The organism is Pontibacillus sp. HN14 (assembly GCF_021129245.1).
GTDB lineage: Bacteria > Bacillota > Bacilli > Bacillales > BH030062 > Pontibacillus.
In genome coordinates this window covers 1-115343 of the sequence record NZ_JAJOLR010000002.1, presented here as the reverse complement: position 1 = coordinate 115343, position 115343 = coordinate 1, and the positions used below count along the sequence as shown (strand labels likewise).

97 protein-coding genes, 2 pseudogenes and 1 riboswitch are annotated in these 115343 nt (G+C 43.7%); of the genes and pseudogenes, 27 read left to right on the top strand and 72 right to left on the bottom strand.

Annotated features, from left to right (window positions below; translation table 11 throughout):
* Positions 1 to 39 precede the first annotated feature (39 nt).
* The 9 genes from rpoE to LQ226_RS09745 all read right to left on the bottom strand — a co-directional run bounded on the left by rpoE (position 40) and on the right by LQ226_RS09745 (position 12451).
* Positions 40 to 618, bottom strand: coding sequence for a DNA-directed RNA polymerase subunit delta (gene rpoE / locus LQ226_RS09785; protein ID WP_231417714.1), 579 nt, complete (start codon positions 616 to 618; stop codon positions 40 to 42).
* Between the two features lie 290 nt (positions 619 to 908).
* Positions 909 to 4151 carry a fused isobutyryl-CoA mutase/GTPase IcmF gene (gene icmF, locus LQ226_RS09780; RefSeq protein ID WP_231417713.1) on the bottom strand — a complete coding sequence of 1081 codons (3243 nt, stop codon included), beginning with the start codon at positions 4149 to 4151 and terminating at the stop codon, positions 909 to 911.
* Between the two features lie 16 nt (positions 4152 to 4167).
* Positions 4168 to 4830 carry a TetR/AcrR family transcriptional regulator gene (locus LQ226_RS09775; protein WP_231417712.1) on the bottom strand — a complete coding sequence of 221 codons (663 nt, stop codon included), beginning with the start codon at positions 4828 to 4830 and terminating at the stop codon, positions 4168 to 4170.
* On the bottom strand, positions 4785 to 5732 hold the full coding sequence (meaB, locus tag LQ226_RS09770) for a methylmalonyl Co-A mutase-associated GTPase MeaB (protein ID WP_231417711.1): 948 nt from the start codon (positions 5730 to 5732) through the stop codon (positions 4785 to 4787). Before meaB ends, LQ226_RS09775 begins: the two co-directional genes overlap by 46 nt.
* Before the next feature lie 13 nt (positions 5733 to 5745).
* Positions 5746 to 6888 carry an acyl-CoA dehydrogenase gene (locus LQ226_RS09765; RefSeq protein WP_231417710.1) on the bottom strand — a complete coding sequence of 381 codons (1143 nt, stop codon included), beginning with the start codon at positions 6886 to 6888 and terminating at the stop codon, positions 5746 to 5748.
* Between the two features lie 15 nt (positions 6889 to 6903).
* Entirely contained in the window at positions 6904 to 8046 is a 1143-nt protein-coding gene (locus LQ226_RS09760) for an acyl-CoA dehydrogenase (protein WP_231417709.1), read from the bottom strand.
* An 11-nt stretch (positions 8047 to 8057) separates the two neighbouring features.
* A complete protein-coding gene (locus LQ226_RS09755) occupies positions 8058 to 8909 on the bottom strand; it encodes a 3-hydroxybutyryl-CoA dehydrogenase (protein ID WP_231417708.1) in 852 nt (283 codons plus the stop codon).
* Between the two features lie 20 nt (positions 8910 to 8929).
* On the bottom strand, positions 8930 to 10117 hold the full coding sequence (locus LQ226_RS09750; protein ID WP_231417707.1) for an acetyl-CoA C-acetyltransferase: 1188 nt from the start codon (positions 10115 to 10117) through the stop codon (positions 8930 to 8932).
* 207 nt (positions 10118 to 10324) lie between these two features.
* Positions 10325 to 12451 carry a (Fe-S)-binding protein gene (locus LQ226_RS09745; protein WP_231417706.1) on the bottom strand — a complete coding sequence of 709 codons (2127 nt, stop codon included), beginning with the start codon at positions 12449 to 12451 and terminating at the stop codon, positions 10325 to 10327.
* A 219-nt stretch (positions 12452 to 12670) separates the two neighbouring features.
* Here LQ226_RS09745 and cls point away from each other — a divergent pair, with 219 nt between their 5' ends.
* Both cls and uvsE read left to right on the top strand, forming a co-directional pair.
* Positions 12671 to 13861: a cardiolipin synthase gene (gene cls / locus LQ226_RS09740; RefSeq protein ID WP_231417705.1), complete on the top strand. Its 1191-nt coding sequence runs from the start codon at positions 12671 to 12673 to the stop codon at positions 13859 to 13861.
* Between the two features lie 14 nt (positions 13862 to 13875).
* A complete protein-coding gene (gene uvsE, locus LQ226_RS09735; protein WP_231417704.1) occupies positions 13876 to 14829 on the top strand; it encodes a UV DNA damage repair endonuclease UvsE in 954 nt (317 codons plus the stop codon).
* A gap of 249 nt (positions 14830 to 15078) precedes the next feature.
* On the opposite strand, the gene LQ226_RS09730 is transcribed toward uvsE, so the two are convergent.
* The 6 genes from LQ226_RS09730 to speE form a co-directional block, all read right to left on the bottom strand.
* The gene (locus tag LQ226_RS09730; protein ID WP_231417703.1) at positions 15079 to 15258 is read right to left on the bottom strand and encodes a XapX domain-containing protein; all 180 of its coding nucleotides are present in this window, start codon (positions 15256 to 15258) and stop codon (positions 15079 to 15081) included.
* 534 nt (positions 15259 to 15792) lie between these two features.
* The gene (argS, locus tag LQ226_RS09725) at positions 15793 to 17463 is read right to left on the bottom strand and encodes an arginine--tRNA ligase (protein ID WP_231417702.1); all 1671 of its coding nucleotides are present in this window, start codon (positions 17461 to 17463) and stop codon (positions 15793 to 15795) included.
* Positions 17460 to 17903: a YwiB family protein gene (locus tag LQ226_RS09720; protein WP_231417701.1), complete on the bottom strand. Its 444-nt coding sequence runs from the start codon at positions 17901 to 17903 to the stop codon at positions 17460 to 17462. The genes argS and LQ226_RS09720 overlap by 4 nt, the downstream gene beginning before the upstream one ends.
* A 981-nt stretch (positions 17904 to 18884) precedes the next feature.
* Positions 18885 to 19907: an AimR family lysis-lysogeny pheromone receptor gene (locus LQ226_RS09715; protein ID WP_231417700.1), complete on the bottom strand. Its 1023-nt coding sequence runs from the start codon at positions 19905 to 19907 to the stop codon at positions 18885 to 18887.
* A gap of 246 nt (positions 19908 to 20153) precedes the next feature.
* Entirely contained in the window at positions 20154 to 21026 is an 873-nt protein-coding gene (speB, locus tag LQ226_RS09710; RefSeq protein WP_231417699.1) for an agmatinase, read from the bottom strand.
* Positions 21027 to 21038: 12 nt separating this feature from the next.
* The gene (gene speE / locus LQ226_RS09705) at positions 21039 to 21866 is read right to left on the bottom strand and encodes a spermidine synthase (protein WP_231417698.1); all 828 of its coding nucleotides are present in this window, start codon (positions 21864 to 21866) and stop codon (positions 21039 to 21041) included.
* A 277-nt stretch (positions 21867 to 22143) separates the two neighbouring features.
* On the opposite strand from speE, the gene LQ226_RS09700 reads away from it, so the two are divergent.
* Positions 22144 to 24216, top strand: a complete 2073-nt coding sequence (locus tag LQ226_RS09700; RefSeq protein WP_255688438.1) for a transglycosylase domain-containing protein — start codon at positions 22144 to 22146, stop codon at positions 24214 to 24216.
* Between the two features lie 141 nt (positions 24217 to 24357).
* Here LQ226_RS09700 and LQ226_RS09695 read toward each other — a convergent pair whose 3' ends face one another.
* The 3 genes from LQ226_RS09695 to LQ226_RS09685 all read right to left on the bottom strand — a co-directional run bounded on the left by LQ226_RS09695 (position 24358) and on the right by LQ226_RS09685 (position 26912).
* Positions 24358 to 24885, bottom strand: a complete 528-nt coding sequence (locus LQ226_RS09695; protein ID WP_231417696.1) for a YwhD family protein — start codon at positions 24883 to 24885, stop codon at positions 24358 to 24360.
* A gap of 220 nt (positions 24886 to 25105) precedes the next feature.
* Entirely contained in the window at positions 25106 to 25603 is a 498-nt protein-coding gene (locus LQ226_RS09690; RefSeq protein ID WP_231417695.1) for a YwgA family protein, read from the bottom strand.
* Between the two features lie 13 nt (positions 25604 to 25616).
* Positions 25617 to 26912 (bottom strand): HD domain-containing protein, encoded by a 1296-nt coding sequence (locus LQ226_RS09685; RefSeq protein ID WP_231417694.1) that lies wholly within the window; start codon positions 26910 to 26912, stop codon positions 25617 to 25619.
* A 742-nt stretch (positions 26913 to 27654) separates the two neighbouring features.
* On the opposite strand from LQ226_RS09685, the gene lipL reads away from it, so the two are divergent.
* Entirely contained in the window at positions 27655 to 28497 is an 843-nt protein-coding gene (gene lipL, locus LQ226_RS09680; RefSeq protein ID WP_231417693.1) for an octanoyl-[GcvH]:protein N-octanoyltransferase, read from the top strand.
* 526 nt (positions 28498 to 29023) lie between these two features.
* On the opposite strand, the gene pta is transcribed toward lipL, so the two are convergent.
* Entirely contained in the window at positions 29024 to 29995 is a 972-nt protein-coding gene (gene pta / locus LQ226_RS09675) for a phosphate acetyltransferase (protein WP_231417692.1), read from the bottom strand.
* Positions 29996 to 30226: 231 nt separating this feature from the next.
* On the opposite strand from pta, the gene hemQ reads away from it, so the two are divergent.
* The 3 genes from hemQ (at position 30227) to LQ226_RS09660 (ending at position 32271) form a co-directional block, all read left to right on the top strand.
* Complete coding sequence (gene hemQ, locus LQ226_RS09670) at positions 30227 to 30970, top strand: hydrogen peroxide-dependent heme synthase (RefSeq protein ID WP_231417691.1); 744 nt, start codon at positions 30227 to 30229, stop codon at positions 30968 to 30970.
* 463 nt (positions 30971 to 31433) lie between these two features.
* Positions 31434 to 31910, top strand: coding sequence for a spore coat protein GerQ (gerQ, locus tag LQ226_RS09665; protein ID WP_231417690.1), 477 nt, complete (start codon positions 31434 to 31436; stop codon positions 31908 to 31910).
* Positions 31911 to 32022: 112 nt separating this feature from the next.
* Positions 32023 to 32271 (top strand): hypothetical protein, encoded by a 249-nt coding sequence (locus LQ226_RS09660; RefSeq protein ID WP_231417689.1) that lies wholly within the window; start codon positions 32023 to 32025, stop codon positions 32269 to 32271.
* Here LQ226_RS09660 and LQ226_RS09655 read toward each other — a convergent pair.
* The 5 genes from LQ226_RS09655 to LQ226_RS09635 form a co-directional block, all read right to left on the bottom strand.
* On the bottom strand, positions 32268 to 32633 hold the full coding sequence (locus tag LQ226_RS09655) for a DUF423 domain-containing protein (RefSeq protein ID WP_231417688.1): 366 nt from the start codon (positions 32631 to 32633) through the stop codon (positions 32268 to 32270). The genes LQ226_RS09660 and LQ226_RS09655 overlap by 4 nt on opposite strands.
* A 23-nt stretch (positions 32634 to 32656) precedes the next feature.
* Positions 32657 to 32941 carry a YwdI family protein gene (locus LQ226_RS09650; RefSeq protein ID WP_231417687.1) on the bottom strand — a complete coding sequence of 95 codons (285 nt, stop codon included), beginning with the start codon at positions 32939 to 32941 and terminating at the stop codon, positions 32657 to 32659.
* A gap of 168 nt (positions 32942 to 33109) precedes the next feature.
* Positions 33110 to 33556 carry a GNAT family N-acetyltransferase gene (locus tag LQ226_RS09645; protein ID WP_231417686.1) on the bottom strand — a complete coding sequence of 149 codons (447 nt, stop codon included), beginning with the start codon at positions 33554 to 33556 and terminating at the stop codon, positions 33110 to 33112.
* A 12-nt stretch (positions 33557 to 33568) separates the two neighbouring features.
* The gene (locus tag LQ226_RS09640) at positions 33569 to 34909 is read right to left on the bottom strand and encodes a sodium-dependent transporter (protein WP_231417973.1); all 1341 of its coding nucleotides are present in this window, start codon (positions 34907 to 34909) and stop codon (positions 33569 to 33571) included.
* Between the two features lie 115 nt (positions 34910 to 35024).
* Positions 35025 to 35243, bottom strand: coding sequence for a uracil-DNA glycosylase (locus tag LQ226_RS09635; protein WP_231417685.1), 219 nt, complete (start codon positions 35241 to 35243; stop codon positions 35025 to 35027).
* Positions 35244 to 35331: 88 nt separating this feature from the next.
* Between LQ226_RS09635 and LQ226_RS09630 the strand changes: the two genes are divergently transcribed.
* Positions 35332 to 36072 (top strand): YwaF family protein, encoded by a 741-nt coding sequence (locus LQ226_RS09630; protein WP_231417684.1) that lies wholly within the window; start codon positions 35332 to 35334, stop codon positions 36070 to 36072.
* A 119-nt stretch (positions 36073 to 36191) separates the two neighbouring features.
* Here the strand turns inward: LQ226_RS09630 and LQ226_RS09625 are convergent, their stop codons facing one another.
* From LQ226_RS09625 to LQ226_RS09615, 3 genes are all read right to left on the bottom strand, one after another.
* The gene (locus LQ226_RS09625; RefSeq protein ID WP_255688513.1) at positions 36192 to 37451 is read right to left on the bottom strand and encodes an ammonium transporter; all 1260 of its coding nucleotides are present in this window, start codon (positions 37449 to 37451) and stop codon (positions 36192 to 36194) included.
* A 144-nt stretch (positions 37452 to 37595) separates the two neighbouring features.
* Entirely contained in the window at positions 37596 to 38840 is a 1245-nt protein-coding gene (locus LQ226_RS09620) for an NAD(P)/FAD-dependent oxidoreductase (RefSeq protein WP_231417682.1), read from the bottom strand.
* Positions 38841 to 38861: 21 nt separating this feature from the next.
* Positions 38862 to 40286 carry a Na+/H+ antiporter NhaC family protein gene (locus tag LQ226_RS09615; RefSeq protein ID WP_231417681.1) on the bottom strand — a complete coding sequence of 475 codons (1425 nt, stop codon included), beginning with the start codon at positions 40284 to 40286 and terminating at the stop codon, positions 38862 to 38864.
* A gap of 208 nt (positions 40287 to 40494) precedes the next feature.
* On the opposite strand from LQ226_RS09615, the gene LQ226_RS09610 reads away from it, so the two are divergent.
* Positions 40495 to 41852 (top strand): IS3 family transposase gene (locus LQ226_RS09610; RefSeq protein WP_231417680.1). Its coding sequence is split into 2 segments (ribosomal slippage): positions 40495 to 40963 and positions 40963 to 41852, totalling 1359 coding nucleotides; the frame shifts between segments, so codons are not numbered across the junction.
* 400 nt (positions 41853 to 42252) lie between these two features.
* Here LQ226_RS09610 and LQ226_RS09605 read toward each other — a convergent pair.
* From LQ226_RS09605 to coxB, 4 genes are read right to left on the bottom strand one after another with little or no spacing between them, the layout of a single operon-like run.
* Positions 42253 to 43830, bottom strand: coding sequence for an FMN-binding glutamate synthase family protein (locus LQ226_RS09605; RefSeq protein WP_231417679.1), 1578 nt, complete (start codon positions 43828 to 43830; stop codon positions 42253 to 42255).
* A gap of 12 nt (positions 43831 to 43842) precedes the next feature.
* A complete protein-coding gene (locus tag LQ226_RS09600) occupies positions 43843 to 44412 on the bottom strand; it encodes a cytochrome c oxidase subunit 3 (RefSeq protein WP_231417678.1) in 570 nt (189 codons plus the stop codon).
* Positions 44399 to 46327, bottom strand: a complete 1929-nt coding sequence (gene ctaD / locus LQ226_RS09595; RefSeq protein WP_231417677.1) for a cytochrome c oxidase subunit I — start codon at positions 46325 to 46327, stop codon at positions 44399 to 44401. The genes LQ226_RS09600 and ctaD overlap by 14 nt, the downstream gene beginning before the upstream one ends.
* Positions 46328 to 46339: 12 nt before the next feature.
* The gene (gene coxB, locus LQ226_RS09590) at positions 46340 to 47044 is read right to left on the bottom strand and encodes a cytochrome c oxidase subunit II (RefSeq protein ID WP_231417676.1); all 705 of its coding nucleotides are present in this window, start codon (positions 47042 to 47044) and stop codon (positions 46340 to 46342) included.
* 193 nt (positions 47045 to 47237) lie between these two features.
* Between coxB and LQ226_RS09585 the strand changes: the two genes are divergently transcribed.
* Positions 47238 to 48098: an STAS domain-containing protein gene (locus LQ226_RS09585; protein ID WP_231417675.1), complete on the top strand. Its 861-nt coding sequence runs from the start codon at positions 47238 to 47240 to the stop codon at positions 48096 to 48098.
* A gap of 120 nt (positions 48099 to 48218) precedes the next feature.
* Here the strand turns inward: LQ226_RS09585 and LQ226_RS09580 are convergent, their stop codons facing one another.
* Positions 48219 to 48548, bottom strand: a complete 330-nt coding sequence (locus tag LQ226_RS09580; protein WP_231417674.1) for a phasin family protein — start codon at positions 48546 to 48548, stop codon at positions 48219 to 48221.
* Positions 48541 to 50196, bottom strand: coding sequence for an ABC1 kinase family protein (locus LQ226_RS09575; RefSeq protein WP_231417673.1), 1656 nt, complete (start codon positions 50194 to 50196; stop codon positions 48541 to 48543). The genes LQ226_RS09580 and LQ226_RS09575 overlap by 8 nt, the downstream gene beginning before the upstream one ends.
* 171 nt (positions 50197 to 50367) lie before the next feature.
* On the opposite strand from LQ226_RS09575, the gene LQ226_RS09570 reads away from it, so the two are divergent.
* The 3 genes from LQ226_RS09570 to LQ226_RS09560 all read left to right on the top strand — a co-directional run bounded on the left by LQ226_RS09570 (position 50368) and on the right by LQ226_RS09560 (position 53260).
* Positions 50368 to 51234 carry a GNAT family N-acetyltransferase gene (locus tag LQ226_RS09570; RefSeq protein WP_231417672.1) on the top strand — a complete coding sequence of 289 codons (867 nt, stop codon included), beginning with the start codon at positions 50368 to 50370 and terminating at the stop codon, positions 51232 to 51234.
* 203 nt (positions 51235 to 51437) lie between these two features.
* A complete protein-coding gene (locus tag LQ226_RS09565) occupies positions 51438 to 52199 on the top strand; it encodes an AraC family transcriptional regulator (protein ID WP_231417671.1) in 762 nt (253 codons plus the stop codon).
* Positions 52200 to 52390: 191 nt separating this feature from the next.
* Positions 52391 to 53260 (top strand): fructosamine kinase family protein, encoded by an 870-nt coding sequence (locus LQ226_RS09560; protein ID WP_231417670.1) that lies wholly within the window; start codon positions 52391 to 52393, stop codon positions 53258 to 53260.
* A 131-nt stretch (positions 53261 to 53391) separates the two neighbouring features.
* On the opposite strand, the gene LQ226_RS09555 is transcribed toward LQ226_RS09560, so the two are convergent.
* From LQ226_RS09555 to LQ226_RS09530, 6 genes are all read right to left on the bottom strand, one after another.
* Positions 53392 to 54339: a 5-oxoprolinase subunit C family protein gene (locus tag LQ226_RS09555; RefSeq protein ID WP_231417669.1), complete on the bottom strand. Its 948-nt coding sequence runs from the start codon at positions 54337 to 54339 to the stop codon at positions 53392 to 53394.
* A 2-nt stretch (positions 54340 to 54341) separates the two neighbouring features.
* Positions 54342 to 55106, bottom strand: a complete 765-nt coding sequence (locus LQ226_RS09550; protein WP_231417668.1) for a LamB/YcsF family protein — start codon at positions 55104 to 55106, stop codon at positions 54342 to 54344.
* 2 nt (positions 55107 to 55108) lie between these two features.
* Entirely contained in the window at positions 55109 to 55840 is a 732-nt protein-coding gene (gene pxpB / locus LQ226_RS09545) for a 5-oxoprolinase subunit PxpB (protein WP_231417667.1), read from the bottom strand.
* 12 nt (positions 55841 to 55852) lie between these two features.
* A complete protein-coding gene (pcp, locus tag LQ226_RS09540; RefSeq protein WP_231417666.1) occupies positions 55853 to 56455 on the bottom strand; it encodes a pyroglutamyl-peptidase I in 603 nt (200 codons plus the stop codon).
* A 156-nt stretch (positions 56456 to 56611) separates the two neighbouring features.
* Positions 56612 to 57784 (bottom strand): MFS transporter, encoded by a 1173-nt coding sequence (locus LQ226_RS09535; protein ID WP_231417665.1) that lies wholly within the window; start codon positions 57782 to 57784, stop codon positions 56612 to 56614.
* 257 nt (positions 57785 to 58041) lie between these two features.
* Positions 58042 to 59013, bottom strand: coding sequence for a YbgA family protein (locus tag LQ226_RS09530; protein ID WP_231417664.1), 972 nt, complete (start codon positions 59011 to 59013; stop codon positions 58042 to 58044).
* A 284-nt stretch (positions 59014 to 59297) separates the two neighbouring features.
* On the opposite strand from LQ226_RS09530, the gene LQ226_RS09525 reads away from it, so the two are divergent.
* The gene (locus LQ226_RS09525; RefSeq protein WP_231417663.1) at positions 59298 to 60665 is read left to right on the top strand and encodes a YjiH family protein; all 1368 of its coding nucleotides are present in this window, start codon (positions 59298 to 59300) and stop codon (positions 60663 to 60665) included.
* A 470-nt stretch (positions 60666 to 61135) separates the two neighbouring features.
* On the opposite strand, the gene LQ226_RS09520 is transcribed toward LQ226_RS09525, so the two are convergent.
* Positions 61136 to 61798, bottom strand: coding sequence for a type 1 glutamine amidotransferase domain-containing protein (locus LQ226_RS09520; protein WP_231417662.1), 663 nt, complete (start codon positions 61796 to 61798; stop codon positions 61136 to 61138).
* A 188-nt stretch (positions 61799 to 61986) separates the two neighbouring features.
* Between LQ226_RS09520 and LQ226_RS09515 the strand changes: the two genes are divergently transcribed.
* Positions 61987 to 62220, top strand: coding sequence for a hypothetical protein (locus LQ226_RS09515; protein ID WP_231417661.1), 234 nt, complete (start codon positions 61987 to 61989; stop codon positions 62218 to 62220).
* A gap of 94 nt (positions 62221 to 62314) precedes the next feature.
* Here LQ226_RS09515 and LQ226_RS09510 read toward each other — a convergent pair whose 3' ends face one another.
* The gene (locus LQ226_RS09510) at positions 62315 to 63331 is read right to left on the bottom strand and encodes an acyltransferase family protein (RefSeq protein WP_231417660.1); all 1017 of its coding nucleotides are present in this window, start codon (positions 63329 to 63331) and stop codon (positions 62315 to 62317) included.
* Positions 63332 to 63437: 106 nt separating this feature from the next.
* Complete coding sequence (gene ku, locus LQ226_RS09505; protein WP_231417659.1) at positions 63438 to 64292, bottom strand: non-homologous end joining protein Ku; 855 nt, start codon at positions 64290 to 64292, stop codon at positions 63438 to 63440.
* A 48-nt stretch (positions 64293 to 64340) separates the two neighbouring features.
* On the opposite strand from ku, the gene LQ226_RS09500 reads away from it, so the two are divergent.
* The gene (locus LQ226_RS09500; protein WP_231417658.1) at positions 64341 to 66185 is read left to right on the top strand and encodes a DNA ligase D; all 1845 of its coding nucleotides are present in this window, start codon (positions 64341 to 64343) and stop codon (positions 66183 to 66185) included.
* Positions 66186 to 66222: 37 nt separating this feature from the next.
* On the opposite strand, the gene LQ226_RS09495 is transcribed toward LQ226_RS09500, so the two are convergent.
* Both LQ226_RS09495 and LQ226_RS09490 read right to left on the bottom strand, forming a co-directional pair.
* Positions 66223 to 67230 (bottom strand): alpha/beta hydrolase, encoded by a 1008-nt coding sequence (locus tag LQ226_RS09495; RefSeq protein ID WP_231417657.1) that lies wholly within the window; start codon positions 67228 to 67230, stop codon positions 66223 to 66225.
* A gap of 127 nt (positions 67231 to 67357) precedes the next feature.
* Entirely contained in the window at positions 67358 to 68521 is a 1164-nt protein-coding gene (locus LQ226_RS09490) for an MFS transporter (RefSeq protein WP_231417656.1), read from the bottom strand.
* 177 nt (positions 68522 to 68698) lie between these two features.
* Between LQ226_RS09490 and LQ226_RS09485 the strand changes: the two genes are divergently transcribed.
* Entirely contained in the window at positions 68699 to 69457 is a 759-nt protein-coding gene (locus LQ226_RS09485; RefSeq protein WP_231417972.1) for a TrmB family transcriptional regulator, read from the top strand.
* 38 nt (positions 69458 to 69495) lie between these two features.
* On the opposite strand, the gene LQ226_RS09480 is transcribed toward LQ226_RS09485, so the two are convergent.
* From LQ226_RS09480 to LQ226_RS09455, 6 genes are all read right to left on the bottom strand, one after another.
* Positions 69496 to 72381, bottom strand: a complete 2886-nt coding sequence (locus tag LQ226_RS09480) for an S-layer homology domain-containing protein (RefSeq protein WP_231417655.1) — start codon at positions 72379 to 72381, stop codon at positions 69496 to 69498.
* A gap of 219 nt (positions 72382 to 72600) precedes the next feature.
* Positions 72601 to 73833, bottom strand: a complete 1233-nt coding sequence (locus LQ226_RS09475) for a Glu/Leu/Phe/Val family dehydrogenase (RefSeq protein WP_231417654.1) — start codon at positions 73831 to 73833, stop codon at positions 72601 to 72603.
* 63 nt (positions 73834 to 73896) lie between these two features.
* Entirely contained in the window at positions 73897 to 74340 is a 444-nt protein-coding gene (locus LQ226_RS09470; RefSeq protein ID WP_231417653.1) for a YueI family protein, read from the bottom strand.
* Between the two features lie 133 nt (positions 74341 to 74473).
* Positions 74474 to 75715: an aminopeptidase gene (locus tag LQ226_RS09465; protein WP_231417652.1), complete on the bottom strand. Its 1242-nt coding sequence runs from the start codon at positions 75713 to 75715 to the stop codon at positions 74474 to 74476.
* Positions 75716 to 75843: 128 nt separating this feature from the next.
* On the bottom strand, positions 75844 to 77283 hold the full coding sequence (locus tag LQ226_RS09460) for a cryptochrome/photolyase family protein (RefSeq protein WP_231417651.1): 1440 nt from the start codon (positions 77281 to 77283) through the stop codon (positions 75844 to 75846).
* Between the two features lie 192 nt (positions 77284 to 77475).
* On the bottom strand, positions 77476 to 78354 hold the full coding sequence (locus LQ226_RS09455) for a LysR family transcriptional regulator (protein WP_231417650.1): 879 nt from the start codon (positions 78352 to 78354) through the stop codon (positions 77476 to 77478).
* Between the two features lie 105 nt (positions 78355 to 78459).
* Between LQ226_RS09455 and LQ226_RS09450 the strand changes: the two genes are divergently transcribed.
* Together LQ226_RS09450 and LQ226_RS09445 are read left to right on the top strand one after the other, a co-directional pair.
* Positions 78460 to 79455 (top strand): YeiH family protein, encoded by a 996-nt coding sequence (locus LQ226_RS09450; RefSeq protein ID WP_231417649.1) that lies wholly within the window; start codon positions 78460 to 78462, stop codon positions 79453 to 79455.
* A 90-nt stretch (positions 79456 to 79545) separates the two neighbouring features.
* Entirely contained in the window at positions 79546 to 79647 is a 102-nt protein-coding gene (locus LQ226_RS09445) for a YjcZ family sporulation protein (protein ID WP_231417648.1), read from the top strand.
* 270 nt (positions 79648 to 79917) lie between these two features.
* On the opposite strand, the gene LQ226_RS09440 is transcribed toward LQ226_RS09445, so the two are convergent.
* From LQ226_RS09440 to LQ226_RS09415, 6 genes and pseudogenes are all read right to left on the bottom strand, one after another.
* Positions 79918 to 80907 carry a DUF4003 family protein gene (locus LQ226_RS09440; protein ID WP_231417647.1) on the bottom strand — a complete coding sequence of 330 codons (990 nt, stop codon included), beginning with the start codon at positions 80905 to 80907 and terminating at the stop codon, positions 79918 to 79920.
* A gap of 109 nt (positions 80908 to 81016) precedes the next feature.
* On the bottom strand, positions 81017 to 81487 hold the full coding sequence (ribH, locus tag LQ226_RS09435; protein WP_231417646.1) for a 6,7-dimethyl-8-ribityllumazine synthase: 471 nt from the start codon (positions 81485 to 81487) through the stop codon (positions 81017 to 81019).
* A 12-nt stretch (positions 81488 to 81499) separates the two neighbouring features.
* Positions 81500 to 82693: a bifunctional 3,4-dihydroxy-2-butanone-4-phosphate synthase/GTP cyclohydrolase II gene (locus LQ226_RS09430; RefSeq protein WP_231417645.1), complete on the bottom strand. Its 1194-nt coding sequence runs from the start codon at positions 82691 to 82693 to the stop codon at positions 81500 to 81502.
* A 26-nt stretch (positions 82694 to 82719) separates the two neighbouring features.
* Positions 82720 to 83367, bottom strand: a complete 648-nt coding sequence (ribE, locus tag LQ226_RS09425) for a riboflavin synthase (protein ID WP_231417971.1) — start codon at positions 83365 to 83367, stop codon at positions 82720 to 82722.
* Positions 83340 to 84448: pseudogene (ribD, locus tag LQ226_RS09420) on the bottom strand (bifunctional diaminohydroxyphosphoribosylaminopyrimidine deaminase/5-amino-6-(5-phosphoribosylamino)uracil reductase RibD). The gene ribE and the pseudogene ribD overlap by 28 nt, the downstream one beginning before the upstream one ends.
* 172 nt (positions 84449 to 84620) lie before the next feature.
* Positions 84621 to 84765: riboswitch (FMN riboswitch) on the bottom strand.
* A gap of 186 nt (positions 84766 to 84951) precedes the next feature.
* Positions 84952 to 85398 carry an OsmC family protein gene (locus tag LQ226_RS09415; RefSeq protein ID WP_231417644.1) on the bottom strand — a complete coding sequence of 149 codons (447 nt, stop codon included), beginning with the start codon at positions 85396 to 85398 and terminating at the stop codon, positions 84952 to 84954.
* A gap of 224 nt (positions 85399 to 85622) precedes the next feature.
* Here LQ226_RS09415 and LQ226_RS09410 point away from each other — a divergent pair, with 224 nt between their 5' ends.
* On the top strand, positions 85623 to 87092 hold the full coding sequence (locus LQ226_RS09410) for a phytoene desaturase family protein (protein WP_231417643.1): 1470 nt from the start codon (positions 85623 to 85625) through the stop codon (positions 87090 to 87092).
* 9 nt (positions 87093 to 87101) lie between these two features.
* On the opposite strand, the gene LQ226_RS09405 is transcribed toward LQ226_RS09410, so the two are convergent.
* Positions 87102 to 88301 carry an MFS transporter gene (locus LQ226_RS09405; RefSeq protein ID WP_231417642.1) on the bottom strand — a complete coding sequence of 400 codons (1200 nt, stop codon included), beginning with the start codon at positions 88299 to 88301 and terminating at the stop codon, positions 87102 to 87104.
* Between the two features lie 594 nt (positions 88302 to 88895).
* Here LQ226_RS09405 and LQ226_RS09400 point away from each other — a divergent pair.
* Positions 88896 to 89816 (top strand): hypothetical protein, encoded by a 921-nt coding sequence (locus LQ226_RS09400; protein WP_231417641.1) that lies wholly within the window; start codon positions 88896 to 88898, stop codon positions 89814 to 89816.
* A gap of 45 nt (positions 89817 to 89861) precedes the next feature.
* Here LQ226_RS09400 and LQ226_RS09395 read toward each other — a convergent pair whose 3' ends face one another.
* Positions 89862 to 90164 carry an EthD family reductase gene (locus LQ226_RS09395; protein ID WP_231417640.1) on the bottom strand — a complete coding sequence of 101 codons (303 nt, stop codon included), beginning with the start codon at positions 90162 to 90164 and terminating at the stop codon, positions 89862 to 89864.
* Between the two features lie 150 nt (positions 90165 to 90314).
* Here LQ226_RS09395 and LQ226_RS09390 point away from each other — a divergent pair, with 150 nt between their 5' ends.
* Positions 90315 to 91646: a cytochrome ubiquinol oxidase subunit I gene (locus tag LQ226_RS09390; protein ID WP_231417639.1), complete on the top strand. Its 1332-nt coding sequence runs from the start codon at positions 90315 to 90317 to the stop codon at positions 91644 to 91646.
* Positions 91647 to 91649: 3 nt separating this feature from the next.
* Positions 91650 to 92675 carry a cytochrome d ubiquinol oxidase subunit II gene (locus LQ226_RS09385; RefSeq protein WP_231417638.1) on the top strand — a complete coding sequence of 342 codons (1026 nt, stop codon included), beginning with the start codon at positions 91650 to 91652 and terminating at the stop codon, positions 92673 to 92675.
* A gap of 43 nt (positions 92676 to 92718) precedes the next feature.
* On the opposite strand, the gene LQ226_RS09380 is transcribed toward LQ226_RS09385, so the two are convergent.
* The 9 genes from LQ226_RS09380 to LQ226_RS09340 all read right to left on the bottom strand — a co-directional run bounded on the left by LQ226_RS09380 (position 92719) and on the right by LQ226_RS09340 (position 102341).
* Positions 92719 to 93363, bottom strand: a complete 645-nt coding sequence (locus LQ226_RS09380) for a hypothetical protein (protein ID WP_231417637.1) — start codon at positions 93361 to 93363, stop codon at positions 92719 to 92721.
* Positions 93363 to 93557: an SE1561 family protein gene (locus LQ226_RS09375; RefSeq protein WP_231417636.1), complete on the bottom strand. Its 195-nt coding sequence runs from the start codon at positions 93555 to 93557 to the stop codon at positions 93363 to 93365. The genes LQ226_RS09380 and LQ226_RS09375 overlap by 1 nt, the downstream gene beginning before the upstream one ends.
* A gap of 111 nt (positions 93558 to 93668) precedes the next feature.
* On the bottom strand, positions 93669 to 95705 hold the full coding sequence (locus tag LQ226_RS09370) for a bifunctional diguanylate cyclase/phosphodiesterase (protein ID WP_231417635.1): 2037 nt from the start codon (positions 95703 to 95705) through the stop codon (positions 93669 to 93671).
* Between the two features lie 176 nt (positions 95706 to 95881).
* A complete protein-coding gene (locus tag LQ226_RS09365; RefSeq protein ID WP_231417634.1) occupies positions 95882 to 96616 on the bottom strand; it encodes a hypothetical protein in 735 nt (244 codons plus the stop codon).
* 120 nt (positions 96617 to 96736) lie between these two features.
* Positions 96737 to 97519: a TerC family protein gene (locus LQ226_RS09360; RefSeq protein WP_231417633.1), complete on the bottom strand. Its 783-nt coding sequence runs from the start codon at positions 97517 to 97519 to the stop codon at positions 96737 to 96739.
* A gap of 227 nt (positions 97520 to 97746) precedes the next feature.
* Positions 97747 to 97932, bottom strand: a complete 186-nt coding sequence (locus LQ226_RS09355) for a hypothetical protein (protein ID WP_231417632.1) — start codon at positions 97930 to 97932, stop codon at positions 97747 to 97749.
* 539 nt (positions 97933 to 98471) lie between these two features.
* Entirely contained in the window at positions 98472 to 100211 is a 1740-nt protein-coding gene (locus LQ226_RS09350) for a phospho-sugar mutase (RefSeq protein ID WP_231417631.1), read from the bottom strand.
* Between the two features lie 12 nt (positions 100212 to 100223).
* The gene (locus LQ226_RS09345; protein WP_231417630.1) at positions 100224 to 100973 is read right to left on the bottom strand and encodes a MurR/RpiR family transcriptional regulator; all 750 of its coding nucleotides are present in this window, start codon (positions 100971 to 100973) and stop codon (positions 100224 to 100226) included.
* 108 nt (positions 100974 to 101081) lie between these two features.
* The gene (locus tag LQ226_RS09340; protein WP_231417629.1) at positions 101082 to 102341 is read right to left on the bottom strand and encodes an EAL and HDOD domain-containing protein; all 1260 of its coding nucleotides are present in this window, start codon (positions 102339 to 102341) and stop codon (positions 101082 to 101084) included.
* 208 nt (positions 102342 to 102549) lie between these two features.
* Between LQ226_RS09340 and LQ226_RS09335 the strand changes: the two genes are divergently transcribed.
* From LQ226_RS09335 to brnQ, 3 genes are all read left to right on the top strand, one after another.
* The gene (locus LQ226_RS09335; RefSeq protein WP_231417628.1) at positions 102550 to 103626 is read left to right on the top strand and encodes an AI-2E family transporter; all 1077 of its coding nucleotides are present in this window, start codon (positions 102550 to 102552) and stop codon (positions 103624 to 103626) included.
* Between the two features lie 198 nt (positions 103627 to 103824).
* Positions 103825 to 105021, top strand: coding sequence for an MFS transporter (locus LQ226_RS09330; protein WP_231417627.1), 1197 nt, complete (start codon positions 103825 to 103827; stop codon positions 105019 to 105021).
* A gap of 354 nt (positions 105022 to 105375) precedes the next feature.
* Positions 105376 to 106731 carry a branched-chain amino acid transport system II carrier protein gene (gene brnQ, locus LQ226_RS09325; RefSeq protein WP_231417626.1) on the top strand — a complete coding sequence of 452 codons (1356 nt, stop codon included), beginning with the start codon at positions 105376 to 105378 and terminating at the stop codon, positions 106729 to 106731.
* A 39-nt stretch (positions 106732 to 106770) separates the two neighbouring features.
* Here the strand turns inward: brnQ and LQ226_RS09320 are convergent, their stop codons facing one another.
* From LQ226_RS09320 to LQ226_RS09305, 4 genes and pseudogenes are all read right to left on the bottom strand, one after another.
* Positions 106771 to 106938, bottom strand: coding sequence for a hypothetical protein (locus LQ226_RS09320; protein WP_231417625.1), 168 nt, complete (start codon positions 106936 to 106938; stop codon positions 106771 to 106773).
* A 158-nt stretch (positions 106939 to 107096) separates the two neighbouring features.
* On the bottom strand, positions 107097 to 108953 hold the full coding sequence (locus LQ226_RS09315; protein WP_231417624.1) for a cation:proton antiporter: 1857 nt from the start codon (positions 108951 to 108953) through the stop codon (positions 107097 to 107099).
* 270 nt (positions 108954 to 109223) lie between these two features.
* On the bottom strand, positions 109224 to 110171 hold the full coding sequence (locus LQ226_RS09310) for an NADP-dependent oxidoreductase (RefSeq protein WP_231417623.1): 948 nt from the start codon (positions 110169 to 110171) through the stop codon (positions 109224 to 109226).
* Between the two features lie 346 nt (positions 110172 to 110517).
* Positions 110518 to 112029 (bottom strand): annotated as a pseudogene (locus tag LQ226_RS09305) (BCCT family transporter); the annotation flags it as partial.
* A 361-nt stretch (positions 112030 to 112390) separates the two neighbouring features.
* Here LQ226_RS09305 and recQ point away from each other — a divergent pair.
* Positions 112391 to 114178: a DNA helicase RecQ gene (gene recQ / locus LQ226_RS09300; RefSeq protein WP_231417622.1), complete on the top strand. Its 1788-nt coding sequence runs from the start codon at positions 112391 to 112393 to the stop codon at positions 114176 to 114178.
* Positions 114179 to 114428: 250 nt separating this feature from the next.
* Here recQ and LQ226_RS09295 read toward each other — a convergent pair whose 3' ends face one another.
* Positions 114429 to 115076 (bottom strand): hypothetical protein, encoded by a 648-nt coding sequence (locus tag LQ226_RS09295; protein ID WP_231417621.1) that lies wholly within the window; start codon positions 115074 to 115076, stop codon positions 114429 to 114431.
* Between the last annotated feature and the right edge of the window lie 267 nt (positions 115077 to 115343).

The window sequence follows — 115343 nt, the reverse complement described above, 5'->3', positions numbered from 1 at the left end:
TAAAATAATACTGACTTCAGGAAAGAAAGTCAAGAACGCTTATAAATCTTCGTTTTTGTCTTCCTCTTCATCATCATCATCGTCGTCTTCTTCGTCATCATCGTAGAGATTCTTTTCCTCATCGTCGTCATAGCTTGGATCTGTGTCTTCATCTTCAGCTAGATCGTAGTCTCCATCTAAACCACTGTTCTCTTCCCCGTCTTCGTCGAGGTCAAGTTCTTCGTCATCTAGATCAAGATCATCTTCGATCTCTTCTTCTTCGATGTCTTCCTCTTCTTCTTCAACAGGAGCTGCAGCTTTTTTCTTCTTAGGAGCAGCTTTCTTTTTCTTCTTAACAGGAGCTTGAATTTCTTCTTCAGCTTGTTCAACAGGATACCAACGCTTCAGTCCCCACATGTTGGAACCAATCGTAAGGAAACGGCCATCTGTATTTAAATCCGTAAAGAATTGAGCAATACGATCCGTTTTCTCTTCTTTGGAAAGTCCTTTAATCTCGCTAATTTTATTGAATAGGTCTTGAAAATCCAGCGCTTGCTTTTCGTCAAGTAAGATCTCATGCGCGATTTCTAGCATAGACATTTCAGCAATCTCGTCGTGGCTATAGTTTTTAAAGCTCACGTACAGCACTCCCTTTATATCAAATATTTACTCATCATAACATAATAGTATAAATTCTACGTTGTTCGGTTTCAACCATATCATACATTATAAACAATTCAATATTGTTTATGCTAGAGTTTCGCCGAGTTTTTTCATGTGAAGGACGCTTCCTTTAGCACACTACAGCACAGCAGGGTGTCTGACACCCTTTATTGCTCTACCCCACTACAGCGTGTCTGACACCCTTCACTGCTCTGCTGCGTTAGAGCGTGAGAAAGGGGAACCTTTTTGGGTTCCCCTTTTGTGGTTTACATGTTGCGGCGGTATTGGCCGCCGACTTCGTATAGGGCGTTTGTGATCTGGCCAAGGCTTGCGACTCTTACGGTTTTCATTAATTCTTCGAAGATGTTGCCACCGCTCGCGGCGACTTGCTTTAATTGTGCTAAAGCGGCTTCCGTTTCATTCTCATGTTTCCCTTGGAATTCTCGTAAAGAAGTGATCTGATGCATCTTCTCTTCTTTTGCAGCTCGCGCAAGCTGCATGGAGTTAATGTCATCTTCAGACGATGGGTTTGGATTCAGATACGTATTCACGCCAACGATCGGCAACTCTCCGCTATGTTTCTTCCCTTCATAATAGAGAGACTCTTCCTGAATCTTTCCACGCTGGTACTGTCGTTCCATCGCACCAAGGACACCCCCGCGATCATTCATGCGTTCAAACTCCTGCATAACCGCTTCTTCCACAAGGTCTGTCAGCTCTTCAACAACGAACGAGCCTTGTAAAGAGTTCTCATTCTTCGTTAATCCGAATTCTTTGTTGATGATCATTTGAATCGCCATCGCACGGCGAACGGATTCTTCCGTAGGCGTCGTGATCGCTTCGTCATAGGAATTCGTATGAAGAGAGTTACAGTTATCTTGTATAGCGATGAGTGCCTGCAGCGTCGTACGAATGTCGTTAAAGTCAATTTCTTGAGCGTGCAGGGATCGGCCTGACGTTTGGATATGATACTTTAACTTCTGACTTCGTTCATTTGCACCGTACTTATCGCGCATGACAATCGCCCAAATTCGGCGAGCTACCCGACCAATAACGGTATACTCAGGGTCGAGACCATTCGAGAAGAAGAACGAAAGGTTCGGAGCAAATTTATTAATATCCATGCCCCGGCTTAAATAGTACTCCACATAGGTAAATCCATTCGCAAGTGTAAAGGCGAGCTGCGTAATCGGGTTCGCCCCTGCTTCTGCAATATGGTAACCAGAAATCGATACAGAGTAATAGTTGCGCACCTCATGGTCGATGAAGTACTGCTGAATATCTCCCATCATACGTAGGGCGAATTCAGTTGAGAAGATACATGTGTTCTGTCCTTGATCCTCTTTTAAAATATCCGCCTGCACCGTTCCCCTTACAATAGAAAGGGTTTCTTCTCGTATTCTTTCATATTCCTCAGCCGATGGCGTGCGACCTTCTTGTTCTTTAAACTTCTCAAGCTGCTGGTCAACGGCTGTGTTAAAGAACATCGCAAGTATGATCGGCGCCGGTCCGTTGATCGTCATTGATACGGATGTGGTTGGTTCGCATAAATCAAATCCGTCATACAGCTTCTTCATATCTTCTAGTGTACAAATCGAAACGCCACTTTCCCCGACTTTTCCGTAGATATCCGGACGTTCATCCGGGTCTTCACCGTAAAGCGTTACGGAATCGAAAGCAGTACTTAAGCGCTTCGCAGGTTCGCCTTCTGATAAATAGTGAAAACGACGGTTCGTTCGTTCAGGTGTGCCTTCACCGGCAAACTGACGGGTTGGGTCCTCCCCTTTCCGCTTAAACGGAAACACTCCGGCTGTGAACGGGAAAGCACCCGGTACGTTTTCTTTAAGCATCCACAGTAAACGATCGCCAAAGTCCTGGTAATGAGGGAGCGCGACCTTTGGAATCTTAAGCCCGGACAGCGTCTCTGTGTTAAGGTCCATTGTAATTTCCTTATCACGCACTTTGAAGGTCATCTTATCCTGAGCGTAGCGCTCTTTCGTATCGTCCCAGTTCTCAAGCATTTTCTTAAGGTCAGGCTGCAATTTCAACTCATAAAACGAAGCCATTTCATCCACATGCTCGCGGATCTCTTCATTCTCGATCGCACTGACTGCCCCTTTTAACTGGTACCATTTGCGTGCCACTTCGCTTTGGTTCTGGGCCATTTCATGATAGCCCCTGACCGATTGAACGATGTCCCGTAAATATTGACGGCGCTCCGGAGGGATAATCAAGTTCTGTTTCTCAACCTCTGTCACTCGTTCAAACGATGTTCCCTCTTCCCAGCTATATGTTTCATTCAACTTATCTACAAGAGCTGCAAACAGCGTGTTCGTTCCGGGATCGTTAAACTGGCTTGCAATCGTTCCATAGACCGGAAACGATAAAGGGTCCTGATGAAACAGACCGTGACTGCGCTCATACTGCTTACGGACCTGCCTTAACGCATCTTCAGAACCTTTTTGCTCAAATTTATTAATGACGATGAAATCAGCAAAGTCAATCATATCAATCTTCTCAAGTTGTGAAGGGGCACCAAATTCAGCTGTCATCACATACATCGAAAGGTCCGTTACATCCGTAATCGCAGCATCTCCCTGACCGATCCCGCTTGTTTCAACGATGATAAGGTCAAAGCCTGCCACTTTTACAACATCAATGGCTTCTTGAATGGATTTCGATAGTTCGCTTCTTGAGTCACGAGTTGCGAGTGAGCGCATATACACACGGTCTGAGAAGATCGCGTTCATTCGAATACGGTCCCCTAAAAGCGCTCCGCCGGTCTTCTTCTTAGTCGGGTCTACGGATAGAATCGCTACTTTCTTATCTGGGATTTCATTTAAGAAGCGACGAATGAGTTCATCTGTCAGCGAGCTCTTCCCGGCTCCGCCTGTTCCGGTAATGCCAAGGACAGGCGCTTGTGAGGGCTCTGTTGCTAGTAGTTGTTCAACAGCAGAAGCGACTTCCTCATGAGCGTGGTCCGAGTTTTCTACATACGTAATAAAGCGGGCGATCGCTTGGGGATTGCCGCTTTTTAGACTTTCTGTCGCTGTATCTAAATCGAGTGGGGTTACGAAATCACACTCTTCTAGCATTCTATTAATCATGCCTTGAAGCCCGTACTCTCGCCCATCTTCCGGCGAGAAGATGCGTGATACGCCGTATTCGTGAAGCTCTGCGATCTCACGAGGTATAATAACTCCCCCTCCGCCTCCATATACACGTATATGCGTGGCACCTTTTTCTCGAAGTAAATCGATCATGTATTTGAAATATTCTACGTGACCACCCTGGTACGAAGAGATCGCAATCCCTTGCGCATCTTCATGAATCGCCGCGTTCACGACTTCTTCCACCGAACGGTTGTGACCGAGATGAATCACTTCAGCCCCGCTTGACTGAAGGATGCGGCGCATAATGTTAATTGACGCATCGTGCCCATCAAACAAGCTTGAAGCCGTTACGAAACGAACGGCGTTCTTTGGCTGATAGATTTGTACTTGTTCCATTTCCATTCCCTCCTATTTATATAGGCTCTGAAAGTGATAATCCTTGAAACAAAAAATGCATCTGTCGCTCTGTATACGATTGGAGTGTAAATTCTTTCTGGAGGACCCAGCGTCTGAATCCCCACATCTGTCCCTGAACGAAGATGTTATTGGCTAATAGTTTTCGATCTTTCTCTTCAATGGGGTCTGACAAGCTATTCTCGATGACACATTCAATCATATGGAGCATATCGCGCTCTTTTTGCAACACGTAGTCCTGCGCATCTTTAGGAAGGGACTTCACTTCCTGATACATCACAACGACTTCATCCTGCATGTCATCCATTAGCTGAAAATAAGAGCGAATCGCTCGCTCGAGACTGTCCATCCCCGTTTCATTCATATCAATAACGGCTTCCATACGTTCTTTAACGTGTTCATAGATGAAATCACAGACGAGAAACAACACATCTTCTTTCGTACGAATATACTCGTACAGCGTTCCGATGCTGAATCCAGAGGCTTTCGCCAGTTCGCGCGTAGTTGTTTTGTGAAAGCCTTTTTCTTTAAATAAAGCCACTGCTCCCTTAATCATTTGGTCGCGTCGCTTTTTAATTAATCGTTCATCTTTAATCGACGTCGGCACCTTTTTCGTCACGAACTCCCCATCCTTCCCCGCTGCTTCCATTCTTTCAGCCATTCACCGGCCAGTTCATACGGATCGAGATTCTCTTCCCGGAGCTGTTTCTGCTTCTCCTCGTCCGCTTCGACGAATGTCTGTATATCCTTCCACAATTCTTCTCGGATCAGGTCATAGACCTCTAATTCAAGCTGGTCTTTCCGCTTTTCTATCCCTGCCTCTGTTTCCTTTAAGTATGCCAGGTGCTCTGTCATGGAACGCCAGAGCGTATCGATTCCTTTATTCTCTGTCGAAACGGTCTCAACAATAGGGTTCATCCACTCCCCGTGGGAGATCATCAGCAGCTCCTCAAGCTGTACTTTTAACTTCCTGACTCCAGGGAGGTCTGCCTTGTTTACTACGAAGAGGTCTGCAATTTCCATAATCCCGGCTTTAAACATTTGCAACACGTCTCCGCTGTTCGGAGTGAGTACAACCGCTGTCGTATCCACGACTTTCATAATATCAAGCTCGGACTGGCCGACTCCCACCGTTTCGACTAACACAACATCAAACCCGAAAGCATCACAGACCCGAATCGAGTCTTTCGTAGCTCGTGATAAACCACCAAGACTGCCACGCGTGGCCATGCTACGAATAAAGATGCCAGGATCTGTGAAGTGTTGCTGCATCCGAATCCGGTCACCTAACAATGCGCCCCCGCTAAACGGGCTCGTAGGATCAACAGCAATGACCGCTACTGTTAATCCGAGCTCCCGCAAGTGGGTCAGAAGCCGATTGACGAGCGAGCTTTTCCCAGCACCAGGTGAGCCTGTAATGCCAATATAATGAGCGTTTTTCTTAATAGAAAATACATCACTGAGAAGCTCCAATTTATCAGGATGGTTATTCTCCACTAACGTAATTGCCTTTGCCATTGCCCGGATATCCCCTGCCTGAATGCGTTCAGCTAGCTCGTGCATCGAACCTTCCTTTCTATTCTTTCGTCAGCATACGTCCAATAACAAGACGCTGGATTTCATTTGTACCTTCATAGATTTGCGTAATCTTCGCATCACGCATGTAGCGCTCAACCGGGTAGTCTTTCGTATAGCCATAGCCTCCGAAGACTTGCACCGCTTCGACCGTAATCCGCATCGCCGCGTCCCCTGCAAACAGTTTCGACATAGCAGAAGCTTTCCCGTATGCTTTGCCTTCTGACTCGAGCCAGGCAGCCTGATAGGTTAGGAGTCTCGCTGCTTCGATATCCGTTGCCATATCTGCCAGCTTGAACGAAACGCCCTGGTTCGCTGCAATCGGCTTACCGAATTGTTCGCGCTCTTTCGCATACCCAACTGACGCATCAAGGGCGCCTTGTGCGATACCAAGAGCTTGAGCTGCAATCCCGTTTCTTCCGCCATCGAGTGTGGTCATCGCAATCTTAAAGCCATCTCCTTCAGCCCCAAGCATATTTTTAGCCGGAACTTTACACTCTTCAAAAATCAACTCTGTTGTAGGAGAAGAACGAATACCGAGCTTCTTCTCTTTCTTCCCGAACGTAAATCCAGGAGTTCCTTTTTCAACGATAAAGGCACTAATGCCTTTATGCTTGGCATCGGCATCTGTTTTCGCAAATACGATATAGGTATCTGCCACTCCGCCGTTTGTAATCCACACCTTGCTTCCGTTTAACACGTAGTGATCGCCATCTTTTCTAGCTGATGTTCGCATCGACGCGACATCTGATCCGGCTCCTGGTTCTGATAAGGCATAAGCCCCAAGCTTCTCCCCACGAGCAAGTTCAGCTAAGTATGTTTTCTTCTGTTCTTCGTTTCCGTATTTAAATAGCGGCCAGCTTGCAAGTGAAATGTGAGCCGATAGCGTAACCCCAGTTGAGGCACATACGCGGGATAATTCTTCTACAGCAATCACATAGCTTACATAATCAGAACCGATCCCCCCGTATTCCTCAGGCCATGGAATTCCTGTCAGGCCAAGCTCAGCCATTTTGTCAAAAATCTCACGGTCAAAGCGTTCCTCTTCATCACGTTCTGCTGCTGTTGGTTCTACTTCATTCTTCGCAAAATCCCGTACCATTTTACGAAGCATTTCTTGCTCTTCGGTTAATTGAAAATTCATCCTCGTTCCCCTCCGTTACTTCGCTAATAAATGTTTGCTAATGACCATACGCTGAATTTCATTTGTTCCTTCGTAAATCTCACATACTTTCGCATCCCGGAATAACCGTTCTACATCGTAATCTTCTGTATATCCATATCCTCCGTGGATCTGAACGGCTTCAATGCTTGCGTTCATAGCTGCTTCTGATGCATATCGCTTCGCCATTGACGCTTCTTTTCCACACGCAATACCTGAGGATCTAAGAGAGGCGGCATTATAGGTTAATAGTTTCGAAGCTTCAAGCGCTGTTGCCATGTCCGCTAATTTGAACGAAACGCCTTGTTGCTGTGCGATTGGCTTCCCAAATTGCTCCCGCTCTTTCGCATAGGCTACCGACTGTTCAACCGCTGCTTCTAAAATGCCAAGCGATTGAGCCGCGATTCCAATTCGGCCAATATCAAGGTTCGCCATCGCAATCTTAAAGCCTTCTCCTTCTTCACCAAGGAGCTGACCGGACCGAATGCGACACTGATCGAAATTGAGCTGTACAGTTCCCGACCCGTGCATGCCCATTTTCTTCTCTTTCTTCCCCACTTCAAATCCAGGAGTTTCCCGCTCGACGATGAAAGCCGAAATGCCTTTTGACCCTGCTTCAGGATCTGTCCTGGCAAAAACAATAAAGGTGTTGGCGTTCGTTCCATTCGTGATAAACACTTTGGATCCATTTAACACATAATGATCCCCGTCTTTAATAGCCCTCGTTCGAAGGCCTCCGGCATCAGATCCAGCTCCCGGTTCGGTCAGAGCAAAAGCTCCGACGTATTCCCCTGAAGCAAGCTTCGGGATATAGGTCTTCTTCTGCTCTTCTGTGCCGAAATAAAGGATTGGGTTCGTTCCAACAGATGTATGCACGGATAAGATAACTCCAACAGATCCACTCACACGGGATAACTCATGGATCGCAGTAATGTAAGACGTGAAGTCCATTCCGGCACCGCCATATTGTTCAGGAATGGGAATGCCCATCAAACCAAGCTCTCCCATTTTCTTTATAAGTTCTTCTGGAAAACGGTCTTCTTTCTCCATCCTCTCTACAGCAGGAGCCACTTCACGTTCGGCAAAGTCACGGACCATTTTGCGCATCATTTGTTGTTCTTCTGTAAATTGTAGGTTCATGCTTTAACCTCCTAGCTGTACTGGTAAAACCCCCGACCTGACTTCTTCCCAAGCCATCCTGCTTTCACGTACTGACGAAGGAGTGGACATGGGCGGTACTTGCTGTCTCCGAATCCTTCATGAAGAACCTCCATGATATATAAGCACGTATCAAGACCGATAAAATCAGCGAGCGTAAGCGGCCCCATCGGATGATTCATACCAAGCTTCATCACATCATCCACCGCCTCCGGTGTCGCCACTCCTTCGTAAACGGTGTAAATGGCTTCATTAATCATCGGCATCAAGACCCTGTTCGAGACAAAACCAGGAAAGTCATTAACCTCTACCGGCGTCTTACTTAATTGCTTTGTAATGGTTTCAATGGCTTCGTAGGTCTCATCACTTGTTTGCAAGGCGCGAATAATCTCCACAAGCTTCATTACCGGAACTGGATTCATAAAGTGCATTCCAATAACTTGAGAAGGACGCTCCGTGACAGCGGCAATTTCTGTGATCGGTAATGAGGACGTATTCGACGCCAGAATCGCGTGTGAAGGAGCGTGGGCGTCGAGCGTCTGGAATACTTTCGTCTTCACGTCCATGTTCTCCACCACCGCTTCGATGACAAGATCACAATCGAAGCTGTCTTCAAGCTTTGTTGTCGTCTGGAGTCGCTCAAGTGTCGCCGCCTTTTCTCCCTCTGTCATGCGTTCTTTCTCAACAGCGCGGGAAAGCCTCTTCTCAATTCCGCTTCGCCCCTTTTCAAGCGCGTCTTCTGAAAGATCGTTTAATTTCACCTGAAACCCGGCCTGTGCAAAGACCTGGGCGATGCCAGCTCCCATTTGACCGGCACCTATCACCATCATGGTTTTCACATTCATTTTATTAAAGCCTCCCCGTCTTACTGTTTCGGTACTTCAATCATAATCGCGTCGCCTTGGCCGCCACCGCTACAAATGGCTGCAATACCTGTTCCGCCACCACGACGTTTTAATTCGTACATGAGCGTCAGGATAATTCTTGCTCCACTCGCTCCGATCGGGTGACCTAACGCAACGGCGCCTCCGTTTACATTCACTTTCTCTTCATCAAGGCCCGCAATCTTACCACTTGCAAGGGACACAGCCGCAAAGGCTTCATTGACTTCAAACAGATCGATCTCATCAATCGATTTGCCTGTCTTCTCTAAAATGGCATTGATAACTTTTCCTGGTGTTTCCGGGAAGTCCTGCGCTTCAACGGCAACTTCTGCATGCCCGATAACGGTCGCAAGAGGTGTATAGCCCTTTTCCTTGGCGTACTCATCTGACATGAGTAACATCGCTCCGGCCCCATCGTTTACCCCTGGCGCATTTCCTGCTGTAATGGTGCCATTTGGATCAAATACAGGACGCAATTTCGCTAATGCTTCCACCGATGTATCTTTACGAGGAGCCTCATCCTGATCCACAACGATTGGATCCCCTTTACGCTGAGGGACTTCTACTTTCGTAATTTCTTCTGCCATCTTTCCATCTTCCATCGCTTTAACGGCACGTTGATGAGAACGGTACGCCCACTCATCTTGTGCTTCCCGGCTCACTTCATATTTGTTCGCCGTGTTGTTGCCGTAATTCCCCATATGCACGCCTTCGAAGGAACACGTCAATCCGTCATGAACCATCATATCTTTCACTTTCTGGTCTCCCATACGGAAGCCCCATCGTGCTTTCGGAAGGAAGTAAGGCGCGTTCGACATGCTTTCCATGCCTCCGGCTACAATAACCTGTTCATCTCCTAAGCGAATTAACTGATCGCCAAGTGTTACTGAACGCATGCCAGAAGCACATACTTTGTTAATCGTTTCTGTTTTCACTTCCCAAGGAATGCCAGCGTGGCGGGCCGCTTGACGTGAAGGAATTTGTCCCTGTCCTCCCTGAAGAACCGTCCCCATAATGACTTCCCCAACATCTTCAGGTTTGAAGTTCGCTCGCTCCAACGTCGCCTTAATCGCTGTACCGCCAAGTTCTGATGCTGTTAACGAACTAATTGAACCTCCCAATTTACCAAAAGGTGTGCGTGCTCCCGCTACAATAACTGTCTTTGCCATTCATGATTCCTCCCCTTTTTTGATAACGCTTACAAAACACCCAAAAAACTGTCCATGTCGACCCCTGTTTCGGAACTCGATTGAACGCTCGTTCAACGACTGCTCATAAAGAATCCCATCCCTCTTCAAGAGACCTGGTTTATAAAAGAATGAGGGGGCGCCCAAGACATTTGGACGCCACACCTTGTTGTCACTCTATTTCGACAATTAAGCCGTTTGTTCCTCTTTTTCTGAACCAAAAATCGAGCGAGCTAAGATTTCAGCCACATCTTCTGTCGATACATCTTCTTCGACTTCTTTCGCTTTCGTTCCATCACTTAACATGGTCAGACAGAACGGACAGCCACTGGAGATCGTGGTTGGATCTACTTTTAGCGCTTGTTCTGTACGTGCCACATTGACGCGGTTTCCTGTTTTCTCTTCAGACCACATTAAGCCGCCACCAGCACCACAACACATACCATTTTGGCGATTACGCTGCATTTCAACGACTTCAACACCAGGAATTTGTTTTAAGATATCACGAGGTGGTTCGTACACTTCGTTATATCGGCCCAGGTAACAAGAATCGTGGTACGTAATCTTTTCTTTCACTTCATGCGTTGGCTTTAAGCGGCCATCTTTCACTAGTTCCGCTAACAGCTCTGTATGGTGATACACTTCAGCTTCAAATCCAAAGTCCGGATACTCATTTTTAAATACGTTATAAGCATGCGGATCAATTGTAACAATCTTCTTCACTTCAGCTTTCTCAAATTCTTTAATGTTTTTCTCTGCAAGGTCCTGGAATAGGAATTCGTTTCCAAGACGACGAGCTGTGTCCCCTGAGTTCCGTTCTTTGTTACCAAGGATGGCAAACTTCACGCCAGCTTCGTTTAACAAACGAGCGAAGGACATGGCGATCTTCTGTGAACGATTGTCGTAGGATCCCATTGAACTTACCCAGAAAAGGTATTCAAATTCTTCTCCATCTTTTTGCAGTTCTTTAACAGTTGGAATGCGAACCGCTTCGTCTTCTTTCTTCCAGTTCTCACGCTCTTTCTTAGAAAGACCCCAAGGGTTCCCCTGGCGCTCAATATTCATCATTGCACGCTGAGCATCCTGGTCCATCTTTCCTTCTGTTAGAACAAGATAACGACGAAGGTCGATGATTTTGTCGACATGTTCATTCATGACCGGACACTGATCTTCACAGTTACGGCACGTTGTACATGCCCAGATCTCTTCTTCTGTGATGACGTCACCGATCAAACTTGTTGTTTCCACATTCTCTAAGCTTGCTGCGGTTTCGTTCTGAGAAGCTTTCGCCATTTGAGCCAGTTGATTGCCATTTGTATTCTGAAAAGCATACGTTGGCACCCATGGTGACTTCCCTGTGACCGATGCTCCCTTCTCCGTTAAATGATCACGAAGCTTAATAATTAAGTCCATCGGAGAAAGCATCTTCCCTGTACCCGTTGCCGGACAGGCATTGGTACAGCGTCCGCATTCTACACAGGCATATAAGTCAATCATTTGCAGATAAGAGAAGTCTTCAATCTTCCCTGCCCCGAAGGAAACTTCTTCTTCGTCTTCTCCTTCGATATCAAAGTCGATCTTCTGAAGCTTCCCTGCACGTTTGTCTCTCGCCATAAATACGTTAACAGGTCCTGCTAACAAGTGAGCGTGCTTCGATTGAGGCACGTACACAAGGAATGTAAGTAAAATGAGTAGGTGAACCCACCAGGAAATAAAGAAGATGGCAGCTGCTGCTGTTTCTCCAATCCAGCTAAGTAAAAAGGCGATTCCTGAGGCTACTGGCTCTGACCATGTAAGGTCTTCATTGTGCCAAATAATCTCCATTCCGTTTCCAAGTAACACAGAAACCATTAATGTCCCAATAAAAATCAGGACGAGTCCTGCTTTCAGACCCCGCTTTAGGCGGACTAATTTCTCAACGTAACGACGGTAAAAGGCCCATACAACGGCTGTAATAATCGTTAACGTCACAAGCTCCTGGAAAAACGTAAATCCAGGATAGATCGGTCCAAGCGGCAGATGACTTTCTTTCCCAAGACCTTTAATAATAAAATCAATTGCCCCAAATTGGACTAAAATAAATCCATAAAACATCATGACGTGAATGGCGCCTGATTTTTTGTCTTTCAACAATTTCTTCTGACCAAACACATAGACCATAATATCCCGCAGACGTTCTTTCAACTGCAGATCAAAATCCATTTTCTTACCAAGCTGAATGTAAGCAATGCGCGTTCTAACAACTCGTACAAACAAATACAAACCGTAAGCGGTTACAATTAAGAACATAATCCAATTCAACAACAGTAAATCCATTCACTGCGCCCCCTTTGTTTATATGCGTGCCTTCCTTTTCTCCAGACCCCATTAGAGAATTATACGAAACCACAAAAATATTCTGACATCTATATCCTTATATTACAGAATGAATGAACATTCAGTCAACATCTTTCCCTCTTATTTATGTTCATTTTTATATAATTCAGGGAAAGCTAAAACTATGCTTAATTATTTGAAAGGAGCTTATCTCCGTTTATGGTCTTTATATATGTACTAGCAGCGATCCTACTGTTAATCGGATTACTCTTATTAGATTATGCATTAGGAAAGAAACACCACTTAAAAAATGTTCGTTTTCTTAATTTCGAAAGCACGACAGGTGAATATCAAATTTACACAGCTGGTGATCCGTTGTTTCAGGATCTATTTCAGGATTTACGACATGCAAAAAAGACAATTGATATGATGTTCTTTATTGTTAAAACCGATGACATAAGCGAGGAACTACTCGAGATCTTGAAGCAAAAAGCTGAAGAAGGGCTTCAAGTGCGTTTGTTACTTGACCGTGTTGGAAGCTTCCGGATTAATTCAAAAATAATTAAAGACCTAAGGGAGTCGGGCGTTCAGTTTGCTTTTAGCGAAACACCCAAATTTCCTTTCTTCTTCTATCGTTTACAACGACGGAACCATCGTAAAATTACGGTCATCGATGGAGACATTGGCTACATAGGCGGCTTTAATGTGGGTAGAGAATATTTAGGGAAGGATGCGGAGCTTGGAAACTGGAGAGATTACCATCTACGTTTACTAGGTGACATCGTTCAGCATCTTCAATGCACTTTCTTTGATGACTGGTATTTAGCGACGGGACACCATGACGAGGAACCCTTCCCAACGGAAACAGAGGGCGAAAAATGGATTGAGATCACTGCGACTGATGGCGTTCAGCTTGAAGACGTGTTTGAAAGCCTCATATGTCAGGCGAAAGATGAAATCTTTATCGGCACCCCTTATTTCATACCGAGTGAACGGTTGTTTAAATGCCTCACTGACGCGTTAGATCGCGGAGTCAATGTGAAGGTCATCGTTCCGATGAAAGCCGATCATCCCCTTGTCAAAGAAGCAGGACTGCCCTATATGATGCGATTGATTGAAGCTGGTGGTGAGGTGTATATGTTTGATCGAGGATTCTACCACGCTAAGGTTGTCATTATTGATCAGCAGCTCTGTGATATCGGAACAGCCAATTTCGACCGGCGAAGCCTGTTCTTAAATAAAGAAGTCAACACGATTATTCATAATTCCCGTTTCGTGATGGACTTGCGTCTTGCCTATTTAAAAGACGTACAAGACAGCCAGCCACTTAAAGAGCATATCTTCCAACTGAATACCATTCGTACAAAAATTAAAATTGGCATTGCCCGCTTGTTCCGGCCGCTGCTTTAGAAAGGATGACACGGATGCGCATACGGTTTGGGTTCGTTTCCCATACTTTATCGTTATGGGAAGCTGTCCCTGCAAAGACGCTAACGTTTAAACGCTATTCGGCTATGACCGAAGAAGAACGAACGAATAAACTATTAGAAGTGACTGCTAAAAATTTATACCACACGAAACGAGCGCTTTGGTTTAATCGGGCTGCTGAGATCCCCCTTTACCGATTCTCATCTTCGATCGTCCCCCTCGCTACGCACCCGGAGGTAGCTTGGGATTTCATTACGCCTTTTAAGAAGGACTGGGAAGAGATTGGCGATATTGTAAGAGCCAGTGGGCAGCGGATTAGCTTCCACCCGAACCAATTTACTGTCTTCACAAGCGACAAGCCCCATATTACAGAAAACGCCGTAACGGACATGACTTACCACTACCGGATGCTTGAAGCGATGGGTCTTGAAAATGAAGGGTTTATCAATATCCACATTGGTGGTGCTTACGGAGATAAATCATCAGCACTAGACCGATTCCATCAAAATATTTACGAAATGCCTGATGAAGTACGTAGCCGAATGACGATTGAAAATGATGATAAAACGTATACCACAGCTGAAACCTTAGCAGCCGCAGAGCAAGCAGGGCTCCCGGTGATGTTTGACTACCATCATGAAATGGCAAACCCAGGCGAAGAAGACTACGCCTCCCTCCTCCCCCGTTTGTTCAAAACATGGGAGGGAACGGGCTATCCCCCTAAAGTTCATTTATCTTCTCCTAAATCAACAGAAAAGTACCGGGCCCATTCCGACTTTGTCGATCCGGAATTTGCCGTTCCGTTTTTGAAGGCTTGTAAAAAGGAGACGGATGTTCTAGATGTGATGATTGAGGCGAAGGAAAAAGATCGTGCTCTTCTTCAAATTGTGGAGGACTTAAGCGCGATTCGCGGGGTGAAGCGTGTGCGTGGCGGCGAGATTGAGTTTTGACTATTTGGAGCGAAGATGAGATAGCAAGGGGGAGAGGTCCGTTTCCAGAAAAGTGCTTGGGCTTACTGGGGGCCAACTCGCTTTCCTGCGGGGAGCTGGGAAGCCTCCTCGTTCGCTTCCGCTCTCTGTGGGGTCTCCCCTAGGCTCCTTACCCCGCGGGAGTCTCGCAGGCCCCCAGTAAGCCCGAGCGATAAATGTGTGAACGGACCCGCACAGTCGCTATCCCCTCCATCAAAGAAACATCTCCTATTATTTGAACAAATTTTCGATGAGGGGACTGAGTTGTTCGTAGGCTTTGAAGCCGAGGTAAATGCCGACGATGCCCATGACTCCGGCTAGTGCTGGTGGGGCTGGGATGGGGAGTTTGAAAAGGGCAAATACAAAACCAACGAAAAATCCTGTTACGATGGAAAGAAGGATAATTTTCATAACTACGTCTCCTTTGTCTTGTAGGTTGGTTTTAGTATATTCCTTTTTCTATAGGGTTACCATTCTATTTTAAACGTAGGCTCTGTTATAGTTTAGTGTTGTTATTTTATAGGCTTGTTCAATACCCAAAGCTGAGACATTTAAGTGTAGATAGGACCGTCTTTATTGACTAGTGCTTGGGGTGGCTGGGGCGTCGCGTAGATTCAACTCTATTTTCTAATATGGTATGTTTCCGTTCTTCTAAATATGGAAAAAGGTGGTTCGGGAAATTGCGAGACTCCTGCGGCACAAGGAGCCTAGGGGAGACCCCACAGAGAGCGCAAGCGAACGAGGAGGCTCCCCAGCTCGCCGCGGAAAGCGAGTGATTTCCCGAACCACCTTACGCTCAGACTAGCGCTAACGGAAACATTCTCACTTTCCGGTGCTCCTTATTAGGGACTTTTATGTAACGTGTAAAAAATCAACAATCAACTTTAACAGAGCCTAAACGTAAAAAGAGGGACCTCCTTTTGGGAGGTCCCTCTTTCTCATGAATTACATTCTTGCTGGTGCGGATACGCCGATTAGTTTTAGGGCGTTTTCGATTGTTTGGCGTGTTGCTTCCATTAGGGCCATACGTGCTTGTGTACGCTCCACTTGCTCTGTGTCTAACACTTTCTCAGCGTTGTAGAAGCTGTGTAAGTCAGAGGCTAAGTCAAATACGTACTGCGTCACGCGGTGAGGCATACGCTTTTCAGCAGCGTCTGCTACTAGTTGCGGGAAGTCACCAAGGCGTTTGAGTAATGCTTCTTCTTTTTCTGAAGAAAGATGAGTGCCGTCGATTTCCTCTGTAAACTCGAAGCCTTTCTCTTTTGCAGAGCGAAGCATGCTGCAAATACGCGCGTGTGCGTATTGAACATAATACACCGGGTTATCGTTTGATTCAGACTTCGCTAAGTCCATATCAAAGTCAAGGTGAGAGTCACTTGAACGCATGCTGAAGAAGTAACGCATTGCGTCAATTCCTACTTCGTCCATCAGTTCACGTAGCGTGACAGCTTTACCGGTACGTTTACTCATCTTCACTTTTTCACCGTTTTGGAACAAGTTCACCATTTGGATGATTTCCACTTCTAGTGTGCTCTCGTCATTTCCAAGCGCTTGGATCGCTGCTTTCATACGAGGAATGTACCCATGGTGGTCGGCTCCCCAGATGTTAATAAGCGTTTCGTAGCCACGCTCTAACTTGTTTTGGTGATAAGCGATGTCTGGAGTCAGGTACGTGTAACTTCCATCATTCTTAATAAGAACACGGTCTTTATCGTCACCAAAGTCCGTTGTACGGAACCATGTTGCACCGTCTTGTTCGTAGACATAGCCTTTTTCTTTTAATGTTTCAACGGCTTGCTGAACTTTTCCAGAATCATAGAGAGATGTTTCAGAGAACCACTCATCGAACGGAACGCGGTACATCGCTAGGTCATCTTCAATTTTCTTCAGTTCATATTTCAGTCCGTATTCACGGAAGAATTTCAGACGCTCTTCTTCTGATTTGTGCTTCCACTCGTCGCCATATTCTTGAACAAGGCTGTTTCCAAGTTCGATGATATCTTTCCCGTTGTACCCATCTTCAGGCATCGGGAAGTCTTCACCTAACGCTTGCATGTAGCGAGCTTCCATGGACGTTGCCAAGTTGTTGATCTGGTTACCGGCATCGTTAATGTAATATTCACGAGTTACATTGTAGCCAGCTTTGTCTAAAACGTTGCACAGCGCGTCCCCAACAGAGGCACCACGTGCGTGACCAAGGTGAAGATCGCCTGTTGGGTTGGCTGATACGAACTCTACCTGAATCTTATGGCCATTTCCGACCTGACTTGAACCATAGCTCTCGCCAGCCTTAAGAATCGTTGGCACAAGGCCTGTCAGGTACTGGTTATCCATAAAGAAGTTAATGAAGCCAGGACCTGCAATTTCCATTTGTTTAATGGATGCTTTTGATTGGTCAAAGTTCGCTACTATATCTTCTGCAATCTGGCGTGGCGCTTTACGTGCTACACGAGCAAGTTGCATCGCCATATTCGTTGCGTAATCGCCGTGGCTCTTGTCCTTTGGCGTTTCTAAAACGACAGTAGGTAATTCACTTTCACTTGCTAATTCAGCTTTTAGTACGGCCTGTATAATTTCATCTTTTAACTTTTGTTCCGTTTGTTCAACAATATTCATGATTGGCCCTCCTCTTTGAATCGTAAGGATAAACGATGACGTTGTTTCTGTTGTCCGTTCACTTCTAAGTCGTAATTTATTTTCAGCATGCCCTTCAAGACGTCATTAGATTCTTGAAAGGATATCGTTTTTGTAGTGGTTTGCAAATGAAACTTTCCGTACTGATGGTGATACACACTTTCCGTACTTTGTTTCTCTCGGAATACCTGATTCATTCGTACAGGACCCGTCCGACGAATGATGACTTTGTCCGGATGAATGGTTACAAGGTTGTCCACTTTCGTCTCATCCTCTGTTTTCTCTGTGAAACGAATAATATGGGCATTCCCTTTCTGAACATAATCCCCGGGCTCGTCTACAACGATGTTTTGTTTCTGATCTTCGTCTTTAATCTCAGTCTCTAGTCGAACACGTATAGGAGTACGATCCTCCGCCATCATGCGTCACCTCTTCCTTCTCACCAGTCGTCAATCACGATCTTTTCTTAACTTAACCATTATAAGAATTCCAGAAGAAAAACTCAATAGATGATTACTAGAAAAGTGCAGGGGGCTTGCTTAGAGGCGTACGGATAAGACAGCTTTTTGGAAAAGGCGTTAGCCTTTGGAAAAAAGATGACTTATCTCGCTAGCCTCTAGCCCCCGGAACTGGATCAGGAAAAGTGCAGGCGGGGTGGTCAGGGGCGTACGGATAAGCAAGATGCCGGAAGTGGCGTTAGCCACTGCAGTTAGATTGCTTATCTCGCTAGCCCCTCCCCGCCGGAACTGGATCAGGAAAAGGGCAGGCGGGGTGGTTAGGGGCGTACGGATAAGCAAAATAACGGAAGTGGCGTTAGCCACTGCAGTTAGATTGCTTATCTCGCTAGCCCCTCCCCGCCGGAACTGGATCAGGAAAAGGGCAGGCGGGGTGGTTAGGGGCGTACGGATAAGCAAAATAACGGAAGTGGCGTTAGCCACTGCAGTTAGATTGCTTATCTCGCTAGCCCCTCCCCGCCGGAACTGGATCAGGAAAAGTGGAGACGGGGTCAGGTAAAGAGGAAGTTCGACTAAGTTCGCCACGTCCTGTGGCAACGTCGAACGACCCGACGTCGTGTGGGCGGAACTGGATCCAGAAAAGTGCAGGCGACTTACTTCAATAGAGAAGGAGCGGGGCGTCCCGACGCTTCTGGAACGCATTCAGACTCTTTTGGGTACCAAACCTCCTCATCCCGACACGTTTCCTTGTTGTTCTGACGTATTTTGGCTTTGTTCCGCCACATTTCACTTTTGTAGTGACACTTTCCCCAACCATCAGGACACCTTCACCACTCGTCCTGATACTTTGTCAGCAGTTCCGACACTCTCGCCCATTCTCCCAACAAAAAAAGACCCGCTAACAACCGAGTCTTCCATAAAAATTTCCTATTTCATTCTCTATTTTTTTTACAGCTTCTTCAGTTCACTCAATGGGATCTTCGCGAACATGTAATGCCCCTGCCTGATAAAGGCTTGGTGGGATTTTGTGAGAAGCTCTTTATCTTTCAACGCTTTTCCTAAGTAATAATCTTGGAAAGGGCTTCGGTCTTGAATAGGTGAGAGGATATCAATGGCGGTCTGGACATCTCCTCTGGCAACTGCTAAATGAGCCTGTTCCGATTTATCGCTTGTCGTAATCCCTTCGTAAACCCCATTCACTGCTGAAAGAAACGGAATATTATGGTTTTTGACACTCTCTACATACCTATAGTCCCCTGCTTCTTCTGCTATTCGCATCGCTTCGTTCGCGTGATACATCGCATGTTGATAGCTTTCTAGAACGTAACTAATGGCAAGGTAGTTGTGAACAAAGGATTTCTTGTCAGGGTTAAAGGTTTTATTTAATACTTTAAAGGCATATTTGCGCCCTAACAGAAGTTCATTCTTGGATAGATGATAAACGAAAAAGACTTCATCCAATCGCTCCTCGTAACAGAGCAGGAGGAATGAATCACGTATGTGTAACATTTCCTCTGTAATAGCTTCCACATCATTGCCCATCTTGCCATACTGATTCAGGTCTACATGGGCATATAATTTTAAGAACAGCATGATCACATTTATTTCTTTGTTCAGTGGTTTAATGCGGCTTAATTCCAGCAAAATTTCATTCGGATCATTATAATGGGTCTTCCGTTCTAACACGATTCGATAGACACGTCCCCACTGTTGGTTGATTGGATTCGAACTAGCTTCGTTAATCTTGATCAGTTTCTCACATGCTTCCCGAAACCCTATTATGTATAGAAATTCCAGCCCTTTACGCTGGTTATCTTCATTTCTCGATTCAAGACAAAAGTGTTTCATACACTCTAGTACTTGGGATCGCTCATACTGACGTGACAAAACTTTATATACAGCAAAAATCGGCGCCTCTTCCGGCTGCTGAAAAGGGCTAATAATGGCTTCAACATTTACGCTCTCATCCATCTCTCCACTTCCTTTATCGCCGAATCCACAAGCTACACTTTACTTTCGTACCTTTACACAAAAACCATTTTTTCACAGATCAGCAAGACTATCAAGAAAAAAGACTAATAAATTATAAGCTTGCTTTACTGATGTGAAGCACCACAGCGTGTCTGACACCCTTTAATACAGCAGAGCGACGCAGGGTGTCTGGCACGCTTTATCCTACTAAAGGAAAAGCCCCTACTTATGGGTAGGGGCGTTGGTTTATTTGGTCCAGCCTAGCAGGATTTCACGGATCATTTTGCTGGCTGTGATTTGGGTTTGTTCGGATGGGTCATAGGCGGGTGCTACTTCTACAAGGTCAGCACCGATGATGTTAAGATCTGAATCGGCAATCATACGGATGGATTCAAGCAACTCTTTAGAAGAGATGCCCCCTGCTTCTGCTGTTCCTGTTCCAGGTGCGTAAGCTGGGTCAAGGACATCGATATCGATCGTCACATAGACGTTACGTCCTGATAGCGTCGGCAATACTTTCTTCAAAGGCTCTGCGACCTCAAACTTAGACATGTGCATGCCGCTTTCTTTCGCATATTGAAACTCTTCGCGCATACCAGAACGAATGCCAAAGGAATATACATTCTCAGGTCCGATCAACTCACAAATCTTTCTTACTGGAGTAGAGTGAGACAATGCTTCGCCTTCGTATTCTTCTCTAAGATCTGCGTGGGCATCGATGTGAATGAAGGCCATATCGCTGTACTTCTCATGGAAGGCTTGGATAATCGGCCAAGTGACCAGATGCTCCCCACCCATTCCTAGAGGGAATTTCCCCTGATCTAGAATGGTGGTCACGTAATCCTGAATCATATCAATGCTTCGCTGCGGATTTCCAAATGGCAAAGGAATATCTCCTGCATCAAAGTAAGCGACTTCTTCAAGGTGTTTATCGGCATAAGGACTATACTCTTCAAGTCCAAGTGACGCTTCCCGAATTCGGTTCGGGCCAAAGCGTGAGCCTGGTCGGAAACTAACCGTCCAGTCCATCGGCATACCAAAGAGAATAACGTCTGACTCTTCGGCTGTCGGGCGACTCATAATAAATACTTTACCAGAATAGGCTTCGTCAAAGCGCATGATCTCTCCCCCTTACTTCGTTAAGTCTTGTACGAACTTCGGAAGCACGAACGCTGCCTTATGAAGCTCTTTCGTATAGTATTTCGTATCGATTTCGTGGAAGCGCGCTTCACTCACTTCTAACGGATCATATGATTTACTTCCGATTGTGAACGTCCAGAGGCCGCTTGGGTACGTCGGGATGTTAGCTGTATATAAACGAGTGATCGGGAAGATTTCACGAACATCGCTCATCACCTGCTGAATTAAATCTGCTTTGAACCAAGGGTTGTCTGTTTGGGCAACGAAAATCCCGTCTTCTTTTAATGCATTGGAAATACCGGAGTAGAATCCTTTCGTGAACAAGTTCACTGCCGGACCTACTGGTTCTGTTGAATCCACCATGATGACGTCATAAGCGCCTTCGCTCTTTGCGATGTGCATGAAACCATCATCAACCTTCACTTCCACACGAGGATCATCAAGGGTACCCGCGATAGACGGAAGGTATTGCTTAGAGTATTCAATAACCTTCCCATCAATTTCTACAAGGGTAGCTTTCTCAACACTCGGGTGCTTAAGGACCTCGCGAATGACGCCGCCGTCGCCCCCTCCCACAACAAGAACGTCCTTAGGGTTAGGGTGAGTAAATAACGGAACGTGCGCAACCATTTCGTGATAGACAAATTCATCACGTTCTGTCGTCATAACCATATCATCAAGGGTTAACATGTTCCCCCACTCTTCTGTTTCAAGCATAGCTAGTTCTTGGAATTCAGTCTTCTCTGTATGATGTGTTTTATTAATCTTCGTCGTAATGCCGAAGTTTTCTGTTTGCTTCTCTGTATACCAAATGCTCATTTATTCTTACTCCTTTCGTAAACCGTTATGATAAAAGGCATTTAAGCCGTTTCATAGAAAGTCCTTAACATTATACCATTCGATAACCCTCTCGGTTGTACCTGCTTTCTACTTTCTTTCACGGAAGAAAATCTTTCAAACAATCAAATTATAGAGAAGCTAGCGAAAAAATCAAGTCTTTTTCCCGTTCTCAGTGCCTGAATGTTTAAAACCCTCTCCCCTTACCTATACTGATTTGTAAAAACAGGTTCGTCTATCTATGAGGGGAGATCGTTCCATGAAACTACGAATACCTCAGATTTTTTATAAAAATAAACCCATAAAGTGGCTCAGTCTATCCGCCGCTTCTCTTATAACCCTTTTCATTACCAGTTTGATAGGGGTGTTTTTATATTGTTACGTGGCTGGTCCACCACCCCTAAAGAATGAACAAAACACGATCTTTTATGCACAGGATGAGAGTGTAATTGGTGTGGAGCACGGGGGTGAAAATCGCTACTGGATCGAGCTCGATGAAATGAATCCAGCCTTTATTCAAGCTACTCTTCTAACAGAAGATAAACGTTTCTACGATCATTTCGGTTTTGACGTAAAACGAATTGCAGCGGCCGTGATCCAGGATATTAAAGCGATGGCGAAAGTCCAGGGAGCGAGTACCATTACACAGCAATATGCTCGGAACCTGTACTTATCCCACGAGAAGACATGGACGCGTAAAATTAAAGAGGCGCTCTATGCTGCAAGACTCGAGATGTTTTACGATAAGGATGAGATTTTAGAAGGCTATTTAAATACGATTTACTATGGTCATGGTGCGTACGGAATCGAGGCAGCGAGTCGGTTTTATTTCGACAAACATGCTTCAGAGATTACGCTTTCTGAAGCAGCCCTTCTCACGTCCATTCCGAAGGGACCTTCTTATTACTCTCCGTATACCCATCTTGAGAACGCAAAAGCACGTCAAAACCTGATCTTGCAACATATGAAAGAGAAGCAAGTGATCTCAGAACAGGAGTATGCGAGTGCTAAGAATGCTTCAATCCGTCTCGCTCCTCGATCTGAGAAAGTGGTTGCCCAAGTGGCTCCGTATTTCCAAGACCGCGTGATGCAAGAGGCCTCTTCTATACTTGATCTTGATGCGGAGTCGATTCGTTCTGGGGGCTACCACATCTACACCAGTCTCAAAGTTTCGATGCAAGAAGAGCTCGAGAAGTCCGTGAGAGAGAAAATTGATGAGCGATCTGATATTCAAATTGGGGCTGTCAGTATGAATCCGGAAACGGGTGGGATTCTGGCGATGGTTGGGGGGCGATCTTATTCTGAGAGTCCTTATAACCGTGCTGTGCAAGCGAAGCGGATGCCAGGGTCAACGTTTAAGCCGTTCCTTTACTACGCAGCCCTTGAAAATGGCTATACACCTGCTACGACGCTTCTCAGTAAACCGACCTATTTTGAATTAGAAGATGGAACGGTCTACGAACCGAGTAACTACAATGGTTATTATGCTTATGAGCCGATTACACTCGCTCAAGCTATTGCTTTATCAGACAATGTTTACGCTGTGAAAACGAATGTGTTCCTTGGAGAAGAAACACTTGTCGAGACCGCACACCGCATGGGGATCTCAAGCGATCTTCCGGCCGTCCCTTCCCTTGCCCTTGGAACCGCTTCTGTGTCTGTACAAGAGATGGTGGGCGCCTACAGTTTGTTTGCAAACGGCGGGGTTGCAGTGAAGCCTCATACGATTGAGAAAATCACTGACGCATATGGGCACGTCGTTTATGAACGCAAGCAAGGAGATAAGAAACAAGTCATCGATCATGATAAGGCGTTTGTATTGGCGCATTTAATGACTGGAATGTTCGATGAATCTCTGAATGACTATATGAAGGTGACAGGGTCATCCATTGCCGATCAGCTATCACGCACCTATGCGGGTAAGTCAGGAACCACGAAGACGGACAGTTGGATGATCGGTTTCAGTCCTCAGGTAGCAACTGGGATTTGGACAGGCTATGACGATAATGAACCGATCGAGAAAGTGGAGGATCACCAGTATGCAAAAGACATCTGGGCGTCCTACATGGAGGCCGTTCATCAGGAACATCCTTACAAAACCTTTGCCCCATCTGATGGTGTAGTGGGCGTCTATATTGATCCGGACAGCGGGCAACTGGCTACTCCTTACTGCCCACATCAGCGCCTTGCCTACTTCGAAGAAGGCTCTGAGCCAACGACTTATTGTGAACACCACTTCCCAGGTGATGCACCTGAGGGGAGTTTACCGAAGCCACCGAATTCTGATCAAGAGAAAGAAAAGAAGAGCTGGCTCTATGATTTATTCTTTTAATATAGAAAAAGGTCGGCTGTGTGAGCCGACCTTTTTCTGTGTCCTAGTAAACATGTGTAATACCCATGTGATTCATATTTTACAAATTTATCTCAAAATACTCAAGATTTTCAAACATTATTCAAATTCTAGTCACAATTTCTACTGCTGATCCGGAAGGGCTGCCTTCAATTCATCTGAGGAATTTGCCCACATTTGTTCGTTATGAGAACGCAAGAAGTCTCCAAGAAGTTTCTTCGATGGTTCATCCATATTCTCTACGATGATTTTACTTTTCAGAGATTTATCCATATTATTCACGTGCTCCGGAAGTGATTTATAACCACGTCTCGTTTCATGGTCAATGACCATTTCACAACCTGTTACGCCTGCATAATAAGGACCGTCCTCGTTATGAGCAACCGTCACCCACACAATCCAAAACGTTTTGCCATTTGGAGCAATTTCACGGTCTGGCTTAAATTTAATTCTTTTCTCAAGCTTACTGCGTGCGTGCATCGCACCCATATCAATGTAAGCTTCTCCTTCGGTTGGGTCAATCATAACAGGGGACATGTTCTCTAAACTGATTGAACCTACACCATATCCACCATGACCATCCGTCGAGTCATCTTTTAAAATCGTGAACTGATTCTTCTTTTTATTTGTAGACTGATCATTTGAACTCATCGCGTGATCCTCCTTCTTCCTACACGAAATCATTTATTCCCTTATTCTAACACATCCACCCACTCCCACTAAAGCAATGCAGGGTGCCAGACACGCATCAGTGCTCTAAAGCGCTGAATGGTGCCAGACACGCGTTACTGCCCTAAAGCACTAAACGGTGTCTGACACCCTTTAGTGCTTCAACGCATAAAAAAAGACCCTTGCGATGGCAAGGGTTTGATTAGTTTAGAAGTCGGTTGATGAAGCTCCAGGCTTGCTCGAGTTCTTCGTCTGTATAATTCATCTTTTTCTTTACAGCTCTTACTTTTTCTTCGCATTCTTCGCGGGATAACTGGTCAAAGTAAAGCATGGTTGAAACGAGCTCTAGGAAACGGGAGCTTTCCTCATTCATATTGTGAATGTGCTCGGTCATATCCTCTAGAGGCATGTCCTTATAGTGAGTTAGAAACTCTTCTCCGCCCTCTGTTAAACTATAGCGATACTGGTGGTAGTTGCTCTTCTTCTCATGCGTTTCTGAAAGAAAACCAAGGTTACACAACTCCTCCACGCGTAGCGTAAGTTCCTCAGAGTAAGGCCCGTAGAAGTGAAACTCATAGCGCTCTTCAAACGGGTACCCTGCTTTCTTTAAAATATAAATCATTTTCTGTAGTCGTTTACGGCCGACAACTTCTTCACATTGTGAAAAAAACCGAACCAGCTTGGCGTGATTATTTAACACAACGGCTCATCTCCTATCCGTACAAGATTTCCAAAATACGTTTCTTCGTTTTACTCCGGTTGGATAACCCTTCAATAAAATCTTTAGGGAAATATAGCTTGTGATCTGTACGTTTCTTTCCTGAAATGGATTCTACGATGTCTGACTGTCTTGACAACTCTTTTAATTCTCCGTTTGGTCTGAGTAAATGGATCGGTAAACGTTCTCCTTCTTCCCCAGGACGGTAAAAGTCATAAGGAAGGTCCGACGAGGAGTCTACTACGAGATAGTAGTCAGGATCAATCCCTGCTTTCTGGAAAAGCTTATGCAATTCCATCCACTCACTCATTTGCTGATTTGGGTTAAATTCAACGTATTTGAATAAGTGACGATCCACAAAGCGCGCACACAGATCGCTTAAGATCGGATCTTTCTCATCTTTCCAAATTTGGAAGTAATACATAACAACATTTTCATCTAGCTTTAAATACTCCTGAAGGTCCACATCCCCTGCAAAAAAGGACGTAAAGTGATACGGTTCCAGGTAGAACGAGTACTCGTTTTCATACAATTCTTTCGCTCTATGTAAAATCTTCGTGAGGATAACCTCGGCACTTCTTGTTACAGGGTGGAAATACACTTGCCAATACATCTGATAACGGCTCATTATATAATCTTCGACAGCATGCATCCCACTTTCCTTCACAACGACCTGATCTTCCATCGGTCGCATCACTCGAAGAATACGCTCCATATCAAAATGACCATAACTTACCCCGGTAAAATAAGCATCACGCTGCAAGTAGTCCATCCGATCAGCATCAATTTGGCTTGAAATCAGACTAACGACAAGCTTATTTTCATACGTCTTATTAATGACATCTGCCACTTTATGGGGAAAATTGTCATCCACTCTTCTCAATATAGCGTTTACCCCTGTGTTTCCAAGGATAATCTTCCTTGTAAAATCTTCGTGATCCAACTTAAAGACTTTCTCAAAGCTATGGGAAAACGGGCCATGACCGAGATCGTGAAGAAGAGCTGCGACCAAGCATAATAAGCGCTCATCCTCATCCCAATTTGGGCGGTTCTCGAAATTGGTAATGATACGGCGAACAATTTCATAAACCCCTAGTGAATGATTAAAGCGACTATGCTCTGCCCCGTGGAAGGTTGTATAAGACGTTCCGAGCTGCTTAACTCGACGTAGGCGCTGGAATTCAGGAGTTCCTATCAGATCCCAAATGACGCGGTCTCGAACGTGTACATACCGATGAACAGGGTCTTTAAATACTTTTTCTTCGTGTAATTTTTCGTCTTTATACGCCATAACTTTCTGCCCTTCCTATTCCCGACAATATTTGTTCTATTATATACGAAAATTTCCAATTCATAAACCATTCTGGCGTTCTTTTATCCTTTCCCCATTTTAGAGGTTGATCCCCTAAGGAACAACCCCGTAATTTGTCGAATTAGTGAAGCTGGGGATGTCCGTTGCGATAAAAGGTGCTTGGGCTGGCTGGAGGACCACTCGCTTTCCTGCGGGGAGCTGGGAAGCCTCCTCATTCGCTTCGCTCACTCCGGGGTCTCCCCTAGTTTAAAAGTGCAGGCGTGGTGCCCAAGGTCGTACGGATAAGGTAGCTTTTTGGAAAAGGCGATGAGCCTTTGTAAAAAAGATGACTTATCACGCTAGACCTTCCACGCCAGAGCTAGATAGGCTCCTTTTCCCGCGGGAGTCTCGCAGTCCTCCAGCCACCCCCTGCGATATTTAGGCGAACGAACCTACGTATTTGCTGATCGACTCAGATCTTTCCCTCGTATAACTTGTTTCCGTTCATTCTAATACTGAAGAGGTTGGGCGGGAAACCGCGAGACTCCTGCGGGAAGAAGAGATCGACGAGACCCCGGAATGAGCGTAGGCGAATGAGGAGGCTCGACAACTCGCCCGCGGAAAGGGAGTGGTTTCCCGCCCCACCTCACTCTCAACTATAGCTAACGGAAACAGGATGATGCATCTGGGAGGATTTTTGGTATAATAGTTCTGTTAGTTTAGCACGTAAAGGAGACCAATCATGCAAGAGATTCATGAACTACTACAAACCAACTCCTATCGATTTATAGATCAAAGTGAGCTCGGTCCGACTTTCTCTGCGCTTCAGTCGTTCGCAACGGATGATGCGTTAGCGATGAGTGTGGGTCAGGGGCGATCTCCGGTTACGGCTCGGTTGTGGGTCCATCACCAAACGGTTGTGTTAGGCATTCCTGACGCTCGCCTTCCTTCTATTGATGAAGGGTTGAGCTTCTTAAGTGAAAAAGGGTATCAAGCAATTGTGCGAAACTCTGGTGGGTTAGCGGTGGCGCTCGATGCTGGGGTTTTGAACCTTTCCTTTATCTTTCCTGATGCGAAACAGGTTGATATCCATGACGGGTATGAAGCGATGGTTTCATTTATTCAGAGGTTATTTGAAGAAGAGGGATATCCGATTGAGGCTTTTGAAATTAAAGGCTCATATTGCCCAGGTACGTATGATTTAAGTATCAATGGTAAGAAATTTGCAGGTATCTCTCAGCGTCGTGTGAAAAATGGTAGTGCTGTGCAAATTTATTTATGTGTAGAAGGAAGCGGTTCGGAGCGAGCGGAACTGATCCGTCAGTTTTATGAAATTGGCATAAATGATCAAGAGACCACCTTCTCCTACCCTACCATTGAGCCCGATACGATGGCTTCTCTTTCTGAACTGTTTGGGAAGGAGATTACGGTGCAGGATGTACGAAACCGTATTCTTTACCTTCTTTATAACCTGAGTGGTCATGTGGACACAACGCCGTTAGATGATACTGAAATGGGCTGGTTTGATAAGCGTTTCGATCAAATGGTTGCCCGCAACGAGAAAGCACTGCGTTCCCTTAAATAAGGCCCCGCAGTGCTTTCTTATTATCCACATTAGTTCCTAATGCGGAGTGGTGTCTTGGGGTGTTTACGTTGCCAGGGGGAGTGAAAGGTGGTCCGAGAAATCACTCGCTTTCCGCGGCGAGCTGGGAAGCCTCCTCATTCGCTTCGCTCACTCCGGGGTCTCCCCTAGGCTCCTACTGCCGCAGGAGTCTCGCAATTTCTCGGACCACCTTGTCATATTGGGAGTAACGTAAACACCCAGCCAAACGTGTATCAGAAAAACTTAGCGTTCACCTCTTTTTCCAACACACAACCCTGGGGCAAATTCAGCCAAGGGTGGCTAGGGAACGAGGAGGCTTTTAAGGGAGAGAGGAAGTTCGACTAAGACCGTCACGTCCTGTGACAACGTCGAACGACCCCACGTCGTGCAGGGCCGCGGAAAGGGAGTAGTTTCTCGACCCACCTTACTCTCCCCAGAGGTAACGGAAACAGATCCGCATAAAAAAGAGGAAGCCACGGACGGCTTCCTCTTTTTGGTGCGTGATTGCTTATAGAGATTGGGCTGCTGTGATTAGGGATAGTTTGTATACGTCGTCTGCGCTACAGCCGCGGGATAGGTCGTTTACGGGTTGGTTAAGACCTTGAAGAACCGGGCCTACGGCGTCGAATCCGCCCATGCGTTGGGCGATTTTGTAGCCAATGTTTCCTGCTTCTAAGCTTGGGAATACGAATACGTTCGCGTCTCCACTAAGTTCAGAACCTGGTGCTTTCTTTTCAGCAACAGATGGAACAAATGCTGCGTCGAATTGGAACTCACCGTCTAGTGTAAGCTCAGGATTTTGTTCCTTCGCAAGCTTAACTGCTTCTGTGACTTTTTCCGTTTCAGGAGACTGTGCAGAGCCTTTTGTAGAGAAGCTTAGCATCGCAACGCGTGGGTCGATGTCGAATAGCTTCGCTGTGTCTGCGCTTGCTAGAGCAATTTCTGCTAGGTCCTGGCTGTCAGGAGAGATATTAATAGCACAATCAGCAAATGCGTATTTCTCTTCGTCTTTCACCATGATGAAGATACCAGATGTTTTCTTGATGCCTGGTTTTGTTTTGATGATTTGAAGAGCTGGGCGTACAGTATCTGCTGTAGAGTGAGCTGCGCCACTTACAAGGCCGTCTGCTTCTCCCATGTAAACAAGCATTGTACCGAAGTAGTTCTCGTCTTTAAGGATCTCACGGGCTTTTTCTTCTGTCGCTTTTCCTTTACGACGTTCAACAAAGCTCGCTACCATTGCGTCAAATTCACTGTAGTTATTCGGATCTAAAATGTCAGCATTGCCAAGATCCAAGTTCAAATCTGATGCTTTCTGTTTCAATTCGTCAGGTTTACCGACTAGTACAGGTGTAATTGTACCTTCTTGAGCTAGCTTAGAAGCTGCTTCTAAAATACGCTCATCAGAACCCTCCGGAAGCACGATGCGCTTCGTTGTGTTTGATAATTTATCTCGTAAAGAGTCGAACAAGTTACTCATTATGTTATCCCTCCATGTTCATATCTGTACTATATGATAAATCTTTTTGTGTGTAATTGAAAGGAAAGAGGAAATCTTATCAAAATTTCTTTATTTTCAGACGAATACTCCTCGCATCTTTCCTCTCACACAGCTGCTCTTCTCAGCGTTTCCATATTGTAAAGAAGTTATGTTATAGTAAAAAACGGAAGAAAAAATTCATTACTCATTGATATAAAGGAGAGAGTGTCCATGCCAGAAGCAGTTGAAACCTTAGACGGTTGGTATTGTTTACATGACCTTCGTTCTATTGATTGGACTTCTTGGAAGCACGCCTCAAGCGACGAGCGAGAGTCTGCGATCGAAGAATTCCACCAACTTCTAGAAAAGTGGAACCAAACAGAACAGAATAAAGAAGGAAGCCACGCTCTTTATACAGTTGTTGGCCAAAAAGCCGATTTCATCTTAATGATTCTTCGCCCAACAATGGAAGAATTAAATGCCATTGAAACAGAATTTAATAAAACCAAATTAGCTGAATACACGAAACCTTCCTATTCTTATGTTTCTGTAGTGGAGCTATCAACGTATATGGCAAGAGGAAAGGATCCAGAAACAGATCCTGAACTTCAAGCTCGCTTGAAGCCAATCCTTCCAAAATGGGAATACATTTGCTTCTATCCGATGGACAAGCGTCGTGAAGGCAATGACAACTGGTACATGCTTCCGATGGAAGACCGCGGAAAACTGATGTATTCACACGGTATGATTGGAAGAAAGTATGCCGGTAAAGTTCGCCAAATCATCACAGGTTCAGTAGGCTTTGACGATTGGGAATGGGGCGTTACCTTATTCGCTCATGATGTTCTTCAATTTAAGAAGCTTGTGTACGAAATGCGCTTTGACGAAGTAAGCGCTCGTTACGGTGAGTTCGGTTCCTTCTATGTAGGAAACCTTCTGAAACAAGACCAGATCGCTTCATTTCTTTCTATATAATCAAGCCAATAAAGCCACCCTCCAGGTACTCGCACCTGGAGGGTGGCTTTTGTTATGACCTGATTTCAACCACACCTAAAAAGGCCTTTAGTTCTGCGCACCAGCAACTTCTAAAGCCTCCCATCATGAATCTCCCCTCCCCCGTCCCTCACTCACCCCTGTCTTTTTTTGTTCATATCTTCAATCCATTTTACATAAACATGTTCCTAAGAGGATTGTGAGATTTGAAAGGTGATACCGCGCGAATCCTCACAACTGGTCATAACCCGGCCCTGTTATTTCAACTAGCGGTCTCTTAGAAGGTGGAAGCAAAGAGGGAAGAGTCACGGTTTCGGCAAGCGCTATAATTCTGGTTCTTACCCTTTATTGTTCAATGAACCGAACGCCCTAAAGCTTGTCATCTGAGCACCGCTATGTTTTCAGTATCAAAGTGTTTTCTAATCTGAAAGGAGTGCAGACTTATATGGCTAATCAAAAGCAAGGCGGTTCTTATGGTTCAGGTCAAGGTAGTGGTCAAGGTTCATACGGGGGCTATCCGATGCAGGGGATGCAACAAGGCATGCAAGGGCAGCCCATGATGTACCCCTACTATCAAAACCAAATGGGCATGGGGCAAATGCCTCCAGGCAGTCAAAGCGGCCAGCAACTTCCCCCATCTCAAAACGGCGGGAACCTACCTCTTGAGGAAGAATCCTATATTGAAAACATATTACGCTTAAATAAAGGCAAGCAAGCTACCGTTTACATGACCTTTGAAAACAATGAAGACTGGAATGCCAAAATCTTCAAAGGCATTATTGAAGCAGCAGGTCGTGATCATATCGTTTTAAGCGATCCCGAAACCGGGCTACGATACTTACTCCTGATGGTTTACCTGGATTACATTACATTCCCTGAAGAAATCAACTACGCCTACCCATACGGCGGTAACAGGCGGTAACAGATCGAGTAAACGTAAACCCCACCACGTTTCAGGGTCGGACTAAATAAAAGACGGCTGACCTAAAAAAGGTCAGCCGCATTTTCTACTAAACGAAAAAGGAGCGTTTGCTATGAAACATCCGTCTCAAAAGTTCGCTCAATTGCAGTACTTGATGCTTGCATTGGCGATCGTCATTGGCATTATTTCTCTTACGAAAGATGGATGGTCCATTTTGACGTTACTCATGTTTTACACGCTTGCGTTTAGTTTTGTTTTTGAAGGGATGGCTCATTACGCTCAACGAAATACTGCTATCTTTGTGGAGCAAGCTTTACGAGCCATCATTATTTTAGTGTTTTCGACTGTCCTCTACTTTTAAAGGTAGCGGACAACGGCATAACCAAGCAGGACCCAACCTACTAGAAACGCTACGCCTCCAAATGGTGTAATCATTGCAAATAGTTTAACGGAAGACAAACTATAAATGTACAAACTACCTGAGAACAGAAGAATCCCTATAAAGAAAGCCCAACCAGCTGATGCGAGATTTCCGCTCACTTTGTTGAACAGAAGACCCACAACGAGTAAGGCCATCGTGTGGAACATTTGATAGTTCACCGCTTTTTCCCAGGTTTTAATCATTTTCTCCGAAATGCGTCCCTCAAGGCCGTGCGCTCCGAAGGCCCCCAATGCTACAGCAAGAAAGCCGTTAATAACACCTAACAGTAAAAAAACTTTCATGTTCCTCTCCCCCTATTTACCCTTTAAAAATCAAATAACGAGTTCCCATTTGCCTCTTCATGGTCGATTTCTGGTTGTGGTTTCGGCGCAGGCTTTGGTGATTCCACCGTTTTCTGTGGTTGTATATATGGTTGTGGCGTTGGCTGTGAATAAGAAGATGCTGATCCTTGTTCATCTAAAATCAGATCGCTCAATAATTTAACAGCACGCACGTGTTCTTTCACTTTCTCTGGATTGCTCTGTCCAAGGCTCGCTTCTTGAACTTCTTTCATCATTTTCTGCAAAATTTGATCGTATGAAACGGACATTCCGTTGCCTCCTTGCTCGTTCTATTACCCTTATAATCTGTACTTTCTCTAAAGAAGTATAACACGGATTGCTTGGATTCTCGCCACCTGTCACAAAATCTCCAACAGCTAAGCCGGTCTCCATAAAAAAAGAAACCGCTCGGATTTTTTCGAACGGTCCCCATTGCCTTACGTTTTCATTAACCTTACTAACTCAATACCTTCGTCCGTCATCACGGAATCGCCTTCATAACTAAAACCATATTTCGTATATAATTCAATGGCAGGAGTGTTCCTTTTCCCGGTCATGACTTCTAAAGGGGGTGAAACTTCTTGCAGCAAATGTTCAAGCAGTTGGGAAGCGATTCCTTGCTGTAAATAATCTGGATCAACAGCTAGCCTCGCCAACACATTCACTTCTTGTAATTCTTCACAGCCAATCACTCCTAAGAGTCTATCTCCTTCACGAAAACCAAAGAACATTTCCTTTGTATTCTCGATTTGTTCGGCTGTGTCTGCCATCGGAGGCAGCTTCTTCACCCCAAGAAGTCTAGCTTCAATGGGGTAACTCCTTTTCTGCAGCTCAATTATTTCACTTGCTACATTCGGGAGTTGATTCTGCAAACGTTCGATCACTTCATCACCTCATTACAGGATCCCGACTGACGATAAGAAGATAATCGCAATACAAACCGGCGCTACAAATTTTACTAGAAAACGCCAAATGTGTCGAATAGGCCCTAATGATCCCATATCAGTGGCCTCAAAAGCCTCCTCTTTAGACCAGTGCCAACCAACGAACAAGGCGATAACCAGACCGCCAAGAGGTAGGAACACATCGGAAGCAACGAACTCCATTGAGCCCATAATATCACGATCCCCGATAATCGTTACATCTGACCACCGGCCCATACCAAGGGATGCAGCAACGCCAAGGAGATACATAAACAATCCGAGGACGGCACTCGATAATGTACGCCCCCATCCGAACCTACGCATAAAATAAGCAACTGGAACTTCTAATATAGAAATGGATGAAGACAGCGCAGCTAAACAAAGCAGGAAGAAGAACACGAGTCCGACAACCCCACCAAACGGCATTTGTTCAAACACTCCAGGAAGCGTAATGAAAACCAGGTTCGGGCCTGATTCTGGCGAGATGTTAAAAGCAAATACGGCAGGGAAGATCACCACTCCCGCAATAACCGCAAAGAAAGTATCCATCAGCCCGATCCCCACTGTCGCAGATGGCAGGGATTCATCTTTGGATAAATAACTTCCATATGTCAGCATTCCTCCCATACCGAGACTTAAGGAGAAGAACGCTTGTCCTAATGCGGCCAAGTAAACAGATGGGTCTTCAAGAATCGACCAGTCTGGCTGGAACAAGAACGTTAATCCTTCACTTGCACCCTCTAGCGTGAGACTATAAACGGCCAGCAAGATCAATAACACCGCTAATGTCGGCATGAAGATTTTACTCGCTCGTTCAATTCCATCTTTCACTCCTGTTAATACAACAAGGATTGTTATCACCATAAATAAACCATGCCAGAACAACGGAGATACAGGGTTTGTTATAAATGTCCCAAAGACTGCTTCATAACCGCCATCAGGCATTGTAAAAAATGAAGTATTAAGATAATTCCAAAAATAATACAAAGACCAACCTGCTACTACGCTATAAAAACCTAGTATCAGAAAGGAGCAAATCAAGCCCATATACCCTTGAATAAACCACGGCTTCTTAGGGGCTAACTTTTGATAAGATCCGACTACGTCACTTTGAGCCTCTCTGCCTATACTAAACTCAGATAATAGAACTGGTATCCCAATCAGAAGGACAAATGCTAAATATAATAGAAGAAAGGCTCCTCCTCCATTTTCTCCTGCCACATAGGAAAAGCGCCAAATGTTACCCAGTCCAACGGCTGATCCCATGGCAGCAAGCATAAATCCGAGTTTGGACTGCCATTTCTCTCTTGCCATAAACACAGAACTCCCTTCACTCATTTTTCTCTCTTTTTTTCTGAAATATGAAAAACTATACCACAAATCCGAACGATTCGCGATATAGTTTCAGACATTTCAAATCATTTACATATCACAGACGAATATCAAAACGTGAACTTGATTTCTTTCGTGACGCAGGTTGTGATGCTTTCTTTTGAAAAGCTTCACATGGTGAGCCTGTTGTCTTCTCCACGAGTACAGAAGGAATTTCTTTCGTTTTAAAGCCGTACGCTTTACATCCTCGAGGAAAAGCAGGATTCCATGTTGTATAGAAATACTTACATTGAAAGCAATTCGCTTTATTCCCCATGTAGCTTCCCCTTTCTCCCTATCGTTATACTGCTCTCCCACCACTCCTTGTGATAAGATGGAAAAAACAATCAAAAAGGAGTATGTTTATGGAACGATGGTTTGGCAACGACGTGCACCAACCATTTCAACCGTTAATGACAGGTCACATCGTCATTTTAACCTTGTTCGCGGCAGGGATTCTCATTCTCTTATTCAGTTACCGAACCCTCAAACGTTCCTCGCTGTATAGAAATTGGATTAGGTGGACGTTGTTTTCTATATTGCTAATCTCAGAAGCGACCTATCAGCTTTTCGCTATTACGAATGATATATGGAGCACGAGAGAGTTTGTTCCCCTTCATTTATGTGGTGTTGCCTCTATTCTAGCCATGATTGCCCTTGTTACACAGAACAAAGCACTCATTCAGTTTAATTTCTTTATCGGAATTATTCCAGCGTTCCTGGCTTTACTAACACCAGAATTACCTAACGCCTTTCCACATTATCGATTTTTGAAGTTTTTCTCTCACCACATGGCCATCTCTTGGGCGAGTTTATTCTTAATTCTAACATCTCCTGTCACCATTACGTTTCGTTCCCTGCTTGGTACATTTGGAATCTTGAACTTGTATGCGGTGTTTGTTTTCTTTATTAACCGAGAGATCGGATCGAATTATTTATTTCTATCAAGAGCTCCAACCGCAGACACACCTCTTGATTTATTAGGGTCAGGGATCTGGTATTATATTAATCTAGAACTGCTTGCCTTTTCCATTTTCCTTCTATTATACGGGGGATACCGGTTATCACAATCTCCAAAGAACCCTTTCAAAGATACGCCAGCGTAAGAAAGCAGCCTCCCGCATGGGTAGGCTGCTTCTTTATAGAGGGATTTTTTATGAGATGATATCAATTTTGACAAAAAAACGCCCAGGAGGAGGACCCCAGGCGTTCCGAGTTTCTTGAATTAGCTTGTTTGCTGCTGTTTGTGCGGCGTTCTAGAGAAGACTTCTGGATAGCCATAGCTTCCGTGCTCACTCATATCAAGCCCAAGAAGCTCTTCTTCTTTCGATACGCGCATACCGCCCATTGCTTTTTGGATGATTTTAAGGAAAACGAATGATACAACAAATGCATACAGACCGCTAGCTCCAACGCCAAGAGCCTGAACGCCTAGTTGTTCAAATCCTCCGCCGTATAGAAGACCAGCGCGACCACCGTTTGCTGCTGCAAGTTCTGGAGTAGCGAAGAAACCAGTTGATAGGGTGCCCCAAACTCCCGCAACACCGTGAACCGATAGAGCAAAGATTGGATCATCAATTTGTCGTTTCTCGAAGAAGGACATGCTGTAATGAACAATTACACCTGCAATCAGTCCAATGACAACCGCTGCCCAAGGAGCTACGAACGCACAAGACGCTGTGATGGCAACGAGACCTGCCAGAGCACCGTTTAGCATCGTTGTAATCTGACATTTCTTCGTAAGAATCATCGTAATGAACATCGCAGCAACCGCCCCAGCCGCTGCAGCCAATTGTGTATTTAAAGCAACGTAACCAAAGAATGCACCGTCGACAGAAACCGTACTGCCTGCGTTGAAACCGAACCAACCTACCCATAAAAGGAGGACAGCGAGTGATGTATAGACTTGGTTGTGACCTTCGATTTCATTTACACTTCCGTCTTTATTGTATTTGCCAATCCGCGGCTTCAAGATCATTGTAGCCGCAAGTGCTGCCATAGCTCCCGTTAAGTGAACGACTGTAGAACCAGCGAAGTCTTGCTTCCCATGTTCTGATAACCAGCCCCCACCCCAAATCCAATGAGCGACAACAGGATAGATAAAGACAGAGAATAATACCGCAAACCAGATATAAGATGAAAGCTTCGCGCGTTCAGCAAACCCTCCAAACGCAATCGTTAGAGCAATCCCTGCGAAAGCGAGTTGGAATACAAAGAATACCGTTTCAGCTAAATCTCCTCCAGCATCGATCGTTCCGCCGTAGAAGAAGTTCGACAACCCAACGAATGCATTCCCTTCACCAAAAATCAATCCATATCCAACTGCCCAAAAGACTAAAGATGAAATCCCAAATGTGAATATCGTTTTCCCAGCAATATGACCCGCATTCTTCATGCGTGTGGATCCCGCTTCTAAAAGGATAAACCCACCTATCATTAAAATAACCAAAATAGCAGATACCATCGTCCACAAACTGTTCATCATACCTATTTCACTCACTGTAACTCCTCCTTAACGTTTTATGTTAGGTTTTCTAACATGAGATGTGTATATTATATTACAAGTTTTCTGATAATTGTCAACAATTTAAACACAAATTTAAAAAACGCTTAATCTGCCAGGCTTAGATTAAGCGTTTTCATCTTTGGTTTTATTGGATTTTTTAGGTGAGCGAAAAAATGAAAAAATAGGCGCGTCTGGATGACTCCCTTTTACAATAAAGTCTCGAATTAACTCAGCTGCAATGGTACAATACATCGTTCCATTGCCTCCGTAGTTTAGCGCGAAGAAACTCCGAGGAAATTCTGGTTGAGGGCCAATAATCGGAAACCCATCATGCGTACTTCCAAATACAGCCCCCCAGTAATAATCCGCTCGAATACCTTCTAAACCTGGAAACAGAGCCCTTAACGAGTCAAGAAGTTGATCCCTTTTGGATTGTAAAGATCGTTCTCTTTGACCTTTTCCTATAAACGTTTCATCCAATCCGCCTATTACAATACGGTTATCTGCTGTCGTGCGTGCGTACAAATAGGGCCTCGCCGTCTCCCAAATTAAGCATCGATCCTTCCAACCCGGGAAGTGAGAAACGGGCTCTGTTGCAATCGCAAAAGACGTTTCTAATACCGCATTTTTGTTCCGCTTCATCTGCTGCGCTTCGTATCCTGTGGCATACACCACGAACTTAGAACGAATGGTGAAATCCCCTTTTACAAGGAGTGTCACTTCCCCTTCATCCTCATGATGATCCACGACTTCTGTGTTCTCAAACACTCGAAGACCTTTCTTCTCATTGGCATCTATGAGGCCAATCGTAAAGGTAAACGGATTGATCTCGGCATCCCCTTTCGCATAGATCGCACCAGGTTTTGAAAATGAGAAGGAGCGCTCTATGTCCTGCTGCTCTAAATAATCTACTCGGAATCCATACTTCTTTAGCGTTTTATACTCTGCTTGCAAAAAAGGAAGGTCCTGAACAGATGATGCAAAGCACAGGCTGTCACGCTTTATAAAGTCAGGGTCTACCGTACATTCTTCTGCTAAAGCTTGAACTTTATTAATGCCTTCCAAACACATCTGATAATAACGAAGGCCTTCTTGCTCTCCGTAAGTTGCCATGCAAGAAGTAAGCGACTTATCATTCGAAAATTGCAGTAATCCAGTATTAGCAGAAGTGGATCCTTGACCAATCTCCCGTTTATCAACGAGGATGGTATCTAAACCTGCTTCCACTAGTTCTCTTGAGATAATCGCACCAGAAATCCCTCCTCCGACCACCACCACATCACAAGTTAGGTTAGCAGTGACCCGAGAATACCTCTTTCCCCCTTTGAATGTTTCCACCCACAATAAAGATCCAGACTTTAAATCCATACCCATACCTCCTAGCTATTTTTACAAAAAGAAGGGCAAGGCCAAATACAAAACGGATGCTACGCCCGCAGCAATCGCTGCGGGCTTAAACTTAAATTTGGCGTAACGCACAGCATTTAAGTTTAAAATCCCTGCTGTTGTATTGGTATTATCACTAAGCGGAGAAGAGAATGCCCCGAATGTTCCACTGGCAAACACAGCTCCTATTACAATTGGCAAGGAACTTCCGCTTACTGCCGCAATGGATACACCTACTGGCATCAAGATTCCCCACGTCCCCCATGATGATCCGATAAAATACGACAGGGCACATCCAATTAAGAAGACAAGGACCGCGACAAACGACGCGGGGATCCATTGAAGGGATTCTGATATGGTTTGAGCGAAATTCAGGGCTTCAGATCCTTTGCTCAAACCCCAGACCATAGCTAACAAAAGGATGACGCTCATCATTTCGTTGCCACCTTCAATCAGTTCATTCATTTGTTTACGAAGTGGATAAGAACGTATCTTTAAATAAATGATGAACCACGCAATCGAAAGGACAACGGCTAAGACCATCGCATCTAACACATTCGCATTGATTAAGGCTTCGAATCCTTGGGCCCCTTCTTTTTTCACGCCGAGCATATACATAAAGAAAAACGTGAAGATAATAACACTAGCTAACGGAAGGATGAGATGCCAAAAGTTCGAAGGAAGGTCTTTCGAAACAGAAGGATGACAGTCTTCCCATTGATCGTCATCATCCTCCCCTTCCTTTTCCTCTTCAGCCTTACTGTTTTCCGCATCGGTAGCTTGTTTCTTACTCTTATGAAAGAAGCTAAGATAGAATCCAATAAGAATCATAGAGATCGCAAAGAAGTTAAACGGAATGCTTCGTAGGAAGAACATGTACGGGTCCCCTTCAATCCCGTTTTGATCCATCGCCATTCCAATAACAGAAGACATATATCCAACAAACGCAGTGGCCACAGGGACAAGGACAACAAATGGGGATGCTGTCGTTTCAATCACAAACCCAAGCTCTTGCTTTGTCATAGGTAACTTCTTTACCATCGCTTTCATAACAGGAGCAATTGTTACGATACGAAAGCTAGGAGCGCTGAACGTACCGAGGGCTGATAACCATGTCAGAGCAAACGCCCCTTTTCGCCCAGAAATCTTTTCGGTTGCCGTTTGAACGAATCCTTTAATCCCGCCCGAGATGCGTACTAATCCAATTAATCCTGAAAAAGCGTATAGGAAAATAATGATTTTTAAATTATTAGGATCTGACAATCCTTTAATGACGAATTCGAGTGCTTGCGTCATTCCGCCCAGCCAGTCTGGGGTTACGAGATAGCCTGCTACGACGACTCCGAAGAAGAGGCTGGGGATGACTTGTTTGGTGGCAATGGCGGTGATGACGACGACGATAAAGGGGATGATTGAAAACCAGTTCATACTTTTCTCCTCATTTCTAGGCGTGCTCTTCCTAGCATGTGAGAAAGCTGTCATTTTATGCTTTATAATAATGAGGCCGTTACGGTTGAGAGTGCTAGGGGGTGACCGGGGAACGACTCGCTTTCCGCGGGCGAGCTGTCGAGCTTCCTCGTTCGCTAATGAACTGCACCCCTATTTTTGGACACTATCCAAAATGGGAGGTGCAGATATGAACCAAGTAACACCAGGTATGAAACATGACATCGCTAAACGATACTTAAATGAAACAACAAGCTATCGATATTTATCTAATGAAATTGGTGTTGATGACTCCGTAATCCGTTACTGGGTGAAACTTTATCAATATCACGGTGATGAGGCTTTTATTCCACCCTATACAAACTATCCTGCTGAATTTAAAATGAAGGTAATTCAATTGATCGAAAATAAGAATTACTCGATTCGAGAAGCCTCTGCCATCTTTCGTGTTCCTCACTTCTCTATGGTGAGACGATGGAGGAAAAAGTGGAAAGAAGGAGGCGTTAAGGCCCTTGAATCGGCAGGAAAGGGACGGTCTGAAATGAGTAATCGTAAGAACCAGAATCAATCGGAACAGCCTTCTCAAAACGATATGAAAAAGATGCAGGAAGAGCTAGAATACCTTCGTGCCGAAAATGCATACCTAAAAAAGTTGAGAGCCTTAGTTCAAGAAAAAGACCAACAGACAACCAAATCAAAGCGCAAGTAGTGTATGAACTAAGGAACGATTTCTCGGTGAAACTTCTCGTTCAAGTTGCCGGACTAAAGCGCAATACTTATTATTATCAAGCCCTAAAAATGAATCAACAGGACCCAGACGGCGATCTTAAAGAGTCCATCTCTTCTATCTACCATGAGCACGCTGGTCGTTATGGTTATCGCCGTATTCACATGGAGCTCTTAAATCGCGGTTACAAGCTCAACCATAAAAAAGTAGCCCGCATCTTGAAAGAACTAGGTTTAAAAAGCAGAGTGCGACGCCAGAAGTATGTGTCGTACAAAGGTCAAGTTGGCAAAATCGCAGATAACACCCTTAACCGAGACTTCACAGCTCAAGCGCCAAACCAAAAATGGGTAACGGATATAACGGAATTCAAGCTATTTGGTAAAAAGTTATATCTATCTCCTGTACAGGATTTATTTAATGGTGAAATCATTGCGTATAACCTTGATTTCAGACCAACATATAAACTAGTTGAAACCATGTTAGAGGACGCTTTTGATCGTCTGACTGACGATGATGAACTACTAATGCATTCGGATCAAGGTGTCCACTATCAAATGCCTCAATACCGTAAGACCCTAGCGGAAAAGGGGATCGTCCAAAGTATGTCACGAAAAGGAAACTGCCATGACAATGCGGTGATAGAAAATTTCTTTAGTATTTTTAAGACAGAGTTTTTATATAATCAAACATTTGAGAACCTAGAGGATTTCAAACAAAAAATGGACCAGTATATCCATTACTTCAACCATAAACGAATCAAAATGAAGCTCAACGGGAAAAGTCCGGTAGCTTATAGAGAACTTCACCAAGCTGCGGCTTGATGAATGTGTCCAAATTTAAGGGTTCAGTGCACTAACGCTCTCTGCGGGATCTCGATCTAGCTCTCTCTCCCGCAGGAGTCTCCCCGTTCCCCGGTCACCCCTTATCAAAAATGGAGAAACGGCCCCACAGCTAAAATGAAGAGGGGGAGGCAAACGAAAAAACAAACCCCATTGCGAGCTACAGAAAGCGAGTAGTCCCCGAGCAAGCCCTAGCACTTTTATAGGTAAGTAAAGACTCCTTTAACTTGTACCTCCATACAAAAAACCTTCAAGCATATGCTTGAAGGTTTCGTTGGTGGAGAATAGTTAAAATTCTAACTATTGTTTCACGTGTAACTTTTCGACAAATTCCTTGTTATATCAAGGTTTGTCGACGGTATTTTTATGGTTTGGCACCAAATTATACCTTGTGTAACCATTCGTCCATTGTGTAGGTTTGGCTTTCTTTAGTTTTATAGACAAGGTGGGATTGGTTTAGGCCTCTTGGTGATTGGGCGCCTACGGCTTCGGCGATGTAATAGAGTCCTTCTCGCATGGAGACGAGGTAGTTGCAGACTCTGTATTTCTTTTCTTCGATGCTTAAGGCTTTTTGTAGGTCCGGGTCTGTAGTGGCTACTCCTACAGGGCAGTTGTTGGTGTGACAGACCTGGGCCATAATGCATCCAACGCTTAGCATGAATCCTCTTGCGATATTAATCATATCGGCTCCAAGAGCGAGTGCGGTGGCTGCTTTCTCTGGGGTTAGCAGTTTACCAGAGGCAATGATGTAGGTTTCGTCTCGCAGGCCGTACTTCTTCAGGAGCCCATGGACTAGTGGGAGACCTGAGAAGATCGGGAGTCCAACTCCTTCGGCCAATTCATAATAGGACGCTCCTGTTCCACCTTCACTTCCATCAACCGTAATAAAATCGGGTATAATGCCTGTATCTTTTATGGCTTTTACAAGTGTTTCGACCTCATCATGGCTTCCGGCTACAATCTTCATTCCTACAGGCTTGCCCCCTACGTCTCGTAATTCTTGTAGAAAGGAGAGCAATTGTTGAGGGGTATCGATTCCTTTAAAACGATTCGGGCTGTCGATTGATTGGCCCTCTTCTACCATTCGAATGCGGGCAATTTCCTCGGAGACTTTCTCTCCGTCCAGGTGACCTCCACGGGTCTTTGCGCCTTGAGCTAATTTAAGTTCAAAAGCCTTCACTTGTTCTGTGTTGCATTTATCTTTAAACTCTTCCCATGAAAAATCGCCGTCTTTTGTTCGGACACCAAACATGGCTGGACCAATTTGCATGATGATATCAACGTTCCCTTTTAAATGATAGGGAGATAGACCTCCTTCTCCCGTATTCATCCACGTTCCACCAGCCATCCCGAGTCCTTCTGAGAGAGCCGTAATGGCTTTCTCCCCTAAGGATCCATAACTCATAGCGGATTGGCCAATTACTCCTTTAACGTGAAAGGGGTGCTTGGCTCGATTGTTACCAAGTACAATGGCATCGTCCTCTTGAAGGTAATACGGCTTTATTTGATCGTCTTCCCTGTGTTCTTTTCGAGAGAACAGTTTCTCATCATCAATCTGGTAAGTTTTCGTCCGAACTTTAGGCTCTTGCTCTACACGGATCTCTTCATCGAGAGTCGGGAACATGTGATTCACTAGGAAGAAGCCGTCCTCCTGAAAGGGGCGTTCCGATCCAAATCCAATCATCCGGCTGTTGTATTTACCAGCCACAACCACTTGTTGGAATTCCTTTCTCGAGAAAGGTTTCCCTTCATTGTCTTCATTAAATAAATACTGGCGTAATTCTGGTCCCATCTTCTCTATAAAGTAGCGCGCCTTTCCGAGAACAGGATAGTTTCTTAAAATCGAATGCTCCTTCTGATGTTCGTCATGAAAATAGACACGGAAAACCAGCAACAGTGGTATGAGAATAATGAGTAAAACAAGGCCGACTAATATGCTTAATAGAATGGTATTGATCATTTTCTTTCCCTCCTAAAACAAGTACGGTCCATAAACGAACGTAATAATAAACACCCAGATGATATCGACGAAGTGCCAATAGTAGCTGAAAATCTTTTGTTTTTCCCCGTAGGCTGCTGCAGGGATACGCGGGTAGTGGTAGCACAGTAAGAGCATCCACCCTATCCCGAATAAAACGTGTGAGGCATGAAGACCTACAAGAATATAGAAAGAGGACAAGAATAAGTTTTCTGTTAATGTATAACCTTCTGACACATACATATAGAATTCGTGAATTTCAAACCCCATGAAAGCTGTAGCTAGAAGGATTGTTGTGATTAGCCCAACCCAAACGCCTTTTTGCTTCCCTTTTTCAAACGCCTTTTCACCGTAGTGAATGGTAGCACTGCTACTCAACAAACAAATCGAGGTGATCACGACGGTTCGCAATTCAAATGTTTCACTAGGTGTTGGATTAATAGCTGAAGGAGTGAAAAGGAAGTACGTCGCAAATAACGTAGCAAACATAATGAGTTCACCTATTAAATACAAAGCAAACCCGAGCTGCTTATCGCCAAATAGCGCACTTTTATGTGTGGTCATGTCCTTCCTCCTCCTTTTTCATTCTTGTATGTTCATCCGTTAACGTACGTAGCGCGAAGAAAGCCAGTACCAGTATGCCAAAGAGAATCTGCAGCCATGTCACGTGATAAATAAAGGAGAGCGAAAGGGCCAGAATGAGTCCGAAGAAGCTTACAGGTTGCCACGACTCTACATCAACCGGCGCTGATCTGGATGTCTTAGCAATAGGTAGCTTTCCTCCTCTATTTCGTTTCGCTTCCCATAAAGGGTCTATCGTCGTAACCTGAGGCATCGGGTCGAAAGGATGTTCTGGCGAAGGAGAAGGTACACTCCATTCAAGAGTTCGTCCATCCCAAGGATCGTCCCCACACCTATCTGGATCCTTAAAGCTTCTATAAATATTCCAGACGAAAAATAAGGTTCCAATCCCCATCATAAAAGCCCCGATGGTACTGATAAAGTTAAAGGTAAATACATTATCTTCAGCCGCATAGGTATATACCCTGCGAGGCATTCCGTTCAATCCTGCAAAATGCTGCGGGAAGAAAGTAATATGAAAGCCGATTAAGAAGAGCCAGAAGTGAGCCCTCCCCCACTTTTCCTTTAACTTAAATCCAAACATCTTCGGGAACCAGTAATAGATTCCAGCAAAAGCTCCTAGCACGGTTCCACCGACCATTGTGTAATGGAAGTGGGCCACTACAAAGTACGTATCATGGAACTGAAAATCAGCCGCTGCCACAGCAAGCATCACCCCTGTTACTCCCCCGATTACGAAGGTAGGAATAAATCCAGCTGCGAACAACATAGGAGTATCTAAACGAATGACCCCTTTTCTCATCGTAAACAACCAGTTAAAGATCTTGATCCCGGTTGGAACGGCAATAAGCATCGTCGTAATCGCAAATACGGTATTGACGACAGGACCTAAGCCGACGGTAAACATATGGTGCACCCACACCATGAAGCCGAGGAGTCCTATAATGACGATCGCTACAACCATCGATGTATATCCAAACACCCGTTTCCTTGAAAATGTGGATATGACATCTGAGAAAATACCGAATGCTGGAATGACGATGATATACACCTCTGGGTGACCGAATATCCAGAACAAATGCTGCCAGTAAATAGGTGACCCTGCTTCCCCTGAGAAGAATGACGTGCCAAATAAGCGATCAAACATAAGAATATAAAGGGCAATTGTAAGGACAGGAAAGGCGATAAGAATCAGAAACGCTGTAATAAGGGTCGACCATGCGAATAGTGGCATACGCGTCATCTTCATACCGGGCGCACGGTGACGAACAATCGTTACAATCATATTAATGGCCGCTAAAATCGTCCCCATCCCGGATACTTGTAATCCAAATATGTAATAATCGTTCCCTGCTTCCGGTGTAAACTCAGCTGTCGATAAAGGGGCATAAGCTGTCCAACCTGCGTTCGGAGAGGCTGTCATAAAGAAGCTCATGTTCACAAGAATGGCCCCGGCAAGAAACAGCCAGAAACTAATGGCGTTCAGGTATGGAAAGGCCATATCCTGGGCGCCAATTTGAAGAGGAACTGCGACGTTCATTAGACCAATCAAAAGAGGCATCGCTACAAAAAAGATCATGATTGTGCCATGGGTCGTAAAGGCTTCGTTAAATTTATCACCTTGAAAGACCCAAAAGTCATTCTCCGGGACAGCAAGCTGCACACGGATAATAAGTGCTTCAATGCCAGCTCGTAGAAAGAAGAGAGTCGCTGAGAGCAAATAAAGAACACCGATCTTTCGGTGATGCGTCGTCGTTACGTACTCTTTTATAACCGGCCATTTGTTCGACCGATGAACCAAATATACGACCCCAAGGCCTGTACCTATCAGGGCTACGTAGGCCAGTAAAACGTCAGATGCTATATAAAATGTTCGATCAAACAACTCAAATGTCATCTACTCCACCCTTTACTCAATTTTCTCCTTCATTTCTTCTAACCACTGTTGGTACTCGCCTTGTTCCATAACGGTTGTCGTGAACCTCATCTGCGCATGTTCACGCCCGCAAAACTCCGCACATTTCCCTTGATAGGTTCCCGTTTCCTCTGGAGTCACAATCATTCTCCTTGTCTTCCCGGGAATAAGATCCTTCTTTCCCCCAAGCTTTGGGATCCAAAAAGAGTGAATCACATCTTCAGAACGAAGCGTGAACTCAACCGGACGATCAACCGGTAACCTCAGGTCGTTCACAGCTTCAACACCATTCTCGTACGAAAAAGTCCAACTGAATTGACGACCGGTCACTTCAATTTGGACGGCATCTGTTGGTGTCGCTTCTATTTGTGCGGACTGTTCGAACGTAATGGATACCGTCGGAACAGCTAATATCGCTAATAATATAAAAGGAAGCACCGTCCAAGTAATCTCAAGCCACGGACTCCCTTTATCGTCTGGAGGTATGTAATCTTTATTTTGCTCATTTTGCTTATACTTTGATATAAACCAGATAAATAGAATGATAACGATTGCAAATACAATCATCATAAGAGCGAAACTAAATTGGATTAAGAAAGACTGATCTCTAGCCGTCTCACTTTTTGGATCTAATACTCTCAAGTTACACCCTGTCAAAAACACGATGCATGAAATCACTAGTAATTTAAGCTTCTGCATTGATTCTCCTCACTTTCCCCGGCAGATGGTGATTTCTTACTCTATATCCCTCTCTTAACCGTATGAAACTAAAGATTACTAAATTGTGTAAAACTTCCTTCGCGTAATGGGGCATCATGAATTTACTTCTTTTTTTAAAATGCTTATAATGATTTTTAGAAAATGGAATTTAAATGGAGGATTGAAGTAGACTATGACACACTCACATTATTACTCTTTCTTTCAAGAACAATTACAAACCCACTCCTCTACGATTGCTTCTTCTATTCTAGAACTGCTAGAGAAGCATTATCCAAAGGAGTATAGTGGGCTAGCTGAAAACGATCAGAAAGATATGCTTTCCTTTCTAGAGAAAGTTGTCACGATGATTGGAAACAATATTGTGGAGAAGGAAGATTCTACTCAGAAGGCTACGGATTTAGGGGAGAACATTGGTGAAGCTGTGGCGAAACGTCAGGGCATTCTATCAGATTATATCTCTAAACTGAGCCTATATAAGGAAGCGATTTGGACTTTCGTGGAAGGCCAAATGCAAGGGCGAAATGAGTCATTCAAAGAGCTAATGGACATTGTGAATCGCATTGATACGTTATTTAATTACATGGTTCATGGCTTTACACTGGCTTTCTCAAAAGTCGAGCAGCGCAAGTTACATGATTATGAAGAAAAGTACTTGAAATTATCCACGCCGATCGTCCCTATCATGGATCACGTAGCAATCTTACCAATTATTGGCGAGATTGATGAAAAACGGGCTAATGTCATTATTGAAGAAACGCTAAGAGAAGCTAATGAACTCGATATCGATTGGCTCGTTATTGACTTATCCGGGGTCTACCATGTAGATGACTTGTTTATGAGTCACTTAGAGAAGTTGCTTACTTCCCTCGAGATTCTTGGTCTTAAGCCAGTCCTAACCGGCATGCGCCCTGACTTAAGTATGCGCGCTGTGCAGATGGGTCTTGTCTCTAAAACAAAAGAAGATGTGATTACGAAAGCTACATTGAAACAAGCCGTGGCTATGCTTTATGACCAAACGGCACAACGTTCTTAACTATATTCCACCGCTCCCCCTGGATCAATCTCAGAGGGAGCGGTTTTCTTATAACTGGTAGCAGGCGTTTCAGTACCCATACAAAAAGCTCACCCACTAAGGGATGAGCTTTCAACCGTTTTATTGTTCCTGATCTTCTTCGTCAGTTGAAGATGAGGATTGATGGAGTTGCTCTAGTTTTTGAATGCGTTCTTCTAAAGCATGGTATTCTTCTTTCGTCACGAAGCCAAGGTCGCGGATTTGCTCGCGGAAATAGGCTTCTGTTTGAGCGTTCCATTTTTCATTTTGCGCTTCGCCTCTTTCACGAAATTCGCGCATCGCTTCCTTCGCCTCTGAAGGACTTATCTGACCCTTTTCCACCATTTCATTATAGACTTTTTCAACTTTCTCTTTTCCATTCAGTGCAGCACCAATGCCGATTAAAAACCCTTTCTTTAGTAGATCACTCACCCTTATTCCTCCTATCTTTTGTTGTAACCTTAATGGTTCTGAAATGCACCGAGGCTACGAGTACAAATGCAACAAAACCCGTTGCCCCTGTCGCCAGACCGATGTACAGATACAATGATTCCAGATTCCGGAAGCTATATAATGCAAATCCTCCTCCTCCAATGAAAAGGAAAAAGGATAAAAACGCATAAAAGAAGTAATAGTGATGAAACATTTGACGTTGTTGCTTTCTCTCTTCAAAGGCCCTTTGTCTCGGGGCATCTGTTAAGTATTCATTTAACGATTTAGGTAAGGAAAGAAGCGGTTTAGCTGTATCTTTAATCACTTCTTTATAAAGACTGGCATCTGATTCACCGCCAGATACCCATTGCTTAATAACAGGTTTCCCCCACTTCATGAGGTCGATATCCGGATAGACGGTTGTAAGTACCCCGATCACGATTGATGCTGCTCTACCTAGGAATGCGTAGTCTGCAGGCATTTGGATCGGCTGTTCTTTCACAAATTCTTGCAGGTCTTTCATAATTTGATTGAGAGCTTCCTGGTCAAATTTCTCAAAGTCACCCTGCAAATACATGTCAGCCGTTTCTTTTAATAGACGTTTTACTTTTTGACGATTGGCGTATGGAAGAAGGAAATCCATATCTTCAAGTGCGCCGATTACTTTATCGTAATCGTCCATAATGAACCCCTGTATAATCATACGTATATAACTGGCATCTTCCTTACTAATCTCGCCTACCATTCCGAAGTCGATCATGACAATGGTTCCATCAGACCGGACCATCAGATTCCCTGAATGGGGGTCGGCGTGAAACATGCCATCAGATACTAGCTGTTCAACGAATAAATCGAATACTCGTTTCGCCAGATCCTCCCGTTTTAAGTTATTCTCGCTTATAAAGGACTCATCTGTAATCTTCACACCCTCTATCCATTCCATAACAAGCACACGTCTTGTGGATAGATCTTCATAGTAGTCTGGAACGTATACTCCTTTAAACCCGGAGAATCTTTGCTTAAAGTAAAGGGAATGCTTCAATTCATCTGTGAAATCAAGCTCTTTCCCCATTACGTAGACAAGTTCACGATACAAAGCGCCAAGGTCTGCTTTCTTTCCAATCGATGTTAAGCGACCCAGAAGCCAAAAGACGATCCGAAGGGCTTTGAAATCTGTGTGAAAAATTTTCTCCACTCGGTATCGCTGAATTTTAACGGCTACTTCCTTGCCATTATGGAGCTTTCCTTTATATACCTCTCCAATGGATGCAGATGCGACAGGCTCATCTCCAATTTCCTTAAGGTGCTTGGAAACGTCGCCTCCCCATTCTTCCTCTAAAATCGCTTTTGATTTCTCAAATGGAACAGGTTCGACCCTGTCCACTAATCCTTCTAACTCCTTTAGAAACACAGGGGGCAGGAGGTCAGCGCGGGTGCTTAAGAACTGCCCAAATTTAATGAGCAAACCCTCAAGCATTAGTGCTTTCTGGCGATATTCTTTCGCTTGCTTCACCAGAAGGCGTTGCCATTTATCCCTCGTTCGTTCATCCCAAATGCGATGGACGCGTTGAAACCAGAATAATTGCCAGAAGAATTTCAAAGCCATTCCTACGATGATTGTAATTCGATAAAGTGCATGATACCTCAAGTGCATCCATTCCCCCTCTCGTCTCTCTATGGTATTTGTACCCTTTTTTTACACACACAATCCTCTCGTTTTGGGAGAATGTATGTAATTTGGTATGGTTGAGTAAGACCATGGGAATGATGTTCCCCATACCAAAAGGACACAAAACGTAAAGAAAAGGTTGAGATCATAATGGATATTCAAGTATTAAAAGAAGACCACCTTGCTTTTGTTAGCCACTGGTTAGCCCAGTTAAATGATAAGGACGACCATTATATCGCCTGGCTGGAATCGGAGCCAGAAGCGATCAAGGCTCAATTATATCCTTTGATCCATTCCGAGAATCCTCACGCCTTTGTAGCCTTTGAACAAAGTGAAATGGTAGGGTTTATTGGGCTCGAGCCGTTTGAAGAGGAAACGGTAGGACGCTTGCTTGGACCATTTGCCTATGGTGAACATGCACCTCACACGATTGAAGAACTCTGGAATACAGCCCTCTCTTACTGGAAGGGGATCTATTCTCAGGTTAAGGTCGCCTTTTTCGAACAAAACCGCCCTCTTGTCCAATTTTGTGAGGGGGAAGGATTCCAATTATACAATCGGGAGAAGAATTTAATCTTGCCCAGACAGAATTATAAACAAGCCCCTCTCAGTCCATCCGTGGTTCCTTACGAGGGATCATTTGAGAAACTCGAGGAACTGCACCCTAGTGCAGCCTTCTTTAACGCAGCAGAGATGACCCACCTGATTCAGGATCCCCACTTTTCATTATGGTGCTATAAAGAAAAGGACCAGATGAAAGGGTATCTCTTCTTTGAACAAATCGAAGGGATGGATGAAGGTGAAATTTGCTTCTTACAAGTGGAAGACACAGAGCAAGGGCAAGGGATCGGATCGGCTTTAATTCAATACGCTTGTCATCATGCCTTCCAAGAGGCTGAGCTATCCATTGTGACCGTCCCTGTCCGCGCTAGCAATCCTCATGCAGAGCGATTGTATAAAGACTTTGGTTTCACAGAACACACGACAATCGTTGCCTATTCTAAAGAGGTAACGTAAACCAACTAGGAAGGAGCCGCTTGGAAGCTAATCCTTAAGCACTCTAAGCGGCTTCTTCCAGAATCTTTCGAGCCTTTATTCCCTGAATAAAAAGATTAAATTTTCCAATTTTACAAAAAATATTCGAAAACGCCTTGATTTTGTTGCGAAATCGCTTACAATTATATTAAAATCGTTAAAAAACTAGATTTGTAGGTGACATAATGAGTACGTCTATTAAACAGGCAACAATTGAACAGTTTATGAAAGTTCGCTTACAGAATCGCAACCATGATTACTTACATCCATCTTATTTGATGGAACGCCAACTACTTGTCGCTGTCTCACAAGGGGACCAGGAAAAAGCCCATCAACTCTTACATTCTATAAATGAAGAACGAGCGATCATTTCACCAAACCCGACATTGCGTTCCGTTAAGAATGTTCTCGTAAGTTCTTGTACCCTCTTTACCCGTACAATTATTCATAGCGGGGTACAGCCGGAAGACGCTTTCGAATTAAGTGATCACTACGTCGAGCTCATTGAAAGAACCGATGACGTGGAGCAACTTTTTCAGCTTGAACGAGAGATGCTCAAGCAGTTTATTGAGCGTCTAAACAAAGAAGAAACGCTCCCCTACAGTAAAGTCGTTAATCAGGCGATCGCCTTTATTCACGATCGCATTTTAGAAGATCTTACGCTCGACTCGATTGCACAGAATAGTTTGGTCAGTCCAAGTTATTTATCACACCTATTTAAGAAAGAAGTAGGCGTCTCGGTCGTCCAGTATATTAATCAGAAGCGGATTGAGGAATCCAAATACTTTCTTCTTCACACCACTACTCCTATATCCGATATTGCCACCCTCTTTCAATTTTGCAACCAAAGCTACTACACCTCACTATTCAAAAAGTACACAAGCGTTACTCCGAAAGAATTCAGAGAGTCTCATTCTAAAGTGGGACAGGAAACTGCGCTGTCTTAATTGATGTATAGACAGTTTACGAAAGGACCCTTGGCCCACACGTGCCTTAAGGGTCTTTTTTTGTGTGGTTCTTTATTGTTGATCTAAGTATCGAGCTCTTGAAAAACCTATTGTTATCGAAGATTATGGTTAGAAAAATTCGATTCCAGGATATACGATAATAGATAACAACCTTTCTAGGAGTGAATAGGATGAATAAAGCCATTCAAAACGCATTAGAATCAATGGGGGATTCTTCCTCCATCCAAAAATCTAAGTCGATTTCGGGCGGAGATATTAACGACGCTCTTTATATTCAAACGAAGGAAGAAGAATATTTCGTAAAGGTCAACCAACAGGTTCCGGAACACTTCTTCCGTGTTGAAGCGAAGGGGCTTTCTTTAATACGGGATACAAAAGCCATCCGTGTACCAGAAGTCTACTATTATGATGAACCCCGCGAGAACGAACAGGCCGTTCTGATTATGGAGTGGATCAAAGGACAAAAGGAAAAAGACACAGAAGAACAGCTAGGGCGGGGAGTTGCTAAGATGCATCAGGCCTATGGTGAGCAATTCGGATTCGAAGAGGATACCTTTATCGGTTCACTTCCCCAACCCAATCAATTTGTAAGTGATTGGACCACCTACTATCATGACTACCGCCTCGTTCCGCAATTCAATATGGCAGCTGAACGAGGAGAATTGCCTCTTGAGCGGAAGACTCGCTTAAAGAAAGTGATGGAGCGTTTGCCACAGTGGCTGAACCATGATGTAAAGCCCTCCTTGCTCCACGGAGATTTATGGGGCGGGAATTGGATGAGCGGACCAAATGGAGAACCTGTTTTAATCGATCCATCTGTTTTCTACGGGGACCATGCATTTGAACTGGCCTTCACAGAAGTGTTTGGAGGCTATTCAGAAGCCTTTTACCGTGCTTACGAGGAAGAACTCTCTTTACCGGAGAATTACGAAGACATCAAGCCACTCTACCAATTATACTATTTACTCGCTCATCTTAACCTATTCGGAGAAGCCTACGCCGGAAGCGTCGACCGCATCCTCAAACGTTACGTAGGCTAATCACTTTATTGCTTTAAAGGGAGGACGGGTGTCTGACACGCTTCATCCCTTCACAGCAGTGAATGGTGTCTGGCACGCGCTGTTGCTTTAGAGCACTAAAAAGACGCAGGCTGATTAGGCCTGCGTCTTCTTTATTTAGATGGGATGTAGTGAGCTTCTTTCTGTAAAGATGATAGAAAAGCTTGTAGGTCGACCGAGAGTTTTCTGGCTTCTTCATAGGAGACTCTATGAAAACGGATTGTTCCACCAGGGGGGAGCTGAGCTACTTTCCATAAATCAGCTCGGACAATGTTTCCGATCGTCACATATCCTCCTGTCGTTTGACTGTCAGCCATTAAGACAACAGGTAAGCCACTTGAAGGCACCTGAATCGTGCCAAAGGTAACCGCTTCAGAGATAATGTCGCCTGTGTTATGGAACTTCAAGGCTTCTCCGTCTAACTGTATCCCCATGCGATCTCCCGTTGAAACGTTATATGGATTGTGAAAGAACGCTTCTACACTACTTTCCTCCAAGTAAGATTCATGATGACTTACGACGACCCTGACATCTACCTCTTTATCGTAGGAAGGGCGCTTATCATGACTTAACCCGATCCTTTTACGAACGACCGTATTTGAACGACTATACAACGTATCTCCCGAGTGGATAGTACGTCCCATTTGACCCCGTTCATAAACCGATTGACTGCCTAGAATCATTTCTGAGTCCAGGCCTCCTTGCACTGCTATGTAAGCTCTCACCCCTTCCACTGGGCCTTTAAACGTAAGGGGAGCTCCCTTTTTCCATAAGAACGTGGACCATAGAGGGGCTTTTCTTCCATTTAGCTTAGCATCTAAATTCGCCCCCGTTATAGCTACTACATGATCGCGGGAAGCTCGGAATGTCGCCCCTCCCATCGTCACTTCAATACACGCAGCATCGAGTGGATTTCCTACTAAACCATTTCCAATTTGAAGCGCTATTTTATCCATGGCACCAGAGATAGGTACACCGTATTGCTGATACCCAAACCTTCCCATGTCCTGGATGCTCGTTACGATTCCTGCTTTCTCTACTGTACATAATGGATAGGACACGTCTATGATCCACCCACTTTACAGACATCAATATCTTTCTTCTTTAATAAATCTTTTATATGCTTGGCATGCTTGTAGGCTGAATCTCCGTCTCCATGAAAACAAATCGTATCTGCTTCAAGGGATATTGTCCTCCCATCAAGAGAAGAGGTTGTTCCATCTTGAATAATAGAAAGAACCTGTTTCTCAATCTCCTCTAGGCTTGTCAGGACAGAGCCTTTCTCCGATCGCGGGGAAAGATACCCTTCTGAGGTGTAAGCACGGTCTGCAAATGCTTCTCTGGCAACAGTTAACCCCATCTTCTCCCCTGCATGAACAAGCTCACTATTGCTTAATCCAAACAAAATTAATTTTGATTCAAAATCATACACCGCTCTAGCAATGCTTTCTGCCATGTCCTTATCCTTTGATGCCATATTATAAAGCGCACCATGGGGCTTTACATGCTGCAGCTGAACTCCTTTAACCCGGCATACCCCAGCAATAGCACCAAGCTGGTAAGTCATTAAGTTATAAACCTCGGACGGACTCACTTTAAACTCTCGACGTCCGAAACCAAATAAATCTTGAAAACCAGGATGAGCTCCAACAGCTACCCCTTCTAATCGGGCTTGTTCAATCGTCTCTGCTAGTACATTGTAATCCCCTGCATGGAATCCACAAGCTACATTGGCTGAGGTAATGACTTTCATTAGCTGTTGATCTTCTCCAACTTGGAAGGCGCCGTAACTTTCTCCAAGATCTGCATTTATATCAATGTGCGTCATGTCTACGCCTCCTTGTTTATGATTTCAATGGTATAGGACCCGTTATGAATCCGTTTTAGTATATCTTCGTACTCTTCTTTTGGAACCGGTCGGAAACGGATGTAATCTCCCATTGCGATTAAGAAAGGTTCTTCCCGTGTAAAATCAACGATGGGAACGGGCGTTTGCCCAATAATATTCCAACCTCCTGGTGAAGCAACTGGGTACACCCCTGTCTGACTCCCCGCAATTCCGACTGATCCAGCCTCAACACGGGCGCGAGGCTTCTCTAAACGAGGCGTCGCTATCCGCTCGTCCATTCCGCCAAGGTAAGGGAACCCTGGTAAAAAGCCAATCATATAGGTCAGGTAGTCTCTTGAAGAGTGAAGATCAATGACGTCTTCTACTGAAAGGTTGTTCTCCTTTGCAACTTGTTGCAAATCTTCCCCTTCTTGCCCCCCGTAATAGGTTGGTAGAGTTACTACCTTAGAAGAACTGCTGTGATCTTCTTCATTAGCCGCTTCCCATATGTATTCTAGCTTCTGTCTCATTTGTTGGAACGAAACAAGCTTTTCATTAAAGTAAACGGTTAAGACGGTATAACTAGGCACAATATCGGTGATCGGATCAAACGCATGGCGCTTGATCGATTGATAGAGCTTTAATATGCGCTCATGAATTTCTTGTGAAATATGATTTGGAAATACAACCTTTATTCCGTTTTCTCCAAATGGTACGTACTGAATATCTCTCATCTTCATCACCTGCTATTCTAAACTATCAATGCATGTTTTAATACCTTCAAGCAAATCACGATGGGACCAACTTGGAATTCTTTTATGTTGAATAGCTAATTCGTGGGAAGCAGGAATGTGAATGAACCCTGCCTTCGTATTCAACTGATGAGACTGTATATAAAACAAAGCTCTGTACATCACATTGTTACACAAATACGTACCCGCTGTATTTGAAATATCTGCCGGTAGTTCTTGTTCGGCTAATCGATTGACCATGTTACGAATCGGTAGGGTTGAAAAAATCGCATCTGGTCCCCCCTCTTCAATCCATTCATCGCGAGGAACCCTCCCAGAATTGTCAGCATCTCCATCGTTACAATTGATCGCGACTCTTTCTGGGGTAATCTTATACCGACCACCTGCTAGCCCAAGGGAAATAACAGTATCTGGTTTTGTTTCTTCAATATGCTGAACAAGTTGTTCACCAGACCGGCCAAACTCTACCGTTAATATCTTTCCTACTATTGTATAACCATTGATTATTTGTCCGTCTAACTCTTCGACAATCTTCATTGTTGGGTTAACCGGAAAGTCCAAAAAAGGCTCGAAGCCTGTTAAAAGAAGTTTCTTCATTGTTGCCGTACCTCCTCATGTATGGAATAAACCACTCACTACCCTATTCCATATCCCCATAAAAAAATCCTGCCACCTATCCCATGCCTTTATCTCTCTACCATAACAACGCGTGCCAGACACCCTTTATCTCACTAAAGGGTGTCTGGCACGATGTTAGGTTGATTGGTTGGATTTCTTTGTATCCATAAAGAATGTGGTTAAGGTCATGAGTGCTAGGAAGACAAGAACGACACTAAAGCCGCCTGTTTTACCGAACACTTCTGAGGCAACTCCGACGATATACCCTGCAATACCGCCGCCAATACCTGCAGCAATATAAATTAACCCAAGAGCTGATCCGCCTGTTTTGGAAATAGATGTACCAAATGCGGTACCCGTCGGGAATAAGGTTGAGAAGAAGAACCCTGCACCTGCGAATAAGTAAGGAAAACTATTGGCGTAAAGGAAGCTGATCCCAATCATGACAACCGCCCCGACAGAAAAGGCGATTAAAATGGTGCGCTCATTTAACCAATTGGTGAGGTAAGCCACCCCTAAACGTCCAATCATAAAGAAGACTGAGAACAAGGATAGGATCCCCGCAACCATATCTTCCTTTTCAGCATTTGATAGTCCTCCTAAATCAAGCCCCTTCAAATAAGACGGGAAGAAGTTCGTAAAGGAGACTTCCGCTGATACTTCAAGCATTAAGAAGACCATTAAGAAGACAAATTGTGCGTCTTTCAACATCGGTATGAAAGCTTTAATATCAACTTTCTCTGCACGACCATCCGGGAAGTTTGTAGAGGTTACATATATGATTACAGCCACTAAGCTTGCTGCGATACCAATATAAAAATATCTCCAGGATGCGAATTGGAATAAGTAATTTAAGAACTGCGGAAAGACGACCATCCCAAGTCCATAAACGCCCATAGCCAAGTTAAACATTCGGTTTTGTTTATCCGGATAAGCGGATGGAATAATTGCATTTGATGCGACACCAAGGGAACCAAGCCCAAAGCCAACAATCATGTAGAACCCTAAAAAGAACGTTATGTTAGGTGCAAACCCTGTTCCAAGGAAACCAATACCCATGACGATCGAGCCGATGATCGTCATAATGCGAAGGCCCTTCTTATCGGTATAATACCCAATGAGTAAACTTGCTAATGTAAAACCAAGCTGAAATATAAATACGACTAATCCAAACTGACTCATATCAAGACCAAGGTCTTTCTCAACCTGATCAAGTACAATCCCCTTTGTATTCGTTACACCACCAGATATAAACTGAGTGAACATCAAGATCACGAGGGCGTGTATACTCTTTCCTTTTGTTGACATTGTTCTGACCTCCAACTATTCCACTATAGTTTTAATGTGTGATTCTGCAGAATTGATTCCCAGCCAAACCCTCACTAAAACTTACAAAAACAATGACAACGTTTACCTAAACAAAAAATTACTCTTTAGCCAACTAAAGGGTGCCAGACACGCGGTTACTCTTTAACGCGTGACCGTACAAACGGGTGTCTCACACCCTTTACTCTTTTACAGCAAAAAAGAGCGCTGGAGGTGAATATTCCAGGGCTCTTTATGCTTTACGTATAGGCTCTTCCTTTACCGGAGTCGCTGATTTCTACGAGGTCTTCCGGATAGGGTTGGAAATATGTTTGGCTTAGGAGGTACTCATCATCGAAGCGAATAACCCAAGACTTTAATATGCCGAGGATGGTGCTGAGAGGAATTTTTTCCTCATAGTATTTGTCCAGCTCCTCGAGGAAATAACGCTTTTCTTGTCTTGTGAGTTCGTTCTTGAAGTACCCCATAATATGCTGGCATACGTTTACGTTTGATTTTCGACTTGGTGCTCTCCTTAGCATCCAGCCTAGTTTCTCTTCGTAGGAATCTAACACCTCTTCCATTGAGAGCTGATTATGATTCGCCACAATCCTTCCCATATCCTTCAATGTGGTCTGGTTGTAAGACATGAATAAGTATTTGTTCTCAGAATGGAAAGCGACTAATTTCTTCATAGACGGAGATTCTTTCATTTCCCGAAAGGCCGCAAAGGTAAAAAGCTTCGTGAAGAAATGCTCCCTAATCCGGAAATTCTTTAATCGCCCTTCTTCCTCGATCGCCAGGGCTTCATGTTCTGACAGGACTTCTTGTGCGAATAACCCTTTAGTCTTCCCAACGACAGGCGACTTCTCTATTTTGTCGTACACTTTTACGTCTTGAATTCCACAAGTAGGGGACCGATTCTTCAGTAAAAACCCATCCACATCGGGTAAAGAATTTAGAAATCCTTTCGCAAAATGAGTCATCGATTCTGTTAGATCATCTCCGCTAGAAGGTTGTACTAAGCGCTCTTCATCCCCCTTTCGAACGATGCGAATCACATCGCGGGGGACGCCAAGACCTATTTCCATTTCGGGGCATACTGGTATAAAGGTTACATAAGGCATCAACCGCTGAACGACTTTATCCGGTATTCGTTCGCCGTTATACCGTACATCATCAAATTCTAGACATTTACTTACGACCAATTTAGGCGTTGCAAACGTTCGCATATCGAATCCCTCATTTTTAGAAATAATGTATGTTCATTGTAGGCTCCATTCCCGTTAGTTTCGAATTTCAATAGTTTTTATTCTTTCCCTGAACCGATTGTTTCATCACTCATCCTTAAGAAAGATGATTCCTATCGACTACGTGTCATGCATAAAACTAGTTAGGTTTTCGCATATCTATTCACTTCCATAAATTTTTATTAGCATTTTTATATTACATGTATTAAAATGAATTCTGTTGTATTTTTATGTCGGAAATTCTGTACACCAGGAGGGTTAGTCCCATGAATTCAAATAATAAATTTCCATTTAAACCAAAGAATCATCTTCTGTTTATTCTTCCATCCCTCATTGGGATTGTATTATTTATGACACCAATGAAATTCGAAGATAGCATTACGATTCCTATTGCATTCTTCGCATCGAAATTACAAGAGGCCTTACAAGCTCAACTGCCCGCGATTATGACTATTATTATTACATTGACTGCTGGCCTTACTCTTTTGGCTAAGCTGACAAACGGGCAAGTGGTGAAGAAATCACCGTTCTTCACAGGTCTTCTGTTCGTTCCATGGTCCTGGACGCTGATTCGGGTCGTCGGCGCTGTATTTGCCATTATGACGTTTTATAAATTAGGACCTGAAGAAGTTTACTCCAGTGCAACAGGCGGACTCTTATTAGGTGGAGAAGATAGTTTGCTTCACATCCTATTTACGGTCTTCCTCTTTGCGGGAATGTTTTTACCACTGCTGTTAAACTTCGGACTGCTTGAATTCTTCGGAATTATGCTAACGAAAGTCATGCGTCCCCTCTTTACGTTACCTGGTCGTTCTTCGATTGATTCCCTGGCCTCATGGCTTGGGGACGGGACAATCGGCGTCTTGTTAACAAGTAAACAGTATGAGGAAGGACACTATACGAAACGTGAAGCTGCGGTAGTCGGAACCACTTTCTCAGTCGTATCGATTACATTTACGCTTGTGGTTATTGACCAAGTAAAACTTGCTGACATGTTCGTACCGTTCTATGCCACCGTCCTTTTGGCTGGTGTCGTAGCTGCGATTATCATGCCACGCATTCCGCCCCTTTCAAGAAAAGAAGACTCTTATGTAAGTGGTGAGGAGAAAAAGCCTGAGCCTGGAACGCCAAAAGGCTATAACGCTTTTTCTTGGGGATATTACAAAGCTGTCGAACGAACGAAACAAGCCCCAAGCTTACCTCAGTTTCTGAAACAAGGAACTCAAAACATTTTAGACATGTGGATGGGGGTTGCCCCGATTATTATGGCGATCGGTACAGTCACACTGATTATCGCTGAACACACTCCGTTCTTCTCGTGGATCGGGATGCCATTTATTCCACTGCTCGAGCTATTCCAAATTCCAGAAGCAGCAGCGGCTTCAGAAACGATCCTGGTTGGATTCGCCGATATGTTCCTCCCAGCTTTAATGGGAAGCACGATCGAAAGTGAGATGACTCGCTTTATCATTGCGGCTCTATCGGTTACACAACTTATTTATATGTCTGAAGTTGGTGGTGTGGTATTAGGGTCTAAGATTCCGATTAACTTTAAAGAGTTATTTATTCTCTTTATTGAACGTACCCTGATTACACTTCCTGTAATTACAATCGTCGCGCACTTCTTATTCTAATACCAGCCCCGCAAGTGTTGATACTTGCGGGGCTTTTTTATTGTTCCCCTCTTAAGGTGAACCATTTAAGTGTAGATGCAACACTCTACTTCCTAATATGGCATGTTTCCGTTTTTTCATTTATGGCAAAGGTGGTTCGGGAAATTGCGAGACTCCTGCGGCAGTAGGAGCCTAGGGGAGACCCCACAGAGAGCGCAAGCGAACGAGGAGGCTTCCCAGCTCGCCGCGGAAAGCGAGTGATTTCCCGAACCACCTTCCGCTCAGACTAATGCTAACGGAAACATTCTCACTTTCCGGTGCTCCATATTAGAGCCTTATATGGAAGGCGTTTAAAATCAACAATCAACTTTAACAAAACTATTCATTAAAGTAAGACCCCATGAAAAAAGACAGAGGAAAACTCCCCTGCCTTTATCTATAAAACGTATCCCCTGAGAGGCTTTTCCTGTCATTGGGTTACGGTTTACACATTATTGTCCGAGCTTTTGAACGACTTTTCGAGCCGCTGCTAAACTGGATTGTGGATTCTGGCCTGTAACAAGATTTCCATCCGCTTCTACATGTTCGGTATAGTTCGGTTCAGCCATAAAGTTTGCTCCGATCTCTGTTAGACGCGTTTCTAGCAAGAAAGGCACCTTTTCATCAAGTCCTTGGTCTTTCTCTTCCGCATTCGTGAAAGCAGTTATTCGTTTTCCATCAATGAACGGCTTTCCATTCTGGTTCGTTACCCCAACGAAGGCTGCGGTGCCGTGACAGACGGAACCGATAACTTTATCTTGTTCAAAGAAAGGCTGCAGGGCTTTCTTGATCGCTTCGTTATCTGGGAAGTCAACCATGGTTCCGTGCCCGCCTGGTAAGAAGACGCCGTCATATTCCTCAGTGTTCAAATCACTTAGAACAGCTGTATCCTTAAGAGGCTCCATAACCCCTTCCCATTCGTCTGGCTCTTCCCCAGAAATACTATGTGGATCAATTGGGATTTCGCCACCAGCAACGCTTGCTACGGTCACGTCATATCCTGCTTGTGTAAATTCCATAAAGGGTTCAGCAAACTCTGATAGCCATAAGCCTGTCTGATGATCTTCATCTAACCGACCTGCATTGGTTACGATCATTAACATTTTCTTTGCCATTTTTACACACTCCTTTAATTCAACACGCTTAAACGAATCTCTACTTGTTTTCTTATCACTAAATGAGTGAACTTAAACCTCTAGGCACCTTTCTAATAGGTTTAAGACTCATAGAAATGGGAAGGTAAAACGTAATCACCCAGCCAAACTCACATTACCTATATCAAAAGAAAAGGAGAGTTGAACAGTTGACACACAAACGCCCGTATTCTGTTCATCGCAGACATTTAATCGTATTCTTTCAAACCCAAGAGTGGGTAAAAAACTGGCGCGGTGCCAGTAAACCGAATATCCAGACCCTTTCCCTTTTCACTGGATATTCTGAAGAAAGCATCATTGAATCTATGGAGTTCGGGCATCCGTCTCTGATTGAGAAGAAACCAGAATTCCGTAATTTCGTTAGAAGCACAGCAAGAGTTTGATGAGAGTTTATGGCTTGGGTAACTGTCTGATTCTTTGACCTTCATGCAACAGGCAGGCATAGAAAAGAGGCGCTTGGATTCAAGCGCCTCTTTTCTAATGGGTAGAACCTGAGCCCACTTCTTTAACAGGATACTTCTTAACCTTCCATCCAAAGGATTTCCACTGAAGAATCGGTGTCATGAGCGTCACGGCAGGTTTCGAGACAAATAGTCCCATTATAATAAACGAAAATGTCACAAGATAAATGACATCATACGGAGAGTAAACATGAATTAAGTCGTGTTCACGGATTAACTGGATCACGAAACCATGCAATAAATATACATAAAGCGTATATGCTCCATACTTTGTCCATGAATAGGTCTTAGTTGGGATCCATGCTAAGACACTAAACGCCATGGAGATACTCACCGCATAACACGCTAATCGGATAAAGCCTCCCCATTCAGGCATTCTGAGCACTGTGTAAGACTTTGACCCAAAGAACCAACTTGTATCAAATGAAGGAGCGAAGAGAATGGCGAGTGCGACAGAAAGCATAACGCCGAGTGCCAACACTCTCGTTCTTGTCTCACGTAACCAGTTCATTTCATCTGTGCCAATCCAATGACCGATTAAGAAGAACGGGAAGAATACAAATGTTCTCGACAGACTGAACGAATGATCAATCCCACTCATATATCCTACTAAGACACCAATTTGAATGGATATAAAGATCGCCATGTGCTTTGGCAATCGTCTATACCAATAAAGCATAATGTGCCAACAGAACAGACTCACCAGGAACCAAAGAGCCCATTGCGGCTCAAATGGAGGCTTCCACCATCCAGACTTCCCTATGAGAGCATAATAGATTGTATAAATAGCTTGAAAACTTAAATAAGGAAGCAGGAGTTTCTTCGCCAACTTTAAGGCATATGTTTTATTCATTTTCGCTTGAGCGAAATATCCAGAAACGATTATAAATGCAGGCATGTGGAACGTATAGATCCACTTATAAAGTACGTTGTATAGCGGGTGCTGATCCGTAAAGGGCTGAATCACATGCCCGAATACGACAAGAAACATTAAAATCCATTTTGCATTATCGAAATAGGCTTCTCTCTTCATAACAAACCCCTCCTTTTAGAACGGTTACCACAACCGTTCGTATATAAGAGGGGGTTTAGGAAGGATGTTATTGAATTGTAATCCTTGTATCACGTAATCGTAATGTTTAGGATGTTTTCTTTGACGTTGACTTCTGTTCGTTCCCAGTTTTAGCAGATTTCTTCTTCGTCGATTTCTTTTTCGTTTTCTTATTATTCTTATCGAGCGACTTCTCGAGTGCCTCCATTAAGTCTGTTACATTATCCGGCGTAGGCTTTGGCTCAGCGGTAGAAATGTCTTCATTGTTCTTCTTCGCCTCGATTAGATCAAGGAGCGCTTGACGGTAATCATCCTTATATTGTTCAGGATCAAAGTCACTGGTTAGCTGCTCTACAAGTGTCTTCGCTGTTTCTAATTCTTTTTTCCCTAACTCCATCTCTTCAGGTACATTCGGTACTTCCTTCACGTCTCTGACCTCATCAGGATAATGAATGGTCTCCATCACTAATGTATTCTCATACACCCTTACAATCGCCAGCTGTTCTTTGGATCGTATGATAATTTTGGCTACCCCAATCTTCTCTGTATCCGTAAGAGTTTGCCTTAGTAAAGAGTAAGCCTTTGTCCCTCCTTCATCAGGAGAGAGATAATAACTTTTCTCAAAATAAATCGGATCTATATCTGATAACTTAACGAAGTCCATGATCTCAACCGCTTTAGAAGACTGCTCCTTCTTTAATTCCTCTAGTTCTTCGTCATCTAACACAACGAACTTATTCTTTGCATATTCATACGCCTTCACAATTTCTTCTTTCTCTACCTCACGTTCACACACCGGGCATGTACGTTCATATTCAATCGGTGATTTGCACTCATCATGAAGCTGACGCAGGCTAATATCTTTATTTTCTGTTGCTGAATGAAGTTTGACCGGAATATTCACGAGACCAAAACTAATCGTCCCTTTCCACATTGTATGCATAGGATTCACCCTCTTTTTCTTTTAGCGTTTGCAACAAGGCTTTGTTTTATGATGAAACGAGTAAATCAGGAAGGGTTAGGTACACTAGTGGAAAAGGAGGTTCTTATGCTAAAACCTATGCTTCCAACGCTCACTGAAGATACTCCCGAAGGACCGTCATGGGTGTATGAAGTGAAATATGATGGTTTCCGCGCATTACTCCATTGGACCAAGGAAAACGTTACTCTAACAAGTCGAAATGGAAATGACCTAACCGATCAGTTCCCAGAAATTATTAAAGCAATAGCCGATCAAACGCCATCCGTTAAAAACGAACTCCCCCTTTTGCTTGACGGTGAAATCTGTATCCTCACGACTTCTATTCAAAGTCAATTCTCACTCTTGCAAAAGCGGAACAGAATGCGAAGTAAAGATCCTATAAATCAAGCCGCAGCGGAACGCCCTGCCACCTTTGTCGCGTTCGACCTTCTTAAACAAAATAACGAAACCTACATGAGCCAGTCTTATCAAGAAAGGCGCAAAAGACTGGGAAAGTGGAAAGACTGTGTACACATTGTGGACAGCTACTCCAATTTAAAAGACATTCAAGAGCTTGTTTTCTTGCACAGAGGAGAAGGAATTGTAGCAAAGAACAAGAAAAGTACCTATAAACCTGGTGAACGGAGCAATGATTGGCTTAAGATTAAAAATTGGCGAGTGATTCAAACGGTGCTTACCGCTTATAAACCAGAGAACGGCTATTTCCATGCAGCTGTGTATAAAGGGGATAACCTTGTGGATGTGGGTTCTGTGAAACACGGTCTGTCCACAGAGGGTCAACAAACTCTTCAAACTTTCTTTACAAATAAAGGACAAAAATCCGGAGATCTCTATACGCTCCAAACGGGTGTCTGCGTAGGAGTTCGGTGCCTCCATGCTCAGAAAAATGATTTACGAGAGCCGATGTTTGATTCATTTTTACTAGAGTTATCCCCAGAAGACTGTACCTTGGATCAAATGGAGTGGGATTTATCCCTTTTTCCACAAATGGAGTATACGAATCTTGATAAAACCCTTTGGCCTGGGCCGCCTTTTCAAAAGCGAGATCTGTTGATGTATTTACGAAAAGTAGCTCCTTATCTTTTGCCTTTTGTGAAGGATAAGAAGTTAACGGTGATTCGCTTTCCTGAGGGGATCGATGAGGAATCCTTCTTCCAAAAGCACTTGCCAGACTATGCGCCAATGTTTGTTAACCGACTAGAGGGATCTGAGGAGACTTATATGATCTGTAACGACCTCCCCACGCTTCTCTGGCATGGGAATCAAGGAGCTATTGAGTATCACCTTCCATTTGAAAAAGTGGATGAAACAGCACCAGATGAGATTGTCTTTGACCTTGACCCACCTGAACGGGAGGCCTTCCCTCTCGCGATCAAAGCCGCTACCCTTTTAAAAACCATATTTGATCGGCTCGAACTACTGACTTTTGTTAAGACAAGCGGCGGAAAAGGCATGCAAGTTCATATTCCTATACAGCCTGGAAGCTTAACGTATGAAGAAACCCGTGCATTCACTGAGAAGGTCGCTCAATTGGTGATAGGGCAACATCCCGACCTGTTTACAACCGAACGCTTAAAAAAGAATCGGGGCAACCGCCTCTACATTGACTATGTTCAGCATGCTGAGGGTAAGACCATTATCTCCCCCTATTCCCCTCGAGGTCGGGAGGGCGCAACTGTAGCAACACCGCTTTACTGGGAGGAAGTCAAGGAGACATTAGATCCTTCCTCTTTCCATATCGGAAATACATTAGATCGCCTCGAAGAAATAGGATGTCCATTCGCTTCTTTCCATGAAACACGAGAAGCCCAGAACTTACAGCTCGTTAAGAAATTGATTGAAGAAGAATCGTGAAAGAAATTATACAAAAGAGGCTTAGAGATCTAAAACTCTAAGCCTTTAATTTTTCTGTATTCAGTTGCGTTAACCAATCGAGTGTCTGTTCATTGTAGACAGATTCACCGACCTTGGTATGAAGTTCTACATGTTCGCCGTCCTGGACCGTTCGTAGTTGCGTCAAAGGGTGAGACTGCTTTGAATAAACACTTTCAATGACCTCATAGAAAGCATCCCGATCTGAAGTCCCATGCCAGAAAAGGATGGGGATGTCACTACTGGTCTTGAACACATTTTGTATAGGGTGATCGTCTTTCCTAAATCCCATCTTTCTCTTCCATAAAAGATATAGAAAAGGAAGCGATATGTAGACAGGAAGCCCACTCCAAACATGTAATTGCCTCGCAAGTATGGAGGGAGTCACAACAATGGAAGAGTCTAAGATAATCGCATCCACTAAAGGTGTGACCTTATTGACTGCATAGTATAGCGACGTATTTCCTCCGTAAGAATACCCGATTAAACCAACAAATTCGTGCCCCATCTCTTTAGCATAGTCCACAACCGTGGCAAGGTCTTCGCTCTCTAGAGCACCACCTGTAACCTTATGAGCTCCTTCTCTTTCTCCAATTGGATATTCAAAGGTAATGACCGAATACCCTCGTGCTGCGAAGTACTTAAATTGCTCATAAGAAGACTCTCCTAATTGCTCCCTGGAGAGGCCGAAGCCATGGGAGTAGATAAGGACTGGATTCCCAACCGATGCTTGGGTTGAAGGAATATACCATCCCTTAATCGGATGACCAGTTGGGGTTGTTAACTCTATATCTCTATAATTTAACCCCACTTCCTTTTGTGGGTTACTCGTTGCGGTCGCCATTTTGTCATTGTTCAATGACGTGAAGATATGATTGTAGATCATAAAGAAACCTATTATGTAGATAAGAATTAAAGTGGTATCCATTCCTATATACCACAGCCAGCTTCCACCAAAGATAAGGCGAGAAAAAGGAATAGCTAGCACTAGAGCGAAGGCACTATACAGTATTTTTCCGATAATCATTCTCTCCCATCCTCTTTGAATACCATTATCTTTTCATAAAAATTGGATAATTTCTACTATTTTTTCAATTAACACAGATAAAAAAGCATGGATTATGAACATCCATGCTTACTCCGATCCGTATATCCTATCGTTCCCCAACCGCAACTTCACTCCGTTGGCGCGTCATGGAGAATACAGCAGCTCCTAGAGCAATGACAATAAACACTCCTCCAACTGTTGCGTTATACTCTACAGAGGCCCGTTCAATCACAATACTTCCAATGGACGAACCAAGAGCAATTCCGAGGTGAAGGCTTGAGTTATTTAAGCTCTGTTGAATATCTGATGACTCAGGGGCTGATTCAATCAGATAGCTTTGTTGAGCAGGAGTTACAGCCCAGCTGAGCATACTCCAGATCACCATCACGATTAAAAACAGCGGAAACGAGAACGTCGTGTAAGGTATGAGGAATATGGAGACGGCAAATACCGAAATAATCCCTAATACCGAAGGCTTTGTACCGAAACGATCGGCTAACATGCCACCAACGCCTCCTCCTAATACAGCGGCAACGCCAAAGATCAGATAAACAATACTGACCCACGTTCCGTTCAACCCCATTGTCGTTTTTAAGAATGGAGTTAGATACCCGTATAACGTCAAGTGACCGGCCAGAAATAGAAAGGAGGTCATTTGCGCAAACAGAATCTTGTGATCCTTAAGCGTCTTCAGTTGCTCTTTTATAGGGATTGATGGTTTAGGCGCAATGCGTTCCATAAAGAAATATACGCCTGCCATTGAAAGCAATGTTAATACGGTGATTAACACAAAGGGAGCACGCCACCCAAAAGCGTTTCCTAGCATTAACCCGAAGGGAACGCCCAATACGAGCGAGCCGCTGATTCCCATAAATACAATGCCAATCGCTCGTGCACGATACGCATCGCTGACAATGTTTGAAGCAAGTGTTACACAAAGTACGACAAGGAGCGCCCCACTAGCTGCTGAGACCATTCTGGCTGCCATCAAAACAGCATACGTCGGCGCAAATACGGCAATGATATTTCCTACCAAGAACACAACGAGTGTCCATAACGTCAGTTTCTTTCGCTCGATTTGAGACGTCATGGCTAAGAGAATAGGACCAGCAATCGCAAATACGACAGAAAAAATTGATATTAAGAGTCCTGCTTTCCCTACTGTAACGCCAAGATCTAGCGCTACTAAGTCTAAAATTCCACCTATAATCAGTTCGACCATGCCTACTACAAAGGCAACGATCGTTAATAGATATACACGCTTATCCATCCATACCGCCCTCTCATTTTCGTTACCACTATAATGGTAACTCCAAAAACTTGAAAGTACAAGCCCAAATTCTATGACCCCCCAGGGTGCCCCACCTTCCACCTGTCCTTCTCACATAAGAAATTCAGATATGCTAAGATAGAGCTAACGAATCGAACGAAAAGGGAGCTATGAATGATGCTTCAACCATTTGGATTTACACAATATGAAAGCAAGATATATGAAGCCCTCATTTCTATCAATGAACCCCTTGATGCAACGGGAATTGTTAAACGATCTGGCGTCCCCCGCTCAAAGGTGTATGAAGTGCTTCATCGTATGAGTGAAAAAGGTATGATTTTAGAATCTACGGTTGATAAGAAACGACAATATACGGCTTTACCAATTGAATCAACCATTGAGAAACTAAAGGCCGACTTCGAGGCAAACGTTGAACATTTACGGAATATCCCTACCGTTGAAACGCCGTCTGATGATCGAGTATGGACATTAAAAGATGATCAATCCATCCAGGCCGTTCAAAGGGAAATGATTAAAGAGGCAACAGATTCCATTATTATTTCGGGGTGGGCTGATGACTTACGCGTACACCTGCCGTTACTCGAGGAGTTTGAACGAAATGGAGGAGAGGTAGAAGTTCACACCATCGGTGAACTGAATACATCCATTACCAATGTGTCGGTATTAGTGCCAAACTCTATGCACGAAGCATTAGAACGAAGTCGCATTCTTATCATCGACCATCAAGTGATGATTTTTGCTGGCATTGAACAAAACGTTTGGCAAGCTATTCAAACAGAATCACAGCCTTTGGTTAAATTCTTTAAAGAATTTTTCTACCATGATGTGGCCTTAACTGAAATTACTAAGAAATACAGTGATACCATCTTAGAGGATTCGAATATTCGGGAATTGCTTTTGAAATTACGGTATTAAAAAAACCTCACCAACTTGACGTTGGTGAGGTTTTTTCTTTACTTAATTTGTTTGTGTAGCATGTAAACCACTTTCGCTGCTTGTCCGCGATTTGCATTTGCTAATGGGTCAAAGTCATTCCCATTATACCCTTCCATGATACCAAGCTCTCTGGCAGCATCGATATAGTGGTTAAAGTAATCATTGATTTCATTTTCATCATCGTACATGTAATCTTCAGTCACTTCATATTCCATACCCATTTTTGCCTCATAGGCTTCAACTAGCATAACAGCCATTTCCTGGCGTGTAATGGAGCGATGAGGAGCAAATTTAGTTTCAGATATTCCATCTGTAATACCAACCTGGTAGGCAGCAGCTACTTCATCTGCAAATGTGTCCCCCACATCATCAAATGGAACTTCCATATCTGTTTCAAACCCAAGTGATCTTACAAGAATGGCTGTAAACTCACCACGTGTGATCTCTCTTGCAGGTTCAAAATGGTTTTCGTCTACTCCTTTTACGACACCTTGATCAGCAAGGGCCTGAATTGGTTCATAAGCCCAATGGTCTTTCGGTACATCTTCAAACATAGCTTCTTCGACTGGTTCTTTATCTTCCGTTTCAAATTGTTCAGGATACTGATTCACGATCGCACCACTGAATAGTTTAGCCGGCGTAAACATATGACCATATCCACTACGCGCAATTCTCCATGCCGCATCATAATCTTCGTCGACGTATTTATCGAACGTCTTCGTCAACTGGTCAACGTGCACTGCCAATCCTTGTGCCAATTTAGCAGATGGAACGCGACCGTCTGTTGCCTGATCCATAAATAGAGAGAAGTCTTTACGATAGTCATCTAACTCATCAAGGGCTTTTTGTTTCGCTTCTTCATCATCACTGGCTGTTGCCTTTACGTAATCAACAAAGTAGCCGATATGTGAGCTCCACAGATCTTTAAATTGTTCGCCTGCCTCATCCCCGTAAACAGATCCAATGGCAGAAGCCAATTCTTCTGTATTCATAGATAGGGTTTTAACATTGGCATCAAACTCTGGTGCTCCTTCAATGCCGTTTTGCATCGCCTGCTGAGCTAGGGCAAAGTGCTCAGACAGAAGGAAATCAAGGCGGGAACGAAGCTCAGCCGCAGGTGTCATCGCTTTCGTTTCGTTATATTCTTCAGGGAACTGGCTTACGATCGCACTAGACAGACCTTTACTGGTCATATACATGTGTTCCATCGCATTACTCTGAATCATATACGCTTTCTCATAGTCTCCATCAACGAATGCTTCAAATCCATCGATAAGTTGATCCTTATGAGTTTCAAGCCCTTCAGCAAGACCTTCCGCTTTTAGTTTTCCATCTGTTGCAGTAGAGATGAATTGAGAGAATTCTTCTTTATAGTCAGAAAGGTTATCTAATGCCTCCTGCTTGGCTTCTTCGTTGCCTTCACCTGTTGCTGTTACATAATCAACGAAGTAACCAACGTGGTCGCTCCACAGGTCTTTAAATTGTTCGCCAGCGTCTTCTCCATATACGTTTGTCATGGCCATGGCTAAATCATCTGTGTTTTTGCTAAGCGCTTCAGCAGCCTGGGAGAAGTCTTCGTCCCCGTTTGCTCCTTTACGCATCGCTGTCATCGCTAAATACACATGCTCAGAGAATAAACGATCAAGGGTTGCGCGAAGTTCAACCGCAGGAGTTGAAACGGTTGGGCCATCCATTTCTGTTGTAAATAGATCTGGATATTGCTTCACAATCGCACTGCTAAATAGCTTCGCTGGAGTAAACATGTGGCCATATCCTTCACGGGCGATTTCCCAAGCTTTGTCATAATCTTCATTTACATACGCATCGAATGTTCCCGTTAGTTGTTTAACGTGTGTTTGAAGACCTTTGGCAAGTCCATCTGCCGGCACGCCACCATCTGTTGCTGTACTCATAAAGGAAGAAAAGTCTTCACGATATTCATCCAGCTCATCTAACGCGTCCTGACGTGCTTCTTCATCTTGTTCCCCTGTTGCCACCACGTAATTAACGAAATATTGAATATGAGAACTCCAAAGCTTCTTGAACTTCTCTTCTCCTTTATCTCCATAGACGGAGCCAATGGTCGCAGCTAGCTCATCTGTGTTCGCATTTAGCGTATTAAGATTTGCCTCAAATTCCGGTGCTCCCTGGATGCCATTTTGCATCGCTTGTTGAGCAAGCGCAAAGTGCTCAGACAACAAGAAATCTAAATCAGAACGAAGCTGGGCAGCTTTCGTAACTGATTTCGTCGAATTGAACTTGTCAGGATATTGATTCACAATCGCACTTGAGAGCCCCTTACTCGTCATATACATATGCTCCATGGCTTCACTTTGAGTCTCGTAAGCTGCTTCATAGTCTCCTTCTACAAATTCGTTAAAGCCTCTGATTAGCTGATCTTTATGCGTTTCTAACCCTTCAGCTAATGCCTCAGCTTTAAGCTGTCCATTGGTAGCGTTTGAAATAAACGTAGAGAATTCTTCTTTATAATCAGAAAGGTTAGCAAGCGCTTCTTCTTTCGCATCTTCATCCTCAGCAGCCGTAGCCTTTACATAATCTACGAAGTACCCAACGTGATCACTCCATAATTGATTGAACTTCTCACCGGCGTTCACTCCATAAACACTGGCCATCGCCATTGTTAAATCTTCTGTATTTCCATTTAAAGCTTCTGCAGCTTCTTCAAAGTCAGGGTCTCCGTTTGCCCCTTTCCTCATCGCTGTCATCGCTAAGTACACATGCTCAGAGAACAGTTTATCAAGCGTTGCTCTAAGCTCAACCGCTTCCGTTTGTACTGTTGGCTTCATCACTTTCTCTCCGTGATTGTCTGCAAATGTAATGCTACTTGGAATAAGCAAAGAAGCACTTAACGCCCCTGCTGTTACAACTCGTTTAATATTCAATAAATAACCTCCCTAATGTTTTGCCACCGCCGAACGCTGTTGAAATATGTATAAAATCTGTGCTGAAATAAGCATTAAATAATGACCATGACTTAGGTCTTATTCCTCTCTGAAGAATATTTAAACGCTTTCAAACCGATTGAACTCAAAAATCTTGCATTTGAGATATACTTTTATAGATTCTTGACGGAATCAGGCAAAAAAAAAGAATGGGTTGAATTAATCAACCCATCCACGTGCGTACATCGCATCACCTAACCGCTTCACTGCTAAGTAGAAGGCAGCGTGGCGCATACTTTTATCAATATCTTCTTTCATATCATAAACTTCCTGGAACGCAATAGACATGTCTTTATCTAAGCGCTCGTTAACGACTTCTTTCGCCCAGTGGTCGTGCATATCGTTTTGCATCCATTCAAATGCAGAAACCATCACGCCACCTGAGTTACAAAGAATATCCGGGATGACGAACACCCCGTTTTCTGCCAGGATATCGTCGCCTTCTTCCGTTGTTGGACCGTTTGCTGCTTCAGCTACAATCTTGGCTTTAATCTTCGGTGCTGTGTCTTTCGTTAACTGGTTTTCAAGCGCCGCGGGTATGAAGATGTCACACTCGACATCAAAGATCTCTGTTGGATCTTTCTCGTCTGTATACCCTTTTAACGTTTCATTTTCTTCCATATACTCTAGCATATCCGGAATGTCTAAACCGCTCTCATCATAGACGAGCGTATCCACATCGGCGATAGCCGTCACCTTCATCCCTTTTTCGTAAAGAGATTTGGCTGTAACCGAACCTACATTGCCGAAGCCTTGAATAGCTACTGTGGACTCTTCCGCATCCATATCTAACTTCTTCAGCGCTTCTAATATGTTAATGACCACGCCACGGCCTGTTGCCTCTACGCGACCTTCAGAACCACCAACAACTGGAGGTTTCCCTGTGATGAAACCAGGAATATTGCGGCCTCTTAATTTGAAGAACTCATCCATCATCCAGCCCATGACACGACCATTCGTGTTCACATCTGGTGCCGGGATATCTTTTTGAGGTCCAATAACCGGTTCGATCTGCTGAACGTATTGGCGGCTTAGCCGCTGTAGTTCACGTTTTGATAATGTACTTGGGTCAATTTGAACGCCACCTTTGGCCCCTCCAAAAGGAAGTTTTAAAATGGATGTTTTCATCGTCATCCACATGGAGAGAGCCACAACTTCTTCTTCACTTACATTTTCGTGAAAGCGAATGCCACCCTTACCAGGACCTAAGAGGTCACTATGAACGGAGCGAAAACCTGTATAGGTCTCGATCGTTCCGTCGTCTCTTTCAAGAGGAATCGAAATTTTAATGCAGTGCTTGGGTTCCTTTAAGATTTGATAGACAGAAGGGGATAGATCCAGCTCTTCTACTACCTCGTTGATTTGCTTTTGTAACCAATCTAATGTGCTCACAGAGTCACTCCTTCGTCTTAGTCTATAAGACATCTTCCCAAAGCAAGCACTGCCGAAACCAAATTATGGTTTCCTTCTTAAGAAATTAAGGAAGCGCTTCACCATATTCCCCTTCACTTCAGGGCTCGTACCGGTTACCTCCTCTTGTAAAAAAATCTCCTCTACATCTACAGCGTGCTCATACGTGAGGACAGCTCCGAGGTCAGAATTGGCTTCTCGGTTATTAATTACCGTATATTCAAGTCCGTGTTTTAAAGCACTATCTCGGTAGGCCTTATAATAACGGGAACTAATCTTACCATTGAGGAGAAGATGGGCTTTCGGGTTATTCTTCATAACCTCCTCCATCTCTATAGCCCCTTTCCCCTTCATAACCTGTCCCTTCGTCAGCGCGAACACGACACGTTCTCGAATGGTACCTAAATAACGCTTCCTCTCTCCAGGCTTTGTTTCAGGCGTACCATAGATCCCATTTTGTAAATAATCTTCTACTTGTTTATCACTCATCTTGTTCATCCTTTATCTGGTGTATCTTTTTAGAGTCCCCAACACCCCAGGAACCATGTGAATACCTTCACTATAAGAAAAAGAAGACACAAATAAAAGCCCAAACACAAGGTTTGGACTTTTTCGTTATGCTTTATTCAAAATCAATGGCCCAATTTCCGTTTCGGAAAATCGGTTCAGACGTACCATCTTCATAGACCCCATCAATATCCATCTCAGCAGACCCCATCATAAAGTCTTCATGGACCATACTCTCATTAACCCCGTGCTTGGCTTTTTCTTCTTCACTCATATCAGAACCGCCTTTTACATTTGTAGGATAAGCGCCTCCTAAAGCTAAGTGACAAGATGCATTCTCATCATACAACGTGTTAAAGAAGATAAGCTCTGATTGAGAGATCGGAGAATGGTGAGGAACAAGCGCTACTTCACCTAGATGGCGAGCTCCTTCATCGGTATCAAGAAGAAGTTTTAACGTCTCTTCGCCTTGTTCTGCTTTGAAGTCTACAACTTTTCCATTCTCAAATTTCAATGTAAAGTTCTCAATTAGATTGCCTGCATAATTCAATGGTTTCGTGCTTGTTACGGTGCCATTGACTCCGTCTTTATGTGGCATTGTGAATACTTCTTCAGTCGGCATATTCGGATTAAACTTCACCCCGTCTTGAGATTTCGTATCTCCTCCATGCCAAATGTGGTTATCCACTAATTGAAGAGAGAGATCTGTTCCTGGCCCTTTATATACCAGCTTTTTGTACTGCTTTTCATTCAAGTAAGCACGGGCTTTTCGTAACGTTGCGTTATGCTCTTCCCACGCTGCAATTGGATCGTCCTGATCAATTCGTGTGATCTTAAAGATTTGATCCCATAGCTGATCCATCGCTTCTTCTTCTGTAGCACTCGGGTAAATCTTCTTCGCCCAATTTACTGTTGGAACAGAGACGATTGACCATGTAATCTTGTCATTCATCACATATTGCTGGTATTCCTTCATGGCTTGGCCGCCTGCTTTGTTGGCTGCTGCCACGCGATTTGGATCGATGTCTTTCAGTAGATCGGGATTCGGCGCATAGATTGAAAGAACAGAAGCTCCGTCCTTGGCATAACTCATGACCTCGTCTACTTTCCAACCGGGTACATTCTCTAACACTTCCATGGGAGCATTCTTCATTTTTAAGTACGTTAAATCTTCATCTGACCAACGAACGTGTACATCTTTCGCTCCTGCCTCGTAAGCTCGCTTGGCAACGATTCTTACAAAATCGGCATTCTCCACGCTCGAATTAATCACTAACGCTTGGCCTTCTTGTAAATTAACCCCTGTATGTATAGCAAGATCTGCATACTTTTGTAGCTGTTGTTCCGTTGGTTTCATGGTTCATTTCCCTCCATAATCCTTTTCTTTTTTCTATTTTCTTATTATTTCATATTTTCAAAACCTTGCCTAGTCAAAGAGATAGAGGCAAGGTTTTAGGAGTAGAAATTGCAAAAGTGAGTCTGCCTTCATGAATCTTTGCGCTGTTCAAATACTTCGATCGCACGCTTTCGCATCGTTTTATGATCAACGCTTGGTTCTGGATAATCTTCCCCTATTTTACAGTTGTACTGGTTTTGTTCTTCATCCGACATTTTGGATGGTTCATGAATATATTTCTTCGGAACATCTTTTAGTTCAGGAAGGTAGGATCTGATAAATGTTCCTTCTGGGTCAAACCGTTCAGATTGTCTGGTTGGATTGAATACGCGGAAATAAGGGACAGCATCTGTTCCAGTTGAGGCCGCCCATTGCCAGCCGCCAATATTTGAGGAAGCATCATAATCAATGAGGCATTCTTCGAAATATCGTTCCCCTTTTCTCCAGTCCATCAAATAGTCCTTTGTCAGGAATGAAGCCACGACCATCCTTAGACGATTGTGCATCCACCCGATGGTATTCAACTGACGCATAGCCGCGTCCACAATCGGATATCCGGTCTGCCCTTGCTTCCACTTCTCAAAGTACTCTTCATCCTGGTTCCAATCAATTCCCTGGTATTGATCGCTGACTTCTTCGTCCTTGCTGTTTGGATAAATATAATAAATCATATTATAAAAATCCCGCCAGGCAATTTCAGAGATATACGTCTCAAGCCCTTTCGACTCTCCGTTATCTTCTTTAATCTCCATGGCTTTGTGATAGACGGTCCGCGGGGAAAGGACGCCATTTTTCAAATAAGGAGAAATCATACTCGTAGCATTCTTCGATGGGAAGTCTCGATTTTCTTCATAGTGATGGACTTTATGATGGAGAAAATGAGCCAACCGCCCAACAGCTGATCGTTCCCCTATGTGATTCCATTCTTTCGTGCATTTGGAGAGGAGGTCTCGAAAGGCTTTCTCCCCTCTCTTGAATTGATCGGTATAATCTGCCCCAAGTTCAGAAAGCTTCTGCTTATCAACCCTGAATACGGCGGGCTTTTCTAATGAGGACCACATCCGATAATAGGGGGTGAAAACCTTGTAATAGCCCCCATCTTTTTTATGAACTTCTTCAGCCCCATGTATATGGGCATCAACAAAGCTCTCTACATCTATGCCTTGAGCTTCGAGCCACTTGTTTACTTTCTGATCCCGTTCTCTTCCAAAGCCTACTTCGTCTTTATTATAAAAAACAGAACGGATCGCAAAGTCTTGGTCTAGTAAGTGTTGAAAGGCTTCTTCTACTTCCCCTGTTATAAAGTGGATAGGGAAGTCATATTCTGCTGCGTGGTTGATTAGATCCTCAAGCGTTCGGAAGAAATAATCATGGCGAACCGTGAACGATTCATTAAGCGATGGGTGTATATGAAACAATCCGAGTACTTTAGCTCTGGATTGTTCAGCATCTTTTAAAGCATAATACAACGCCTTATGATCACTCAGGCGTAGATCTTGCCGAAACCAAACGATGTTCACCTTTTGCATAAGGCACCTCCTCCTTCATTCTATACCCCATCCTACCCAAACCTCACCACACTTATAAACTCTCAATGCGTCCAGAGGCACACCCCTTCGGTGCCTGACACCCTTTAGCGAAATAAAGGAGTAAAGGAGTAAAGGGTGTCTGACACCTTATGACTCGCTAAAGCAATAAAGGGTGTCTGACACGTGGCGGGGTTATTTGTGAGATTGTATGAGGTTATAGAAGACGGTGGTGGCTTTGGTGTGCATAGGTTTCTGGCGCAGGAGGATAGAGAAGCTTCGTTTTAAGGTGGCTTTTGGCAAATCAATGACCTCTAAGGTTTCCATAGCCATCTCTTTACGGATCGTCCACAGTGATAGGAATGTGAGACCTAGTCCTGCCTCCACCGATTCTTTTATAATTTGGGTGCTTCCAAACTCCATTCGCTCTGTTGGGTCAATTTCTACATTTTCAAACATGCGCTCGGTTGCCTCCCGAGTTCCTGATCCCTTCTCTCTTGTAATCCACATCGCTTGCTCTAAATCATGTACCGTAACTTCTTCTTTTTGTACTAGTGGGTGGTCGTGTGAAGCTACAATCTTCATTTCATCATCAGCAAACGGATGCACATCAATAGAAGGCTCTTCCACCTCTCCTTCAACAATCCCAATATCAAGCGCCATGTCTGCTACCTGTTTAGCGATATCCTGAGTATTTCCTATCGTAATCTTAGGGTGAATCGACGGATACTCTTTTCGCATTTGTGCAATAATGCGTGGTAACACATATTCCCCGTACGTATAGCTTGCTCCAATGGAAAGCTCTCCTTTGGGCTCATTATATAATTCATGAATTAAATGATGCATCGTCTCCTGATGCCCAATCATCTGCTTGGCGTGCTCATAGACGATCTCGCCTGCTTTAGTCAGAACCATTTTCTTATAGGTTCGATCTAACAACTTAACGCCCATCTTGGACTCTAATGATTTAATGTATTGGCTTACAGCTGGCTGGGTCATGTAAAGGTGTTCCGCTGCTTTCGAAAATCCCTGTTGCTCGACTACGGTAATAAATACTTTATACATATCATTCATTTTAAACACCTCGCATTATAAGCGATTACTTATAACCTATATTATTATGATTTATTTCACTTATAGACCTACCAAGCGTAACATAAATCAACGGAGGTGCACGTTATGTATACATTCTTATCTCGTTCTCCGTTCCTTGGAGGAATTGGGTTTACCTTTATATTAGCCGCTTTCGGAATTTTACTGGCTGGGCTACCAGGCTTTCAGTACATTGGCGCTTTAGCCACTTCCATTCTGTTAGCGATTTTGTTTCGCCAATTGTTCGGTTATCCTACAGCCCTTGCTTCTGGTTTGCAATTTTCCACGAAGAAATTACTTCGGGTTGCGATTATTTTATTCGGATTGAAACTCAACATAGACGTTGTTTTAAATGAAGGTCTTGGCTTATTAGCTAAAGGAGCTGGCACGATTATTGTAGCTATAACCTTAACGATGATCCTGTCTCGCTGGTTTAAAGCAAATACAATGATCTCCATGCTTCTGGCCGTTGGAACAGGAGTATGTGGAGCTGCTGCGATCGCTGCTGTGTCTCCAATCTTAAAATCTAAAGAAGAAGACACTGCCTTAAGTGTTGGCATTATCGCCCTTGTAGGAACCATCTTTGGTATTGCCTATACCATCATCGGTCCACTTCTTCCCCTATCAGCTGAACAGTACGGAATATGGTCTGGTTTGAGCCTGCATGAGATCGCTCACGTGGCACTAGCAGCTGAACCGGCTGGCGAAGATGCTCTGGCTATGGCTCTCCTTGCGAAGTTAGGAAGGGTGCTGTTATTAATCCCTCTTTCCTTTATCCTTGTATTTTGGATGCGTCGTAAACGTCACGATGAGACAGAGGCACAAGTGAACTTCCCATGGTTCTTAATTGGTTTTATCGTCATGAGCTTAGTAGGGACGTATCTTTTAGGGGACGTCATTCCGACATCTGAAGCTTTCTTAACAGGGGTTTCACATGTCACAACATTCTTACTGGCCATGGCGATGAGTGGCCTCGGACTTAACGTAAGTCTAGCCAGTATTAAATCAAAAGCAATGCGCCCTCTTGCTGCAATGCTTATCACCTCTGTCGTACTGTCCTTTATGGCTTACTTTGTTTTATAAAGTGAAACCGTGACACCCGCCCTGCCCCTTTTACGGGAAACGCATATGGTATGAGAGAATACCATATTCCAAATCAAAGAGGTGGAGCACATGTCTAACAGTTATGGTGGAGGATTTGCTTTAGTAGTTGTGTTATTTATTCTTCTAATTATTATCGGCGCTGGAGCGTTCAGCGGCGGATACGGATACTAATCCCAAAAGCATAAGCCCCCCGGTTAGCAACGTATAGACTGGACTGAGCCGGCGTGAGATAAAGGAAACACGATGAGCATACGCGAATCGATGTTGACTTATCGATCAGAGGTGAGGGAAGTCTACTAGTTGCTGGGGACTGGAGCTAGATGTAATCCCAAAAGCATAAGCCCACCGGTTCGCAACGTATAGACTGGACTGGGCCGGCGTGAAATTTTGGAAACACAATGAGCATAAGAAAGCGGGCACCCTTAAGGGATGCCCGCTTCTTTATGATCCGTCTCCACCGCTTGAAACCACTGCAGAACTGCTAGCGAGAACCGCCACCATTGCCGCTTGCTGAGCTTGGATAATGGCCTCCACCGCCGTATATAAACTGGTTTCTATGAACCCTGTATCTTCTGTCCGTTCACTAACAACCATATTTGTGGCAACCTTTACGTTCATTTCAGGATACCATTTGAACAACTTCTCTTTTCCGAGCTTTTCGGATAGTTGTTGCACCTTAGCTACATACTCGGTTCCATCTTCCATTAAGGCCAACATCCCCATCTCAGGATAATAAGCTTGTTTTCCTTTTAAACCATGCTCCACGAATGCTGATTTTACTTGTAAAATTCGATCAACCAGCACTTTCTCCGGCTCCTCTGAAGGAAGGGCAAGAATATGGCTAAGAAACTGTAGTTGATTCCCTTTTGTAAATCCTTTCTCATTTAAATGAGCGTAAAAGGCTTCTACATAATTAATAAGAGCCTCTTCCTCCTTATCCACTTCTCCTAACAGCACAGAAAGGGGATAATCGGTGTTCGTTGTCAGAAATGGATGTTCCACACGCATTCCTTTGTAAATCGAGCGGGCCCGCTCTACAAGGGGTGAATTTAATTCTTTATGTTTCAAGAAGTGAACCATAGCGGCAATATAGGTGAAGACCCCGCGCTGAAACTTCTCATCTACGAACCCTTCATATACTTCTAAGTATTTATGAAACATCTCTTCTGGTTCTTCAAAATAAATATCTAGCATAGCGGCCGTCGTAAACCTGGCTTGCGACTTTAACGTTGAAAACATGCCTACTTGGTCTTTTATATAATCGCTCAGACGTATGAAACGTTCCATATCAAACTCTTTTTCATTCACCATATACATAGAAGCAATCATCATATGGATTTGATTATTAGAGACTGACCACTTTAGCTTCTTTTTCAACCTATGAGTGATGTCTATATATCGATTCATCTTGTATGCTAACTGTTCTTCCAAGAAAACACGCTCCTTACCGTTCAGTTTCTAGTATAATCTACGGGCGTGTCCATTGTTTTGTTTCAAAAAATGTAAAAAAGAAGGCGTAGCGCCTTCTTTTTGTTCTGCCTTATCCTTCAAACGATTTGTTTAGCGTAGCCATTTCGATCGCAGCTGTAGCTGCCTCAAATCCTTTATTCCCAGCTTTTGTACCCGCACGTTCAATCGCTTGTTCAATCGTTTCCGTTGTAATGACTCCGAAAATAACAGGAACTCCTGTCTGCATCGCAGCTTGAGAAACTCCTTTGGCCGCTTCTCCGCAAACGTAATCAAAGTGTGGAGTAGATCCACGAATAACGGCTCCAAGTGTAATAACTGCGTCGTATTTCCCCGTATCCGCCATGCGTTTTGCGATCATCGGGATTTCAAAAGCGCCTGGTACATAAGCTACGTCTACGTCCTCTTCTGCTACCCCATGACGCTTAAGGGCGTCTTGAGCTCCTTCGTTTAATTTACTTGTGATGAAATCATTGAAACGTCCAACAACAATTCCTACTTTTAAACCTGTACCAACTAAGTTGCCTTCAAATGTTTGTCCCATGTTTACGTCCTCCTAATAGTGAAATAGATGTCCTAATTTGGATTGTTTTGTGCTTAAATACCGCTCATTCTCTTCGCGTCTTTCGATTTGAATCGGAACGCGGTCGACAACTTCTAGACCATACCCTTTTAGACCTGTAATTTTCTTAGGGTTGTTCGTGAGTAAGTTTAATTGAGTAATGCCAAGGTCTTTTAAGATTTGAGCTCCAATACCATAGTCTCTAAGATCTGCTGCGAAACCTAGCTTTTCATTCGCTTCGACTGTATCCAGTCCTTGTTCTTGCAATTTATAAGCGTGCATCTTGTTCAGAAGACCAATGCCACGACCTTCCTGACGCATATAAAGAAGGACCCCTTTACCAGCTTCATCAATTTGCTTTAAAGCAGCATGCAGCTGTGGTCCACAGTCACATCGATACGAACCGAATACGTCACCTGTTAGGCATTCTGAATGAACACGGACTAGAGTTGGCTCATCTGGTTGAATGTCCCCTTTCACAAGGGCCACATGTTCTTTGCCATCAATCTCATTTGAATAGCCAACAGCTCGGAACTCTCCGTATTCAGTCGGTAAATTAATTTCTACTTCACGCTGGACTAGCTTTTCTTCACGGTTTCGATATTGAATAAGATCTTGGATCGTAATCATCTTTAAATCATGTTCGTCTGCCATCTTACGAAGATCTGGTACGCGTGCCATTTCACCGTCGTCTTTAATAATTTCACAGATGACACCAGCCGGTTGTCCACCTGCTAGCTTCGCTAGATCCACTGCGGCTTCTGTATGACCTGCTCGTCTAAGCACGCCTCCTTCTTTAGCTAAGAGAGGGAAGACGTGACCTGGTCGTTTGAAGTCTTGTGATTTTGCCTCTGGACTTAGAAGCTGTTGAACCGTGACGGAGCGCTCTGCAGCTGATATTCCGGTTGAAGTTGTTTTGTGATCAATACTGACCGTAAACGCTGTACCGTGAGGGTCTGTGTTGCGCTCAACCATCGGAAACAGTTCTAAGCGATCAGCAAGTTCTTCTGTTACAGGTGTACACACGAGCCCTTTCCCGTAGGTGATCATAAAATTAATGACTTCAGGGGTGGCGTGTTCAGCAAGGGCAATAAGGTCTCCTTCATTCTCACGATCTTCATCATCACAAACAATGACGACCTTCCCTTGTTTCAAATCGTTTAGTGCATCTTGTATCGAATCGAACATATTCGTTCACTCCATTTTTGTGAGGATTATTTAAATCCGTTTTCTTCTAGAAATCCAGCTGTAATGGTTGAGGGGTTCGTCTGTTGTTGTTTCGATAGGAAATTCACAACATATTTACCGAGCATATCAATCTCCATATTCACTTGGTCTCCTGTTCCCTTCTTACCGAGCACCGTGTGTTCAACAGTATGAGGAATAAGAGAAATCGTAATCGTTTGGTTCTCAACTCCAAATACCGTTAAGCTTGTGCCGTCTACAGCTACGGATCCTTTATAGACAAAGTAATCCATCAGCTCTTCCGGCAGTTCGATCGTATAGTAAATGGCATTGGATTCTTGTTTCTTACTCGTTATGGTGCCCACACCATCAACGTGTCCTGAAACCATATGACCACCGAAACGACCATCAGCTTTCATGGAGCGCTCAAGGTTCACAGGACTCCCGGTGCCGAGCTCATTTAAGTTTGTAGCATGGAACGTCTCAGGCATCACATCAAACCGCGCTTCTGTCTGAGTAAAATCCGTTACCGTTAAGCATACGCCGTTTACGGAAATGCTATCCCCGAGATGTACATCTTCTACTACCGTTTTAGCATCAACGGTTATTTCCATTGCTTCTTGCCCTTTTTTGATTCCTTTCACAGAACCTACTTCTTCAATAATTCCAGTAAACATCGTTTCACCTCTATTGATTAGGTTTTGATACGATTTTGATGTCGTTGCCAAGATGAATCACTTCTTCGATCTTTAGGGACATTGCTTCTTCTAAGGAATGTATTCCTTGGCCGCCAATTGGAGTTGGGGCATCATGCCCTCCAATCACTTTAGGTGCGATGTAGGTGATCATTTGCTGAACCATGCCTGCTCGTACAAACGCATCATTCACAGTTGCTCCGCCTTCTACATACAAGGAAGTGACCCCTTTTTCACCAAGCAGATGCATCACGTCTTCAATCGCTATAGTAGGACTCGTCATCGTGATGACTTCTACATGGGAATAAGCGTTATACGCCTCTTTCTTTACTTGATCAACTTGATTCCCCGTTATAATCCAAGTAGGGGCTTCAGGGTCCTGAATTAAGGGAGTTTCTATAGGAGTGCGTAAATGTGTATCCAGTACAATTCGGATCGGGTTCTTTCCACCGTCAGGTAAGCGTGTTGTCAGCCTTGGCTGATCCTTTATCACGGTGTTCACACCAACTAAAATAGCGTCATGCTTATGACGATCCTTATGGACATCTGCGCGCGCTTCTTCACCTGTAATCCACTTGCTCTCACCTGTGGCTGTTGCAATCTTTCCGTCTAACGTCATCGCGCTTTTAAGAGTTACATAAGGTATTTTAGTTGATATAAAGTGATAAAAGACTTCGTTCAAGTTGTCAGCCTCTTCTTTTAATACATCCGTGACCACTTCAATACCAGCTTCCCTAAGCTTCTTGATCCCTCTCCCTGCTACTTGTGGATTTGGATCAAGGGTCGCCACAACAGCTCGCTTAATTCCGGCTTCTACAATCCGGTCGGCACATGGAGGTGTCCTTCCATGATGGCTACATGGCTCAAGGGTTACATAAATGGTTGCACCTTCAGCATCTCGTCCAGCCATATCTAGCGCATGGACCTCAGCATGGGCATGGCCTGCTTTCAAATGCGCTCCCATACCAACCACTTCTCCATCCTTCACTACTACAGCACCAACGGATGGATTCGGGGAGGTCTGCCCGATTGTGGCCTGAGCCATTTCAATTGCCGTTCTCATATACCTCTCGTCCTGGTTCACATTCCCACCTCCTTATCTTTGTCCATATAAAAAACCCTGAGGAAGATACACTTGCCCCAGGGTCTCATGTGAGTGTTTTAAAAAAACGGACATACGTCCAGAATTTTCTGACTACGGCTGGTTTTATACTTATCACCAGTAAAGTCTACTCCTATTCCTTCTCCCATCCGGACTTTAACCGTCGGCTTTGGTTTCTCACCAAATCAACCGCAAAGCGTACTCTGCGGGTCGCGGGCTAGCAAGGCAAAAGCTTGATCACCGCCGGTTGGGATTTTCACCCGACCCCGAAGGAACTATTCGATTATCAAAATACGATTGTACACCTACACTATAATTTATTTTACAACCACACGCAACGAAAAGACACCGCTATCTGGCCGAATCACTTCCCTGCTCTAAAGTGCTAAATGGTGTCTGACACCCTTTCGCGCTGTAAACCAGTGAAGGGTGTCAGACACACTGGGCCGCTTTAGTGCAGTGAATCATTTTACAGTAAGAGTTGGATCTAGAGAAATCTTTACATTCCCTTTTACTGCTCGAGAGATCATACAGCTTGATTCAGCTTTTTCAACGAGCTTTTTAAGCTTCTCAAACTGTTCCTCTGTTGCCTCTTCTTTCAGAGAAACGACGGGACGATGAATGATTTCATCATATGAAATGACGCCTTTCGTTACATCTACAATTCCTTCTGAGGTCATGCTCATTTCGTTTAGCGGAAGCTCAGCGCGCTCAATCATTGCCCCGAGGGTGATGATATAGCACGTCGCAGCCGCTCCTAAGAGCATTTCGTCAGGATTAGTCCCGATCCCTGGTCCGTCCATTTCAGGCGGAATTGAAATTTCTGTTTTAAGTCGATCTGTTTCGATCTCCCCCACTGTATTACGGCCACCAGGCCACTGTGCAGTAAGTTGAAAATGATGCTTCGGCATGTGAGTGCCTCCTTCTTCTACTAAAACAATCTTCCCCAAACGTATCACACCTCCCACTTAAAACAAAGTCACCCGCTTTAACACAATAGAGCAGTGCAGGGTGTCAGACACCCTGCACTGCTCTAAAGCATCATAGCGTGCCTGACACCCTTTAGCCTACTAACGTGAGACAGGGTTACTGGGGTGTTGTATAATGTTTGGAAAGTATGGAAAGGGGTGAGGGAATGGAGCGGTATGATGTGATTGTGGTTGGGGCTGGATTTGGCGGATTAACGTCTGCTGCTTTGTTAGCGAAGGCTGGGTTTTCCGTTGGGGTCCTTGAAGCTTCTAATGAACTTGGTGGATGTGCAGGCAAATTTGACCGACATGGGTATCGCTTCGGAGCCGGTGCAACGGTCGGGATGGGTTTTGAAGAAGGCGGTGTTTTGAAGCGTCTCTTTGAGGAACTGGATGTAGAATTACCGCCCATGACTTCGCTTGATACGATCATGAATATTTACACGCCCCATGATACCATTCACTATTACCAGGAAACGGAACGTTGGTTTCAAGAAGTAGACCGTGTTTTCCCTAATCGCAGCGAGCAAGTCAAGCGCTTTTACAATGAAGTGTTTAAAATTGGCGAACGAATTGATCGGCTTCTTCTGGACCTCCCTGTCTTCCCGCCCAATAGATGGAGAGATTGGCCGAAGCTTTTCAAGTACGTTAATGCTAATTCGGTTGCCCTTACGCCGTACCTGACCCAAACCGTTATGGATCGCTTGAAGGCCTATAACCTCCATCAAGACGAAATGTTTCTGTCTTTCTTAAATGGTCAACTGATGGACAGTGTTCAAACAACAGCGGCTCATTGCCCGGCTTTCTTAGGTTATGCGGCCCTTCAAACCTTTCATAAAGGGGCCTTTTCAGTCGAAGGAGGACTCGCGACCATCGCCGAGAAATTAGCTGACTCCATTAAAGCAAATGGTGGGGATGTGTTACTCAGACGACCTGCACAACGGATTGTCCCCCAAGTGGACGGCTGGATGGTCTCAAGCAGAAGGGAACGCCAGTATCAAGCGGGTAGGGTCATCTTAAATAACTCCCTCCATAATTTCCACCATCTGTTCGAGGATTCCGTACACAAACAATCTGTTGTACAAAAGGATGATTTAACGGCTTCCTGGGGAGCCTTTATGCTCTACCTTGGTGTTGAAGACGTTTACCCAGGAGATGTGCTTTATCACCAGATTATTCAGGATCAAAACAAACCTTTATCAGAGGGAAATCAATTCCTCCTCTCCTTTTCTGGCAAAAACGACCGGAGAATGGCTCCAGAAAACAAGAGGGCCATCACCATCTCAACGCATACCGAAGTTGCCCAGTGGTGGAAACGGGATGACTACGAAGCATTAAAAGAAACCTATACAGAACGCATTCTAACTGGCATTGAACAATATTTCCCTTCATTCAGATCGACCATTGATGTTTTGATGCCAGGAACCCCTGTTACATTTGAACGTTTCGTTAAGCGTGATAAAGGACGTGTAGGAGGGTATATTCCAGATGGTCGCTTCAGCTGGTTGAAGAGCCAATCGATCTACACCGGACTTGAAGGAGTTTATGCTTGCGGAGATACGGTTTTCCCTGGAGCGGGGACACTCGGAACTTCCTTATCCGGTTGGATGGTCGCAAACGAAATTCAAAAGAGCTAATCCAATGGATTAGCTCTTTTCACTTGAATCAAGGGATAGCCAATTGACCAAAACAAGAACAACACATAAAGCCGCAAAGCTATAATAGATCAATCCAGGCGCTTCTTTCATAAAGATTGCAATCACAGGAGGACCGGCAGCCACGCCTACAAAACGAATGCTGCTATAGATCGACGTAATGGTTCCCCTTTCTTCTTTAGGGATCCCTTCTGTAATAAAGGCATCCATACAGGGTAAAGCTACCCCAATGCCAGCTCCAGCTACTGATAAGAGGAGTAAAAAGACCAGCAATCCTGTATCACCCCTGACAAACAAGAAACTAAGAGCTGCCACGCTGTTCCCTGCTACAATCATCCATTTCATAAACGTTTTATTCTCCCCAATCTTACACCCAGACGTATAGGAAGCGATGCACAGAAAAAGGAGAGGAACAGCTAAATAGAAACCTTTCGTTACCCCTAGCTTCTTAAAATCATCTTCTAATACATTTGAGAAGTGAAACAATAAACCAAATAAAACAAACATAAGCACCCCACCTGTTATAAAAACAGAAAAGATCCAGTGCTTGTTCTCTTTAATTAAATCCTTTGTATTCTTCACAAACTGACCAATCGTTGATTTCTTCTCCTCTTCCTTATCCTTTGGAACCTTTACAAGAAACATGACCAGCAGAATCGAAACGAGAGAAAGGACCGGAATAAACAGAAATGGAAAATACCAAACCACCACAGCCAACAATGCACCTAGTATAGGACTAAGCACCTTCCCAAATGTATTCGCTGTTTCAATAATTCCAAGCCCTTTGCTGATCTCTTTTTGATCCTTAAACATATCCCCAACGGTTGGAATTACAACAGGGAACGCCCCTGAAGCCCCAATCCCTTGTATGAATCGTCCAACTAAAATAAGCCAGTAGGGATTCTCCATCAACCAGGCTGCAACCGTTGCAATCCCTCCTCCTACTGCGACCGTAATTAGACTTGGAATGATAATTTTCTTCCTCCCCCATTTGTCAGACAGGTAGCCAAACACGGGAATGAGGGGAATCGCTATTACTGAATAAATGGTGATGATTAAGCTAGACTGGAAAGACGTGATGTTCATTTCCCGCTCCATCAGGGGGAGTACGGGGATTAACATTGAATTCCCGAGCGTCATCATGAGGGGGATGGACGCTAGAGCAAATAAGTCCCACCGTTTGTCCTTCATACACATTACTCCTACTATTAAAGATAAATTGCTATAGCTATTTTGTGTCATTTAGGGTGTGTTCCATCCCCCTCATTTATTGGAATTTCAATAAGCTCCATCTTCCGAAATGAAGGGAGTGTTTCCGTTTGCCGAAATTGAGTGTAAGGTGGTCCTGGAAACCACTCGCTTTCCTGTGGGGAGCTGGTGAGCCTCCTCAGCCGGCAAGCCGGCTTCCGGGGTCTCACCTAGATTGAAATGTGCAAGCGTGGTGCCTAGGACCGTACGGATAAGACAGCTTTTTGGAAAAGGCGTTTAGCCTTTGGAAAAAAGATGACTTATCGCGCTAGGTCCTCCACGCTGGAACTAGCCTAGGCTCCACTTCCCGCGGGAGTCTCGCCGTCCCCGGGCAAGCCCTACCTTAAATTTGAATAACGCCTCCACGTAATGTGGGATGGAAGGAACGCAAGCTTTTTTAGATACAAAAAACCAACGATCTCAATTCCAAATGTTCGATATAAAAAGGCGATATAAAACCATTTAAAATCAAAACCAATTTTACAAAAGGCGTATGCCAAAAGAGATGATACAATAGAGAAAAAGGAGAGGATTTTCATGAAACAGTTATCACAGGAGGCTTTTAAACGGGCGCGCAATTGGGTCATGATGAATGGGCGGCCGCTTGAGCAGGCTTTGTTTGCACATGAGTTTGAGAATGGGCCGGCTGATGATGTTTTAAATGCCCTTCATGCCTATCAGAACGTGGATGGGGGTTTTGGCAATGGCTTAGAGCCGGATATTCAGTTGCCTGATTCGTCCCCGATTGCAACGTCGGTGGCACTTCAGCACTTGGTTCGGTTTGCGGAGGAGCCTAAGGCAGATACAATGATCCGCGAGGCGATTCGTTATTTGGAATACTCATTTTTAGAAGAAAGACAAGGTTGGTTGGCTGTACCTGAGAAAAGTAACGATTTTCCTCATGCATTCTGGTGGACGGTCCATGAGAACGGAATGTCTTGGATTGATGCGAATTGGGGGAATCCTAGTGCTGAGTTAATTGGCTACTTGTACTTATTTGAAGAATACGTAACTGCCTTACATATTCCAAAGTTAATCGATCAAGCGATCCAGCATTTCCTAAGCTTAGAGTCCTTCGATTCTGAACATGAGGTGTATTGTTATTTGCGTCTATTCGCGATGGTTCCATCTCAGCGCACTGAAAAGGTAGAGCGACAATTAACGAAAGCTGTTCAATCGCTCGTTAAATTGGATAGGGAGAATTGGGAGAACTATGTACCATTCCCACTTAAATTTATCCCCTCCCCTGGCTCTCCTGACTTTGGAATTCCGTCTTTTAAAGTCGAAGACAACTTGGATTTCTTTGTAGAGAAGATCGAAGAGAATGGAAAGCTAACGCCTACATGGGAGTGGAATGATTATCCAGAATCTTGGGAGAAAGCTTACCAGCACTGGAGTGGTATCCTTACAGAAGGTACTCTTAGTGCTTTAAGCCGCTTTGAGCGTCTTTCCAAATAATCTACAAAACCCGGTTTTAGCATGGCGCTAAAACCGGGTTTTTGTTTAATCTGTAATAATCATGCCCGGAGCTTCTGTTAAGTACTGCATAAGATTGTCTACGTCCGCTTGTACCTTCTGCCACTGATCAGATGCCAAAGCTTTTTGTAAACGGTCTTTGTTGTCAAATTCAATTTCAGTCACTTGATACACATCCTGTTTCGTATGAACAGAATGAGAAACGGAATGGATGACGGTGTTGATGACACCCTCCATCGAATTGGCTAAAGGCATATGGATTTCTTCATAATAATCTTTAAATGCTTGTTGATCCGTCGGGGGCGGATACATGACCATGATTTTTGCCATCTTAATCCCTCCTGCATCTTTCATTCCCCTATCCTCCGTACGACAAACAACGATTCACCCACTTGGAACACCCTCCAAATCCATGCATAAATTCCAAAAGGTATCGGCATAACTAAACTGACATCGAAACCAATAATGAGGTGAGTAGTGGTGGATACAGTTATGCTGGCACGTGCTCTATTTGGCACGTCTCTTGGCTTTCACATTATTTATGCCACGATCGGGGTAGGTGTGCCCCTGATGATTATCGTGGCTGAACTTATGTATATCATTACCAAAGACGAAGATTACAAGATCATGGCAAAGCGATGGACAAAAGGCTTTGCCATCTTATTAGCTGTTGCGATTGCATCAGGAACCATAGTAGGGGTATTAATTTCTCTCTTATTCCCTGGATTCATGCAAATCGTCGGGCAAGTCATTGCCTTACCTTTCCAAATTGAGATCTTTGCTTTCCTAATAGAAGCCGTCTTTATGTCGATCTACCTCTATGCAGCTGATCGATTACCGACCCCGCTTCGCTTAATCAGTATCATTTCTGTGGCCATTGGGGCCGCTGCATCAGCTATTTTAATTACCGATGCTCATGCCTGGATGAACACACCGGCCGGTTTTGAAATGAATGCTAACGGAGAAGTCATAAACGTGAATCCTTGGCGCGCCTTTTTTAATCCGAGTTTTGCCGTTACCGCTATCCACGTTACGGTATCTGCCTATATGACCGTTGCCTTTCTTGTTGGATCCATCGCAGCAGCTCGCTTGCTTAAAAGTACGATCACAGATCAGGAACGCCGCTACCATAAGAAGAGCATTACGCTTGCGATCTACATTGGAGCAATCATGTCTCTTGCTACAGCCATAAACGGACACGAAACGGCTCAGATGCTCCATGAATACAATCCTCGTAAATTAGCGGCAGCAGAAGGTTTGTTTGAAACCACTACACATGCCCCCCTCTCTGTCGGAGGTTGGACATCACGTGAAGATGAAGAAGTAAAATATGCGATTGAAATTCCTTATGCCTTAAGTTTTCTGGCAGGTGACCGCTTTGACACCGAAGTCAAAGGGCTCAAAGAGTATCCTGAAGAGCTATGGCCTCCCCTTTTCGTCCATACTTTGTTCAACGTCATGGTCGGAATCGGCACCATGCTTATAGGCTTATCCTTCTTCGCGATCTTCTGGAGATGGATTCTGAAAAAAGAGCTCCCCGGATGGATGCTTGCTCTCTTTGTAGGCGGAGGACCTCTTGCGATTATCGGAATTGAGGCCGGGTGGTGCTTTAGCTGTATAGGCAGACAACCCTATACCATTGTCAATGTCTTAAAAACCAGTGACGCCGCCACTCACGCTAATAACGTCGGAATCTTATTCGCTTTATTTGTGACGCTCTATTGTATCTTGCTTATTGTAACCGTAGCCGTGATGGTCTCCTACTTTAAGCGTCACCCTGTAGAACCAGAACTTGTTGAGAAAGGGGTATAAGAAATGGAAGAATCCTTACTGGCTGTCGCAATCCTTTGGAGTATTCTTTTTCTATACTCTATTACCGGGTCTATGGACTTTGGAGCTGGTTTCTGGGGTATGGTGTACGGAAAAAGAAAAGATTCGACAGCTTCTAAAATAGCAAACCGATTCCTCTCACCTACCTGGGAAGTGACAAATGTATTTCTCGTATTATTTGTCGTGTCTCTCGTGGCGTTCTTCCCTTTCGCCGCCGGTATGCTCGCTACTGTTCTCTTGCTACCAGTCGGGCTTGGTCTGATTTTATTAACCATTCGTACAACCTTTATGGTATTTGAAGGGAAGACAGAACGATTTAAAGATCTTCTGCGCATTACGTCCGGGGTGACAGGGTTAGTCCTTCCCGCACTCCTTGTTAGTATATTACCCATAACACTTGGGGGCTTCATAGCTTTTGAGGAAGGCTATCCGCAATTGTTATACGGAAAGCTATTATCTAGTGTGACGGTTTACATGCATATTGCTTTTGGCCTTAGCACGGCACTCTTTCTCTCTGCTTTGTTCTTAGCCGATTATGCACGTGAAGCAGGTGATGAGACGGCTTACCATACGTATCGCCGTCACGCAATCTGGCTTGGACCTTTATCTTTAATTATTGCGGTCTTAACGATATTCACTATGCCAGAAGAAGCATCCTGGATCGTAGAAAATTTCCGCGAGAATATGTATGGTTTTGGTATGTCCGTCACGCTGTTTTTAATCGGGTATGTATTGCTGTTTGTTAAGCGACCAAATGGTGATGTTGGATACTCCCGCTTGTCCGTTGTGTTTGTCGTACTTCAATACGGGTTTGCCATTTATGCCTACGGATCGGCTCATTTGCCGTATATGGTGTATCCTCATTTAACTATTGAGGAAGGATTCACAAATCCAACGATGTTTAATCAATTACTCATCGCTTACATCATTGGACTTTGCATCCTGGTTCCTGCTTTCATTCTTCACTGGAAACTGTTCCTAAAAGATAAACGCTATTTAAAACAAGACTAAAAAAAGAGCATGAGATCGCTTTTCGATCCCATGCTCCTTTTTATTAACGATAACCTTCTTCGTCTTTTTCCTGCAAAGAAATGAGAATATAAATAAGCGGTCCGAGTAGTGGCAAAAATCCTAACGGCCAGTAGCTCTTTAGTGAGGAGCCCTTATGATAGTAAGTGTGATGCGCAATCCCTAGCAAAGAGAGAAGGGTCAGCATTATGAAATCGATCGTCATCGTATGTACAAACCGTGACTCCAAAAAGGCTTCTTGATAGGCAATCATACTTCCATATCCTACTCCGTATCCCACTAAACCAACTGATAAGATAAGAAGGACAAGCGGGAAAGTGCGTCCTTTGAGAATCTCATACACCTTCTCAGAAGTACGATTCTTTCTTTTACGGCTTTCATAATGAAAGATAAAGTATGGAAATAAAGCGAAAGCTCCTAAAACAAATGAACCGAGCACAAATGGCCACGCTGGTATGGAAGCACGATCTTCGGTCACTAAAAGGATCGCAAAAACCATAGGCCATACGCCAAGCAAACTAAAAACGGCTACTAACATAGGATCAGGAGCATCCATTGTTAGTATTTGCGTAAGGTAGTCGGTATCCCCTTCTTTAATAGGAGCTAGAAAGAAGGCATAGACGATAAAGAGAAGCCAGATCGCTAACATGATGGACTTCAGTTGTCTCATTAACGATCAGCCTCCCAGTCCTTTTTAAAACGCTCAATCTTCCCTTCAATATCTTTCATCATTTGTAATAAACGATCCAAGTCTTCCGGGTCGGTATGAGCGCTATCCATTGACTCAACCACCTCCGACAGCATATGAAATCGGTTCGTTAAGTATTGAAGCTGCGATGCTTTATCTTCTACGGATTTCCCCATATGATCCCTCCTTTCTATTCTTTTCTCTAACCTCTTTTATAATAAACCTTTCAATCATTCTTATTACGACAAAAACCCCGCAACCACTCCCCGTGACTGCAGGATTTTTAACTATGATAAAATTTTTCGATGTAAGAGGCATGCCTTCTCAACTTCCTCTGGAAGAAGAGGCTTGAAGTAATAGTAGCCTTGTATATAGTCACAGGAATACGAATGAAGAAGGTCAGCCTGGTCGGCATGCTCAACTCCTTCAACTGTCACTTCCATTCCGAGGTGCTGTGCCAATGAGATGATGGTGGATACAATCGATTGTTGCTTCTGATCATGAACAAGATCGTCCACAAATGACTTATCGATCTTTAGTGTATCAATCGGTAACCGTTGTAAATAATTTAGTGAAGAAAGGCCTGTCCCGAAATCATCCAGGGCTATGCGGATTCCTAATTTCCTTAGGTGATCGAGTGTATTAACCGCTTCATCAATATTTTTCATAACGGAGGTTTCAGTGATCTCGAGTTCAACCTTACTTGGGGCCATGTTGTATTCCCCAACTAAGTCATGAACCATCTTATAAACGTTCCCGTACTGAAAATGAATGGCGGAAACGTTAATCGAAACGCGATCAATTGGAATGCCAGATTCCTCCCACACCTTCATCTGATGGATCGCTGTACGCATTACCCATTCCGTAATGGAGACAATCAGTCCGTTCTTCTCAGCCAAAGGAATGAATTCTCCCGGCGAGATGGAACCAAGAGAGGGGTGATTCCAACGAATAAGGGCCTCTACTTTATTAACCTCAGAGGTGGTCGCTGTCACTTTAGGCTGATACCTTAATGTAAACTGCTCCCGCGAAGCTGCTTGGCGGAGTTCTGATAAGAGATAACGACCTCGTTCATTTGAATGAACAGAAGAACTGTAGATCTGAATCGTATTCCGGCCAATTTCTTTTGCATAATGAAGGGCTTGTTCCGCTTCACTAAATAGATCATCTTCGCAATCTGGATCAAACACTTTCATACTCGCTCCAATGGATAGAGTCGTCTTAAACTGAAACTGTTCATAGGAAAATGTCATCCCTTTTATCTTCTCTTGAATGTCTTCAAGCATATGCCATAGTTGGCTGTACGACACATCTTTTCGTACTAAGACTCCGAAGCGATTTCCGTCAAGGCGTGCAATGGTTAAATTAGGATTGTCAAACGCCATAATAGCCTCACCCAGTTGGGATAGCACCTTGTCCCCTGCCTTGTACCCAAATGAGTCATTTACCCATTTAAAGTGATCGACATCAAATAAAATACAAACAATCTTATGTTGCTTATTCCTGGCTTTCTTCAATAACTCTTCGTATTTCATAAGGAAATGCAATCGATTTGGTAACCCTGTAAGCAAATCATAATACGCTAAGTGCATCGTGCTGCGGTTTTCGACTCGTGAGAGCAAGATAACAGCAGATAACACAAGCGACATAATTAAAGAAACAGATAAGATCAGAAATACTTTGTTGCCAGTCACTTCCGTAGACAACTGCGCTCCCTCTTCGATATAAAAACGGACGGATTTCATACCAATGTAATGCATGCTAGCAATCCCTCCTCCCATCAAGAGGGCGCTTAATCCTTTATAAAAAACAAATTGCTTGGATTGCACTACTTTAAAGAGTAAAAGTGCTATAAAAGAGACGACTACCGCTACCATTAAAGAAAGGAAGACATAGCCTATATTATATTCCATGCTCACCCCTGGTATGGTCATGGCCTTCATCCCTAAATAATGCATCGATGTAATCCCTATTCCCATGAAAAAGGACGAACTGAGTGTAGGAATTCTTCCTGCGATTTCTTTATCTAAAATATAAAAAGCTATGTAAGAGGAACCAATTGCAGGAATAATCGATAAAAAGGTCATCCACCAGTTATAATGCACCGGCAACCCCACTTCAAATGCTGTCATTCCAATAAAGTGCATCGACCAGATGCTTAACCCCATCGTTGTCGCACCGACACCTAGCCAAATCCGTTTCATTTCTCTTCTTGAACGCATGATATGCTGACAGATATCTAATGCGAGGTAAGAGCCAATAATGGCCACCGTAATTGAAAGTAAGACAATTTCTTTGTCGTAATACCCCAGTATTTCTTGCATGCATACCACTCCCCAAAGCCACTGGGTCTTTTTATTTAGATTTTATTACATAATTGGAAGAAGTGGAATAGTTTACATTGTTAATATTTTTAAGAACCCGGAAAATAAGAGGTTATCCTGTAGGTTTGCCATTCATCTACCTACAAAAAAAAGAGCCCAGACACGGGCTCTTCTTTCTATAAACCGAATGGATTTAACATGTTATTAATCATTAATTCCTCAGAAAGTATGCGGAACACGATAAAGAATGCGATGTGGAAGATCAACGCTGCATATAAAGGATCCAACTTACTGGATGGCGTCCGATAACTGTAAATAGTCAACGTTGCACTAATAAAGATTCCTGCTATCCCTAATAACGCAAGGTAGCTAACTAGCGTATACATGGTAAGAATAGAGCACACGAAAGCAAGGACTACAAGAACGGTAGGGGCAATCATCCAACTGCCAAACCGGGCTACAACAGACTGAATCGATAGCTCAGAATGACCTGGCTTTACCACTCCGAAGAGTACACCAACACATACAGCCATGAGGAGTAACAAATAGAAGAAAGGCTGAATGACAACGTTAGAGAAAGAAATGCTCGCCCCCATAAAACCGCCTACTGTTCCTTTTAAAAATACGAAGATGGATAAAGGTATAAACAAACAAAATAAAAGTATTGTAATAATTCCATTCACAAATCCAACCCCACTGCTTGTTTCCGCTTGCTGTGTAGGGAACTTTACTGTGTTTACAACATGATGCCAATAGTTTTTGGATACTTGCTTGCCTTGATTCAAGTACGTCTTCGCCTGGCTTGATTGTTCTGGTTCACTTGAAGCTGCGACTTGCTGAGTCATCTCACACTTCGGGCAAGATCCGTCCTCTTCAACGGGAGCCCCACAATCTGTACAATATTGTTCCATCAACTCACCTCTCCTTACTTCTTGTTAGACTTTTCAAGTATAACAATTTGTTTCCAATTCGTGTGAAAAAGCCTTATAAAAGAAGTAAGAAGTCCTATAGAAGGACTTCTTTTTTAAAAGTTAAGATATAGTGTCATGCTCTGCTTCTTCTTCAGTGCTCGATAAGAACCAGCCAGCTACTGCAATAAGAACGAGGACACTGTAGAAGATGACCTTCCATAACACAGAATGAGCGAAATCGTGCGGAAGGATGTGCAGGGAAGGGTGAGCAAGTACGGTTATAACCAACTTCACACCAACCCATCCTACAATTACGAAGGCCGCTGTCTCTAGACCAGGCTTTCGTTTTAGCAGATCCACAAATTTATTAGCCGCAAATCGCATGATGATAATACCGATCATCCCACCCGCTAATACAACAAGAAACTTACCACCATCTAGACTTCCAATGACAGGAAGCGGGGTTTCCGGTAACGAAACAGCCAAGGCTACCGCCGCCAGAATCGAATCTACCGCGAAAGCCATATCTGCTAGTTCCACTTTGAAAACGGTCATCCAAAAACCGCTTTTCTTCTCCTCTTTCTTCTCCCCGTCCTCGTCATCGTCTTCTTTTCCTTTTACCCTTTGCTTCCAAAGATGATTAATCGAAATAAAGATTAAGTAAGCCGCTCCGAGCGCTTGAACTTGCCATACATCAATTAGGAACGAAATAATGAATAACGACCCTGTTCGTAATACAAACGCTCCTGCCAATCCGTAAAATAGTGCTTTTTTACGTTGTTCTTCAGGTAAATGTTTAACCATTACAGCTAAGACAAGCGCATTGTCTGCTGCTAAAACACCTTCTAACAGGACTAGAACAATTAATACCCAACCATATTCAAATAACAACTGAAATTCCATGACCTCTCTCCTTTTTTCCATTACTAAAAAAAATAGCCTTACCAACATGTGGTAAAGGCCATTAAAAAAGACCTTTACACATGCATGTGTAAAGGTCTTGCTAACAACGTGAACGTTGCCAATAAAGCCGGAGATTTCTCTCGCAATGACGACTTTATTGTGCAGCTACTCCCCTTTAGGAACCGACTATTTAATTATCTTAATCATATTCATTTCTCACGTATTTGTCAATAATAAAATAGTCTTCTCGTATTGTTAGCTATAACCTTTACGCTCCGCCGTCTTCCAGCGCCATCACCTGATTGCTTTTGCCTGCCGTGCAGATCAAGCTGTCCGACTTTTTCTTGATTCTCGTTATAGATATCAGTTTTCCCCGCTGAGAAGAACGTATCCTCAAAATATCGAATTGACATCCCTTTTCCTCCTACCAGACGTTTCACCTTTATACAAGGCTCTGTTAAAGTTGGTTGTTGATTTTTACACGTCACATAGTCCCTAATATGGGGCGCCGGAAAGTGGAATAGTTCCGTTAGCGTTAGTTAGAGCGTAAGGTGGTTCGGGAAATCACTCGCTTTCCGCGGCGAGCTGGGAAGCCTCCTCGTTCGCTTGCGCTCTCTGTGGGGTCTCCCCTAGGCTCCTTCTGCCGCAGGAGTCTCGCAATTTCCCGAACCACCTTTTCCGTATTTAGAATAACGGATACATGCCATATTAGAAAATAGAGTTGAACCTACGCGACCACCCACAGCCGTAGGGCCGCCTCGTGTGGGGCCGCGGAAAGCGAGTCGTTCCCCAGACACCCCAAGCACGAGTCAATAAAGACGGTCCTATCTACACTTAAATGTCTCAGCTTTGGGTATTGAACAAGACTATAAAATAACAACACTAAACGATAACAGATCCTTATATTAAGAAAACACCTATCTTCCATGAAGGAAAACAGGTGTCCTAAGTTTTACTTAACCGATTCTTGAATAACACTTTCCATTTTCGAAACCATTGCTTCTTTCAGCTCTTCCAAACGCTCTGCACTTGTTTCCGGAGCGTCTGTTTTCACTCCGAAGTAGCATTTGATTTTAGGTTCTGTACCGGATGGGCGGAGACAGCACCATGCGTCTTCTTCCAAAATGTACTTCACTACATTTTCTTTCGGAAGATCGATGGTTTCAGATTTGCGTCCATCTAAGAACGTACGAGTTTGATCGGAATAGTCCTCTACAGCTATGACTTTATAGGAACCAATCTGACTCGGCTGCTCTTCGCGGAAATGATCCATAATTTGTTGGATCTTCTCCGTTCCTTCTTTTCCTTTTAACGTAAGGGAGTGTAACCCTTCGAGATAATACCCATGGCGCTCATACAGACTTCTAAGAGCTTGGTAGAGGGTCTTCCCTTCTTGACGCCAGTAGGCAGCTAATTCACTTGCTGTGATGGCTGCTTGAACGGCATCCTTATCACGAACATATTCATCCACTAAGTAGCCATAGCTCTCTTCAAAACCATACAAGAATGTGCCATCGCCCGTTTCGTTAAAGGCTTCAATTTGTTCAGCTATAAATTTGAAGCCTGTCAGCGTTTCGATCATGCGGGCTCCGTAATGTTCGGCTACTTTTCGTCCCATTTCAGTGGTTACAATGGTCTTAATGACAGTAGCATCTTCAGGAAGTGGAGTCGTTTGAGAAAGGAGATAGTCAATCGTTAACGTTCCTAGCTGATTTCCCGTTAACACTTCATATTCCCCTTCTTCATTCTGAACAGCAACACCTAACCGATCCGCATCAGGGTCTGTTGCAATTAAGAGGTCTGCACCTTTTTCTTTTCCTAATTCAATGGCTTTTGCAAAGGCTTGATGCTCCTCAGGATTTGGAGAAGAAACTGTTGAGAATTCAGGGTCCGGCTTCGCCTGTTCCTCAACAACATGTACATTTGTAAATCCGGCCTGTTCTAAACCATTTAAAACGGGTTGATAAGCTGTGCCGTGAAGAGGCGTAAACACGATCGAAATATCCGATTGTTCACGAATCATTTCTGGGTTGCGAATAATCCCCATTAACCGTTCCATATAGGCCTTGTCCACATCTTCTCCAATCCAGTTCAACAAACCGTCTCTCTCGATTTCTTCCTGATCAAGGACAGGGACAGTTAATTCACTTTCAACACTGTTTACATAGGAAATTAACTCATTTGCCTCAGCAGGAGGCATTTGAGCCCCTTGGTCGTTATACACTTTAAACCCATTGTACTCTGGAGGGTTGTGACTAGCTGTAATCATAATCCCAGCTGCCGTTTGAAGGTGGCGTACTGCGAAAGAGAGGTATGGAGTTGGGCGAAGAGATTCATACACATATGCTTTAATACCATGTGCTCCTAACACACGCGCTGCCTCAACACTAAATTCTTGAGACATGTAGCGAGAGTCATAAGCAATCGCGACGCCTTTATCACGTGCACCCTCAATGTGTTCAAGCATGTAAAGTGCTAGCCCTTCAACTGCTTTTCGGATCGTATACGTATTCATTCGATTGGTGCCTGGCCCTAATATGCCACGCATTCCACCTGTTCCGAATGTCAGGGTTTTATAAAAAGCGTCTTCTAGTTCAGCAGGATTTTCTTCCAATTCCTTGAGCTTTACTCCAAGATCCGTTTCTAATTCATCGTATTGCTTCCATTTTTCGAAAGTTGCTTTCCAAGTCATTTGGTATCCCCCTTATGGTTTTCGTGTCTTACGTATATACGATTCAAACAGCATATCTAAAAGAAGTGTTAATGTGGCTCGTACTGTAATATCAAAACCTGCATAGGAGGCTTTAGGCACGCGAGCATTGATCGATAACGAGGTTAACTGCGCCAATGAACTTGAAGTGGTATTCGTTATGGCGACAGAGCGAATGCGACGTCCGTTCAACTGTTCAATCAAATCGAGCAAGAGTTCCACTTCTCCACTCGAAGAGATGCATAGAACCAAATCCTCTTCTTCAATCCAACTCGGTAAAAGATGGATCATATGAAGCTCGTACACATAAGTGGACGTCTGATTCATTTGCATAAGCTTCTTGCTTAAATACTCTCCTAGAGGCTTCGTGAGCCCTATAGCGACAACAACAATTCTCACCGCATCTTTCATGGCATCGGTAATTTCTTCAATTACACGCCCGTCTATGGAATTTAACGCATGTTCCATAATGTATTTATATTGATCTACTATGTTATCTGCTTTGGCTACAGATGTGGAGTGGTGGTCCCTTAGAACATACTTTAGTTCAGCGAATCCATTCAATCCTAAATGGTGGCACATCCGTACAACGGTTGTCGTTGAGACATTGTTTACTTCTGCCATCTCAGTAAGCGACATTCGTTTCGCTTCCCCTATATGGGCTTCTATATAAGCTAGAACATGACGCTCAGCATGTGTAAGTAGATGTACTTTGTCTGTAAATAAATCAACTGGTGTCTTCATATTCCGGCTCCTCTGTGGTCATTCGCCCTAAATTATAACATAATTCAGACAAGTAAATGAGGTCATCTTCATGACAGATGACGACAAAAAGCGCAAATTTCAATTAACCTACGCGTTTGTGCGACTATAATTGTCGAAAAGCCTCAACAAGTCTTGTGCCCATTCAATAGCGTAACGGTATTCACCAAATAGCGCACCTTGTGGCATATCGAACGTAAGACATCGATCACGTATCTCCCCCCACTCAGCTTTCTCGATGGAAGTACATAAATCCAATGCTTCCTTATACTCATTCGAGAACCCCATTAACGCTTCCTTGATGTCTCGATGAAGAGGAAGTTCCACAACGCACTCTTCCATTGGTCTTTGTAGAAAGACAGGGATACACGATAACATCCCCGTTAAGAAAAAGCTGGATGCTTCCTTCTCCTTGCCGATCAAATAGGAGATTCGTTCACATAATTTGGCTCGTATGTAACAAACCTTCATGACTTCATAAGGAATCGAATCGGTCTTAGCACCCATTTCCTTCAACATTAATACATAGGCCCACTTCTTCACCTCATCAAATCCTAGCAACATTATAGCTTGAGCGATTGATTTAATAGGTTCGATGCGACGGTAGGCTAAAGAATTAATAAGCTTTAATAATTTATAAGATAGCGATACATCTTTTTCAATCTTCTCTGCCACCGCTGAGACGACCGGTTCAGGTTGAGACAATTCTTTAATTAACTCGATATGTTGGAAAGCAGGAAGAGATGTATCGTAGGAGGTCATGATGACAGGCTTACTGAAAAAGAAGCCCTGGTAATAGGCAAAACCTAATGTTTTCAACTCCAGATACTCTTCGTAGGTTTCTACTTTTTCAGCTAATAGTTCTAATCTGTAGGTACTGATTTGGTCTTTTAAAGCTTTGATTTCTTGAATGGAATACTGACGAATATCTACTTTCACAATATCCGCTAGATTGAGTAATTCATTTATGTATGGTTGATTCTGGTGGTAAACAAAATCATATAAGGCAATCTGGTATCCTTTAGCCTTCAAGATGCTACATCTGTCTACAACCTCCGCTGTTAAAGGAATGTTCTCCAACACTTCAATAACAAGCTGATTATGAGGGAAACAAAATGGGAGTTCGCTTTTGAGCAAATTCTCTGTGAAGTTTACAAAACATTTCTTTTGGTCTGCTATTTTACTAAATCCCATATGGTAAAAACTATTCAACATCACTTCTGCTGTCGCCTGATCCCCATCAATCCCTGTGAAGCCTTGATCCAACTTTGAACCCCTATACAACAGCTCGTAAGCCATGACTTCACATTGATTATTAAATATGGGCTGCCGCGCTACATATACCTCCATAGAAGCACACCCTTCTTCCGTACTATATACTCAAATATATCCCATATTTTACAATTTAGGAACTCCTTTTTGTAAAGATTGATTATGATGCCCCTGCATAGATTCCATTTTTATAAGAGTACACCAATGAGAAAAAGGGAATTTCCATTTTGTATAGAACCAACTATAATTAAGAAAAAGACTCAAAATAAGAAAGTAGTGGTCATGAATGTACCATAAGAAATGGTTCCAAACCTTAGTGGGTATCATTTTGGTTTGTTTGCTATTTTGGCTATTGAAACATATTGAATATGTATACGAGCCGATCTTTACATACATAGGGGCTATCGCCTTTCCTGTTATTGCGGCAGGCGTCCTCTATTATATTTCCAGGCCGGTTGTCCATCTATTAGAGAGGTACCGTGTACATAGAATTCTAGCGATCTTCTTCGTGTTTATCTTATTCGTCCTGATTGTATATTTGATCGTGACGTTTATTGCTCCGATTGCACAAGAACAATTTACACGATTTGTAGATAATCTACCTGCGATGATTCGCGAAGTGGAAGGCATTATCGACTACTGGCAGAGTAATCAAGTCATCATTCCTGATCAGTTCTCATCTGCCATCACCGACGCTCAAAATGAACTGTTTTCGAGAGCCCAAGAGATTACAGGAGCTCTTACAACATTCGTGATCGGGATGGTTACTTCCCTTGTCCAGTTCTTATTCTTGCTGATCCTCGTTCCGTTTTTCCTTTTCTATATGTTAAAGGACGGAGAGAAACTGCAACCATTTCTGGCCAAGTTCTTTAAAGATAAACGTGCTGCAAGCTTAACACGTTTGTTTAAGCGAATTGATCACACATTGTCCTCCTTTATTCAAGGACAGTTGACTGTTAGTTTCTGTGTAGGAGTCCTATTGTTTATCGGATATACCATCATTGGATTACAATACTCCTTATCACTGGCCCTCTTCGGTATGGCCACAAACGTCATTCCATTTGCCGGCCCTTATCTGGCGGTCATCCCGGCCATATTGGCTGCTTTCTTCCAGGATCCGTTTATGATTTGGTATGTCATTATCATCATGATCGTAGCTCAACAGATTGAAGGGAACTTAATATCTCCTAATGTAATGGGGAAAGCACTAAGCATTCATCCCCTCACAATCATTACGCTGATCTTAGCCGCAGGAAGCATTGCAGGGTTTATTGGCCTGCTCTTTGTCATTCCGTTTTATGCGGTAGTGAAAACGATTATTGGTCACTTTTATGAAGAAACATTTGATGCGAGAGAGCTTTAAACAGGAACCGAGTGTGGTAAGGAACCACACTCGGTTTCTTTGTTTAATCGAGCAAGAATTGGAGGCATGAAGGTTCGCCCCTTCGGTAATAGAAAAGCTTGGCAGATTGCTCAGGGTCCTTTAGGAGCCCTTTTCGATTCCCTTTGTTAAAATGGACTTATTCAACACATACTACAACTCGAGGAAAGAAGGGGTAACGTGACGAATCAACCAGAGAAATTATGGAACTCATCCTTTATCTTTTTAATTCTAGCCAATTGGTTTACTTTCATGAGCTTTCAAATGCTCATCCCGACTTTACCTCCATACATGGAAGAGCTGGGCGGTTCGAAGTTTCAAGTTGGACTCGTGACCACACTATTTTCGATTGGGGCTATCCTGAGCAGACCATTTATTGGACACCTCTTGCAAACGCAAACGAGAAAGCGGCTTGTAGTCTTAGGTTCTATCTCTTTATTAACCATCACCTTACTCTACTCATTCACAACAGCCGTACTGGTCTTTTTAGCTTTCCGCTTTATTCATGGATTAGCTTGGGGTTGGTCTTCTACGACAAACGGAACCGCTGCGGTGGATTTGGTTCCTAAGAAACGAATAGGGGAAGGAATGGGGTACTTCGGACTGAGTGTCACGATTGGCATGATTATCGCGCCAAGTCTTGGCATTTACCTCTATCAGAACTTCTCTTTTCCAGTCCTTATTTATACTTCTGTAAGTTTAGGGACCATTTCTTTAATCCTGTTTACACTCACCCGGTTCAGAACTCCTGAAAATATTAAGAATAAGAGTTTGAAGGATGAACCATTCACATTTTGGGGATCAATGATCGAAAAGCGGAGCTGGTTTCCTGCTATGATCTCTTTCTTTAACACGTTCGGGTACGGGTCTATTGTAACGTTTATCGTTATTTTTGGTCAGGAACAAGGCATCGATCAAATTTATTTATTCTACCTTTTTAATGCCGTGTTAGCCACGATTATGAGACCTATTACAGGAAAATGGTTTGATCGTAAAGGTCCATGGCTCTTGATTATGGTCTGTTCTGTCCTCGCATTTGCTGGTATGTGGACGATCGCCCTTGCCGACAACTTCTACTACATCATTGCAGCCGGAATTCTTTTTGGGGCCGGATTCGGTTCTATGATGCCCGCCTTTCAAGCCTGGGTCATTTCAAAGACCACACAGGAACGAAGCGGAATTGCAAACGGGATGTATTATTCGACCATTGATCTTGGGATTGGACTAAGTGCCCTTCTTCTTGGATTCATCTCGAATTACGTAGAAACGGCAACCCTTTTTAAAATTTCAAGCGCCTCTTTCATTATCGTTTTATTCTTAACTTTCTTTGACTATCAGAAGAATAAAGATGTAGAGTGGGAGAGCGAACAGAGCTAGTTCCTCTTCCACTTTTACCGCTTCTGTCTAAAATTGTTTATAATTTCTAAATTTTTTAATAATTAAAATTGACAGCCTATACGGGATGTTGTTACGATTACATCAGATTTTGGAGACAGTTTTGACGATTCATAAAAATTTGTCGAAACTTTCGATTCAACTGTTGCATCAATCAACATTTATGTAGTAAACTATTTTATGTTTTTGCCGTTACCATTAAGCATTTTGCTTATTTCTACACTTTGGTCTGAATTTTCGAAAAATTTTGTCATATGGAAACTGTAACGGTTTTCTGACTCGTTGGAAGCAATCAGCGAGATCCCAATCTACACCTATATGAGAGGAGAACCATATATGACGAAAAAAGATACCGTAACCATAGGCTTTATGCTCTTTGCCCTATTCTTTGGTGCAGGGAATTTAATTTATCCACCACAACTTGGTATAGAGGCTGGATCTTCATACTGGTCTGCCATTGCTGGTTTTATTATTACAGGCGTAGGCCTTCCGATATTGGCAGTTACTGCTATTGCCTTTGTAAATGATGATGCGAAAGCACTTGGAAGCCGTGTTCATCCATGGTTTGGATTGATCTTTACATCTCTGATTTATTTAGCGATTGGTCCATTCTTTGCTATTCCTCGTGCAGCTAACGTAGCTTACGAAACAGGGATCAAACCTATGGTCGGTTCCGCCGGTGAAGGTTCGTCTGCGTTATTGATTTTCTCTATTATTTTCTTTGCTTTGGTATTTTGGATTAGCTTGAACCCATCTAAGATTGTAGACCGAATCGGTCAATGGTTAACTCCGATTCTTCTTATCGCTATGGTGGCCCTGAGCATCGCGAGTTTCCTAACGTTTGATGCTCCTATGCAAGAGCCAACAGGCAAGTATAGTGCTGCACCGTTTTTTGAAGGGTTCCTTGAAGGTTACCTTACAATGGATGCCATTGCAGGTCTTGCCTTTGGAATTATCGTTGTGACGGCTTTAAAAGAACGCGGAGTCACAGATCGTAAAACAACGATTAAACAAACCATTAAAGCAGGCTCTGTTACGGCTATTGGCTTAATTGTTGTATATGGCTCCATCGGGTGGATGGGAGCTAAGATGGCTTCTATGGGCTCTTATGCAAATGGTGGGGAGATTTTAGCGGACGGAGCGAACATGTTATTTGGCTCATTCGGCGCATTATTGCTTGGTACCATTGTAGCCCTGGCATGCTTCACAACGTGTATTGGACTAACTGTAGCTTGTTCTCAGTTCTTCTCAAACACCTTTAAGAGCGTTAAATACACTCACGTTGCCATCGTGTTCACATTAATTAGTTTTGGATTAACAAATATGGGATTAAGTCAGATTATCGCTTACTCTGTTCCAGCCCTTGTGTTCATCTATCCGTTAGCGATTGTATTGATTGTATTATCATTCTTTCACAAATTATTTAATGGCTCGAAACATGTCTATCGCGGGGCTCTTATCTTCACAAGTGTGATCGCCATTTACGATGGTCTAGAAGCATTCAACGGAGAAGAAATTACAGCCTTTAAGAACGCTCTCGACTTCCTTCCACTCTTTGCAGAAGGTCTTGGTTGGGTTATTCCAGCAGCTGTAGGTGCCTTAATCGGAGGGGTCATTGAATTCGTTGCCTTCTTTACTAAAAAAAAACGTAACTTAGCTGTCAAAGACACAAGCTATAAAGCTTCTTCCTAATAAAAAGCCTCAATTCCCTTCTGGAGTTGAGGCTTTTCTTTATTGTTCTGGATCTATATCGTTGTTCGTAAGGGCCCAAATTTGTTGTTTGTGATATTGTAGCAGTTTATAAAAATGGTCAAAAAGTGGCTGATCCAAGTGCTGATATTGGCGTGCCAACTGCTCAAAAATAATCGCTTGACGCGAGTGAAAGTCAAGATCCTGCATATCCTCTCCTCCTCATCTTTTCTACACCCATTTATCATATGTATCCATCAGCTTATCTAATACCACATTTCTTGTTGTTTCTTATTATTAGAAACCAACCCACAGAAAATAAAAAAAGAGCATCGATTGCGTTCACAATCCATGCTCTCTTCCTTGCTTTATTTATTTTCGGAACTCTCGTTTTGCTGTTCATTCAACTTACTTTGGATCTTCTTAAACTCTTTACTTGGAGGCATCAGACTGACTAACACATCCCCACTCTCACCTTTTGGTTGAGATTTGTGAGTGTAGAACACAATCTTGCCGGAAGGTTTAAGGATATATAATAGTAGGGTTTCAGGGTGTCGTTCTTCTAGATACTGCGAGTAAGGGTATTGTTCTGTAATATTCGTTTTCCTGAATACGAACCCACCATCAATCTTCTCATTCAGACGTTCCCACGTGGCCTTCTGATTGAAGAGTAAGCGCCCCCCAATCGTATTGCCCATGTCTTGTAGGTCATCTCCACGACTATTGTGAAGGGTTAATTGGAATAAATTATTACGACCGATCTCTGGTACGAATGTGTTACAAACGAGTGCATTGTAAGAGTCCAACTCTGAAGCTGCCACCATATAATCATATGGCGTCATATCAAGATGGTACTCAGTCTGCTCTGAGAGAATCTCTTCCTTCATAAACGGAATGCCCTCTTTCCTAGCTGTCACTAGACGCTGCCACGAAGAGTCCGTAATTAAAACGGGTACCTTCAAATCTTGCAAGGACTTCGCAAGCCCTGTACTGAAGCTTGAAGCACCTACGAGAAGCACACCAGGTTGTCCATCGATTGATAAATCCAACTTCTTCGCAAGCCATCCAATCGAAAATCCGTGGGCACAAACGGTAGCAAATACTAGAGCAAATGTTAGAGAGGTCAGGATTTGCGCATCCTCGAAACCTGCTTCAAGAAGGACATTTGCGAAATAACCAGCAACCGTTAATGCAACAATACCTCTTGGCGCTATCCAACCAACCAGGGCCCGTTCCCCAAAGGATAGGTCCGTTCCGATCGTGGACAACCATATAGACAGAGGACGAACGACAAAGAGCATCAATAGAACAAATGCAATAATCTGAATATTGAAGATCTCCATTAGGGTCTCAACTGTAAGAGATGCTGTTAACATGACAAATATAGCTGATACAAGGAGGACTGAAATGTTCTCTTTGAAATTCCTCATATCCTCAATAGAAGAAATGTGCATGTTGGCAAGTGTCATCCCCATCGCCGTTACAGCCAGTAATCCTGTTTCATGAGCAATCTCATCTGCTAACGTAAAGCAGAAGATGACGACAGCGAACATCACAGGAGACTTCAGGAACTCTGGGACGTGTCCATGTTCAAACATCCAGCCTAACCCCTTACCAAGCACATAACCAATGATAACGGCAAATAGGGAAGCTAAGAAGAACATCAGCAACGCATTTCCTGTTACGTCATCCGCCATAAGAAAATCAATGATTTCAAATGCAAATACAGCAAGCAATGCGCCAAACGGATCGACAATAATTCCTTCCCATTTTAAAATGGCAGCAGGACGCGGCTTTAATTTTGCTTGTCTAAGGAGAGGCAAAATAACGGTTGGGCCTGTTACAATAAATAGCCCACCAATCACGAAAGCTACAGCCCAGGAAAGACCCGCAACGTAGTGAGCGGCTAACGATCCTAATAACCACGCAAGAAACGCTCCAATCGTTACAATACGAAAGACAGGTCGTTGAAGTCCTTTCACTTCTCTGAAATCAAGGCTCAAACTACCTTCAAAGAGAATAATCGCAACAGCAATGGAGACGATCGGAGTAAATAAATCTCCAAAGTCTTCTGCTGGCTGGAGCACTCCTAGTATAGGTCCTACTAACAGTCCTACGATGGACATCACGACAATGGCAGGTATACGGAACCTCCAACCTAGCCACTGTGAACCGACGCCTAATGCGCCTATTAGCATAAAATCAAATAAAATCGAGTGAAACATAGGTTCGCTCCTTTATGATCTTGTTAAGTACATGTATGGATTTCATTATCTTACCCATTCAGTCGTACGGACGATTCAAAAAAACACAGATATAGAAATATTCTATACGCGCATCGGCTATCTGTAAATGATTTGGTCTGTAAAATTATTATGACAATCTTAAGAACGAGGAATGTAAGTGAGAAATTACAGCGATACATTAAGACCGTGAGCACTAAAAAACCCCATTTCCCGTGGGTTATGGGAAATGGGGTTTTAAAATTATTTGATCTAGCAAGCAGAAGGTATCATTTGAATGACAATTTTACCTCTTGCATGGTGGGATTCACTCAGTTCATGAGCATCCCTTAACCCTTGCTCACTAAATGGATATTTGTGACCTACGATTGATTTAACTTTTCCTTCAGAGATCAGGTGCGCAATCTGTTGAAGTTGTTCGCCTTTAGGGTTTAAGAAAACATGCTCTGCTTCTACCCCGTACTCTCGAGCTTTGTCTTCATCTGGCACATCCGTAATGGATACAAGCTTCCCACCCTTACGTAATACCTGATAGCTCTGTTCTTGAATATCTCCTCCAAGTGTGTCGAGCACAACATCAAATTCATCTAGGACATCGTAGAAGTTCTCTTCCTTATAATCAATAAAATGATCCACCCCTAACGTCTTCAGGAGTTCTTCATTTTTACCGCTTGCGGTTGTAGCCACATAAGCACCGGCCCATTTCGCTAGTTGGATCGCATAGCTTCCGACTCCTCCTGAACCTGCATGAATCAGAACCTTATCTCCTTCTTCAACGTTCGCTGCATCAAACAAACACTGCCACGCTGTTAGTCCTGCTAACGGCACTGCAGCGGCGTCTTCAAAACTAAGACGTTCTGGCATATGGGCTAATAGGTCTTGTTCTACAGCTACATACTCTGCATACGTACCGTTTGGCGTGGTTGCAGGGCGGGCAAATACACGATCGCCTACCTGGTAACCATCCACGTTGTCCCCTACTTCTTTAATCGTGCCGGCGACATCCCAACCTAGGATGATCGGGAAGTTCCAATCTAACATCTCTTTTAGATACCCTTCACGAACTTTCCAATCAATCGGGTTAATGGACGTTGTATGGATTTCAATTAGTACTTGATCTTGATTTATTTCAGGCGTTGGAACCTCTTTTTCTTTTAATTGATCTTTTCCACCATATTGTTCAATAACAACTGCTTTCATGATGAATGACGCTCCTTTCTGGAATATCTTCTGTACTGTACCCGGAAATGTTTAGAGCTACGCATGAAAGAGCGAATTGCATCGTTTGGATGGAACGAGTGGCGGGGCCCTGAGTGGGTAGCTTGAGCCGGACTGGCGTGGCTTGAGCCGCCCCCGCACCGATTTGAGCCGTTCTCCCCCTACTTGATCCGTCCACGCTTCTTTTGAGTCGTTATTTTTAGCTCTTGAGCCGTTATGTCAAAATCTTGAGCCGCCGCCACCGCACCGACGTCCCACTCAGTAGCCACATAAAAAAAAGATCGCCCGAAGGCGATCTTTTCATTTAGCGAAGTTTTTGATTCTCATATAGTTCTTTCGAAACTTTTGGTGCTAACCAAAGGATCGGGAAGAGGAAGATGGATACGGGTACGGCTGTTACGACAATAAAGGATTGTAGCGCATTAATCGCTCCATCTCCGCCGCCACCGATAAAGAGAAGGATAGCAGCGATGGCCCCCATTAGGATTGACCAGAATACGCGTAAGGAAACTTTCGGGTCACCTTCACCTGATACTGCCATTGCAATCGTATAAGACATGGAGTCTCCCGTTGTAATAACGAAGATAATCGTTAATAACAAGAATAACGGGGAGATGATGCTTGCAAGTGGCAATTGTTCCGTAATGGCAATCATCGCAGCTGGCATTCCTCCGTTACTTAGCTGTTCAGACACAGAACCTGCTACATCCATTTCGTAGAAGATTCCTGCGCCCCCAACGACTGTGAACCAGAACGTTGTAACAAGCGGAGCAATTACACCGACAGCCATGATAATTTCACGGATGGTACGACCTCTTGAGATACGACTTACCAGAATCGCCATCATTGGCGCATATCCAATAAACCAACCCCAGAAGAATACAGTCCAGCTACCTAACCAAGCTGTGTCAGCTCGGAAAGTACTTAGGGAAATAAAGTTCTCTGCATAGAATCCGAATGAAGAAATGAATTTATCAATAATAAATCCACCAGGACCAAAGATCACTACGAATAAGATCAGGCCAATCGCGAGACGCACATTAAAGCTACTTAGCCACTGGATTCCTTTGTGAATTCCTGTAATAGCTGAAATGGTCGCTACCACGACAAGGCCGATGATAATCGCAAGTTGCGTCGCGAACGTATCCGGGATCCCGAATAACGCTTGGAAACCGTAACTTGCTTGTAGTCCTAAGAATCCAATTGGACCAATTGTTCCTGCTGCAACGGCAATGATGGCTGCCGCATCAACGATCGTACCGATGATACTTGTACGAAGTCTCTCACCAAACAAAGGATAAAGAAGCGTTCTTGGCTTCATCGGCATTCCTTTATGATAATACCCATACATCATAACGATCGCACTTAACGTACCAAGGATTGCCCAAGCTAAGAAGCCCCAGTGCATGAAACTTTGAGCCAATGCAGGCATAACCGCTTCTGGCGTCATAGCTTCAATGCCGCTATTAATAGGAGGTACTGTCATGAAATGATACATTGGTTCAGCAGCGGCCCAGAATACGCCCCCGCCTGCTAACAGTGTAGCCATAATAATGGATAACCATTTGAACGTGTTCATCTCTGGTTTTTCCATATTACCAAGTTTCACTTGACCATATTTTGAAAAAGCTACATAAAGAGCAATTATAAAGTTCAATAACATCAAGACTTGCCAGAACGCTCCGAAATACTTAACGGACCAGGCAAACCCTTCATTAACAAATGTTTTAACAAAATCAAGATTAATAATTCCAGCGATAACGAATGCGACTAGTAAACCGCCACTAATTCCAAAGACGGGCCAGTCTATTTTTGAGGTTTTTTCCTCTTGTTTATTCATTTAGGTTACCTTCTCCTTTGAATTTTTTTTGCCTTTCAAACACAGTGACATACTATCTCATACATAAATAGGTCATGTAAAGGAGGAAACTCAGTTCATTCTGAAGAATAGTATTAGCAAAGCACTCCCCTCCTATGCACAATATGGTCTTTCATCTTTCTCTCCCCGCCACTCATATCCTCGAAACGATTTATCCCTATTTCCCACTTTTTTACGTAATTTTATGGAACTTTACCTTTTTCTTCTTCATTTTCTATTCCCGCCCTTTTTTCATCTATTTCCGCTGCTTCTTTCTCATGGTAAGATGGTACAAGATTTTATTTCGCTTTCGTTTAGTACACCTATAAAGGACGGTTGTCTTATGATGGATCACGCACACCGCGTTTTAGAACAGTACTTTGGCTTCTCTTCGTTTCGATTTGGCCAGGAACCGTTAATTGAACATGCTTTAAATAAGAAGAATGCTCTTGGAATTATGCCAACGGGTGGCGGGAAGTCCCTTTGCTACCAAATTCCAGGTCTTCTGTTAGATGGAACAGCTGTTATCATTTCTCCACTTATTTCCTTAATGAAGGACCAAGTGGACTCTTTGAACTCTCACGGTATTACAGCTACGTACATTAATAGTTCCTTATCATACGAACAACAATCTGAACGGATGTTTGATATTCAAAAGGGGCGATATCAGTTTGTGTATGTCGCACCTGAGCGATTCGATTCGGAAGGATTTATACGCTCTCTTCGGCGCACCCGGTTATCTCTTATCGCATTTGACGAAGCCCACTGCATATCGCAATGGGGGCACGATTTCAGACCTAGTTATCGTTCAGTCGTAGGTCAGATCCAGAAGCTTGGCGAGCTACCTGTTGTAATGGGACTGACGGCCACAGCTACAGAAGAGGTCACAAGAGATATACAACGCCTTCTTTCTATTGAAGATCAACACGTTGTGAATACAGGCTTCTCCCGAGATAATTTACATTTTCAGATTGTAAAAGGAAAAGAGAAGCATGATTTCATTCAGGATTATATTCGAACGAGGCCTAAAGAATCGGGGATCATTTATGCAGCAACAAGGAAAGACATCGATCGCTTGCATCAATGGCTCAGCCGCGAAGGGGTTAAAGTGGCTAAATACCATGCAGGTTTATCCGAGCACGAACGTAAGAAGGCCCAGAACCAATTTATCCAGGATGAAGTGACAGTTATGGTTGCGACTAACGCATTTGGCATGGGGATCGACAAGTCCAACGTACGTTACGTCATCCATTATGCTATGCCTATGAACATTGAGTCCTATTATCAGGAAGCAGGACGCGCAGGACGTGATGGCGAACAGAGTGACTGTATCTTGCTCTTCTCGGCCCGGGATATTCACCTTCAAAAATTTCTCATTGAGCAATCGTTGATGGAAGATGAGAAGAAAACCGAAGAATACCAGAAGCTTCAACAGATGGTGAATTACTGCCATACGGATAAATGCCTTCAGGAATACATGCTGACTTATTTTAAAGATCCATTTGAACATGAACCGTGTGAGAAATGCAGCAATTGCCAGCACACAGGGGTTATAAAAGATATCACAAGAGAAGCTCAAATCATTCTGTCTTGTGTAAAGAGAATGAACCAACGTTACGGTTCAGGACTCGTAGCGAAAGTGCTCAAAGGTTCTAAAAGTCAAAAGGTAAGAGAGACCCATTTTCACACGCTTTCGACGTACGGTCTATTATCGAACTTAAGGGAAAAAGATATTACCCAGATGATTCAATTCTTAGTCGCAGAAGGTTATTTGGCTGTAGAAGATGGAAAGTTCCCGCTTCTGAAACTTACGCAGGAATCATTAACCGTCCTTAAAGGGGAGAGAGCGGTTCAAATGATTATCGAAACTGCTCCAACTACACACAGAGAGACAGACGTAAATGAAGATCTCTTTGAAAAATTGCGCATGTTAAGAAAGCAGCTTGCTGAGGAACACAAAATCCCACCCTATGTTGTCTTCTCGGATGCTACGCTGAAAGAATTTTGTCTGGTGAAACCTCAAAATAAAGCAGACATGCTTCAAGTAAAAGGTGTCGGTGAGAAGAAATTCGAGCAATATGGAGTCATATTCCTTGAAGCTCTTCAAGAAGAAACGCATCAATATTCCTAAACGAATGACTCTGTTATAGTTTAGTGTTGTTATTTTATAGGCTTGTTCAATACCCAAAGCTGAGACATTTAAGTGTAGATGGGGCCGTCTTTATTGAGTGCTTAGGGTGTCTGGGGAACGACTCGCTTTCCCGAACCACCTTACGCTCAGACTAGCGCTAACGAAAACATTCTCACTTTCCGGTGCTCCATATTACAGAACCAAACGAAGAAAACTCCGATTCTGGTTCAGAATCGGAGTTTTCTATCTGCTAGGCCTGCTCAGCTACTTGTTGAACGAATTGATGAATCTCTTCTCTAGAGTAGTGCTCAGGCACACCTGGCTTTTCGTATAAATAGGTTGTAATACGTTCCACATCTGTCGTATAAGCTTCCATAAATCCTCGAATTAACATCGCAAGATAAGGAGTAGATGGCCGAGTGATAGTTTGTTCACTTAGTGGTTTCGGATTGGTAAACGTAAAGATTGGGTACCCTTCTTGATTGCCCGCATGAAGAAGATTGCCATAGTAAGAATCTTCATCAATAACAAGCGATCCTTCGTTTAACACTTGTTCAATATCCACTTCCATATCCTCTACGCCATTTTCCTGGCGGACGACGTCTTCGAATTGCTCTTCTGTAATGAGATACATTCTTCCCCAAGTTTCTGTCTGTTCGTCTTTCACTGTATCAATAAAAGCACCCGCTCCGTCCCAGCGGTCAGACCATCCTGAGAAGTAAAGCTTATAGGGTAAGCTTACAGGGCTATTCTTCAGGGGGAGGGTACAATCCCGGCTACCCACTTCTCTTCTGTTGGACCCAGGTGGTTGCCCTCCTTCAATATAACAGCGGAACCGATTTTCAAATAGGTTTGATCCGAAACTTGCATACCATACGTAGTTGTCTTGCTTGCTCATTATTCTCCACCCTTTTCTGTAATGGTTCTGTTACTAGTTGTTGACTATCATGTATTTTCATATAAATCCTCGTATATATCACGTGAAGCTGAGAATTAACAATCGGGGTGGTCCGTTATGTTTGCTGAGCGCTCGGGCTTGCTCGGGGACCACTCGCTTTCCTACGGGGAGCCGGGAAGCCTCCTCGTTCGCTCACTGAAGTGAACCCCAAATTTAGGACTTCTATTTGTTAGAAATTGTTAGTTATGCAGCTAGTTGATGCTTTTC

Coding starts and splice junctions, on each gene's coding strand:
- meaB (WP_231417711.1), bottom strand. CDS start 5,732: ATGCACGAGCTAGCTGAACGCATTCAGGCAGGGGATATCCGGGCAATG.
- LQ226_RS09310 (WP_231417623.1), bottom strand. CDS start 110,171: ATGAAAGCAGTTGTTATTGAACAATATGGTGGAAAAGATCAATTAAAA.
- LQ226_RS09550 (WP_231417668.1), bottom strand. CDS start 55,106: ATGACGCACATTGATATAAATGCAGATCTTGGAGAAAGTTACGGCGCC.
- LQ226_RS09535 (WP_231417665.1), bottom strand. CDS start 57,784: ATGTCAACAAAAGGAAAGAGTATACACGCCCTCGTGATCTTGATGTTC.
- LQ226_RS09340 (WP_231417629.1), bottom strand. CDS start 102,341: ATGGAGGTATATGTAGCGCGGCAGCCCATATTTAATAATCAATGTGAA.
- LQ226_RS09750 (WP_231417707.1), bottom strand. CDS start 10,117: ATGGCAAAGACAGTTATTGTAGCGGGAGCACGCACACCTTTTGGTAAA.
- LQ226_RS09350 (WP_231417631.1), bottom strand. CDS start 100,211: ATGACTTGGAAAGCAACTTTCGAAAAATGGAAGCAATACGATGAATTA.
- LQ226_RS09375 (WP_231417636.1), bottom strand. CDS start 93,557: ATGGGGAAATCCGTAGAAGATAAAGCATCGCAGCTTCAATACTTAACG.
- LQ226_RS09335 (WP_231417628.1), top strand. CDS start 102,550: ATGTACCATAAGAAATGGTTCCAAACCTTAGTGGGTATCATTTTGGTT.
- LQ226_RS09395 (WP_231417640.1), bottom strand. CDS start 90,164: ATGGCAAAAATCATGGTCATGTATCCGCCCCCGACGGATCAACAAGCA.
- pta (WP_231417692.1), bottom strand. CDS start 29,995: ATGAGTAACTTGTTCGACTCTTTACGAGATAAATTATCAAACACAACG.
- LQ226_RS09465 (WP_231417652.1), bottom strand. CDS start 75,715: ATGAAACCAACGGAACAACAGCTACAAAAGTATGCAGATCTTGCTATA.
- LQ226_RS09755 (WP_231417708.1), bottom strand. CDS start 8,909: ATGAATGTGAAAACCATGATGGTGATAGGTGCCGGTCAAATGGGAGCT.
- LQ226_RS09630 (WP_231417684.1), top strand. CDS start 35,332: ATGGAACGATGGTTTGGCAACGACGTGCACCAACCATTTCAACCGTTA.
- speE (WP_231417698.1), bottom strand. CDS start 21,866: ATGAGCATTTGGTATACAGAGAAGCAAACAGAAAACTTCGGCATTACG.
- LQ226_RS09530 (WP_231417664.1), bottom strand. CDS start 59,013: ATGCGAACGTTTGCAACGCCTAAATTGGTCGTAAGTAAATGTCTAGAA.
- LQ226_RS09385 (WP_231417638.1), top strand. CDS start 91,650: ATGGAAGAATCCTTACTGGCTGTCGCAATCCTTTGGAGTATTCTTTTT.
- LQ226_RS09445 (WP_231417648.1), top strand. CDS start 79,546: ATGTCTAACAGTTATGGTGGAGGATTTGCTTTAGTAGTTGTGTTATTT.
- LQ226_RS09430 (WP_231417645.1), bottom strand. CDS start 82,693: ATGTTCGATTCGATACAAGATGCACTAAACGATTTGAAACAAGGGAAG.
- LQ226_RS09485 (WP_231417972.1), top strand. CDS start 68,699: ATGCTTCAACCATTTGGATTTACACAATATGAAAGCAAGATATATGAA.
- LQ226_RS09695 (WP_231417696.1), bottom strand. CDS start 24,885: ATGAGTTCAAATGATCAGTCTACAAATAAAAAGAAGAATCAGTTCACG.
- LQ226_RS09400 (WP_231417641.1), top strand. CDS start 88,896: ATGAAACAGTTATCACAGGAGGCTTTTAAACGGGCGCGCAATTGGGTC.
- LQ226_RS09320 (WP_231417625.1), bottom strand. CDS start 106,938: ATGCAGGATCTTGACTTTCACTCGCGTCAAGCGATTATTTTTGAGCAG.
- LQ226_RS09660 (WP_231417689.1), top strand. CDS start 32,023: ATGAAACATCCGTCTCAAAAGTTCGCTCAATTGCAGTACTTGATGCTT.
- ku (WP_231417659.1), bottom strand. CDS start 64,292: ATGCATACAATGTGGAAAGGGACGATTAGTTTTGGTCTCGTGAATATT.
- LQ226_RS09635 (WP_231417685.1), bottom strand. CDS start 35,243: ATGGGGAATAAAGCGAATTGCTTTCAATGTAAGTATTTCTATACAACA.
- LQ226_RS09470 (WP_231417653.1), bottom strand. CDS start 74,340: ATGAGTGATAAACAAGTAGAAGATTATTTACAAAATGGGATCTATGGT.
- LQ226_RS09700 (WP_255688438.1), top strand. CDS start 22,144: ATGAAACTACGAATACCTCAGATTTTTTATAAAAATAAACCCATAAAG.
- recQ (WP_231417622.1), top strand. CDS start 112,391: ATGATGGATCACGCACACCGCGTTTTAGAACAGTACTTTGGCTTCTCT.
- LQ226_RS09405 (WP_231417642.1), bottom strand. CDS start 88,301: ATGAAGGACAAACGGTGGGACTTATTTGCTCTAGCGTCCATCCCCCTC.
- gerQ (WP_231417690.1), top strand. CDS start 31,434: ATGGCTAATCAAAAGCAAGGCGGTTCTTATGGTTCAGGTCAAGGTAGT.
- LQ226_RS09455 (WP_231417650.1), bottom strand. CDS start 78,354: ATGAATGATATGTATAAAGTATTTATTACCGTAGTCGAGCAACAGGGA.
- LQ226_RS09600 (WP_231417678.1), bottom strand. CDS start 44,412: ATGACCACACATAAAAGTGCGCTATTTGGCGATAAGCAGCTCGGGTTT.
- LQ226_RS09625 (WP_255688513.1), bottom strand. CDS start 37,451: ATGATGAACAGTTTGTGGACGATGGTATCTGCTATTTTGGTTATTTTA.
- speB (WP_231417699.1), bottom strand. CDS start 21,026: ATGCGCTTTGACGAAGCCTATTCTGGTAAAGTATTTATTATGAGTCGC.
- brnQ (WP_231417626.1), top strand. CDS start 105,376: ATGACGAAAAAAGATACCGTAACCATAGGCTTTATGCTCTTTGCCCTA.
- LQ226_RS09760 (WP_231417709.1), bottom strand. CDS start 8,046: ATGAACCTACAATTTACAGAAGAACAACAAATGATGCGCAAAATGGTC.
- LQ226_RS09640 (WP_231417973.1), bottom strand. CDS start 34,909: ATGGCAAGAGAGAAATGGCAGTCCAAACTCGGATTTATGCTTGCTGCC.
- LQ226_RS09295 (WP_231417621.1), bottom strand. CDS start 115,076: ATGAGCAAGCAAGACAACTACGTATGGTATGCAAGTTTCGGATCAAAC.
- LQ226_RS09345 (WP_231417630.1), bottom strand. CDS start 100,973: ATGAAGACACCAGTTGATTTATTTACAGACAAAGTACATCTACTTACA.
- LQ226_RS09315 (WP_231417624.1), bottom strand. CDS start 108,953: ATGTTTCACTCGATTTTATTTGATTTTATGCTAATAGGCGCATTAGGC.
- ctaD (WP_231417677.1), bottom strand. CDS start 46,327: ATGACATTTGAGTTGTTTGATCGAACATTTTATATAGCATCTGACGTT.
- LQ226_RS09520 (WP_231417662.1), bottom strand. CDS start 61,798: ATGGCAAAGAAAATGTTAATGATCGTAACCAATGCAGGTCGGTTAGAT.
- LQ226_RS09720 (WP_231417701.1), bottom strand. CDS start 17,903: ATGATGGCGGAGGATCGTACTCCTATACGTGTTCGACTAGAGACTGAG.
- LQ226_RS09460 (WP_231417651.1), bottom strand. CDS start 77,283: ATGCAAAAGGTGAACATCGTTTGGTTTCGGCAAGATCTACGCCTGAGT.
- LQ226_RS09380 (WP_231417637.1), bottom strand. CDS start 93,363: ATGAGACAACTGAAGTCCATCATGTTAGCGATCTGGCTTCTCTTTATC.
- pxpB (WP_231417667.1), bottom strand. CDS start 55,840: ATGAGAGATATTCAGTACGTACCATTTGGAGAAAACGGAATAAAGGTT.
- LQ226_RS09685 (WP_231417694.1), bottom strand. CDS start 26,912: ATGGCGTATAAAGACGAAAAATTACACGAAGAAAAAGTATTTAAAGAC.
- LQ226_RS09605 (WP_231417679.1), bottom strand. CDS start 43,830: ATGATCAATACCATTCTATTAAGCATATTAGTCGGCCTTGTTTTACTC.
- LQ226_RS09585 (WP_231417675.1), top strand. CDS start 47,238: ATGACACACTCACATTATTACTCTTTCTTTCAAGAACAATTACAAACC.
- LQ226_RS09745 (WP_231417706.1), bottom strand. CDS start 12,451: ATGGATTTACTGTTGTTGAATTGGATTATGTTCTTAATTGTAACCGCT.
- coxB (WP_231417676.1), bottom strand. CDS start 47,044: ATGCAGAAGCTTAAATTACTAGTGATTTCATGCATCGTGTTTTTGACA.
- LQ226_RS09560 (WP_231417670.1), top strand. CDS start 52,391: ATGAATAAAGCCATTCAAAACGCATTAGAATCAATGGGGGATTCTTCC.
- hemQ (WP_231417691.1), top strand. CDS start 30,227: ATGCCAGAAGCAGTTGAAACCTTAGACGGTTGGTATTGTTTACATGAC.
- LQ226_RS09615 (WP_231417681.1), bottom strand. CDS start 40,286: ATGAACTGGTTTTCAATCATCCCCTTTATCGTCGTCGTCATCACCGCC.
- LQ226_RS09450 (WP_231417649.1), top strand. CDS start 78,460: ATGTATACATTCTTATCTCGTTCTCCGTTCCTTGGAGGAATTGGGTTT.
- uvsE (WP_231417704.1), top strand. CDS start 13,876: ATGCGCATACGGTTTGGGTTCGTTTCCCATACTTTATCGTTATGGGAA.
- pcp (WP_231417666.1), bottom strand. CDS start 56,455: ATGAAGAAACTTCTTTTAACAGGCTTCGAGCCTTTTTTGGACTTTCCG.
- icmF (WP_231417713.1), bottom strand. CDS start 4,151: ATGGAACAAGTACAAATCTATCAGCCAAAGAACGCCGTTCGTTTCGTA.
- LQ226_RS09490 (WP_231417656.1), bottom strand. CDS start 68,521: ATGGATAAGCGTGTATATCTATTAACGATCGTTGCCTTTGTAGTAGGC.
- lipL (WP_231417693.1), top strand. CDS start 27,655: ATGCAAGAGATTCATGAACTACTACAAACCAACTCCTATCGATTTATA.
- LQ226_RS09525 (WP_231417663.1), top strand. CDS start 59,298: ATGAATTCAAATAATAAATTTCCATTTAAACCAAAGAATCATCTTCTG.
- LQ226_RS09370 (WP_231417635.1), bottom strand. CDS start 95,705: ATGCAAGAAATACTGGGGTATTACGACAAAGAAATTGTCTTACTTTCA.
- LQ226_RS09650 (WP_231417687.1), bottom strand. CDS start 32,941: ATGTCCGTTTCATACGATCAAATTTTGCAGAAAATGATGAAAGAAGTT.
- LQ226_RS09570 (WP_231417672.1), top strand. CDS start 50,368: ATGGATATTCAAGTATTAAAAGAAGACCACCTTGCTTTTGTTAGCCAC.
- argS (WP_231417702.1), bottom strand. CDS start 17,463: ATGAATATTGTTGAACAAACGGAACAAAAGTTAAAAGATGAAATTATA.
- LQ226_RS09355 (WP_231417632.1), bottom strand. CDS start 97,932: ATGTCAATTCGATATTTTGAGGATACGTTCTTCTCAGCGGGGAAAACT.
- LQ226_RS09620 (WP_231417682.1), bottom strand. CDS start 38,840: ATGGATTTAAAGTCTGGATCTTTATTGTGGGTGGAAACATTCAAAGGG.
- LQ226_RS09500 (WP_231417658.1), top strand. CDS start 64,341: ATGATGAAACGAGTAAATCAGGAAGGGTTAGGTACACTAGTGGAAAAG.
- LQ226_RS09775 (WP_231417712.1), bottom strand. CDS start 4,830: ATGGCTGAAAGAATGGAAGCAGCGGGGAAGGATGGGGAGTTCGTGACG.
- LQ226_RS09415 (WP_231417644.1), bottom strand. CDS start 85,398: ATGCCGAAGCATCATTTTCAACTTACTGCACAGTGGCCTGGTGGCCGT.
- LQ226_RS09765 (WP_231417710.1), bottom strand. CDS start 6,888: ATGAATTTTCAATTAACCGAAGAGCAAGAAATGCTTCGTAAAATGGTA.
- LQ226_RS09730 (WP_231417703.1), bottom strand. CDS start 15,258: ATGAAAATTATCCTTCTTTCCATCGTAACAGGATTTTTCGTTGGTTTT.
- ribH (WP_231417646.1), bottom strand. CDS start 81,487: ATGGGACAAACATTTGAAGGCAACTTAGTTGGTACAGGTTTAAAAGTA.
- LQ226_RS09510 (WP_231417660.1), bottom strand. CDS start 63,331: ATGAAGAGAGAAGCCTATTTCGATAATGCAAAATGGATTTTAATGTTT.
- LQ226_RS09715 (WP_231417700.1), bottom strand. CDS start 19,907: ATGGATGAGAGCGTAAATGTTGAAGCCATTATTAGCCCTTTTCAGCAG.
- LQ226_RS09565 (WP_231417671.1), top strand. CDS start 51,438: ATGAGTACGTCTATTAAACAGGCAACAATTGAACAGTTTATGAAAGTT.
- LQ226_RS09655 (WP_231417688.1), bottom strand. CDS start 32,633: ATGAAAGTTTTTTTACTGTTAGGTGTTATTAACGGCTTTCTTGCTGTA.
- ribE (WP_231417971.1), bottom strand. CDS start 83,367: ATGTTTACTGGAATTATTGAAGAAGTAGGTTCTGTGAAAGGAATCAAA.
- LQ226_RS09360 (WP_231417633.1), bottom strand. CDS start 97,519: ATGGAATTTCAGTTGTTATTTGAATATGGTTGGGTATTAATTGTTCTA.
- LQ226_RS09365 (WP_231417634.1), bottom strand. CDS start 96,616: ATGGAACAATATTGTACAGATTGTGGGGCTCCCGTTGAAGAGGACGGA.
- LQ226_RS09495 (WP_231417657.1), bottom strand. CDS start 67,230: ATGATTATCGGAAAAATACTGTATAGTGCCTTCGCTCTAGTGCTAGCT.
- LQ226_RS09410 (WP_231417643.1), top strand. CDS start 85,623: ATGGAGCGGTATGATGTGATTGTGGTTGGGGCTGGATTTGGCGGATTA.
- cls (WP_231417705.1), top strand. CDS start 12,671: ATGGTCTTTATATATGTACTAGCAGCGATCCTACTGTTAATCGGATTA.